This window comes from Proteiniclasticum sp. C24MP (assembly GCF_043951855.1).
Lineage (GTDB): Bacteria > Bacillota > Clostridia > Clostridiales > Clostridiaceae > Proteiniclasticum.
Genome location: NZ_JBINJW010000002.1, coordinates 1 through 115,343, shown reverse-complemented (window position 1 = coordinate 115,343; position 115,343 = coordinate 1). Strand labels below are relative to the sequence as shown.

Sequence of the window (115,343 nt, the reverse complement as noted above, 5' to 3'; positions counted from 1 at the left end):
AGATCACAGAGGTGGAAGAGGCGCTGAAGGATGCGGACCTTGCGGTCTGCGGGGTATCCAGTTTCGGTGTGGACTGGTTTGCAGACAATATGCTGCCCATTCTGCCAGAGAGCATTCCACTGCTCTCCGTGACCAAGGGTATGCTGGATGGAGAAGATGGTACGCTGACAACCTATCCGGAGTACTGGGAGAAAAAACTTGCCGAAGAAAGCAAGCTGAAGATCTATGCCATAGGCGGTCCCTGCACCGCAAGAGACCTGGCCGATCACGATCAGTCCTTTGTGGGATTCTGCGGAAGAGACATGCAAGAGCTGAGAAGGATCAGAAGCTACTTTGAAACAGACTACTATTTCATCAGTCTCACAGAAGATGTGGTGGGCCTGGAATCGGCAGTGGCGCTGAAAAACGGATATGCACTGGGTACAGCACTTGCCATAGGCATTGCGGAAAAACTTGGTGATGATGGCGTAAGTCACAACAATTCCCAGTCCGCACTTTTTCAGCAGAGCGTAAAGGAGATGTATCATCTTCTTGAAATCATCGGGGGAGGCACAAAGAACATCATGTTTGCGGCAGGAGACCTCAATGTGACGGTGGCTGCAGGAAGAAGCAGAACCGTAGGTCTTCTTCTTGGAAAAGGATACACCATAGAGGAAGCCACAGAAGCACTGAAAGGGGAAACCCTGGAAGCGGTGGTCATTGCCACAAGAACCGCAAGAGCCGTAAAGGCCATGGCGGAAAGAGGAAAACTCGACATCAAGGACTTTCCACTCCTCATGCATGTGGACAGTCTGCTTAATGAAGGGGCTAAGCTGAACATTCCCTGGAAGGCTTTCCAGAGGGAAATGTAGAAAAGGACAAACTGAAACTGTAAAACAGAAGGCATAGACAATGAAAAAATAAAGAATATAAATGAAAAGGAGCTTATCAAAATGGAGTATTATTTAGGTTTGGATTTGGGGACAGGAAGCCTTAAGACGGTGCTGTTTGATGTGAACGGAAAGGAAGTGGCGGTATCAGAAAAAGAATATCCGCTGTATCAGCCCCATAACGGCTGGTCCGAGCAGGATCCGGAAGACTGGTACATGGTGTCCATAGAAACCATCAGAAACGTCATCAGAGACAGTGGGGTACCAAGCGAATCCGTCAAGGGACTGGGCATATCCGGACAGATGATGGGTGCGGTGATGATGGACAAGGATGGAAAGGTCCTAAGACGTGCCATTCTATGGAACGATGGCAGAACTTCGGAATCCTGTGAACATGTGCGAGAGATCGTAGGGGATGATCTCTTCATGAAGTATTCACTCACACCAGCAAGACCTGGCCTTACAGCAGCGAAGATCCAGTGGGTGAAGGACAATGAGCCTGAACTCTACGAAAAGGTGGCACACATCCATCTGCCGAAGGATTATCTGAGATATCGCCTGACAGGAGAATATGCAACGGAAGTATCAGATGCCTCCGCCATGCAGCTTCTCGATATACCAAACAGAAAATGGGCGACGGAGATTCTGGAGAAGATGGAGCTCACCGAGGAAATGCTCGGGAAAGTCTACGAGTCCCATGAGATCACAGGATATCTTCTTCCAGAAGTGGCGGAAGCCACAGGACTGACCACGGACTGTGCAGTAGTGGGCGGAGCCAGCGACAACGCGGCTGCGGGAGTCGGAACAGGAATCGTATCTCCTGGACGTGCCATGACCACCATCGGCACATCAGGAACCGTATTCGCCTATTCAGAGAAACCGCTGCTGGATCCTCATAAATCCGTATACACCTTCTGCATGCCCATACCAGGTGCATGGCACTACATGGGCAGCGTGAACTCAGCCGGAGCCTCCCTGAAATGGTGGAGAAACAATTTCTATCCGGAAGATACGGAATACGAGAAGATCAATGAAGATGCCAGGTCCTCTAAAATCGGAGCAAACAGACTGGTTTATCTTCCTTATCTCAACGGAGAGCAGTCACCGCACTTCAATCTGACCTGCAGAGGCTCCTTCGTGGGACTGGCAGGAATTCATACCAGAGCGGACATGACCCGTGCGGTGATGGAAGGCGTGACCTATGCTTTAAGAGACATCATGTCCGGTATCCAGAACACAGGCGTGGAAGTGGACCATGTGCACATGTGCGGTGGCGGTTCCAAGAGTCCATTCTGGAGACAGCTTCTGGCAGATGTATATCAGCTTCCTGTTTCCCTTCCTGACATGAAGTCGGAAAACAGTGCGGCACTGGGTGTTGCAATCCTTGCAGCAGTAGGATGCGGAGCCTACGACAGCGTGGTGGAAGCCTGCGACAAGATCATCAAGATGAGAGATGACGTCTATACACCGGATGCGGAAAGAGCAGCCAGATACGACAGAGTCTACAAGGAATTCGATGATCTGTATCCCAAACTGAAAGACAACTTCAAATCCATCTTATCCTTATAATATGGATGCAGGGGACAGAGAAGAAAGAATAAACAGGCAGATAGACAAGCTCAGGCTTTCATGCCTGAAGACAAGGAAAGCGAGTTGAATGAATTTGAAAATAGCAATAGGATGCGACGAAGCCGCATATGGACTGAAGCTTGAAATCATCAGACATCTGGAGGATAAGGGACACACAGCCGTGGATTTCGGTTCAGGCGAAGGAGAATCAGTGCTCTACCCCAATGTGGCCTATGCACTGGCAAAGGAAGTGGCAGAGGAAAAGTTTGAAAGAGGAATCCTTCTCTGCGGAACGGGAATCGGAATGGCCATCACAGCCAATAAGGTGCCTGGCGTGAGGGCAGCGGTCTGTCATGATTCCTACTCCACGGAAAGATCCAGAAAGTCAAACAACTGTCAGATCATGACCATGGGGGCTAGAGTCGTAGGCGCAGAACTGGCAAAGAATCTGGTGGATGTATGGATGGAGTCGGAATTCTCCGGGGGAGGGTCCCAGGCCAAGGTGGACCGTATTTCCGAAATAGAAAAGGAATGCAGATGATCCCATAGCACTGTATAAAGAAAGCGGTATGAAATGAGGTGATGAGGAAACCTCTTCCATACCGCTTTTTCCTGTCCTGCCGAACTCGGATCCTACCCTGGCCGAGAAATGATAAACGTGAACTTCACTTGAATCTCAGTGATAATTTTCTCCAAGGTCTTTAAAAATGAGGGGAACTGTACGATAATAGTAAAGATAGTTTAAATTCAGTTAAGCGTTGCACAGCTGCCGAAAGAGAAGGACAGCTGGACTTTAAAGAAAGTGGTAGGTAGTTAGATATGATGGAGTCGGGCGTTTTGTCGGTGATTTTCTACGGGTCTCTGATCCTTTATTTTTATATGGGCATGTATCTTTTTTCGCTGGATATCAGAGACAGGATCCATCGGATTTTCTTCTATCTGTGTCTGTCCTTAAGCATATGGTCGCTGACATCTTCCCTCCTTGGTCATGTGGAGAGCAGAGACATGGCTTTTGTCACGCTGCTAGTCAGTGTGTGGGGATGGGGCTTCGCTTACAGTTTTCTGCTGCATCTGGTGCTCCTTATCATGAAGATGGATCGCGGGATGAAGCCATGGCACTGGCTGGCCATTTATGCGCCCGTGCCCGTGAATATGATTCTCTTCTATGGAAATCTTCTGTATAGTAATGTGTCAGACAACATGCTGTTAAGCCAGTTCGGCTGGTCCTATGAGAGAACGGAGCTGGCTGCTTTCTTATGGATAAGAGTGCTCTATCTATCCGTGATGGCTGTGATTCTTATTCTCCTATATAGAGGGAAAAGGGAAGAAGATGATCTGTTCAGTATCAGGGAGATGAAACTCATCAAAGCTACGATGATTCTAAGCCTTCTTCTGGGCTTGCCGAAGATTTTCGAGCTTTATGAAGCCATGGGATGGAACCTTCTGGGACTTGGACCACTTCATCTTCTTCCGGTTTGTGTCACTCTATTCATTGTGATGAAACTGAAGGATATGAAACGCCAGGACAGTAACATAGCTCTGCCCAGAAGAGGAGAACTCATGAGTATAAGAACCCATGAGAAGATTTTCTTCTATGTTTCTCAGGGATACATTTTAGGCGCGTTCACTGCCTTCGGTATTGAAGTGCTGTTGAAAAGAGATGACATTGTGCGGGCGGGAATCCTTTCCTTTACACTTTTCGCCACAGGCATCGTGATCTTTCTCATTCTGAAAAGCAGACTGAGCATCAGAATAAGAGACAATATACTGTTTCTCATCATCGCCATGAGCATTCCCTACATCACCTTCTATCAGATCGAAAATTCAGAAGCCTTTGCATGGACGGTACCCGTGATCTTTATACTCATTGCTGTAATATTCAATAACACGAAACTTCTTGTCTCTATCAGTATCATGACCATAATCACTTCCAAGGTGCTGTGGATTGTGAGACCCGAATCGGTGATCTCTTTTTCACCAGCAGATCATCTTGGAAGAATGATTGTATTTGGCATTATCATTATCATCGCTTTTCTCATCAACCGGGTGTATAAGAACAGACAGTACCAGTTTGAAAAGCAGATCGACCACGAAAAATTCGTCTCGGAAACCGCAAGACTTCTGTCCTCAGCCCGCAACAGGAATCTGAGAAGCAATCTGGATGTGTTTCTGGAGAGAAGTCTTCACTATATGGATGCGGACTACGGCTCCATCCACATTTTTCCCGAAAGAAAAAAGAAGATGAGAAAAGCGGAGTATTACGGACCTCATGATTTCGTGAATCCAGGCATCAATCACAGATTCGGTGAAAGATTCGATGAAATGGTCGAGTCGCTGCTGGAAGAAAATAGCCTGTACACGGAAAAGTTCTTCACAACCCTAAAGGAATTCAGTGAGGAAATGCGTAAAGAAGGCATCACGGTGATGGTGACCCCCCTGGTGGAATCCGGGAAGATTCTGGGTGTCATGTGCATGAGCTCCTTTGTCAGAAACTCCTGGGATGAGGGGTATCAGAACACCTTTCAGCTGGTGGCGGGCAGTCTTTCCAGTATGCTCTATAAGATCGGAAAGGAAGATGAGCTTTTCAGGATGGCTTACTATGACCATCTGACAGGACTGCCCAATCGGGTTCTCTATGAGAAGATCATCAGAAAGCATATTCACGGAACCAGGGAGAACGAAATGCTGGCGCTGATCTTTCTGGATCTGGATGATTTCAAGAACATCAATGATATTCTGGGACACAGTACCGGAGACCGGTTCCTGAAGGAATTCGCCAAGAAGCTGAAACCGAAGCTGAAGGAAAGAGATCTTCTTTCCCGTTTCGGAGGAGATGAGTTCCTCCTCATGCTGCCCCATGCAAAGTCCATGGAAGAGATCGAAAACTTTGCGGAAGATGTGCTTCAGGAAATCATGAAACCCTTCCTGCTGGATGATCGCGAGGTGATCACAGGAGCCAGTATGGGTGTCTCCATCTATCCTCAGGATGGACGGACGGGAGAAGAGCTCATCAAGTTTGCAGACCTTGCCATGTATCATTCCAAAAGCACCGGTAAAAACAGATTCACCGTCTGTACGGAAGAAATCAAGAAGAAGTTCGTCTATGAGAAGGAACTGGAAGAGGATCTTCGTCATGCGGTGGAGAAGGATCAGTTTGTCCTGTACTATCAGCCCAAAGTCCATGGAAAGACAGAAGAGATCATCGGCGCAGAGGCTCTGATCCGCTGGAAGCATCCGACCAGAGGACTGCTTGCACCTGGGGTGTTTCTTCCAATAGCGGAGCGAACTGGGCTTATGGAAGAGATTGACACCTGGGTATTCATAGAAGCCTGCAGACAGAATATGCTATGGCAGCAGAAAGGATACAGGAAGATCAGCATGTCCATCAACATCACCCCCATCAGCATGATGCAGAGTGATATGGGCAGAGATCTGGCAGAGGTCTTCAAGGAAAACGGATGGGACCCGGAATACATCGAAGCGGAAATCACAGAAAACACCATGGTGTTTTCCCTGGACCAGATTCAAAGCAGATTAAGTTCATTAAGAGACATAGGAATCAGAATCTCCCTGGATGATTTCGGCACAGCCTATTCGTCCCTCAGCAGACTCCATGAACTACCCATCGACAAAGTGAAGATCGACCGTCAGTTCATCCTGAATCTCCATCATGAGGATAGAGGGAAGAATCTCTATGACGGGATTCTTGATCTGGCCAGATCTCTGGACCTCGTTGTCATCATTGAAGGGGTGGAGACGAGAGATCAGGCGGATTATGTCAGGGAAAAAGGCTGCGATGAAATCCAGGGCTTCTACTACTATAAGCCCATGCCGCCGGAGCAGATGGAAAAACTGCTTCAGCAGATGGATGGAACCTCCATGGCCAGGGTCATGTCACCGGATGCATGATGTCACCGGAAGAAAAACCGGCATAGTGAAACCTGATATGGCTGAACAAGAGTGCCCGGATCTGAGGATCCGGGCACTCTTGTTCGTAAAAAGCTGAAAAACATATCTTCATGAAGAAAGTGACTTAACCTCAAGGGCCAGGAGTGGTAAGATGAGAACAAGGAAGTGATGAAAATGATTAAAGTAGGGATTGTAGGCATCGGAAGCATTGCAGAAGACTACATCGAGATGTTCTCCAGAGGGCTCATCAAAGAGGCGGAGCTTTCGGCGCTGGCTTCCAGAAATCAGGAAAGACTGGCAGGGATCCGTGGAAAGTACGGTCTGAAGGATACCCGTCTCTTTTCCACGCTGGAGGAGATGCTGGAAGGGGATACTGTAGATGCGGTGCTCATAACAACACCCCATGCGCTTCATCCGTCCATGGCCATGAAAGCCCTGGAGAAGGAAAAGCACATCATGATTGAAAAACCGCTTGGCATCAAAGTGGGAGAGGTGGAAGAAATGGTCACGGCTGCAGGGAAGAAGCCGTATCTGACAGCAGGTGTCATGTTCAACAACAGAAGCAGCGACATCTACAGTTTCGTGAAACGCCGCATGGAAGGTGGCAGGATGGGTGATCTGAGACGCGTGGTCTGGCAGGTGACCAATCAGTACAGGACCTATGACTATTATGAGAGAAGCACCTGGAGAGGCAGCTATGAGACGGAAGGAGGAGGCGTGCTCATCAACCAGGCCATCCATCAGCTGGATACGCTGCTCTGGATGACAGACCTTCCGGAGAGCGTCATGGCCTTCACCAAGGAAGGTTTCCATAGACCGCTCAGTGCGGAAAATGATGTGATGATCCAGATGTTCTATCCGAATGGGGCATCAGGCCAGTTCATGACAAGCACCCATGAAAGCCCCGGAACCAACCGTTTTGAACTGTCCTTCTCCGGTGGTCAGATCGTCATTGAAAATGACAGTGCAGTGAAGATCACGAAGCTCGCCATGGACGAAGAGGAATTTGCGCGGACCGTGAAAGGCGCATTTCCGGAAGTGCCCCATGAAGTGGAAGTGCTGACCTTCCCGAAGCTGCCCAACAAAGTGCTACAGAACAGACTACTCAATAACTTCATTCAGACCATCCTGGAAAAGGAAGAGATGCTCTGCCCGCTGACGGAAGGGATAAAGAGTGTAAGGATGCTCAATGCCACATACATGTCCGCCTGGAAGGAAAAGAAGATTCCGCTGAATTTTGATGCGGAAGAATACGACAGAGCCTACGAGAAGAAGATCAGCGGTGAGGAAGGTTTTTCATCTGAAAAGCGGTAGAACCAGGTATCTCAAGAGGTGTCACTGAAATATACGGTGCCAGAAACAGAGCCGAAGGAAAAAGGGCTGTCCTTCGGCTCTGTTTCTTTAAAGAGATTCGTGAAACAAAGTATTCTGAATGGCTGCAAGGTTGTTAATTTTTGCTGGAACCGGGCATCTTTTCCTTTTTATTGAAGCGGAAATAATTTATACTGGTAGTAGATTATCAAGTAGTAAGATTATTATGTAATTGTATTTATTCCAGAAAGAATTCAGGAAAGGAATGATTTTATGCGTATTTTTTTCATGGGTAAGCATGGAGGAAGTCATCCCAGAGAAAATAAAGAGAGAACCTCCCATCTGCCCATCACGGTGGCGAAAGTGCCTGAGGAACTGGTCTTTCCGGTGTCCATGCACATAGGTGCCCCTGCAGAACCAGTGGTGGAAGTGGGACAGAAGGTGAAAATCGGCACCCTTCTTGCAAAGGCGGGCGGTTTCGTTTCGGCACCGGTTCATTCCTCCGTATCAGGAGAAGTCACAGCCATCGAAAAAAGACCCACACTGAACGGACCCGCAGACTGCATCGTGGTGAAAAATGACGGGCAGGACAGCTTCGAGGAGTCCATCAGAGAAAGAGAAGAGATCACTGACAGCAAAGAGATTCTTGAGATCATCAGAAATGCCGGTATTGTCGGCATGGGCGGAGCTGCCTTTCCCACAGCTGTGAAGCTGGACCCGCCCAAAGGCAGCACCATTGATACCCTCATCGTCAACGGTGCGGAATGTGAGCCCTATTCCACTTCAGACCATCGGGTCATGGTGGAAGAAGGGGAAGAGATCATCAAAGGAATCAATGTCGCGCGAAAACTGTTTCCGAAGCTCAGGCAGATCTTTGTGGCCATCGAAGACAACAAGCCTGATGCCATAGAAGCCATGAGGAAAGCGGCAGCAGAATATAAAGACATTGAAGTGCGTCCTCTTCGCACCATGTACCCGAGAGGTTCTGAAAAGAATCTCATCAGGGATCTCACCGGAAGGGAAGTGCCTCCTGGAGGTCTGCCTGCCGGCGTCAGGTGTGTGCTCATGAATGTATCCACCACCAGGGCGGTTTACAGAGCAGTGAGCCTGGGGGAGCCTCTTTATCAGAGAGTGGTCTCTGTTTCAGGAACACCAGTGCAGGACCCGAAGAATCTTCTCGTGAGAGTGGGTACGCCTGTGACGTCACTTCTGGAAGAATGCGGAGGATTCAGTGAATCCGTATATAAGCTTTTAAGCGGAGGCCCTATGATGGGCCGCGCCCTCACAGACAGCAGTGTGCCCGTCATAAAAGCCATGACGGCCATCACAGCGCTGACGGAAAAAGAGGCGAGAGTGGGCGATGAATCCGACTGCATCATGTGCTCCGAGTGCATCAACGTCTGTCCTGTAAGCCTGCAGCCGATTCTCATCAGTGAAGCCTACAACAGGGGAGACCTGGATGCGGCGAAGAAGCTGGGGGCCATGGACTGCATCGAATGCGGAAACTGCTCCTACATCTGTCCGTCCAGGATTCCGCTTCTGGATAACATAAGAGATGCGAAAGCCGCCATAAAAGCGCAGCAGGAAAAGGAGGGAGCGTAGCATGATGGAGAAACTGAGTAAAATGAAATCCGGTCCTTCCCCGCATATAAGGACCCCGAAAACCACACCCTGGGTCATGACCCAGGTGCTCATCGCACTGATTCCTCCTGCAGCAGCAGCCACGTACTTCTTCGGATGGAAAGTGCTGCTTCTCATCGCTCTTGGTATGGGAACCTCTGTAGCCAGTGAGTATCTTTTCCAGAAACTCACCTACAGAAAGATCACCATAAACGACAGGAGCGCTCTGGTCACAGGGGCACTTCTGGGCTTAAGCCTTCCAGTGACGGCGCCCTGGTGGACCGTTATCATCGGGTCTGTCTTTGCCATCGTCATTGTGAAGCAGCTGCCTGGAGGCATCGGCAGAAACCGATTCAACCCGGCGCTGGCGGCAAGAGTCATGCTGAAGGCGTTTTTCTCTCCCTGGATCACCAACTGGGTCCTTCCCGGACCGGATGCGGTTTCCACAGCCACACCGCTGGAATACATCGGCGGCGGCATCAAGACCGTTTCTGCTGAGGTACCGGAACTTTATGATCTCTTCATGGGATTCAATCTGGGCGGTAATGCCGGAGAAACCAGTAAGCTTCTGATTCTTCTGGGCATGATCTATCTCATTGCCAGAAGAATCATCAATCCGAAGATTCCGATCTTCTATATTCTCACCGCCATGCTTGTCACCGGATTCTATTCAGGATTCGATCTGAACTTCATGGCAAGCCATGCCTTCTCGGGCACCCTGTTTTTTGCGGCCACCTATATGGCCACCGACTACAGTTCCGGTGCACTGACACCGGAAGGGAAGACGGTCTTCGCCATCGGCGCAGGCGTGCTCACCGCGTTTTTCAGAATCGCTTTCACTTTCCCGGGCGGAGTGGGATTCGCCATTCTCATCATGAATGCGCTGGCGCCTTATATTGACCAGAAACTCATGCCGAGAATCTATGGACACAAGAAAAGACCGGATGTGAAATTCAATAGGCAGAAAAGAGCATAGAAGTGAAAGACCTTCGTAGAAACATGATCCTGCGATTCATGCATCCCATTCTGATGCAGCTCCTATTAGGAGAAACTCTGAAAGGGAGTGCTGCCGGTACAGTGAAACACAGTATGCATAAAAGGAGACGGAAAAGATGAAATTTATCACCTTTGTTCACAAGGGCAAAGAACAGATCGGCGTACTCAGCCTTGATGAGTCGAAAGTTCTGAAAATAACCAAAATACTGGGCCATGAACGATACGAAGACATGAATCAGTTCATAGAGGAAGCCACGGAGCTGGACCTGAACATCATCGCTCAGGTGAGAATCAACGAAAAGGATCTGGGCATTCCTGTGGAGGAGATCCGCTATCTGGCACCCATTGTGAGACCCAAACATGACATCATCTGCGTGGGCGTCAATTATGATTCCCATCTCAAGGAATCCACGCTGGCCCTGAAAGAGGACCTCTCCCATCAGAAAAGTCCCGTCTATTTCTCCAAAAGGACCACGAGAATCCTGGGTCATGAAGAGGAGGTAAAAGGCTTCTTCGAAATCGATGAACAGCTTGATTATGAAGTGGAAGTCGCCGTGATCATCGGTAAAAAGGGAATGAACATTCCAAAGGACCAAGTGGAGGACTATATCTTCGGATACAGTATCTTCAATGATGTATCCTCGAGAAACCTGCAGAGAGGTCATCTCCAGTGGTATAAAGGAAAGAGCCTGGATACGCACAGCGTTCTGGGACCAGTGATTCTTCATCGATCAGCACTCTCGCTGCCCCTGAAACTGCATGTGGAGTCCAGAGTCAATGGAGAGGTGAGACAAAGCTCCAATACCGAGCTTTTTCTAAACGACATCGCAACCATCATTTCTGATTTCTCCAGAGGCATCACCCTTGAACCTGGAGACATCATCGCCACAGGAACCCCTTCAGGTGTAGGCATGGGCTTTGATCCACCAAGATTCATGAAAAAAGGGGATGTGGTGGAGTGTGAAGTGGAGAAGATCGGTATTCTGAAAAATATCATCATCTAGTACGAAGCACAACAGAGAATGAAATCCACATTCAATCACAATCATCGAGGAATCGAGCGCATCGCGAAAAGGATGCTTTCGATTCCTTTTTTCATGCTTCTGCCTCGGAAATATATATGCTGCTGTCAGAATATGATGGTGAATATATTATCAATCTGAAACTATATCGGCGTCTCATGCGTAATATCATGAATACTCCTTGGGATTTTCTTCAATCTCTTAATTATCAGACCGCACCTGTTTTTTTAATTGACATATGTCAATTAAAAGGAGTATAGTATTAATAGTCAAGAAATTAACAAAAAGTTTTATTTTGATGAAAGCGATCAGAAACCGCGCTGTATCCTCATCAGCAATCATCCTTATCTATTGCAGTCTTCGGGCTGAACAATAAAAAATTATGTATAAAAGGGGAAGAGAAAATGAACGAAGTCAAGGAAAAAGAAGTTAAAATGAGCGAAAAGGTCTATTCAAGACGAGACATGCTGAAAACCGCTGGAAAAGCGGCTGCTGGGGTAGCGGCTGTTGCAGTGCTCCCATCCTTCATCACAGGCTGTGACAAGAAGACACCGGAGCTTCCAACAAAAGAAGTGCTGGAATACGAGTATCTGTCAGCCAGTGAAGACGCACCTCAGTATCCATTCCCATATCAGAAGCTGGATCCAGCCACCACCATGGAAAGAGCATATGCTTCCTTCTTCAACAAAGGCGGATGCTGCAGAGCGGTTATTGATGGGATCATCGGTCAGCTGGGAGACAATGCCGGATATCCATGGAATCAGATTCCAATAGATGCTTATGCCAATGGTGCAGGCGGTTATGGTGCAGCTTCACTTTGCGGCTCCCTTGCTGGAGCAGCAACGGCCATCGGACTTGCAGTGACACCAGAGGATGCAGCCACTGTTACAGCAGACCTCTTCAAATGGTATACAAGCACAGAGCTTCCAACCTATCAGCCTGAAGTGGAGAATGAGACTGTAGTCTCCGCATCCGTCAACTGCAAGGATTCCGTTGGACAGTTCATGGAAGCATCAGGTTATGCCATGGGCGACCCTGAAAGAAAAGCGAGATGTGCCGGTGTTGCGGCAGACTGTGCCGGAAAGACCGCAGAGCTTCTTAATGCATACTATAATCTGTAAAAGCGGATTTCTTTCATCCATCTAGGGAAAAGTAAAGGAGAACAGAAAAATGGGAAAAATCGGAATAACGGAACTGGTACTCATCCTGACCATTGCACTGGTCATCTTCGGGCCTGCCAAGCTGCCAGCCATCGGGAAGTCCATCGGACTGGCCATCGGTGAGTTCAAAAACAGCGCCAACAAGATCTCTGAAGATATCATGACCAGCACAGACGACGAGAAGAAAGATGAAAAGAAGAGCGAGTAGGGATAAGGAAAGAAATCTTACCCTGGTCGAACATCTTACAGAGCTGAGAAACAGAATCCTCTATATGGCTGCAGTTTTTGTCGCAGCCGTTCTTCTCAGCTACAGTTTCTCGGAAATTCTTGTAACAGATATGATCGGCATCGTGCCGGACATCAGTTTTGTGTTCATATCACCGGCAGAGCTTCTGCTGTCCTATATCAAGATTGCGATCATTATCGGACTTTCTGTCTCTTCTCCCTTTCTGATCCTGCAGATCTGGCTTTTCATCAGTCCAGGTCTTGAGAAGAAAGAAAGAAGAACCATATTGTTTTCACTGCTCTTTGGTGGGGTGTTTTTTGTCCTGGGAGCCGTGTTTGCCTATAGGATCGTTCTACCCCTCATCCTTGAGTTTTTCATGGGATTTCAGGTGGAAGGCATAGAAGAGATGATCAGCTTCAGCAGCTATCTGTCACTTATCGTCAATACCGTTCTTTCCTTCGGACTGATCTTTGAACTGCCAAGCATCATGGTGATCATGACGAGACTCGGCATTGTGAAAGTCCGCTTTCTGAGAAAGAACAGAAAATATATCATCCTCGTCATCTTTGTGATGGCAGCGGTGCTTACACCGCCGGATATCATTTCACAGACACTATTAGCCCTTCCCATGATTCTTCTGTTTGAACTGGGCATCTTCTTATCTCGGATTGTTGAACGAAAGAGAGACCGGGGAGAATGATGTCACAGAACAGAATGGAAGATCATACATGAATTCTCTGCACGGATGTAGGTACCCCCTAGATCCCTGCAGAGTTTTTTTGCTGCCGGTTTTCAGAAGAGAAGAAATGAGGAGTATACTACATGTAAAGAAGAGTGCATAAGGAGGTCAGACCATGCGTACATTTGAACTTATTTCCGTATTTGCCGTTGCCGCCATGCTGGTGAACACCCTGGGCATTTACGCCATCTACAGGAACAGAACCTGGGCAGAAAGGAACAAGGAATACTTCATGTGCTTTGCGGCAGGTATTCTCATCACGTCACCGCTCATCGGTGCTTTTCCCCAGGCCATTTCAAAGAACAGTGAAGCGGGTTTTTCTGCGGTGCTGGGATTCCTGTTCATGTTCGCCACGAGCCAGATCATGAGAAAAAGCACAAAGAAATCCGCTCTGGCCTTCGGCTACACTGCACTCATCGGCATCGGGATCCATTCTTTTGTGGACGGCATGATCTATTCCGTGACTTTCACTCAGAGCAGTTTTCTTGGGATTCTTGCCGGAACAGGACTCGTAGCCCATGAATTCGCTGAAGGGGTCATCACCTATTCCTTCCTTGCAGAAGGAGGGCTATCCGAAAAGAAGGCCATCTTCTATGCCTTTCTCGTGGCCTCTCTTACAACGCCTTTAGGCGCTTTCCTGATCTATCCGCTGCTCCAGAATTTTACAAGTTCTGTCATGGGACTGCTTCTGGGATTTGTCACAGGAGTCCTCATCTACATCTCTGCTGCGCATCTGCTGCCGGAAGCCAGTGAGCATGAGAAGGATCACTCCTACATGTCCTTTCTTACGGGGGTGGCGTTTTCCATTCTCCTGTATTTCATTAAATGAGAAAGCGAAGAGAGTTACAGAAAGGCTTTAGAAATCATCGTCAAAGTAGGGTATAATAATGGAATCGGCATGAGAGGAGAGCTGTCCATCTCATGATAAATGAAGGAGGGGAGAGAAATATGGAACTGCTGGATTCAAGAGAAAAAAGAGATCTGCGGGAGAAAGCGCTGCTTGACAAGTATCATGGGACGCTTCTCACCCTGAGAGCGAATTTTCCGGGAAGTGAGAAGCGGCATGAGAAAGCGGATCTTGCTGTAACGATCCTCTATGAGGAAGTGAGAAGACAGTACAATCCTGTCCATGAAGAAATACTTCAGGATGCCGAGGGGCTCATTTATCTTCTCCTTCTGAAGGAAAGTCCGGAGGATGTGAAGCGAAAAGCGCTTTCCCTGGAGGAGAGTCATCCTTTAGGAAGACTCATCGATATGGATGTAAGAGATGAGGAAAAGATCTGGTCCAGAAGAGATTTTTCGATTCCAGGAAGAAAGTGCTATCTCTGCGAGGATCTGGCCGTGCACTGCGTCAGATCTCAGAAGCATCCACTGGAAGATGTGATTTCCCATTTCGTCAGAAAAGTGGATGATTATCTGGAAAGCGCAGGAGTGGAGAAGAGAAGGAAGTAGAAGCAGGCAGAAACTGAAGGGAAACATCATCTGAAATGTGCAGAAGCATGTCCGGGGGCATACCGGAGGCATGCTTCTTTTTCATGTAGTTTTTTGAAACAGAAGGTTAAATTTCAGTGGACAATCATTCAAAAGTGAGGAAAGTGATATAATTTAGGCAAAATAATGAGTATCACATTCAATCGGTCTCCAGACTATGAATTTGATGAAATACAATAATTCTTTCACAAAAACTGGCAAAATTAATGCGTGCACTGCCCCGAGAAGTTTCCATGTATAGGTTTACTATCTGGAGTGAGTATGAAATGGTTTCATGAAATCTTTACATTGAAGCAACCTTATGGTAAAATTAGAGTTGTCACTTATGCGAATAAAGTGATTTTAGACGCGAAATTATTGGATTTGTTAATGAATCCGTGATAAAAATACACTTTACCTAGAATAAAGGAGGAATCAGGCAGATGATTGAATTTAAGAATGTCAGCAAGAAATTCAAAGACGTCACAGTCTTGAAAGACATCACATTTGAAATCGAAGAAGGAAATCTCGTAGTGCTCATCGGACTGTCCGGCTGCGGTAAGACCACTACACTGAAAATGATCAACAGACTGATCAAGCCGACCACAGGCACCATCACCATCAATGGGGAGGATATTGCAAAGAAGGACCCCATAGAGCTGAGAAGAAACATAGGATATGTCATCCAGCAGACAGGACTTTTTCCCCACATGACCATCAGAGAGAACACGGAAATCATTCCAAGAGTGGAAAAACTGGACAATGAGAAGATCACGAAGAAGACCCTGGAGCTTATGGAGATGGTGGGACTGGATGAAGAATTCCTGGACCGTTATCCCAATGAGCTTTCCGGCGGGCAGCAGCAGAGAGTCGGTGTGGCCAGAGCATTTGCCCTGGACCCTGATGTCATCCTCATGGATGAACCGTTCTCGGCCCTTGACCCCATCACAAGAAATTCTCTTCAGGAAGAGCTTGTGAATCTTCAGAGCAAGGTGAAGAAGACCATCGTCTTCGTCACCCATGACATGTCCGAAGCCATCAAGATTGCAGATAAGATCTGCATCATGGATAAGGGTGAAATCATACAGTATGACACACCGGAAAACATTCTGAAGAATCCTGTGAACGAATTCGTTTCAGAATTCGTCGGTAAGAACCGAATCTGGGAATCTCCTGAATATATACGTGCAGAGGACATCATGATCGACAATGCCGTTTCCTGTGTATCCACACTGTCTCTGACCAAAGCGCTGGACAAGATGAGAGACGCCAAGGTGAACAGTATTCTGGTGGTGGACGATAAGACAAAGAGCATGGTAGGTCTTGTGAAACCGAAGCAGATCGCCAAGGAGAAAGACCGTAGCATCCCTGTGAAGGACATCATGATCACGGACTTCCAGTGGGCGAAACCGGAAGATTCCATCGTAGACCTTCTGAAGGTTGCAGACGACAACAATATTTCAGAAATTCCGGTTCTGGATGAGTCAGGAAAGATTCTGGGACTGGTGACGCAGAACAGCCTCATCACCACATTAAGCCAGCAGTATTTTGAAGACGGGGAGGTGCTTTAATTGAACGTATTTGATTATATTAGAAACAATACCGATCAGGTTTTAAGACTGACCCTGGAGCATATTGAACTGACTGCCATTGCAGTGGGACTTGCTGTACTCATCGGCGTGCCGCTGGGTATTCTCATCAGCTACTTCAGAAAAGCGAGCAAGACTGTGGTGGGTGGAGCAAACGTCGTGCAGGCGATTCCGTCCATGGCTCTTCTGGGACTTGCCATTCCACTGCTTGGAATTGGTTCAGTACCAGCGGTTGTCATCGTCATCCTGTACTCGCTCCTTCCGATCATCAAGAACACCTATACAGGTATCACAAGCCTGGACAAGGGTACGCTGGAAGCGGCCAAGGCCATCGGACTGACCAAGAGTCAGGTGCTTACGAAAGTGCAGATTCCACTGGCGCTGCCGGTCATCATGGCCGGTGTCAGAATCTCAGCGGTAACGGCGGTAGGTCTTATGACCATGGCGGCCTTCATCGGTGCAGGCGGACTTGGTTTTCTGATTTTCTCGGGAATCAGCACCACCAACAATGCGCAGATTCTAGCCGGTGCCATACCCGCAGCGCTTCTTGCCCTGCTGGTGGACAACCTCTTCAGTACCATAGAGAAACTGGTGACACCAATCTCCCTTCAGCAGACTGGAGATGCTTCCAAAGAGAAGCTGAAGAGTCAGAGAAAAGTCCAGAAGGGCATACTGGCTGTAACAGCCGGAATCCTTGTGGTGCTCTTCGCGGTCACCGCATTCCAGGGAGCTGGAAACTCCAAGGAGACCATCACCATTGGCGGTAAGGATTATACGGAGCAGTTCATCGTGGTTCATCTCATGGCGGACATGATCGAAGACAGAACAGATCTTTCGGTCATCCGTAAGGACAACCTTGGGGGAACCCAGGTGGCCTTCAATGCTTTAAAGAGCGGAGACATCGATCTCTATCTGGAGTATACAGGAACCATCTATGGAGATACCTTAGGGTATTCCCCGAACTCCGATATGGTGGAGGTCTATGAGACCAGTAAGAACGATCTCAAGGAACTTTACGACATCGATGCGCTTACGCAGTTCAACTACAACAACACCTACGTTCTTTCCGTGAAACCGGAAACGGCGGAGAGATACAATCTTGCAAAGATCAGTGACCTGAAGAATGTGGCAGATGAACTGACCATCGGTTCCACACTTGAATTCCTCAATCGTGAAGATGGAATCATCGGGCTTGAAAAGCACTATGGATTCACATTCGGTAACGAAATCGGAATCAATGGAGCCAATAAATACCTGGCCATCGACAGCGGAGAAACAGACATAACAGATGCTTTCTCCACAGACGGACTGCTGAAGAAATTCGGTCTTGTCATGCTGGACGATGATCTGAACTTCTTCCCGCCATACTATGCGGTGCCGATTCTGAGAAGTGGACTTTTAGGAGAACACCCTGAAATCGAAGGCGCACTGGATGAACTGGGAGAAGTGCTGACCAACGAAATCATGATCGAACTGAACTATCAGGTGGATGAGCTTCAGAGACAGCCAAGAACGGTTGCCAGAGAATTCCTCGTTGAGCAGGGACTCATCGAAGAGTAGAATCCATCTCATCTTATAGGAACAAGAAAGACGGATAAACAGACAATAGAAAGACCCGCGCCTCTTTCAAGGAGGTTCGGGTCCTTCTATTGTGCTTCATTCATATAGCGGTGAAATACTTGACGGAATATTTTGAAAAATATCCTGCTGATGCTATACTCTAGGTAAGAGATTCCGTTGCGTTCAGCAGACCTGAAAGGGGTATCTCGCTATTATGAACTCAGATGGAAACAAGGATAAGGGGTGAATCATATGGATAAAATCAGAGTGGGATTCATAGGATGTGGTAAGATCGCACAGGTGCGGCATATTCCCGAAGCACACAGAAGTGAAGATGTGATCATCGGCGGGTATTTCAACCGCACAAGAGCGAAAGCGGAAGATATGGCGGAGAAATATGGAGGGAAAGTCTATGATACCTACCAGGAGCTACTTGATGACGAAAACATCGATGCAGTGGTGGTCAGTGTAGCCAATATTCTTCATGCGGATGCGACCATCGAGGCCTTAAGAAAAGGAAAACATGTGCTTTGCGAAAAACCCATGGCCATGACACTGGAAGACAGCGAGCTTATGGTGAAGGTTTCTGAGGAAGAAGGAAAGGTGCTCAATATCGCTCATAATCAGAGGCTGAACAGAGCCCATCAGAGGGCGAAAGAGCTGATTGAAGAGGGAGCCATCGGAAAGATTCTGACTTTCAGAACCACATTCGGACACGGCGGTCCTGAAGAATGGAGTTCCAGTCCCGGAAAGGATGTCTGGTTCTTCTATGAGGATGCGGCTGGCATGGGCGCCATGGCAGACCTGGGGATCCATAAGACCGATCTCATCGAGTATCTCACAGGGCAGAAAGTGGTGGAAGTCAGTGCCATGCTTGGAACCCTGGACAAAAAAGGATCCAAGGGCAATCTCATTTCCGTGGATGACAACGCAGTCTGTCTGTTCAGGCTGAGTGATGGGGCATTAGGTACCATGACCGTTTCCTGGACCTACTACGGACCAGAAGACAACAGTACGGTGATCTACGGAACGGAAGGAATTCTCTATGTCTATGAGGATGCGAATCATCCGCTGAAAATCGTGAAAAGGGATCAGAGCGTCATGACCTTTGACGTGGATGAGGAAAGGTCTCAGGATAATCAGCAGAGTTCTGGTGTCATGAATGTCTTCATAGATGGAATCAGAAGCGGTGAAGATACAATTCTTTCAGGAAAAGTCATTCTTTCCGCCATGAGAGCTGTTTTCGCCTGTGAAGAGTCCTTTGATGAAGGGAAAACCGTGAAGATCGAAGAGAACGGAGAGGTGAGCGAATAAGAGATAAATGCAACTGAAGTGGAATGATTTCATTTCATGATGCGGACAATTGTTCTGCTGACATAGATGCATATAATGAAGAGCCTGAATTCAGAAGACTATGCAGTTCAGAAATGAACTTTGTGTAGTCTTTTCTTATGGACGAAATTTTGTGGATCATATAAGAGGCAGATTCAATAAAAATGGAAATGGTGATAATCCCTGATATTCATCATGAAACTACCATCAATCACATCGTTTACATTATAAATGAGTCATCATATGAAACTTTATTTCATACTTTTTAGATTCGTTTACAATTAAGTTTCATGGCAGTATACTGATATCAAATTGGAAAGGAGTACTGCATCATTGGCAGGAAAATTTCTGAGCGCGCAAAACCTGACATGTTAGGAGGATCCTATGAAAAGTGTATTGGTAAGACTTCAGGAGTATACCGGTAAAGCCAGCGGAGCTGAAAAGGGGATCGTCAGCTATCTCTTGAAGAATCCGGATGAGGTATCTTCATTGAGCATCCATGAACTGGCAGAACTTACTTATTCATCTGCTTCGACCATTATAAGACTATGCAGAAAACTGGGATTTGACGGATATCGAGATCTGAACAAATCACTTGTCTACGAACTGGCTCTCAGAAAATCAAGCTATGATGAGAAAAACAAAGAAATCTCCAGGGAAGATTCCCTGGAAGTGCTGGTGGACAAGGTCACTTATAAGAATATCGTCTCTCTGGAAGATACAAGAAAACTTCTGGATATGGAAGTGCTTCGTGAGTGCGTGGATCTCATCATGAACGCAAAGACCATATGCCTTTTCGGCATGGGTTCATCACTTCTGGTAGCAAAAGATGCTTATCTTAAGTTCTTGAGAATCAATAAGCCCAGCATCATCAGTGAAGACTGGCATGCTCAGCTGCTTCAGGCCAGAAACATGACAAATGAGGATGTGGCCATCGCCATCAGCTATTCCGGAATGACGGAAGAAGTGCTCAGGTGTGTTACGGCTGCAAAGGAAAAGGGTGCACCTGTAATTGCCATTACAAGGTTCGAGGAAAACCCGTTGGCCATACTTGCAGATTATAATTTAAGCGTTGCCGCAACGGAGTTCATGTTCCGATCCGGTGCCATGTCTTCAAGAATCGCCCAGCTGAACATCATCGATATACTATATACTGCATACGTGAATAAGGAATATGAAGAGAACCTGAAACAGTTCCAGAGAACACACATCGACAAACCTTATCAGGATGCTGAGTTGGAACCAAAAGAAAAAACCCAGAGCGGGAGGGAATGAAATGATCGATTTAACAAAACTGACCACAGAAAAACGAAACCCTGATACCATGAACCTGGACAAGATGAGTACCCTTGAATTTGTGGAAACCATGAACAGAGAAGATGGTAAAGTCATAGAAGCGGTGCATGAAGTGCTGCCCCAGGTGGCAGAGGTCATCGGCTGGACAACGGAAGCCCTAAGTAAAGGTGGAAGAATCATCTACATGGGTGCAGGAACCAGTGGAAGACTGGGCGTTCTTGACGCTGTGGAATGTCCACCAACTTTCGGTGTTTCACCGGATGTAGTTGTCGGCCTCATCGCAGGTGGAGAAAAAGCCTTTGTCAAAGCTGTGGAAGGGGCAGAGGATTCCAGTACACTAGGAACAGAAGACCTCAGGAATCTGGGGCTGAATGAAAAGGACGTGGTCATAGGCATAGCTGCCAGCGGCAGAACTCCTTATGTGATTCATGCATTGCGTTATGCCAGAAGCATTGGCGTGAAAACCGCCATCATCGCCTGCAACAGAGATTCTGAAATGTCAAAGGAAGCAGATATCGCCATTGAACCTGTAACAGGACCGGAAGTGCTCACAGGATCGACGAGGCTGAAAGCCGGTACAGCGCAGAAACTGATCCTTAACATGATTTCAACGGGGTCCATGGTGGGTGTAGGGAAGGTTTATGAGAATCTTATGGTAGACGTGATGCAGTCGAACTTGAAGCTGAAAACCAGGGCGGAAAATATCGTCATGGCAGCGACAGAATGCGATCGTGAAACTGCAAGAAAAACCATAGATGAAGCCAAGGGCAGTGTGAAACTTGCCATCACTTCCATACTGCTGAACACTCCAGTGGAGGATGCAGCGATAGAACTTGAAAAAGCCAACGGTCATATAAGAAGAACTTTAAAATAGAACACAATAAACTGGAGGTAAATCATGAATAACAAAGAACTTGCAATCAGGCTGGTTGAACTTGTAGGTGGAAAGTCTAATGTGATCAAAGCGGGAAACTGCATGACAAGACTGAGACTTACAGTGAAAGATCCATCAAAAGTGAAAGCGGAGGAAATCAAGGCCACTGAAGGTGTGCTGGGATTAGTCGTTGATGGGAACACCTATCAGATCGTACTTGGACCTGGAAAGGTCAAGAAAGTCATGGACATCTGTGCAGATGAACTTGGACTTCCTAGGGACGCTTCAGAAGCAGATTGGGAAGCCAATAAGGAAAGCATGAAGTCCATGCAGAAGCAGAGTCCTTTCAAAGCGGCCATCAAAACCATAGCAGATATATTTATTCCACTTATTCCAGCAATCATAGCAGCAGGTCTGTTTAACGGATTTGCAAGCCTCATCGGCACACTACAGGGACAGGGAGTACTTGCTTCAGAAGGATTCTGGCACATCACTCAGCTTCTGTTCGGACTACTGGGCAGTGCGTTCCTAGGATACTTCGCCATCTATACCGGTATCAATGCCGCCAAGCAGTTTGGTGCCACAGAAGGTCTTGGTGGTATGATCGGTGCCGTTTCCATCGGTGCGAACATCGTTGCCATTTCAACTGCATTCGGTCTTTATGACACGGAAACACCACTGAACTCCATACTTACAACAGGTAAGGGCGGTATCATCGGTGTCATCCTGGGTGTATGGATTTTATCCAAGGTTGAGAAGTATATAAGAAAGAGCGTTCCAGATGTACTGGATCTGATCCTCACACCATTCTTAAGTCTTTTGATCACCTCAGTGCTATTCGTATTTGTCATCATGCCTGTGACAGGATTCATCTCTGATCTTCTGGTTCAGGGACTGAGCGTCATCATCAATTCACCGAATCCTGTAGTCAGTGTCATCAGCGGATACCTGCTGGCAGCGCTGTTCCTTCCTATGGTACTTCTTGGACTGCATCATGGACTAATTCCAATCTATGCAATCCAGCTTGAAGTCATGGGTGGTGTGTCACTGTTCCCAGTACTTGCGATGGCAGGTGCAGGACAGGTTGGTGCGGCTATCGCAATCTACATCATAGCCAAGAGAGTAAATAACAGAAGAATGATGAAGGTCATCACAGGTGCACTTCCTGCAGGATTCCTTGGAGTAGGAGAACCACTGATCTACGGTGTAACGCTTCCAATGTTCAAGCCTTTCATCACTGCAGGACTAGGTGCTGGTTTCGGTGGAGCATTCGTTATGCTTACGAAGGTTCTTGCAAATGCCTGGGGTCCTTCAGGACTTGTAGCCATTCCGATCATGAAGCCTGAAAGCATGCTGAACTTCTTCTTCGGACTCTTGATATCCTACATAGCAGGATTCATCATCACCTATTTCGTCATCAAGAACAAGGATGTCGAAGCAGTCTAACAGCCTCGGATATTCCGTATATCCATCAACCTGGTCAGAAAACAGAAAACAGCTCTCCTCCCTCTTCATGGAGGGGAGTGCTGTTTTCACATCTCTGCATATTATGGAAGAGATGCATGTTGGCTATGTAGAGCAGGTAGAGGATATGATGGAATTTCTGAAATCCACTGGATATAAGGTCATTGCGGATGTATCTAAAAGAACCCTTGAGATTTTCAGCGAGCAAAGTCTGACAGACCTTGCGAAAAGACTCAATATCGACATACTGCGAATCGATTACGGCTTCACAGAAGCTGAAATGCTGAAAGCAGCAGAAGAGATACCCATCTGTCTTAATGCCTCCACCATCTCGGAAGAACAGGCGGAGTTTCTGCGCTCCACAGGATATGAGTTCCATGCCATGCACAACTTCTATCCCAGGCCTGAAACCGGCATCGACGAAGAGCAGTTTATGAAGAGAAATAGAATGCTCGAGGATTATGGCATCAGTGTCATGGCTTTCATCCAAGGAAGAGAGAAGCTGAGAGGGCCTATCCATGAAGGATTGCCGACCCTGGAGAAACACAGGAATCTCATACCATATCATGCTTTTCTGGAAATGAAGAACAGATATGGGATTCAGGAGATATTTGTCGGAGACGGCATTCTGACTGAAACTGAAGCCCGGTATATAAGACATGTACTGAAAGAAGGGGTGTACTGCATTCCTGTGGAACTGGAGGAGAAGAAGACACTTCTGAATCAGGTTTTTACTGTAAGAATCGATTCTCCTAAGGAAATCATCCGAATACAGGAATCCAGAGAATATGCTACTCCCGGAAATGTGATCAGAGCCCAAAATACCATAGAGCGTAAGCGGGGAACCATCACACTGGATAATGAACTGTATAAACGATATTCCGGGGAAATACAGATCACTCGATATGATTTCAAACCAGACGATAGAGTAAATGTCATAGGGAAAGTGAAAGACGAGTATCTTGATGTTCTTGATCTCATACCCAATGGAGAAAAGATGATGCTCGTTGATGAAGATGAGGATCATGAATAGAAACAAGAAGGATGAAGCAGACCTGGACTATTCCGGGTCTGCTTTATCCTGTGCGCATTTTTATCTTCATGAAAATTGAAATGAAGAAACAGGGCAGGACCAGATGCTTCTTATGATGTGATATTACATGAAGTGGAGGGCTTATCTGAAATCATTACAGCATATGTCTACTAGTATACTAACATGGAGCATTTTTGAGAAAGTTCCAAATAAGCACTTTTCAGTTTTCGGATTTTAGACTATGATAGAAACATAGAGCGCATCACTGGAACAAGAAAGGAAGAGTGAAATGAGTATAATCAATGACAATTTCATGTTAAAAAATAAAGTGGGTAAGAAACTTTACGAAGAGTATGCAAAAGACATGCCTATTTATGACTATCACTGTCATCTGAACCCGAAGATGATAGCTGAAAATGCCAGATTCAGAAATATAACAGATATCTGGCTGGGGGGAGACCACTACAAATGGAGAGCCATGAGAAGCATGGGGCTCAGTGAGGAGTACATCACAGGTTCAAAGTCCGACTTCGAGAAGTTCGAAGCTTTCTGTGAAACCATTCCCTACACCATAGGAAATCCCCTGTACCACTGGTCCCACCTTGAACTGAAGATGTATTTCGGCATCGAAGACACCATCAACAAGGAGAATGCAAAGAAGATCTGGGACAAAGCCAATGAGATCATCGCGGGAGAAGATTTCAACGTAAGAAATCTCATCCGAAAATCCAATGTCAATGTGATCTGCACAACAGATGATCTCATAGACACTCTGGAATATCATGATGCCATTGCCAAGGATGAATCCTTTGAAACAAAGGTTCTGCCGGCATTAAGACCCGACAAGCTTCTGAACATAGACAGAGAAGGGTATGCAGAGTACATAAAGACCCTTGGAGAACTGGTTGGATTCGAAGTGAAGGATGCGGATGCACTGATCAAGGCAGTGGAAAACAGAGTGGACTTCTTCCATGAACATGGAGCAAGACTGTCTGACCATGCCCTGGATACGGTATTCTTTGCGGAAGCGACCAGGGAAGAAGTGGAAAACATCATTTCTTCTGCATTATCCGGCAAGGAGATCTCCAAAGAAGACACGGAGAAATACAAAACCTTCATTCTCATAGAGCTTGGAAAGATGTACAAGAAGAGAGGCTGGGCGCAGCAGTACCATATCGGAGCCCTGCGAAACAACAACACAAGGATGTTCAATAAAATGGGTGCTGATATCGGATTTGACTCCATCAACGATGAACTGGTTGCGGTACCGCTGTCTAAACTGATGAACACGCTGGATAAAGAAGACAATCTGCCAAAGACTATTCTTTATACTCTGAATGCAAGAGACAACGATGTGCTGGGTACCATGATCGGTAACTTCCAAGGAGAAACAGACGGAGTCATGAAGATTCAGTTCGGTTCGGGCTGGTGGTTCAACGATCAGAAAGACGGAATGGAGAAACAGATGATTTCCCTTGCGAATCTGTCTCTGCTGCGTAAGTTTGTAGGAATGCTTACAGACTCCAGATCCTTTATTTCCTATCCAAGGCATGATTACTTCAGAAGAATACTGTGTAATCTCATCGGAAAATGGGTGGAAGAGGGAGAAGCGCCAGAGGATTATGAGCTGCTCGGATCCATGGTGAAGGAAATCTCTTACCTGAATGCGGAAAAGTACTTCAACATGTAAGACCTTTCCATCAGAAGCTGCCAGAAAATAAATACAGACAGGAGTGAGGAGAGAAGAAATTCTCTTGCTCACTTCTTTTATTTTCTCTGAAGAGTCAGAGAAGGCTTCCTGCATCAGGGGCATATGATTCTTTTCGTTGGGATTATCAGATTCGCAAGAAAAATGATATCACTTATTTCGTGAATGATAGTATAAGCGGAAAAAACAATACAGCTGAAACCATGATGAGTAAACCTTTACAGAAGATTGAGGCGTAATGAAAAACACATGATTTAACTTTCATATTTATTTTACAATTGGCATAAAAAACCAGAAGGTCTTGAAGAGAAAACATGAATATTTTTAAGTCTGAATTAATATATCTTCGTGTAACTATTGATACAGGCGGAATACAGATGGATTCAGATGCTTCATGCAATCCTGAAAGAAACCTTAAACGAAAAATGTATAATCCGTAAAAAATGGCCCTGTTTTTTTATGTTTCCTGATTGACCTACTAGTATACCAGTGGTAAACTGTAGTTAAAGATGCTTGTAAAGGATAACATCCAATGAAGGTGGTCCATAGAGCATACTACACTATAGTGATCTGTGATGCGCAAACTGTGACAAATCACGATCGGAATAGGAACCGCTCTAGATAGTAACGAGTTCATATTCCATGTTGAAAGCAGAGGTGAAAAGATGAAAATGATTTTAAGATGGTTTCCCTTCGGAGACGACAGTGTAAGCCTTCAGGAAATCAAGCAGATCCCGGGCGTAACTGGAGTGGCTACATGTCTGCCGAAGATTCCTGTGGGAGATGTCTGGCCACTTGAAACACTGGAAGATCTGAAGAAGGAAATCAATGACGCTGGTCTTGAGATGGAAGTCATTGAAAGTGTGAATATCCACGAGGATATCAAGAAAGGACTGCCAACACGAGAGAAGTATATAGAAAACTACATCGCCACGCTGGAGAATCTTTCCAAAGTCGGCGTCAAATGTCTGTGTTATAACTTCATGCCTGTCATGGACTGGGCAAGAAGCGACTTATCTCTGGAACTTCCTGACGGAAGTCAGGTCATGGCCTATCGTCATGATGAGGTTCTGGAAATGAATCCGAAAGTCATGGCGGATGTCATGGCAAAGAAGGCCAGAGGGTATTCCTTGCCAGGATGGGAGCCAGAAAGACTGGATGCCATGGCAAAGGATATCGACTTTTATCAGGATATGTCCACGGAAGTCTACTGGGAGAACATGAAGTATTTTCTGGATAAGGTGGTACCTTATGCGGAGAAGTATGACATCAAGATGGCCATTCATCCGGATGATCCGCCCTGGCCGCTGTACGGTCTGCCAAAGGTCATCACAAACAGAGAGAACATCAGAAAGTTCCTGGAACTGAATGACAGCCCTTATAACGGACTGACTTTCTGCACAGGAAGTCTGGGATCGGATCTCAAGAATGATCTTCCTGAGATGATCAGAGAGTTCGGTGCACAGGGAAGAATACATTTTGCGCACATACGAAACGTGAAGCATCTGAATGAGAAGGATTTTGATGAATCCGCACACCTATCCACCTGTGGAGACATCGACATGTTCGAAGTCATGAAAGCCTATGATGAGGTCGGATTTACAGGTTATGTAAGACCGGACCACGGCAGAATGATCTGGGGCGAAAAGGCAAGACCAGGCTACGGACTCTATGACAGAGCCCTTGGCGCAAATTATATCTTAGGTCTTGAAGAAGCCATTGTTAAAATGAAAGAGAGATATAAATAAGAGGAGAGGAGATGTCCCATGGAAGTCACTGCAAGGCGTGCGAAAGAAACAGCTAGAGATTACGCCTTTCGAACGTTAAGAAAAAATATCGTCATGCTGAAGCTTGCTCCTGGCAGTATGGTCAGTGAGAAAGAACTGGCAGTGGAGATGGGGATATCGAGAACACCGACAAGAGAAGCACTCATCGAGCTGAGTAAAAGCCAGATTGTTGACATATTTCCACAGAAAGGCAGTTACATCTCAAAGATCGACTACAGCCTGGTGGATGAAGCAAGATTCATGAGACTGGTCCTTGAAAAGGCAGTCATCGAGCTGGTCTGTGAACTGGCAACGGAGGAAGATCTGAACGAACTGGAGCACAACATCAGTCTTCAGCAGTTCTATGTGGATTCCGATACCACTGGAAAGTTTTTCCAGATGGACAACGATTTTCACGAGAAACTATTCATCATCGCAAACAAGATGCAGGTCTATCACCTGATGGACAGCATGATGATTCACTTTGATCGGGTCAGAATGATGCGGCTTCATACAGACAAGGAAGTGATAGAGCTTCTGGATGATCACAAGGACATCGTAGCTGCCATCAGAAAAAGGGATAAAGAAGAAGCATCAGAACTGATGACGAAACATCTGTCCAGATACAAGGTGGATGAAGAGCTCATCAGACGAGAGCATCCGGATTATTTCATCAAATGAAATGCCGGTTGAAAGTTTGAAAGTCAATCAAGTGTATGTAAGGAAAATCTTTTCTTTATATAGCAGAAGCCGATATAGGAGGTGGTGCCTGGAGTCAGTGGGAAAGGAAGAAGCGGTTTCCGGAAGAATCATCTTAAGGGAACACACATTATTATTGTTACCAATTAAAAATATAAAAATTATAGGGGGACAAAATGAACAAGAAAAAAATTCTAGCAACATTATCCAGTCTGGTACTAGTAGCTTTCTTTGCAGGATGTGGACTTTCCACACCAGAAACACCAGAAACTCCTGATGAGACTCCAGCAGAAGAACCATCAGAGGAAGAACCATCAGAAGAAGAACCTGCCGATGATATGCCTGAAGTTACTTTAGTCTATGCTGAAGTTAACCCACTGGACACCATCGTAGGACAGACAGATACAGCGTTCAAAGAAAAGGTTGAAGAACTTTCCAATGGAAAGATCACCATCGAAATTCAGGCTTCAGGTGTTCTGGGATCGGAAAACGATGTACTCGACACCATGCTTGGTGGAGGCGGAACAATTGATATGTCCCGTATCTCAGCCTTCGCGCTTACCTCATACGGTGGAGAAAAGTCCAAGCTTCTATCCATCCCTTACACATTTGTCAACAGAGAACATTTCTGGAACTTTGCTACATCCGATTTAGCTCCTGACTTCCTTCTTGAACCATTTGAAAATGGAACAGGCGTAAGAGGACTATTCTATGGAGAAGAAGGTTTCCGTCATTTCTTCACAGTGGACCCAGTAAACAGCATTGAAGACCTTGCTGGCATGAAGCTGAGAGTTTCCAATGACCCAGTCATGAATGGTATGGTCAACGGACTTGGCGCATCACCTACAGTAGTATCCTTTGGTGAACTGTATTCAGCGCTACAGACAGGTGTTGTAGATGGAGCAGAACAGCCAATCGCAAACTACAAATCCAACGCATTCCAGGAAGTTGCTCCTAACATGATTCTTGATGGTCATACCCTTGGCGCAATCCAGGTTATCATCACAAATGAAGCATGGGACAGCCTGACACCAGAACAGCAGGATATCCTGATGGAAGCTGGAGAATATGCATCACAGTTCAACAGAGAAATTTCCGAAGAAGCTGAAAACGAAGTACTTCAGGGTCTGAAGGACGAAGGAATCAACATTGTTGAAGTTACAGATCCAGCTCCATGGCAGGCAGCTGTCAAGGATGTAGTGGATGCTGAAACAGAGGGATTTGAAGACCTGTACCAGCAGATCCTCGACATGCAGCCTTAGTCTCTAAGGTAATTTAACAGTAAGTGTAGGATGATGTAGGACACAAAGGAGCACATCCTTTGTGTCCTACTATTTTTATCAGGAAGAGTATAAGGTGAACCATTCGCCTTGTGCGCTTCTTTCATCTGTTTAAGAAGCACAAATGAAATCCCTCTCACATCATATATTTTTAAGGAGGTAAGGTTAAGGTATGCCAAGTTTTTTTGAGAAATTCGATAAGATCAAACCAGCTTATGACGCAATCTACGATGTTGTGCTGTTTCTCTGCAAGATCTTATTAATCATAGACATACTGATCACTACCATGGCTGTCACAGGGCGTTATGTTGAATTTATACCCGATCCAGCCTGGAGTGAAGAAGTCGTATTATCCGCCATGTCCTATATGGCTGTGCTGGCAGCAGCGCTGGCCATCAGAAAGAACAGTCATATTCGTATGACTGCATTTGACAAGTATATACCCGAAAAGGCACTTATTGTTCTGGATATCATATCAGATGTTTTTGTATTCGCACTGGCCATCGTCATGCTCGTGGTGGGCTGGCAGTATGCCGTGCAGATCGGTTCAAGAGGTACCTATGTCAGCATGCCGTCCATTTCGAGATTCTGGATGTACTTCCCGATTCCTCTGGCAGGCGGAGCAATGATTCTGTTCCTCATAGAATCCATATACAACCACACCAAAAGATTCTTTATTGTAAAGGAGGGGAAATAGATGAGTGAGCAGAATATGGCCATACTGATTCTTTTAGGCAGTTTTCTGGTTATGATTTTCCTTCGTTTCCCCATCGCTTACGCCGTTGCCATTTCCTCCATGCTTACACTGCTGTATGAGGGTCTTCCTCTAACAACCATAGCGCAGCAGATGGTCAAGGGCATCAGCTCCTTCAGTCTTATGGCGGTTCCTTTCTTCATCACCATGGGTGTACTCATGGGTTCGGGAGGAATTTCGGATAAACTCATCGCTCTGGCCAACTCCTTTGTAGGCTGGATGCGCGGTGGCCTGGCCATGGTGAATATCGTGGCATCCTACTTCTTTGGTGGGATTTCCGGTTCTGCAGCAGCAGATACAGCTTCCTTAGGAAGTATTCTGATTCCCATGATGGTGGACGAAGGATACGACGCGGACTTTTCCACTGCCGTAACCATCACATCTTCTGTGGAAGGACTGCTGGTTCCGCCCAGTCATAACATGGTCATCTATGCAACCACAGCAGGTGGTATTTCCGTAGGAAGCCTGTTCCTTGCAGGATACCTGCCTGGAGCGATCCTGGCGGTTTCCCTCATGATCATGTCCTACATCATTTCCGTAAAGCGCAATTACCCCAAGGGGGACAAGTTCAGCATCGTAAGTCTTTTGAAGCAGCTTCTGACTTCCTTCTGGGCACTGGCAGCGGTACTCATCGTAGTATTCGGTGTTGTAGGTGGTGTGTTCACGGCTACTGAATCAGCGGCCATCGCAGTTATCTACAGCCTCATCGTCAGTGTGTTCATCTATAAGGGTCTGGACTGGAAAGGGGTATGGAATGCCCTTGGAGACTGTGTAAACACACTATCCATCGTCATGATTCTGATTTCCACATCCAGCATCTTCGGATTCATGCTGACAAGGCTACATGTTCCTACCCTGGCTTCCAATGCCATCATCGGGTTAACAGATAATCCGATCATCATTGCACTGCTTCTGAACCTGCTTCTGCTGGTTCTGGGTATGATCATGGATATGGCACCGATCATTCTGATCGCAACGCCGATTCTTCTGCCTATCGCAGTATCCATCGGACTTACACCGATTCAGTTCGGTATAATGGTCATCTTGAACTGTGGTATCGGTCTTCTTACACCACCGGTAGGAGCAGTACTCTTCATCGGTTCGGCGGTGAGCAAGCAGCCCATGGAGAAGATCGTCAAAGCGACGCTTCCGTTCTATATCGCCATGCTGGTCACGCTGATGCTTATTACCTTCATTCCAGCGATCAGCCTGTGGCTGCCGTCTCTGTTTGCTAAGTAAGGAGCATTATGAAGTTTCTGTTTAATTATGAAACCAAGGCGTCGGACCTATGGCAGCTGTCCATGTATGGCATCTATAAGTCCATGGCAGGACTGATCAATGTCATATTCACTGCCGCCATGGCTCTACTGACTGTAAAATACTGGTCAGAAGTGAGCTGGTACCTGAGGGCGCTTCTGATTCTGGGATTGTCACTCTTCACCCTGATCCAGCCGCTTCTGATCTACAGAAGAGCAAAAAGACAGGTGAGCGGGATGCCGAAGGACATGGAGATCGGCTTTGATGAGATGGGTGTCCATGTGAAATCAGGCAAGGAGAAATCCACGGTAAGATGGAAGAAGATGAAAGGGGTCGTAAAATATCCCACGCTTCTGGTGATCTATTCATCTGCCACAAGAGGGTATATCCTGAATAACAAGGTACTCGGAAAGAACCGGGATGCACTCTATGACTACGTGATTTCCAATCTGAAAAAGTAAAATGACATAAATGAAGTCGTGTACTTGCATGGTGAGAAAGCGGCTTCATTTTTTTACATATTTATATAACATGTTCATAATAAAGATTTTAAATGGTAGAATAAAGTAAAAGTCAAAAATAGGAGAATGGTATGAGTCGAAACAGTTTAAGCGATAAAGCATATGAACACATCAAAAAGAGGATAATATATGGCCAGTATCCACCAAATGAAATGATCAGTGAAAAAATCATATGCGATGAAATCAATAGTTCAAGAACACCCGTAAGAGAAGCAATAAATAGGCTGGAGCAGGATAACCTTGTTAAGGTCGTTTATAAAAAGGGAATAATGGTCAAGGATATCACACTAAATGACATAAAGCTGATTTATGAAACGAGGCTTCTCATAGAACCTTATGCACTAAGAAATTACGGTATGAATATCGATAAAGACTACTTGAAAATCCTTTGGGATAAAATGAAGAACTTTGAGAACAATGAAAAATCATATCAGATCGATGATGAGCTGCATATGTATTTTGTGAATCAGACCGGGAACATCTATCTGATCAATACAGTCAGAGCGATCTATGATCATAATATGAGACTTAGAATACTAGCTGGTCAGAAAGTCGAATATAGAATTGAGACCACTGTATCAGAACATGATGAAATCATCTCATATCTACTGGATAGTAAATATGAAGAAGCAGCGGAGTCTCTGAAAATTCATTTAGAAAAAGCCAGAGAAGCCAGCTATAAGATGATGCTGAGTGAATATAATCTGGAACTGTAAATTTAATATTTAACAGTCAATACTTGATAAAATTATATTGAGACCGTTTAATTGACAGGAATGTATGATACGTTCGTTTTTTCAAAACATATATATTTTCAATTCAATAATTATTACAGTCAATTCAATGAAATGTTTCAATTCAATTAAAAGACAGTGTTTTCGATTGACAACGGTTTCTTAAAGTATTATCATTCATGTATACAACACGGATACTTTAAGTAAACACATCGTGAGATTTAATGTATTTGTGTAATTATATTTTAGGGGGAACAAACATGAAAAAAATTCTATCCATTGTCTTAGCAAGTATGTTAGCTATATCAATTACAGCTTGCGGAACAAATGAAACTCCAGAAGAGACTCCAGGGGAGACTCCTGCAGAAACACCAGCAGAAACTCCATCCGGTGATGTGGTCGAGGTTCAGATCGGTTTTGAAAATTCCATGTCAGAGCCAATTGGACAAGCTCTTGAAAAATGGCAGCAACTGGTTGATGAACAGGGAGACGGAACCATGAAGATCGTTCTATATCCTGACAGTCAGCTGGGAAGCAAGAATGAACTTATTGACTCCATGCTGCTGGGTGAACCGGTTATGACACTGGCAGACGGTGCATTCTATGCAGATTATGGTGTGAAGGACTTTGGAATCTTATTCGGACCATTCCTGTTTGACACATGGGATCAGGCATGGACACTGACAGAAAGTGACTGGTATCAGGAACAGTCTGGTCTTCTTGAAGAAAAAGGACTGAAGCTTATTACATCCAACTGGAAATATGGTGACAGACATACCATGACAACTACACCAGTTAATGGACCTGATGATCTGAAAGGCCTTAAAGTAAGAGTACCTAGCAATCAGATTCAGACAGAAGGATTTAATGCAATGGGTGCAACTGCAGTTGGTCTTCCGCTGGGAGATACATACGAAGCACTGACTACTGGTACAATCACAGGTGTTGAAAATCCGCTTGCGACTCTTTATGGCAGAAAGTTCCAGGAAGTAGCGAAGTATCTTATACTTGATGCTCACGTTAAGAACTTTACAACATGGGTAACAGGAACAATGTTCTTTGACAGCCTGACACCAGAACAGCAGAAGCTTCTCGTTGAAACTGGAGAAGAAGCAGGATTCCACAACAATGATCTGGTAGATGCTGCTGAAGCTGATTATCTGCAGAAATTCAAAGACGAAGGTGTGACAGTCACTGAAGTTGACGAAGCTACTCAGAAAGCATTCAAGGAAGCTGCAATGTCATTCTATGACCTTGGTGACACATTCGGATGGTCAGACGGCTTATACGAAACTGTAAGAGAGGCCATGGGCGCAGAATAATTTAATTATTTGAGAGGATTGGTGTAATAAATTGAATAATAAAAGAGTAGGCTTTAACTGGCTTATTAATCTAGATATCATCATTGCAGGTATTGCATTAGTGGTCTTGGTTACACTCACATTATTCGGTGCACTATCCAGATATTTTCTTAATAATCCATTTACCTGGATGGAGGAGATTCAACTCCTCCTCGAGGTATGGGTTGTTTTTTTAGGAGCTGGATATGCATTCAGAGCAGGTGGACATGTTGCCGTGGAACTTCTTGTGGAATATTTACCTGAGAAAGTTCAGAAGATCATTGAATATTTCATCGCAGTCATTGTAATCGGAACCATAGGATATCTTTTATATCAGAGTATGGGATATTTTGATTTATTCCAGAGCAGTGAAAGAACCACAAGTATACTTCAGATTCCGTATACACTTGTTTATGGAATCGTTCCAATAGCCTGTGTACTTATGCTTGTGAATTACATAGGTGTATTTATCGTCAATAACAGGAAAGTGGAAGCAGTAAAGGAGGAAAAGAAATAATGGACTTAGTATCAATCATATTTGTTTTACTTCTTGTATTGCTCTTTTTGAAAGTTCCTGTATACATAGCCATATTGGGTGCGTCTCTGGTGTATTTCATTTTCACTCCAGGAGTGAACAGCATTGTATTTGCACAACAGGCCATTGGAGGAACAGAAAGTATTTCCTTACTGGCAGTTCCATTCTTTGTACTTTTAGGGTCACTTATGAACTACAGCGGTGTGACGTCAAGAATCTTTGATTTTGCATCCATGCTGACTGGTAGAATGAAAGGTGGACTAGGACATGTTAATGTACTCTTATCAACGCTGATGGGAGGACTTTCAGGTTCTAACCTGGCAGATGCTGCAATGCAAGCGAAGATGCTTGTACCGGAAATGGAAAAGAAAGGTTTTTCAAAGCCGTTCTCGACTGTTATCACAGCAACATCGTCCATGATCACTCCATTGATCCCGCCTGGAATAGCGATGATCTTATATGGAAGCATCGCAAATGTCTCAATAGGAAAACTATTTGTCTCAGGTATAGGCATCGGACTTCTATTATGTCTCGCACTGATGAGTGTGGTGGCAATTATTTCCAAAAGAAGAAATTATCCTAAAATTAGAGAGAATCGATTGACTGCATCTGAATTTATTGAAGGAGCGAAACCTGCATTTTTCCCTATGCTGATTCCAGTTGCCATCATTGGCGCCATCAGAGCTGGCATAGTCACTGCGACTGAAGCAGGATCCTTTGCTGTTCTTTTAGCCATCATTTTGGGAATCGCTTATAAGGAACTGGACTTTAAGAAAGCTGCGCTCTCAATTAAAGAGACTGTCAGCTCCACATCAGGTATCATGCTTATCGTAGCTGCTGCAAGTGTTTTCTCATGGGTGCTGACAAAAGAAAGAATACCACAACAGCTGGCAGAATGGCTGATAACAACAATAAGCAACAAGTACGTATTTCTATTTGTTGTGAACATCTTCCTTCTGATAGTAGGTATGTTCATTGAAGGAAATGCTTCCATGATTATTCTTGTACCGCTGCTGGCACCGATTGCTGCGGCATTTGGAATCAATGAGATACATTTTGCGATGATCTACATTTTCAACAATGCGATCGGAGCATTGTCTCCACCTATGGGTACACTGATGTTCGTCACATGTGGAATCACAGGATGTAAGACAAAAGACTTTATTAAAGAAGCAGTACCATTTTACGGGTTATTATTTGTAGTACTGTTACTGGTAACTTATGTACCATTCTTTTCAATGGGATTAGTGAATCTGATATACTGATTATGAGTAGGGGAGGACACTCCCTCTCATAATTCTTATTTATCTTCAGATGTATACAACATAAATACAAGATGCGAGGAGGAAATAATGAAAGCAATATTTATAAACAAACCAGGTGAAGTTGAAATCAAAGAGATAAACCGACCAGTACCAAAAGAAGGAGAGGCCTTATTAAAGGTACTGTATGGAGGAATCTGCGGTAGCGATTTAGGATCCTACAGGGGAACATTCGCATATTTCGAATATCCTAGAACTCCAGGACATGAACTCAGTGCTGAAATCGTGGAAATCGGTGAAAATTCCTTTGGCTTGGAAGCAGGCATGAACGTTACTGTAAATCCCTATTTCAATTGTGGGAAGTGCTATTCCTGTCAGAGAGGGCTAGTGAATGCATGCACAACAAATCAGACCATGGGCGTTCAACGTGAAGGTGGATTTGCTGAATACATTACAATGCCTGTTGAACGAATCATTAACGGGAAAGGGTTAACCCCAAAGACATTGACGCTCATAGAACCGTTCTGCATCAGTTTTCATGGTGTGAAAAGAGCTTCTGTGAACGCAAATGACAAGGTGCTAATCGTAGGAGCTGGCACAATTGGCGTGCTGGCAGCAATTGCAGCCAAATCATTTGGAGCAGAGGTCTATATTTCCGATATTTCCGAGCAGAAACTCGAGTTTGCAAAGAATTTCGGCGTGAAGGGAACCGTTCTTAATGATACACCTGAAAATTTTGAAAAGCGTGTAGCTGAAATCACAGATGGCAACGGGTTTGATGTCACAATCGAAGCAGTTGGTCTACCATCTACTTTCCAGAACTGCATTGATGCAGCAACATTTGGCGGAAGAGTAGTCCTCATTGGAGTAGGAAAGAAGAATCTTGACTTCAACTTCACGATTATCCAGAAAAAAGAACTCAATGTATATGGTTCAAGAAACGCGCTGACTTCTGATTTTGTTGAATTGATTGACATCGTCAAATCTGGTAAAGTTGATTTAGAGAAGATTATTACAAATATATACGAGTTTGATGATGCTGCTCATGCATTCTCTGATTTTGATCAAAATGCTGCCAACATGCTGAAAGTGCTTATTGAATTTTAATGATTTTCAGATGAATAAAAGAAGCAGCCTCTGCAGTTCGTGCAGGTGCTGCTTTCTTTGAAACTGATTCTATTTCAAATTGAGAAGAGAAAGGTGCCTGCTGATGTGTTCATCCAGATGCTTGGTGTAGTCTTCCATATGGTCATCCAGTGCATCAAAGAAACGCTCTCTTAAGATGAAGTTTCCCTGTTCATCCTGATCTCTCAGGATATAGCCGTAGGTGATATGAAGAAGCTGCCTTGCATCATTGTTTTTCAGATAGTCAGGGAGTTTAGAATCTTCCACATCATGAAGAGATGGAATGTTGGCCAGATTTGTGGTCACATGATAAAGGGCTGTTGCATCACTGAATCTTTCCAGCGCATGAGCATGAATCTCACGATAGAGCGCAGGTTCTTTTTCTGAAATGACTTCAATGGCTTCCAGCCAGTTTGTGCCAGCCGTCTTCACATGGAACTTTCCGTGGGTCTCTTTTGCAACGATGGGGAAGATGGAAAACTTGTCGCTGCCGGAGTGCACACTGATTCTGTACCCGTAATGCTCTGCAATGGCCACATGAGCCCGGATATCCTGCGTGAACATCTCCAGGTCTCCGATATAGTCGATTCCTTTCTGGAATTCTCCGATGAATCTTGGTGCCATGGTGGAGATGAGGATGTTTCTATCTTTGAGCTCCTGTGCGATAATGTAATGAGAGATGGGATTTGTAGGTGTTGCTGTCTCATCGATGGAGATCTCAAAATCCAGTGGAAGCTTAAAGGAGACAATGATTTCCTCATAGACTTCTCTGATGAAGTTGATGGCTGCATAATAGGTGAGCACATCTCTCATGAGCTGTTTTTTATTGATGGAAAGACTCAGTCCTTCGATTGCTATATCCTTATCCAGATATTTGTCTTCATAGTAGGAACGGATGGACGGATCCAGCACCTCATATTTCACCAGAAGCTCTTCATCACTGAGATCCAGTATGGTGTTATCGATTTTCTCGGAAGAATCCAGCGTGATCATGGTTGCACCCAGATCCAGTTCCTTCAGAATGTCTTCCTTGGTCTTCAGATGATCCCCATCTGCACCGAACCCTTTCTTGTAGCCTTCCTGGAAGACTGCATAGGAAGCGGCATCGATGACATCTTCATATTTTCTGTGGGTCATGTCCAGTTCCCGGACACTCTGCTGGGCGAAAATCGGAAACACATCGGTGTCTTTCACGGCCCGGATGTGTCCTGGGGTAGCAAGGCCAAGCCTGTCTCCCAGTCCCACAGAGGTTCTGTGCTCGGTATTGGCTACAGGCGCAGTATAAGGGAAGTACTTGTTGAGAACCAGTCTGTTCTCATGGGTCGGGAAGGCCAGCTTGAAGCCGTTGTTCTCATACCCTATGAGAGCATCATAAAGCGCACCGGAACCAGTGGCCAAAAGAAACTTCTGAGCACCTTGACGGATCATGACGACTTTCGCGGCCAGATATTCAGAAAGGGAATCGGTATAGACTTTTATGCCTTCATAGTAAGGTTTGAGGGAATCCCCTTTAAGATCTTTTATCAGTTGTTTATACATAAAATAAGCCTCCTAATTGATGGTCTGAAAATGGATTTCAAACTGAAGTTGATACAATTAAATTATACATCATATTGACGAAGTTTTAAGCGGAAAGCCTGTAAATCAGGGAAAGTTCGTGATTTATTCATACTTTTAACTAGACCATCACAGGAGCATTCAAAAGAAATACATTATACTTGTTACATGATCATACAAATGAAACAGGCGTTACGCCCAAGGAGGAAAAAATGAAAAACATCAAAGATACCATCCAGAAGAAAAACGGACATCTCAAGGAAAAGGTGCTTCAGTTCGGTGAAGGGAATTTCTTAAGAGCCTTTGTGGACTGGATGATCGACGAAGCCAATGACGAAGGACACTTCGATGGAAGCGTGGTACTGGTGCAGCCCATCGAGCGAGGCATGGTGGACATGATCAATGACCAGAACGGCATGTATACGCTGATCATGAGAGGCCTGGAAAATGGAGAAAAGACCGAGAAGGTCAAGGCCATCACATCCGTATCTCGTGGAATCAATCCTTTCGAGGATTATGAAGGCTATATGGCCATGGCGGAAAGCGAAGACCTTTCAGTCATCGTCTCCAATACCACAGAAGCTGGCATCAGCTATGTGGAAGGGGACAAGCTGGAAGATCCGCTGCCGAAGGCGTTTCCTGCGAAAATCTGCAAGTTCCTGTATCACAGATTCAAACATTTTCATGGTGACAAGGAAAGAGGGATTCTCCTGCTTCCAGTGGAACTCATAGATAATAACGGCGGAGAATTGGAAAGAATCGTAAAGCAGTATGCTTCCGAATGGAACCTGGAAGCGGAGTTCACCACCTGGCTGGATGAAGCCTGCTCCTTTGCCAACACTTTAGTAGACCGTATCGTCACAGGATACCCAAGGGACGAAGTGGCTGCCTACAGCGAGAAGTTTGGCTATGAAGACAATCTCATGGTCACATCGGAAGTCTTCAATCTATGGGTCATCGAAGCGGACAAGAAGTACGCTGAGATTTTCCCCATCCAGAAGACCAGTGCCAACGTCATCTGGACAGACGATGCACGTCCATACAAGAAAAGAAAGGTGAGAATTCTAAACGGTGCACACACATCCACCGTGCTTTCCGCCTATCTCTCCGGATTCGATTTCGTGGGTCAGTTCATAGAGGATGCGGATTACAACGCTTATCTGAAAGCGCTGATCTTTGATGAGATCATTCCGACCATAGATCTTCCGGATGATGAGCTGAAGGCTTTTGCGGATGCGGTGTTTGAAAGATTCGGCAATCCCTTCATCAAGCACAGACTGCTGGATATCTCACTGAATTCCGTATCCAAGTTCACAGCCAGATGTCTGCCGTCCTTACTGGACTACAAGGCGGAGAAAGGCGTTCTTCCAGTGAGAATGACCTATGCGCTGGCTGCGCTTCTGAAGTTCTATGAAGTGAAGGAAGAGGAAGAAGGTTTCTTCGGCGTGAGAGAAAATGAAGAGAAATATCCTGTGAAGGATGACAGAAAGAATCTGGAATTCTTCGAGAAGATCTGGCAGGAAAAAGACATCACCGTGCTGGTGGAGAAAACCCTGGCCAACAAGGATCTCTGGTATCAGGATCTGACAGAAGTGGAAGGACTTGTGGAAGCGGTGACAGAACACCTTCGCAGAATCCTTACTCTGGGCACAAAAGAGACGCTGAAAAGCTTATAAGAAAGGAAACAGGAAAGATGGAAAAAGAGAACAGACTTTATATCATCACCGAGAAAGACAATGTGGCGGTGGCGCTGAAGGATGTGGGCAAGGGAGAAGAGGTGGAAGTAGGTGGAAAGACTTACAAGGCTCTCAGTGACATTCCCACAGGCCACAAGATGGCCCTGAGAGACATCGAGGAAGGAGAAGCCATTGTGAAATACGGCTTTTCCATTGGAAATGCCAGAGAAAAGATCGTGGAAGGACAGCATGTGCATACCAGCAATGTGAAGACCGGTCTTCATGACCTGATGGAGTACAGCTACAATCCGCATGAGGAAGACTATAAGGTCTTTGATGGACCGGACACATTCAGAGGATACAGAAGAGCGGGCGGAAAGGTCGGCATCCGAAACGAGCTGTGGATCGTACCTACTGTGGGCTGCGTCAACGGCGTAGCGGAACTGATCATCAGAAAGTTCAAGGAAAGAGTACAGCCGGAAGGCATTGATGCCATTGAAGTCTTCAACCACAACTATGGCTGTTCCCAGCTGGGGGATGACCATGAGAACACAAAGACCATCCTGGCGGATCTGGTGAAGCATCCCAATGCCGGTGGAGTACTGGTTCTGGGTCTCGGCTGTGAGAATAATGTCATGGAGGACTTCAAGGTCGCTGTGGGAGAATACGATGACAAGAGAACGAAGTTCATCGTGACCCAGCAGGTGGGCAATGAAATCGAGGAAGGCATCAGAGCCCTGACCAGTCTCTATGAGGAAATGAAGAAGGATGAGAGGGTGGAAGTGCCCGTTTCAGAACTTTCCATCGGCTTGAAGTGCGGCGGATCCGACGGATTCTCAGGCATCACGGCCAATCCGCTTCTGGGCAGACTTTCGGATTATCTGGTGGCCAAAGGCGGAACCACGATTCTTACGGAAGTGCCGGAGATGTTCGGTGCGGAGACCATCCTCATGGACCGTGCGGAAAATGAAGCGGTCTTCGGAAAGATCGTTCATCTCATCAACGATTTCAAGCAGTACTTCATCGACAACAAGCAGCCCATCTACGAGAATCCATCTCCTGGCAACAAGGAAGGTGGGATCTCCACTCTGGAAGACAAGTCTCTCGGATGCACGCAGAAGGGAGGAAGCTCTCTGGTGACGGATGTGCTGAAGTATGGAGAGATTGCCATGAAGAAGGGTCTGAACCTTCTCAGCGCACCTGGAAACGACCTGGTGGCTTCCACTGCACTGGGGGCATCAGGATGTCATATGGTTCTTTTCACAACAGGACGAGGAACACCATTCGGCAGCTTTGTGCCTACCGTGAAGATCTCATCCAATTCAAGAATCGCCGCACTGAAGCCGCACTGGATTGATTTCAATGCCGGCCAGATGCTGGATGGAAAACCTTCCGATGAGATGACGCAGGAATTCATAAACTATGTCATCGCCGTTGCCAGCGGAGAACTGGTGAACAATGAGAAGTCAGGATTCAGAGAGATCTCCATCTTCAAGACCGGAGTGACCCTCTAAGACTGCTCCCATGATGGTCTTTGACCATGAAACATGAAGACCGCACTTTCCGTCAGGAAAGTGCAGCAGATCTGTAAACAGAAAAGATTCACGATACAAGGAACACCCGCAAGATGATCGGCCTAATCAGCATGCGGGTGTTCTATGTGTGCGAAAAACCAAGAAGAAAGAATCGCATCCTTCAGGATCCCGTGGCGTCTCCTTTACAGGTCGCGCCATGTTCCTCAGGACAGTGAAATCTCCCGGAAGACGGGGAACATCTACCAGGAGAAATGTATGGGTTTAGAATTTGCAGAAAATGCTTTTGAAGGATGGGTCGTTGGGATCATATCCGGCTCTTTTGTCATCGAATTTCTTGCCGATGAATTTCACTGTGCTCATCTTCTCCACTTTGAAGGTATCCCAGGTATAGCTGTTGTCGTTGGCTTTGTTGAAGCCGCCGATCTGATACCCTCTGAGAAGCTGGACTCCGCTTATGTCAGTACCGTAGATAAAGGGCTCTACGATTCTGATGGCTCCTTCGTACTCGAATTCTATGATTTCGCCATCTCTTATGGCATCGCAAATGGTTGTATTCAAAATATTTCACCTCGCATCAGATTTTCCATAAATGGAATGTGTTTCTATGGCTATCATAGCATTAAAATGTTGATAAGCTTTTACGAAACCGTGAACTGTTTGGCCTTTTCAGGAGGGGACAGTCCTCCTGCATCTGGAAATCGGTGCAGATATTCAGATTGACATAAAATTAACGAGAGAGTATAATCAGATAATTAAATCTATTTCCAGTGGAACGGTTTTTCAGTATGAAGGAATTTGTAATAATTATGAAATCTTATTGTAAGAGCGCCATGATAAAATAAGTTATGCGTGAACGGAAGATAAATAATGAAATGGAAGGTGATATTATGGAATTCTTGTATGGCATTCTCGTGATTGTCGTCATTGCACTTTTGATACTTTTACCAACCAAGATCAGAAAGATGAGAAGAAAACCGGAAGATGATCTCGATCGATTTTTTCCGGAACAGGATGAAAAGAACAAGGAACAGTTCATCCACTGATTTTTTCCGGAAGGAGGAAGAATATGGAAGAGAAGTATAATCTGAACGAGAAGACAAGGGACAGAAAAACTTGTCACTCTTCTCTATGCAGAATTATGGTTCCCATATTGGTGGTCCTTATTCTGGGATTCGGTGCAGTAACACTCATCGACTCTTTTTATCACACAAGAGGAAAGAACTTTGTTGTCCTGACGCAGCAGGGTGTGGAAATTCAGCGTATTGCCATAGAACCATGGAAAGACAAGATATCCGAAGTGCCTGTCTGGCATAAGGGAAGACAGTACCATCTGAAAATCGAAGTCAACGGTGGGGCTGCAAGACTTTTTGAGGAATCTCGAAGAAGAATGAGGTATCAGGGAGAGGAAGAGAGTCCCTGGATCTACGACAGCTCAGACAGTTATACCTACGAACCACTGAAACTGAGGCTCTATTTCGAATAATGTGGAATCATATATGGGTCTGCCCCATACGATACAGGAGACAATGCTCAGTTTCGCCAGAAGCTGAGCGTTCTTATTTGAACGTATATATGATAAAATTGAGTTGAAACAGGAGCTCAGGAGATTCGGATGCAACTATTTTTTCTGAGCATGAAGGAAAGAAGGAACGCGTTAAAGAGACGGATAGAAAAATGCAGTTATGCGGTAAAACGAAGACAGCGTACATGAAGGGAATTGAAGAAGTATGGAAGTGAAGTCCAGAAGTAAAAAGAAAGTCTACTATGTGCTTGCAGGAATTGTATCCATCCTCTTTGTCCTGTTCATCGGTGTGTATTATACACTGACATCGCTGAACAGGACCGGGACGGAAATCGTGGATGGAGAAGAGGTTCTTCTACCGGAAGGCGAAGACCTGGAATCCATTGAAGGAACCCCGGAAGACCTTGATGAAGACTATATCTACGAGGTGAAGGATCCCGACAGTGAAGCCATCTACAGAAAGGTTCCCATCGATGAGAATGTATTTAACGTCCTCATGGTAGGAAGTGATGTGAGAGGGGACGAGGAAGGAAATGGACGCTCTGACAGCATGATGCTCGTCAGCTACAACAGAAAAACCCATGACATCCGTATTGTCTCTTTCATGCGTGATACCTGGATCGCCATTCCGAACAGGGAATGGAACCGGATCAATGCGGCATATGCCTTCGGAGGCATCGGCCTTGCAGTGAATACCGTCAATGAGAATTTCGAACTGGATATACAGAACTATGCCATCGTGGAGTTTGAAGGACTTAAGAGCATTGTAGATGCGCTGGACGGCATACAGGTGAAGCTCACAACTGCTGAAATCAGAACGATCAACAGCGCAGGCGGAGGGGAGAAGCTTCCGCTGGAAGATGGAACCTATACCTTAAATGGGGCGCAGGTTCTGACCCATTCCAGAAACAGAAGTACCGGTGATGGGGACTTCGGAAGGACCAGAAGGCAAAGGGACGTGATGGTAGGTATTCTGGCGAAAATGAAGCAGACCCTGAATCCTGTGAAGCTGACCAGGTTCATCACGGAATCGCTGAAATATGTGGATACGAACATCAAAGCGGATACGCTGTTCACACTGGGACTTGAGGTTCTGGGCTCTGGAAGCAACGATCTCAGTCAGGCGCGGGTGCCTTTTGATGACACCTGGCATTACGCCGACAAGGGCGGCAGGAGCGTTGTGATCATAGATCTGGAGGAGAACAGAAGACTCCTCCGTGATTACCTGTATGAAGGCATGATGGAGTAGTCCATCAGGAAGGTTGTTCCATGGCGGTATGGAAGAGGCGAGCGCAGCAGCAACAGAATAATAGTACATCAAGGTGGCTGAGCGGAGGGTTCATCCACCTTGAAACATTGAAGGTTTCTGAGGGCGGCATGGAATCGTGAGCGCTCTGCCTGTGACGAAATTTAACATACAGAAGTGATGAAAGTAGTACAAAAATCAAGGGGATCTGTATTATAATAAGAATGTTGCGTGCAATTCTATGGATTGGATTAGAAAAAAGAGGGATGAATTATGCCAGTTACAATGAAACATATTGCTGAACTTTGCGGCGTTTCCATTGCTACTGTTTCAAAGATCGTGAATGGTAAATATGAGGATGTCAAAGAGGAAACCAGGCTGCGAGTGCTCAAGACAGTGGAAGAAGAAGGATACTTCATCAATACTCTGGCCAGAAGCATGAAGACAAAGAACACAAAGACACTGGGGCTCATCGTTCCGGACATCAAAAATGCCTACTACACGGACATCTCAAGAGGCGCAGAAGATATGGCCATCAGAAAAGGATACAGCCTTTTTCTCTGCAATACGGATGATTCCATCCATAAAGAGATCAGTTATCTCGTGAAGCTCATGGAGAAGCAGGTGGATGGCATCATCATCATCGCATCCATGGAAAGAGATATCGAGATGGAAGCGCTTCTGAAAATCAATGTGCCTTTTGCGGTGCTCAATGATTCCACGAATTACAGTGATTTCGCTGTCAGAGTGCAGGTAGATGACCATATGGGCATGTATGAGGGCGTGGAGCATCTCATCAGCCTCGGTCATAAGAAGATCATGTATCTCCAGGGAGAAACCAATCTCAGCTTTGGAGAGGAAAGATTAGGCGGGTACAGGGATGCACTGGAAGAACATGGAATCCCTTTTGATGAAAACCTGGTGGCCACCTCAGCATTTAATGTGGAGGGAGCATACGAGTACCTCAGAACAAACGGACTGGTACCGGAAACCACAGCCATCGTGTGCGGAAATGATCTGATGGCCTTGGGTGTACTGAACTGGGCAAAGGAGGAGTGCATCGATGTACCGGGAGATCTCTCCATCATCGGATTCGATGATACGATTTTCAGCATCATCTCTTCTCCGAAGATCACGACCATCAATCAGAACTGTCATCTGGTAGGAGAAATTCTTGTGAAGGAGCTTCTGGAGAAAATTGATGCAGAAGATACAACCCAGAAGAAGATTCCAGTGGAAACCCATCTGGTGGTGCGGGAGTCCACAGGGAAGGCCATGATCCATTGAGAATTCCAGTGTGAATCATTTCAGTGAAATCACAATTAAATAGAACAAAAATAGAAAACTCATGTTATAATACTAAATAGAGTAAAATTAGGATCATATCCTGTATGAAATGAACTTCGGAGGAACAAATGAGAGATTTTTTAGTAACTTTGACAGACAGCAAGTCTGTAGCGGCGGAAGCATATAGAACGCTTAGAACCAATATTCAGTTTTCATCTTTTGATGAAGAAATGAAAGTCATCACAGTGACTTCTTCAAGACCATCGGAAGGTAAATCCACGGTGGCCTGCAACATGGCAGTCACCTTCGCGGAAAACGGAAACAGAGTACTGCTCATCGATGCGGATCTGAGAAGACCTACAGTACATAAGAAGTTCAAACTTCCGAATTCTCTGGGCATCGTCAATCTGATTCTGGAGCCAGACCGCAGGAGTGAAATCGTGCATGAAGATGTCATAGAAGGACTTGATATCGTAACCAGTGGAGCCATTCCGCCAAATCCTTCAGAGCTGCTTGGCAGCAAGAGAAACAGAGCGCTGCTCTCAAGACTCAGAGAAGACTATGACACGATCATCCTGGATACACCACCACTACTGGCGGTGACCGATGCACAGGTGCTGACGACCATTTCAGATGGTACCATCATCGTTGCGCAGCATGGAGTGACCAAGAAGGATGAGATCCTTCAGGCCAAGGGGCTGCTGGAAAAGGTCAAAGGAAACATCCTGGGCGTTGTACTGAGCCAGATACCAGTGGATGACAACAGCTACTACTACTATTATTCCTACGAAGAAAAGAAAACCGGAAGAAAAGATAGAAGAGCAAAGAAGTGATTGCGAGGAGCTGTTCGGAAGAACAGCTCCTTTTTGCAGGAGGAGAGCATGAAATGGTAGATCTGCATTCCCACGTTCTGTTTGACGTGGATGACGGAAGTGAAAATCTGGAAATGTCTATAAAGATGATCGAGCAGTCCATCAGAGAAGGTGTGAAGATACTTGCGCTGACGCCGCATCATATCCGTGATCTTTATACCGAAGCCATGGACAGGAAAGAGGAGTATGAGGAGAAGTTCGCTTTACTTAAGAAGCGATTCGAAGGGAAGATTGAACTGGTTCCCTCTCTGGAGATCATGATAGATGAGAAGATCATCAGTGATCTGGACAAGGGATATCTCATGGGATACAACAGAAGCAAGACGGTGCTTGTGGAGTTCAATCTCATAGACTACCCTTTGTACTCGGAAAACATCTTCTATAACCTGAAGAAAAACGGGTATCAGGTGATACTAGCTCATCCGGAACGAAACAGGGCACTGATGGAAGATCCGGAAAAGATGTACCATCTTCGTGACCTGGGCGTTCTTTTTCAGCTGAACGCAGGAAGTCTTCTTGGGCAGTTCGGGGAAAAGACGGAAAGCTTCGCAAGGGAGCTCATCCGAAAGAATCTGATCCACGGCATCGGTTCCGATGGGCACAAAGATGTGAGGCGCGATATGCGGATCAGACATGCCTATGACGTCGTAAAGGAGCTCAATGAAGCGCTGTATGAGAACATCATGGAAAATGGAGAAAAACTGATTCATGGAGAGAAAGTGGAAGTGCTTCCATACAAGCCATGGACAGATCCAGTAAAGGTGAAGAAAAGAAAGAGGAAGAAGAAAGGCCTACTGGCCTTTCTGAAACGATGAAAATAGTGATATAAGGAGGAAGCTTTTCGAGGAAAGCTTCCTTCTTTTTGCGATTTCACAAGAAACGGGAAAGTGCGGTGATTGTGCGCACGTATGCCGATAGGCTTTTCCGGCGAATGAAAGACATGCGTCATCCAGATGTTGTCTTTCTGGAATTCTCCTTTTGAACAGAACTGGATGCAAGGGGCTGCTATTTAATGAAACGAGGAAGAATATATTAATATAATGTTAATCCGTTCATCTCTGGTCCATGAACTGGCTTTCTGCCGTACACGATATGATGATATGGTGAATATAACTTCACCACTGAAAAAACAGCAGAATCCTTTCAGCGGATGAAGTGGTCCACCCCATAGGAAAGCGGCAGCTATGATTCCATATCAGAAGCTGCCGCTTCTCTCGGAACATGAAAAACAGGTATGCTTTAAAAATCAAACGAAAGAGGAGACACTGAATTATGAAAAAAAGATCAAGGAAGAAAATGCTCTCCCTTCTACTGACACTGGCTCTCTTCGCCGTCAACGGCACAGCGCAGTTGACCATGGCTGCGGAGGCTGAAGTGAAGACTGGTACAACGGAGAATTTCGCCATTCTCTCGGGTGAGACCATCACCAACACCGGAACCACGGAGGTCATGGGAGATGTGGGGATTCATCCGGGAATAGAGGTCGTCGGACTTTCAGAGGATATGGTTACAGGCGCCATGCATCTGGCAGATGAAGTGGCACTGGCTGCAAAGAATGATCTCGTCATCGCCTACGATGATGCTGCAGGCAGAACGCCTCAGATCATCAGCCGAGAACTGGCAGGACAGACACTGACGCCTGGCGTCTATACGTCCAATGAAAAAGACTTTCTACTCACCGGCAAACTGATCTTGGACGGAGAAGGAGATCCAGATGCGGTCTTCATTTTTCAGACGGATACAACGCTCACCACGGGATCAGGCAGCAGTGTGGAGTTTGCAGGAAATGCTACAGCCTGTGGTGTCTTCTGGAAAGTCGGGTCTTCCGCCACACTGGGTTCCAACTCCAGTTTTGCCGGCAGCATTCTTGCACTGACCAGCATAACCCTGGAAACAGGAGCAACAGTGAATGGACGACTTCTTGCAAGAAACGGCTCCGTGGTGCTGGACAGCAATGTAATCACATCTGGTCCGTGTACACAGAATCAGTCAGCCACACTTCATGTAATCAAGATGGTTGTGAACAGAAACGGAAGAACGGCAGTGTCAGAAGACTTCAGTGTGCATGTGCTGAAAGATGGTCTTGATGTTTCCGGCAGCCCGGATGCGGGAATGGAAACACCAGGAAGAACCTACACCCTGGAAGCAGGGAACTACGTGGTCACGGAAGAACCCGTAGAAGGATATGAGGCAAGCTTCAGTGGAGACAGCACGGACGGTAAAGTGACGCTTTCACCTGGGGAGGAGAAGACAGTGATCATCACCAACACCTCTTCTGCCGGTTCCATCGATCTCTTCAAGACCGATGAGAAGGGAAATCCTCTTTCAGGAGCGGAGTTCACGCTCTATAGAGAGGATGTGGAGGTCGGAGAACCGATGTCGACGGATGAGAACGGGAACATCACATTTACAGGACTTGCAAAGGGGACGTATAAGCTGAAGGAAACAAAAGCACCTGAAGGTTATGTGCTGAGTGAGGTCGCGGAAGAGATCATTCTCACACAGGATGAGGAAATCGTGGAAATCTCCTTCACGAACACCATGATCCTGGGCAGAATCAGCATCGTGAAAGTGGATGGCAAGACAGGAGCGGCACTATCCGGCGCAGAATTCCGAATTACCGATGGAAAAGGAACAGAAGTATTCCAAGGGGAGACGGATGATGAGGGAATGGTCACAGCAGAGCTTCCTTATGGAGACTATACAGTTCAGGAAATGAAGGCTCCGGAAAACTATGAGAAGTCGGAGAAGACATATGCTGTCTCCATCGTAGAAGACGGACAGATCATAGATCTGGAAGTGGAGAACACGAAGATGGAGAAGAAAGCGGCTACGCTGCCTGATGCAGGAGACACCTCCGGAAACATCTTCCTTCTACTGGGCGGACTAGCCTTGACAGGCGGACTTCTATTATGGAGAAAGAGAAGTGCAGCCTAGAACAGGAGCAGAAATGTGAGCACTTCACAGATGAAGAACGAGGAAAACCGATAGAATGAATGAATCCCCACAGGCAGTGCATGATGGAACCATCATCCTGCAGCCTGTGGGGATTCTCTTTTCCTGACGAAGTGTTTTCGGTGTTCTTGTCCTACTGATGCGTATCACATCTCTTTTAACTGGAACTTTCGTGCGGGTCCAGTGGAGTTTCTGATGATCAGCTTATGCTGATAGAGTACACTTGTGGAGCTGATCTTCTCCCGATTCTTCAGCTGCCTGCTGCGTATGATTTCCACAGCCTCCTGTCCCTTATTGAGGATATAATGTTCCACAGTGGTCAGGGAAATTCCATGGAACTTGGAGGGGAACAGATTATCGAATCCGCAGACGGAAAAGTCCTCCGGGATGCTGAAGCCGTTCTCCTCCAGGGCATCCAGGACGCCATAGGCAATCATATCCGTGGAGGCCACGATTCCTGTGATTTCCTTATGGGGCAGTACTTCATGTACCAGTTCATAGCCTGTATCGTGTTCCAGATTGATATTGCGGATCTCATCCACAGGTCGCACTCTTTTCGACTTCACGGTGACGGTGCCTTCAGGGCAAAGTTTTCTGAAGGTATCGTTGATTCCTTCCAGTCTTCTCACCCGTGCAATGTTCAGTGTGCTGAGCGCGGTGGTGAGGTAGGCGATGTGCTTGTGACCAAGGCTGATCAGATGCTCGGCGAGGAGAATGCCTGCAGAATAGTTATCCACTTCTACAGTATCCAGATCCGCATGAAAGGAACGTTCATTGATGATCACCACGGGAATACTTTCGTTGATTTCCTCCAGAAGCTTCGGATGGTGAGGGAGCATGGTGAGAATCAGGCCGTAGAGATTACTGTCTTTGATCTGCTCCAGGTACTTGAGCTCTCTCTCCTTGTCCCGGAATGTGTTCTGAATGATCACATGGATGCCGTGCTTGTCCGCCTCCTGTTCAATGGACTGGACAATGGTTGTGAAGAAGGGGCTGGAAATGGTGGGGGCAAGCACCAGAATGGTGTTCTTATTGAAAACACTGAGTTTCTGAAGTCTGGGGGTCTTCTTTGCATAGCCCAGCTCTTTTGCGGCCTCATGGACCTTCTCGATGGTCTCCTCCAGAAAGGTGACGCCTTTCTTTTCATTCAGAATCATGGACACAGCTGTTTTGGACACGCCTGCCAGAGCGGCGATGTCATCCAATGTAGGTTTTTTCTTCATGATGAAAAATGTTCCTCCGTTCTATTGATACTATAATTATAGGTTAAATATTCGTTAAACATTGTTAGATTTACGTTAAATATTCAGTGCTGTCCGGTTCACATTCTGCTGAATCGGATCTGCTTAACGTTCAGATTGACAGGCCTTGCAGCGGACGTAGATGGTGAATGGGCTTTCTCCCTGATCCGAAGAAAAAAGAAGAGCTTATCCAGCATGGATAAACCCTTTGCAAAAGCATACGCTGATCTTTATTGAGGAGATCTCATTTATTTCACTTCAAATCTTTTTCTTGAATTTCCATCCTCTTTGTTCTTTGGCAGATCGATGGTGAGAACACCACCTTCATAGTGCACTTCCACCTTGTCTTCGTCAATATCGTCGATATAGAAGCTGCGATAGACTTCTCCGGTGGTTCTTTCATTCATGATGAATTTGTCGGATTCCGTTTCAATGATTGTGTCACGATGAGCGGTGATGGTGAGGTTCTTGTTGTGATATTCCACTCTGATGTCGTCCTTGTCGTAACCTGGAAGATCTGCATAGAGCACAAAGCCGTTGTCCGTTTCCTTCACATCCACATGGAATACTTTCCTTTCGGGAACATTCGGGAAATCCCAGTTGAGTCCCGTCATGAATTCTTCAAAAGGAGCCATTCCTTTGTTTGAAAATCTGTTTCTCATGATACTACCTCCTATCTTTCATGTTGTTTTACAGCAGCGAGATGGATGTACCTTCAGATTGATGTCTGTGTAACTTCATTGTACCCTGATTGGAAGGAAACTGGAAAAATCAGGAAGGTCGATACTGGAAGAAAAACGAATCGTGAAACAGTCTGAGTCATCTAATCTTTCTACAGAAGGTAAGAGAAAGGATCATGGGTAAATAGGGGTGTATTTCAGGGAATTTATCTTGTACACAGATTGTTTACCACAAGATGGAGTTCACTTAACAAATCTTTGCTATACTTTATAGAGTAGTGTACATGAGGTTTAGACCATAAAGGAGGCGAATGTCATGCTGGAAATCATAGCAGAGACGCTGGAGGATGCTCTGATCATAGAAAAAAGCGGAGGAGACCGCATTGAACTCGTCGCATCCTTATCAGAAGGCGGACTTACACCCAGCTATGGTCTCGTGAAGCAGGTGATCAGTCAGGTATCCATACCGGTGAATGTGATGATCAGGCCTCACAGCGCTTCATTTGAGTATTCCAGAGAAGATCTGGAGGTCATGAGAGAAGATGCGAGAGTCTTCAATGAGCTGGGCGTGAAGCATGTGGTTCTGGGTATTCTTGATTTTGAAGGACTTCCCAACATGGAGGCGCTAAGCTATATTCTGGAAGACACCAATCTCACGGCCACATTTCATAGAGCCATTGATGAGAGCAGTGACCTTCCTGCAGCCCTCCATCTTCTTGAAACCAACAAGAGAATCACCCATATTCTGACTTCCGGCGGTCCTGGTAAGGCAGAAGACCATCTGGAGATGATCAGAAAGCTCATTCATGAGACAGACGACATTACCATGATCCTTGCCAGCGGCATCACGAAAGAGAATCTTCAGGCCATCAGAAACCATATGGACTTTGCGCTGGAAGGAGAAGAAAGCGCACAGAAGGAGTATGATATTCATGTAGGTACAGCTGTTCGTGGAGGAAGTGTGGGTAATGCAGTCCGGCCGGAAGAAGTGGCGAAGCTACGTGCCATCTATGATCTTCATCGCATCTTCTAGCGGTTTCATGGGAAAATTGTCCTTCTTCGGGTTTCGTCAGGAAGGATATGATATAATCAGAGTATACGTATAGTATCAACTATAATATAAAACACAAATCAGGAGGAAGAAATTTTATGAAGTATTTTATCGACACAGCCAACGTTGAGGAAATCAGAAAAGCGGCGGAGCTTGGAATCATCGACGGTGTGACCACCAATCCTTCCCTCATCGCCAAAGAAGGCAGAGTCTTTGAAGAAGTGATCAGGGAAATCACGGAAATCGTGGATGGCCCCATCAGCGCGGAAGTGATTTCACTGGACGCCGAAGGCATGGTGAAGGAAGCGGATGAGCTTGTGAAGATCCATGAGAACATCGTCATCAAGGTGCCCATGACACCAGAAGGCCTGAAAGCCACATCCATTCTTTCCAAGAGAGGCATCAAGGTCAATGTGACGCTGATCTTCTCGACCACCCAGGCACTGGCAGCGGCGAAAGCCGGAGCAGCCTTTGTTTCCCCCTTTGTAGGCAGACTGGATGACATCGGCGCAGAAGGCATGGAGCTCATCGAAGAGATCATGTACATCTTCAAGACCTACGGTGTACGAGCAGAGGTCATTGTGGCTTCCATCAGAAACAGGAATCATCTGACCCAGGCAGCCATGGCTGGTGCGGATATCGCAACCATTCCATATAAGGTCATCATGGACTCCCTGGTGCATCCACTGACGGACCAGGGCATCGAGAAGTTCCTGAAGGACTGGGAAGGCGCAAAGAAATAACGGACATAGAAGAACACCGGAGGCAGGGCTTGATAGTTACAGGCACTGCCTCTTCACCTACTCTAAGTATGAAGGAGGTTTTCCTATTGAATCTTGAGATTATACTATTGAGACACGGCATTGCAGAGAATAGAGCCAAGGACGGAACAGACTATAACAGAAAGCTCACCAGAGAAGGAAAAGATAAGCTGAAGAAAAGACTGCCGCATCTGAAGAATCTAATCACCTACAAAGACCAGGTGGAAATCTGGTCCAGCCCGCTTCTTCGAGCAAAGGAGACAGCGGAGATTCTTGCTGAATCCGTGCATACAGACAAGATCTTCTATTACGACTTCATCGGAGAAGGGGACTTTGACAACTTTCTCATGTCGGTGGTCAGAGAAAAAGAGGAGAAGACCATCTTTGTGGTGGGTCATGAACCCTATCTCGGAGAGTGGGTCTATGAGCTCACAGATCAGAGCATAGGGTTCAAGAAAGGAGCTGCAGCTGCTTTTACGGTGAAACTCTATGACAACAGAACACCCGAAACAGAAGACATGATCGAGGAAGCATCCTACTCCTGGTATCTGACTTCCAAGGAAATGGAAAAGACAGTGAAGAAGAAGGATAAAGAGTAAAAATTGAGAAATCCGGCAAACTGAAAGCCCTGTGCAGATCTCTGGATCCTGCACAGGGCTTTCCTGCTTTTTGTCATTTCAGAAACATGTCATAGAGGAGCTTGAAGAACACCACAAAGGACATGATGAGGAAAATCGGTTTGATGAACTTGGAACCATTCTTAATGGCCAGTCTGGTGCCCACGATGGAGCCCAGGACCATGAAGACGGCGATGGGTACACCGATGAGATAGTCGATCTTGCCGTTGATGGCAAAGGCGATGAGGGAAGTGAAGTTCGAGGTGAAATTGATGAGCTTGGCATTGCCAGACGCATTGGTGAAATCAAACTTCAGGAACCGGATGAAGATGAAGATGAGAAAGGAGCCTGTCCCGGGTCCGAAGAATCCGTCGTAGAAGCCCAGAGCGAATCCCACCAGGGAGACAAAGATCACCTTCTTTTTTGTAATCACCGTGAAGGCGTTGACCTTGCCCAGATCTTTCTTGAAGAAAGTGTAGAGCCCCACCACAAGGATGGCTACACTGACCAAGGGGTAGAGAAAATCCTGAGGAATCCGAAGGACGGAGTAGACGCCTAGGACCGCACCAAGAGCCGTCATGGGTACGGCTGCGCGCATGAGTCTGAAGTTCACCTTGCTGCTTCTGGCATAGCCTGCCGTGGAGATGAAGGAGCCCATGGTGGCTGCGAATTTATTGGTCCCCAATGTGAAATGGGGCGGAACACCAGCCAGAAGATAGGCCGGAATGGTCACCAGGCCTCCACCACCGGCTACGGAATCCACAAAAGCCCCGATGAATCCGGCAATACATAGAAAAATCAGTTTAAAATCCATAATAGTCCTCTTTCAGTTATAATGATGATGATCAATAAGTGCCAGGACTGTCCGAATCGAATAACCCGTACAGCATGATTGACGAAATCCATTATATCACAGGGAGAAGGATTTGAAGAGAGAGGGTGTATAGAATTCAACGGAAGCATACAGAATTCGTTCCTACATATGGATGAGTGAAAAAGAAGACTCAGAGAAAATTCTGGAGGGGAAAGAATTCATTCAACTCCTCGGTGATTTCTGTTATTATACTAGAAGGAGTTGATGAATTTTGAAGAGAAATGAAGTTATAGAAGTGAAGATAGAAGATCACAGTTTTCCTGCCACAGGCATCGGTATGCTGGAAGGGAAGAAGGTCAAAATCAAAGGAGCTTTTCCAGGAGAAACGGTTTCTGCAAGAGCCCACCAGGTGCGTGCAGATCGGGCCAAGGGAAGATACCTAGGCATTGTGGAGAATGCGCCTTATGCCGTGAAACCTGCCTGTGTGCATTACGGAAAATGCGGAGGGTGCATCAGTCAGCAGGTTCCTCTTGAGCTTCAAAGAACGTTTAAAGAAGAAGAGGTGAAGAAGCTCTTTACCCAGAATGATCTTTCCATGGGGGAGTACTTAGGCATCACTGGTGATGAGAATCAGTACGAATATCGGAACAAGATGGAATATACCTTCGGAGATGAAGTGAAGGGAGGAGAGCTCAACCTTGGGATGCATCTGAAAGGAATGAAAAATTCCGTGGTGAACACCAATGCGTGTCTTCTGATTCATGATGATTTCAGAAAGATCCATGACTACACCATCGCGTATTTCAGAGAAAAGGACCTGCCTTATTATCGCGTCATGAGACAGGAAGGATATCTCAGAAACTTCATCTTAAGAAGAGGCATCAATACCAGAGAGATCATGGTGAATCTTGTGACCACCACGCAGATTGATTTCAATCTGGATGAATACAGAGATGGTTTAACGGAGCTGGACCTGGATTATACCCTGGTCTCCATCCTTCATACGGAAAGCGACAGTCTTTCCGATGCGGTGGTTCCGGAAAAGCTGAATATCCTCTATGGCAGAGATTATATCTACGAGAAGCTCCATGGCCTGACCTTTAAGATCTCACCTTTTTCCTTCTTCCAGACCAATACAAAAGGGGCAGAAGTGCTTTACAGTGAAGTGAAAAACTTCATCGGAGAGAAGAAAAACGAGATCTTTGATCTGTACTGCGGTACCGGAACCATTGGTCAGATCGTTTCAGACATGGCGGATAAAGTCACAGGCGTTGAGATCATTGAGGAAGCAGTTACTGCTGCCAACGAAAATGCCCAGATCAATGAACTAAGCCATGTGCATTTCATCGCAGGAGACGTCAAAGATGTCATTGCTTCCCTCGAAGGAAGTCCTGAGCTGATCATTCTGGATCCGCCTCGAAGTGGTGTGCATCCGAAGGCGCTGGAATACGTGAAAGATTTCAATGCCAAGGAAATTCTCTATGTATCCTGTAATCCGAAGACACTGGTCATTGATCTCAAGTATCTCCTGGACCAGGGATATGAAGTAGTGAAGACAAAGGTTGTGGATATGTTCCCGAATACCCCACACGTTGAGACGGTAGTATTGATGTCAAGGGTTAAGGTAAATACGTTGTTTTAGGGATAAAAAAGTTTATAAATAAAGGGATTCCGTGATTTGAGATCTGGTTTCAAGCCGGCAGGATGATCACGGAATTTTTCTTTGTGGGAACTTGTCCAAGATAGGCAGGTTAGATGATTAAGAAGATGATATGGATATTGATGTGGTGAGTTGACAAGATTGCTGGCAAAAACGTGGTGAGTTGACAAGATTACTGTAAAATACTATGCTGCATATATGCAGCGAAATCTAAAATTAAACTTGAATTATTGCAGCGAATATGTTATTCTATTCAAGAGGTGATAGTATGGCCGAGTTGGGAGACTTATTGAAAGTGAGTCGCGAAAAAAGTTGCTTGAGTCTAAAAAAGGTATACGAAATAACCGGTATAACAGATTCAAGACTTAGCAAGATGGAGAGAGGGCAGATTAATTGTACTCCTGATGATTTAAAAAAACTCGCGCATTTATATAACATTCATTTGATTCCGCTTTATGTGTTAGCAGGTTACTTGAGTGAAGTAGATATTAAAGAATATCAGTTTGTGTTTAAAGGTGTTTCTTCTCTTGATGATGAGGAAATGCAACATATTCAAGCACAAATCGATTTTCTCAACAAAAAAAAGGAAGGTTGATGAGATATGATTTTTAGGCTTGGAGAATTATTTTGTGGACCGGGCGGTATAGCTTGGGGAGCTACAAATGCACATATTGATAATGATGATTTTGGAATTATACATCAGTGGGCAAATGATTATGATGCGGATACCTGTGAAACTTATAGAGTTAATATTTGTCCCGATGCACCTAATACTGTTTATCATGAGGATATACGTAAACTTGATATGTCTAGACTAGCTCCCATTGATGCATTGGCGTTTGGTTTCCCTTGCAATGACTTTAGTGTTGTTGGTGAACAAAAAGGTATGGAGGGGGTATACGGCCCCTTGTATTCATACGGTGTCAAAGCTTTGAAAACTTTTAGGCCACAGTGGTTTTTAGCAGAGAATGTAGGCGGACTTAGAAATGCAAATGATGGTAAGGCCTTTACTAAGATTCTCAAGGAACTGAGGGAAGCTGGTTATACGATTACACCTCATCTGTATAAGTTTGAGGAATACGGGATACCTCAGGCAAGACACCGTTTGATTATAGTTGGTATACGTAATGACATTAACATTGAATTTAAAGTTCCATCAACAGCACCCTATGTCGACATTGATAATACTTGCAGAAACGCAATAGAAAATCCCCCTATTCCAGAGAATGCATATAATAACGAATTGACAAGGCAATCCGAAACTGTTGTTAGAAGGTTGCAACATATTCTTCCTGGGCAAAATGCATTCACAGCAGACCTCCCAGAAGATTTGCGCCTTAACATTACAGGTGCGAAAATAAGCCAAATATATAAAAGGCTAGATCCAACAAAGCCCTCCTACACGGTTACAGGAAGCGGCGGTGGAGGAACACATATTTATCATTGGGAAGAGCCACGAGCATTGACGAATAGAGAGAGAGCTAGGCTACAGACTTTCCCTGATACCTATAGATTTATGGGAAGTAAAGAGAGTGTACGTAAGCAAATTGGCATGGCAGTGCCTAGCCAAGGTGCAAAAATTATTTTTGAAGCAATTTTAAAATGTTTTGCTGGAATAGAGTATGAGAGTGTAGAACCAAGTATTAAAGAATAACAAAGCAGTTACTTTGTAGTAATAGCAAAGTAACTGCTTTGTTTATACATGGAAATCCAAAAAAAACTGCTCATCGTCAATTTTGTAAAAGGTAACGTCTGTTCTTCCATAGTTCAATAAATCTTGTTTCGTTACAAAAGCACCATTTCCGAGACCTAGACGTTTTCGGAAGTATTCACCGAGTTGAGCATTGCTAAGAGGTGTTGTAATTGCCTTGTCGTTTTGTTGCTCTACCCTTAGAAGAAGCGTGTGACCGTCATCTGTAACAACGGTAAAATGCTGTTTATTTAGCGGGAAGAACCCGCTTCTTGAAATTTTTGATGGAAGATGAATATATGCTTGATTTTTATTTCGGCCCCTACGTTGCCCCCAATTTAGACCAGACTTTTCTCCAACATCGCCTCTATTTGTAAGTAGAGATAGTGTTGTGGAAAATATACCCTCCCCAGCTAAAGTTGTTATTGGTTTGTTTTCGGCATCTAGAATTTGATGTGTTGGACGGAGAACAACATGGTCTTCAACCTCCGCATGGTTACAATAGATTGAATTAGCTTCAACTTCCTCAAAGAACCTATATGCTTTTTCTGGATCACAGCACTCCATAATTTCTTTTCGAGATGGAATAAATGCATTCTGCACAAAATCAGCAGAACCTGTATATGCCTGCATCGGTGATTCGTCCTTTAGCCAAATGTACAGATTTGCATGGACGGGAGGGTTTTCGCAAACATAACTACATGAAAAGCTATCCACAGCATTTGGGTACGCCTTGCCATGGAGTTCCTTAAAGCCATCATGTATAGGAACACTTAAACCATCATAAGGAACCATTCCTATAAGCAATGAAATATTGACGGGGTTCATGTTTTGCTCCTGAAGACTTTTAATTAGCCATGATGACATATTAGGAGTAGCATATCCGCTTAATATTAATAAAGTATCTGCTCCTTGGAGCGGAGGAGCAAATAGAATTCTTTGTGCTATGTTATTGGTAAACATCCATTCTTGCCCTCCTACGTTCCTGTAATATCTTCACTCACATCATAATACATAGTATCGTGGGGAAGCTTAATATTCGGCACCCAAAGAGCTTTTCCACCCCACCCTTTAGTACCAGTTACTTTATACATGGTTAAAACGACTTTGTTGAGGAAAGTGCCACCAAGTTTCCAGTCGTTCGGAGATAATAATGCACCGGTGCCTTGTGCTACATTTCTTTCTCTTCTAACTATCAAGATACCCTGTCCCGAGGGTTGCTCTGATAGAATTGTGTCGATGACAGAAAGGAATGCCTCTAAATTGAAATCTGGACTGGCAATAATGTAGGACAAGATTTTCTTAATTAGTCTCAAATTTACTTGGTAATAAGGTTCATCATCAGAGAAAGGCTCCAATAGCTTTGATATATCATCTATAGAGTCATTATCAGGATAGAACGGATAGTAGTTCGTTCCCCCTGAGAGAATACTGACTCGTTTGTTATCAAGGACATTTTTTCTAGTTGGATTCAACCCAACTGGATAATAGATTTTTATGTTATTGAATCCCTGCTCAACTTGAGCAATGATGGCATTGTTAGTAGCGTTAATATCGGCAAACAATTTATAAAGCCGTTCGTCTATAAATATACTCATCATGCCAGGATCTCTGTCATAACCAAACATCCGACTATGTTGCCACATAGTGTCGGCCTGAGGCTTTTTGCTTGTTCTTGTATAGTAAATTGTCTGCAGACCAGGAAAAGTAACGCCTCGGCCTAGAGTGTTTCCTCCTATGATAAAATTACAGCCTGTTGCATATTCCGGACTTTCAACATCTGTCTTGCCATTCATCACAAGGATTTTGATACCCTTGTTTTCCAATAAATCCTTAGTAGTTTCATAGATAGCATCGAATGAAAGCTTTTCACTTTTACTCGGAACTAAAAAATCATAGTGGGTCTTTAATTCTTTGGCAAATTCGTCATTGATATGTTCAATACACCAATTTAGCTCTTTTGTGACATCGTCAGCAAAACGCTGGTGGACAGTTTGACGTACACTTGGATGTAAAAGGCAATTTGACACTTGACCGCTGGATGCTAAAATCTGAGCTGAAACAGCAAGATGGCGGATAACAACATTTCGTGTCGGTCGTTTGATTACCTCAAGAAAATTGATGCATTCAGGTTTACCGCTTGTTGGAAAGAAAAAGTCACCACCCAAATAGCCATCTCCAGGATGAAAGTAGTATGTAAAATATGGATGCCAGCCTGAAGCAAGAGTTTGTAATAAGATCGCCTGAGGAGTACCTGTAACCTGCAGATACAAGCTACTTGAAGCACCATTCTTTATAGAATCTAAATATCTATTAATAGATGACTGACTATTGCGGTTTACGAGTGTATTCAAAGAAGCAGCATCTGCCTCATCATCAACAATAAATAGAGGATTACCTTTCATAAAACCTGTGGAATTGAATACGTTGGCCCATAGTCTAAGCATTCTTGCATTTTTCTTTAGAACGACAACCGCTGGTTTAACAAGACTATTTTCAATAAACAATCCAGAGTCGTTTTCGCCACAAATACAGAAACCTTCTAAATCGTCTCTGACTCGATCCAAAGTTTGTTGTTGCAAAACAACATTGTCCGTTGTGAGTAAGATAAATGCAGGAAAGCCTAAATCGGCAGCTTTACTAATTACGCCAAACATTTGACCCGTTTTTCCTGATTGTACATTTCCAAACAGTAGACCAATCTCATGACTTATGAATGAAAAATTGCGAATATGCTGATTACCAATATCTTCAGCAGTTTTCAAAATAGACTCTGCCAATTTTTCGTTGCCCCGGTCTTTAATTTTTTGTAGATATGTCTTTAAGTACTGCATAACCGCACCTCTTATTCGTTAGTAGTTGTTTCAAATGATAAAACCCATACATCAAGTTCAGAGCCGTCTTCGTCTAATGCTTTCTGGTCGGTTTTAGAAAGCACAAGGCTATCGCAACCATATGATTGCAACATTTCTTTCGTAATCATGCCCTTACGGTCTGTGTCAGCTTGGGTATCATTCACAGGTGTTACAAGTCCTGCAGCCGCGAGTCTACCCTTAATCCAACGGCCAAGAATAAGTTCATCGCCAACAGCACTGAACTGTTTATTGCCATCACTTGTAGTATGAGCCTTAAACCAATAGCCGTCATCGGTAACAACAAAGAAGGTTTTGTTCTTTTCAGGATATCCCTCGGAACGAGTTATTTCTTTACTCACAGTCAACTGAGTCTCATACCAATCACGGGATTTTCTTTTGCTTCGTGGTGCGGCATAGCTAACATTAATATTTGATTTCGTGAAATGTTTACCGTCATCCATATGTCGTTCATTGTGAGCAGGAACTTTTAACGGTAGCACAAATGAAACACTTGTTTTATGTTGTACATAAAGCTGTACGCCGGTTTGAGGGATTTGTGTTACTGTATCGATGCCGCTAAGAGAGGTGTTGACTTCTCTTATTATTGGCATTCCTGTTACGTTGGCAATATTATCCGAGCAGTTCTGCGCGTTTAGCCTATATATGAAATCTGATATTTCTCTGCATTCAGTAGCATCATTAGTAATCGATGAGATTTCATACTGTCGACGGTTATTGGCATCTAATTTAATTACACCTAAGTTTGCTGAACCAATAATTGCCGCAAAAGGTTGTCCATCTTTATAGAAGCAGTATACTTTGCCGTGGTATTTAAATGCTTTCACAATTTTAATTTCGCCTATGCCGGCCTCCATCCATTTCTTGTTTATTGCAAGTGCAGTATTATATGATCCTTCTGGCATTCCTTCAATGAAGTACATACCAATGGTAAGGCATATATTTGATAGATTGTGTTCCTCGACTAAATAATCAAGCTCTTCCAAAGCGGCACGAGAGATATATCCAACCGCAATTTCAACACGGTCTGAGTGTGCAATTTGATCGTTAAAACAGTTAATAATTGTTTCTTGTCCCTCAGATGTACCAAGGGGTAAAATATTTGAATATAACAGTTTCATTCGATTACTCCTTTGCTTTTGATGTGTTTTTTTCATCTTTTGTTATTTCCATGATGTCAGCGATGTCGCAATCTAAAGTCATGCAAATTTTAAGGAGAACATCTGTTGTAATGTTATCGCCTCTACCAAGCTTTGCTATTGAGGCAGAGCTTATTCCGGTGGAATTCTTTAAATCTTGTTTATTCATATCTTTATCAATTAACATTTTCCAGAGTTTGTTATAGCTTATTCGTAGCATATATTGCCACCTCCGTTATAAGGATTATCATCCTAATTACTATATACATCATGTAAAAAACCATAACGACTTTCTTTATACTTGCTTTTGTATTTGTCTTGAGTAAACTCTATGACCTTAGCACCACCAGCCTCATAATCTAATTCTGGCAGGTCTTTTGTGTTTTCTACAACTATCATTTGTCCCTCGGATTGATTATCAATAAAGTATTGGAATAAGGCAGTTCTCATGCTTGTAGGAGCATTATCTTCAACACCTTGATCTAAACCAAGTAAGGGAGTATCTACTACAAAAATTCCTGGTTTGTAGACAGCCTCCTCGTGCAAATACTGCCTAAAGGTTAATCCTAATACGGTATTGATAAATGCCCAATATCCCTTGCCATGACTATCTTCTTTGGCATATCCATTTATTTCTAAATCAAAGGTTCCCATGTTGAAATGAGCTGTATTCAGATTTTCATATTTGCAGTCAGTTAATATTGAATAAGCTATCTCATCTATACGTGAATTAAAATCTACGGGAAAATGTTCCTTTGGTTTAAATTTGGGTTTATCTAAATCCTCGCCATTTTCTTGCTTTTGTAGCTCTGCAATCCACTCTTGGGAAACGTTATGCAGAACAGTTGATTCTTGTTGTAATTGTATATAAGAGCGGTATTGCTGTATGCCTTCTCTTAATTTATCAGCTTGAGGAGCGAGTTCTGTTTCAATCCATTTTTCAATTTCGGCTCTTCGTTCTTCTAGATTTTTAATTTTATTTCTAACTTCATTTAAAGTTGAAATGACGTCATTTTCGCTTTCTGCTAAGCCCTGCAATTGTGTGATTATACGATTTAGTTCGGATTTTGATGCTTCAATATAAGGTTTCCTTTCTACTGGTGGAATACTTCCGTCGCAAAAAGGACACTTTTTATTATTGCCTACAGAGTGTAAATGTACTTCTCCATCTACAATAAAGGTAAGCCTCTTTATATCAGCTGTATATTGGCTTTTTAGTGCCTGAAAGTGAGAGTGAGTTACTTTGGTTTCTGCTTCCTTTTCTTTTAAATTAAGTAAAGTACTAAGTAAATCCTTGCTTTCCTCTGTGGCGGCTGCGATAGCTTCTTCAGTTTCGGACAGATTGTCAATTAATTTTTGCATTTCTTCTTCGACATCTAAGTTACTATAAGCAGATAATGCTTTTTGAAGTTCTTCTCTTTTTTTCGACATATGTGAAATCCTACTATTCACAAATTGACGAACAGCATCCTTTTTAGCTTTGCTGATTTCATCTTTATCTTGCTCTTCACCATTTGGGTAATTATCTCCTGTGATAAGGTAGAGCAAAGATGCAAAAAAATAAGGGTGTTGTGTAGGTGTTGATGGTAAAAGTACAGATTTTGGATTCTCAATATCTTGTTCTTTTAACCAAAAAAGTCGCATAAGAGTATTCCATTTTAAGCGTTGCCTAGTGAAATCCTGGGTGCTTATTATCATTGGAAGTTTATGAATACCAATTAGCTTGAGCCATAGTTCATTTAAGACAGGGTTCTTATTTCCCCGGCCTTTATAGTCTATGTCATAATTACCACCATCAATTGAAGCAATTTCAGTGACCACGTTTACGACATTCTTTCCAAGTATTCGAGAAAGATGAATAGGACCATCTGGAGTCATAATGTCTAGACTTACACTATCATACCCTGTTTGCTCTTTCTCAAAAGGTTTCTTGATTACACCCATAGCAAATTGTATGCATTTTAATACGCAGGTTTTTCCGGAGTCGGAAACCCCGCAGATGAGATTTAATCCTTTTCTAAATGTTACTGTGGCAGGGGCTTTCCCTGGGCCAGTTGCTGTAACCTTTGTTATATAAAATGCCATTTGGGATTACTCCTTCCTTAATGATTTAGAGGCTTCTCGGCTAATTAAATTGAGAAGTTCTTTTTCGTTTTTTGAGTCTATATATTCAAGAGCTTTTTGAGCATGTAATCTATATTCAGTCGCATAGTCAGAAGTTAGAGAGTTACTAAATGTTCGTCCACGTTCTGTAATGGAATATATGAAGCCCTCTTTTGAATATGAAACCTTTATCATATTTTCAAGTACAAGCTGTTTTATTGCATCTTGTACTAATGCTCTCCGGATAGAGAATTCAGAAAAACTAAATTCATTATCACCATGAAGATTGCTACCCGACAGTCCGAACTCCTTTGAATAATTTGATATGAAGTCTACTGTTACTAAATTATCTAGTGTAAGCTTTTTCTTTTTTGATAAGGACAAAATAAGCAACAATCTCATGGATATTTCAAATACTGTATTAAAAACTTTATTATTCATCTTCATCCACCCAGCGGATGCAACCGTCATTTACTAATAGGTGACAGGTTCCTTTCTTTTCTTTTGGGCCAACAAGATTTTGGATATTGTCAACAACAGCCGTGGTAGAGCAGTCCACCACTTTTTTCATTACTGCTAACAATCTTTTGTACCCGTCATCGTAATCATCCCATAGGGTATCCTTAATATAATCATGCGTTTCAGATTGCCATTTCTTCGCATGTTCCTCTCCTTTATCAAAGGATTCACGTATAAAACGATCAATACGTACAGCACTATAAAAGTTGATTCTTTGATCAGAAAAGTTCCTTTTATACTTCATATGCAAGGAATCCAAATCATTCTTCGTAATCTCACCGGATCCTATGGCTTCTGAGTAGGCAGCCAGAAGCTCACGAACATAAATTTCTTCTTCTGGAGCAATATCCTGTGGAGGCTCAATCTCTTTTGGAATAGATATTTCAACATCTCCTATGTGTAACTTGCCATCGGATTCATCATAATAAATAGTTTGAGTAGGTAAGGCAGTTAATTTAGTAGGGTGAGTTGAGCTATTGGGAGTAACGATACTAGAAGATTCTCGACCTTCATATATATCATCTAAAATCTGAAGGAATAAATCAGCGCAGGCGTATCCCAAAACATCATCAGGATTGAAATCTGGAATCATTGTTTTGATTTCTTCTTCAATAGCGATTTGGTTATGATCGTTATATTCGTTTATATAGTTTGCAAATTTATCTGTATCTTTTCGGCTAATAATTTTATGTACGTTTCTCTTACTTAATGGGAGAGTGCCTTTAAAAAAACGATCCAAAGAATCCGGTGCAAGAGAGTCAAAAGGATTATATTTATTCTCCTCTGATAGTTTTATTTCTTCTGGTGATTTTGGATCTCTCATAATGTTGTCGAAAAGTGACAGAAAAAATTCATTTGGCTTGTACGTTGTGTCACTATGTTTAAATAATATATTCGCAAATTCACTAAAGAGCATTATCTGCCACCTCCAACTATATTTCCGAATCTTTCCGAACCCCTCCGAGTCCTTCCTTAATGGTTGGACTTTTTTTTGTACAATTTTATTAGTGATTAAACGCTCTGGAGAAGGAATTGTAATTTATTAAAGTCTTTTAGATTATATCATGAAAATTCACACTTTTCCAGAGGGGAAATTCACGATTGTAAATATCTTAAGAGCAATTGTTCAGTATTTCTTCAGCAAGATATCGAATGCCTGATTTCAATAAAGGCATATCGAGGAAAAGGAAGGAGGGAAAAGAAATGGCAAAACGTAATACACGCCAAACATCCAAGAAAGTTGCTTCAAAGGCAAGTAAAATTCTCAACGATGGACGTTACAGCAAAAATTCTAAATCAGTTGCTGGCAGTGCTTTAAGTCAAACGAGACCAAGCAAAAAGAAGTAGTTTCAGTGATAGGCAGAGACAGATTTGAATAATCAGCCTGCCTATCTTCCTCGAAGGTAGTAATCAGTAAAGAGCATTTATCGCTCAACCAAAATAAATCTCAAAGTCCTAGTGCGCATACGGACGGCAGGATGCATAAGAGTTCAGAACACAGTGATAAAGACTGTGTTTGGAATGAAGATGCACCCACCGTAATTTCGTGTGCCCTTTTTTAGGACAAGCGGAGTCTGTGGTCATCTTCATCACAGGCTCTTTTTGTATTCCGCCGCCCAATGCCAGGACGGAAAGGAATACTTTATGAAGATTCGAGTTTTATATGAAGACAACATCAAAAATGGTCACAAGAACTACACCACAATTGAAATTCCAGATGGAGATTACAACGTTATGCTGGACATTGATTACGAGCAGCGTCTTGCAGAGGCAAAGCCCGAAAAGAAAGCAGAAGTACAGCGTTGTAAGACTTTACAGGAAATGTTCGACCTAATGAATGCCAAAGAATACAACCACTGGCGCCGCTATCATAGGCATCTTGGCAATCCGAAGACTCCATATCGTAAAGATGATCAGGCTGAAGATGAAACAGATGTTATGGACACATTTGCAGATAACTCTCAAGAAATAGAGCGTGCTTACCAATACGAGTACGAGGATGTTTGTAAATGGATACGCAAGGTACTCGGTAAAAAAGAAGATTGGGCGGATATGTTTATCGCCGTTCGCATAGACGGTATGTCAATCCGCGAATATGCCAGCTCCATAGGTGCTGATGAAAACAACATTACTCAGAAGTTAAAACGAGCAACAAAAAAATTGGAACAAGAATATAAAAACCGTCAGATTTGACCTTCTCCCAAGGCTACCAGGTAGGAGGTCAAGACCTCCAAAAAAATTTAAGGAGGTAATTCTGATGAGAGAATTAATACCTAAAGACCAATATGGTGTGTTTGCCGACACCAAAGATACGGCAAGAGTGGATAGTTTGTTTGTAGCAGAGTTCTTTGAGAAGGAACATAAAAATGTTCTGCGTGACATTGCTAAAATCACTGACCCCAAATCTGGGTTAAGCACAGAATTTGCTCAGCTCAATTTTGAGCCGACCTCATACACGGATGGTTGGAACAGAAAGCAAAAGGCTTATGCCATGACTCGTGATGGATTCACTATGTTGGTTATGGGATATACAGGGCAGAAAGCAATGAAGTTCAAAGAGTTATACATCAAACGCTTTAATGAAATGGAGCAGTTCATTAAAACTCTTGTTTCGGCTCGTAAGGAGTTCCCTTTACTGACAGACAACATTAAGTTACTTCATGAAAATCCAAAGCCATATCACTTCAGTAATGAATGCGATATGTTAAATCGCATCGTTATCGGAATGACGGCAAAGCAGTTTAGATTAGCAAATGGAATTGCAAAAGGAAAAAGCATTCGACCTTACTTATCTGATGAGCAGATTACAATGCTAGACACATTACAAAAAGTAGATGTTGGTTTGTTAGTAGCTGTTCCAGATTATGGGCAGCGCAAGCGTTACTTGGAATGGTACAAAACCAAAATAGAGAAGAATTAAGGAGGGCTCTTACTATGTTTTATGTGAAAGAAAGATTGAATGATTCCATGGAGATATCTATTGAAATAACAGATGAGAATGTTTTTTGCCATTGCCCGATGTGTGATGTTGAAGTAATGGTGGATATTGCAGAAATCCTAGGTGATGGTGGAAGTGATTTATTTGGTACTGCAGTATATTGTAGCGAATGTAGTAAAAAAATTAGAGCCGGAGGTAGCTGTGATGAACATAAATAAATTCAATGCTGAAGGATACTATGACCCTACTCCCCATGAAGCACTAACTAATATAGTAAAAAAGGAAAAGGCAGCGTCAAAACCTGCCTTCCGTCCTTTGGTTTATATATGCGCCCCTTTTCACGGAGCTGTTAAGGAAAATGTATTAAAAGCCACTCAGTTTGCAGAATTTGCTTTCAAACGTGGATGTATCCCGCTGACCCCGTACCTTCTATTCCCTTTCATGGATGACAGTAACGAGAAAGAACGTGATCTTGCTATTTTCATGGACATCATCCTTATGGGCAAGTGCCAGGAAGTCTGGGTACTTGGTGATGTTATCTCAAAAGGCATGAGTATTGAAATAGAAAAGGCAAAGAAACGTAGACAACTGGTCAGATACTTCAACAAAGATTTTGAAGAGGTGGATTCTTTATGAAAAAAACAAAAGAAATACAGGCAAGATTTGAACATGGACAAAGACCTCGTTTGAAAGGAGGTTATTAAGTTGAGAAAATTAGCCATTGCCTATGGGAACAGCCGCCAGGCAAAGAAATGGGTTAATAAAGAAATTACATTTGATGCGCTAAAAGATAGATTGAAGACTCCAATCAGGACTACGGAATCAGCTGAAGAATATGCCAAGTTCAGTAAAGGTCAAAAGGATAATGCAAAAGACCATGGTGGCTTTGTTGCAGGTGTATTAAAAGGTGGTCGCAGAAAAAACGATACTGTGGAACTTCGATCAATGATTGCTTTAGATGGTGACAGAATTAATAAAGAATTTCTTGAAAACTATGAGTTGAATGCTGCATATACCTCTGTTCTTTATTCAACCCATAGTAGCACAGAAGAAAATCCACGGGTGCGTCTTATTTTTCCCCTAACAAGAGATGTAACCTCAGAGGAATTTGTAGCAGTTTCAAGATATTTAGCACAGATGCTTGGCATGGATTATTTCGATGAATGCTCCTATCTGCCAAACCAGCTAATGTACTGGCCAAGTACGCCATCCAACGGAAAATTTATCTATAAGGAAGTAGAGAAAACTTGGCTTAATCCAGATGATATTTTAACTGCTCATCCCGAATGGACTGATCCTACAAGACTTCCGACTTCATCTAGGGAGAGCAAGGCAAATACAGTTTCGCATGAGAAGGTACAGGACCCTCTTGAAAAGGAGGGTGTTGTGGGCCTTTTTAATAGAGTTTATTTCCCTGTTACAAAAGCAATCGATGCATTTTTATCAGACGTCTACGAGCCTACAGAAAATGAGGACCGCTACCATTTTATAGAATCAAGCAGTATGGCGGGTGTTGAAATCAAAGAAGGTGGCAAGTTCGTCTACAGCCATCATGCCAAGGACCCGGCATACCTTAAATTATGTAATGCCTTTGACATCGTTCGTATCCATAAATTTGGTGATGAGGATGATAAGAAGTCCTTTAAGAATATGTGTGATTTTGCCATGAAAATTGATGAGGTAAAAGTCTTTGCTACCAATGAAAAACTTGCAGAAGCTGAAGTGGATTTCACTGACAGTGGAGATGATTGGAAATCAAGACTTAGGTATCAGCCTAGATCAAGTTTACTTGAAAACAGCGTATACAACTTAAACCTTATTCTTAATCATGACCCCGATTTCAAGAACTTTGCATATAACGAGCTGTCGAACCGTATCCAGGTCACAGGATCACTACCATGGGAAAGACCAGAAGGTAACGTATTTTGGAGAGATGCCGACACAGCCCAGCTTAAGTCCATTATGGATATTCGCTACCTTCCGTTTTCAAGCAGAAACCACGATGTTGCATTTACTAAGGTTGCTGATGATAGGAGATTCCATCCTATAAGGGATTACCTTGATTCCCTTCCTGCATGGGACGGAGTAAAACGTGTGGAAGATATTTTTATCAAATATCTCCAGGCAGATGATACCGAGTATATACGCACTGTGACTAGGAAGACCTTTGCAGCAGCTGTTGCACGGATATATGTTCCTGGAATTAAGTTTGACTGCGTTCCAGTGCTTGATGGCGATCAGGGTATTGGGAAAAGCACCATCATTAAAGACCTTGTAACAGCAGAATTCTACTCTGAAACATTATCTCTTACGGATATGGATGATAAGTCTGGTGCTGAAAAACTGCAGGGATTCTGGGTGGTTGAAATCGGAGAACTTGCTGGAATGAAGAAAGCTGACATTGAAAAAGTAAAAGCGTTCCTGTCTACCTCAGATGATAAATATAGACCATCCTATGGCAGAGTTGTTGAAAGCCATCCTAGACAGTGCATCGTCATTGCAACGGTAAATGGTGAGCGTGGATATTTACGTGACATCACAGGAAACCGCCGCTTTTGGATTATTAAGGTACATCAGAAAAAGCAGAAGAAGACCTGGAATTTTACTGAAGCATATAGGCAGCAGTTCTGGGCCGAAGCTAAAGAAATATGGAAATCGGGTGAAAAACTGTACCTCGAGGGTGATGTTTTAGAGGAGGCTGAAAAAGCACAGAAAGGTGCGATGGAGGTTGATGAGCGTGTTGGTATGGTCGAAGAATACCTAAATACTCTACTTCCAGATGATTGGGACAGTATGGACTTATTTGCCCGTAGGAATTACCTAAGCGGTAGCGAATTTGGTGGGGCCAAGCATACAGGTACTGTTGCACGAACATCTGTAAGCAATGCAGAAATTTGGTGTGAATGCTTTAATCGTAATCTCCCAGAATTAAAGACCACCGATAGTTATCAGATCGCAGCACTTATGGCTCAGATTGCCGGTTGGGAACGAACCAGCAGTATTAAGCGTTTGCCGATTTATGGTAGGCAGCGACTATATCATTATGGCGGATAGAGAACACAAGAATGCGACACAACACAACTTTTTCCCTTATATTCAAAATGCTTTTTCTTAAAAGTAGATAGTAAATGTCTGTGAGCGTATATGCGCGTTAGTAAATATAGGGGAATGGTTGTGATTTTGTGTTTCTTGTGTCAGATGGGAGGAAAAAATGACTGAAAAATATATAGAAAAAAAACTTGTAGCAGCAGTTAAAGACTTGGGAGGTATTGCACTAAAGTTTGTAAGTCCTGGAGTTGATGGTGTGCCGGACCGCATTGTTCTATTTCCTATGGGGAGAATGGCATTTGTTGAATGTAAAGCAACGGGAAAAAAGATGCGCCCTATACAAGAAAAAAGAAAGAAACAACTGGAGGCATTAGGTTTTTCGGTTTATTGCTTGGACAGTGTAGAACAGATTGGGGGGATACTCAGTGAAATACAATCCACATGAATACCAAAGCTATGCAACAGATTTTATTTTATCCCATCCCATATCTGCAGTCTTTCTTGAAATGGGTCTTGGTAAAAGTGTGATTACCTTATCGGCAATATTTGACCTTTGCTTGGATAGTTTTCTTGTATGTAAGGTTTTGGTCATTGCGCCACTTCGAGTAGCAAGGGATACATGGCCTTCTGAAATTAAAAAGTGGGAGCATCTGAAAGGACTATCCTATTCTGTAGCGGTTGGAACAGAAAAAGAAAGAATCGATGCTCTTATGACAAGATCAACAATATACATCATCAATCGGGAGAATGTGGATTGGCTTGTTAACAAAAGCGGCATTCCCTTTGATTTCGATATGGTGGTCATTGATGAGCTGTCATCCTTTAAATCCTATGGAGCAAAGCGGTTTAAAAGTCTACTAAAAGTAAGGCCAACGGTAAAACGAATTGTAGGTCTTACAGGAACTCCATCGAGTAATGGCTTAATGGACTTATGGGCAGAGTTTCGCATTCTAGACTTAGGTCAAAGACTTGGCAGATATATCACTCACTACCGTAATACTTACTTCACTCCGGATAAACGTAATGCACAGGTTATATTTTCATATAAGCCATTACCTGGTGCTGAGGATAAAATATATAGCCAAATATCTGATATTACGATTTCCATGAAATCCATAGACTATCTTAAAATGCCTGAATGCATTGTAAATGAAGTGGCTGTTTCTCTGAATGAAAAGGAATGGAACATATACTCTAAATTTAAAGATGATATGGTCACGAAATTAGGTGATGAGGAGATTGATGCAGTTAATGCTGCTGTGCTTTCAGGAAAACTTCTACAGATGGCAAACGGTGCTGTCTATGATAGTGAAAACAAGACACATATCATTCATGACAAAAAGCTTGATGCACTGGAAGATTTAATTGAAGGCGCAAATGGCAAACCTGTCCTTGTTGCATATTGGTTCAAACATGATTTAGAGAGAATTAAGAATAGATTTTCGGTGAGGCAAATAAAAACATCGAAGGATATTGAAGATTGGAATGATGGCAATATCCCTATCGCTGTGATCCATCCAGCAAGTGCAGGACATGGTCTTAATCTTCAAAGCGGTGGTTCGACACTTATTTGGTTCGGACTTACCTGGTCTTTAGAATTATATCAGCAAACCAATGCCAGACTTTATAGACAAGGTCAAAACGAGACGGTTATTATCCATCACATTCTTACCAAAGGTACTATTGATGAAGATGTCATGACTGCTCTTACAAGAAAAGAAGAGACACAAGCCTCCCTTATTGATGCTGTAAAAGCAAAGCTGGAGGTGATGCGATGACCACACCTTATGAAAACTTAGCCAATGCTATCATTTTAATGGCAGTTAAGGATTATAGGTCTGCGTTAAAGAAACTTAAAAAGCGTCCAAACTATGAGCCGGCTAAAATTATAAAAAACGAGGTGGAGAGGTTCTTCCGCTCTGATTGGTATAGAGAACTTACCTCTGTTGATGGGAACATCCTAATCAAAAAATTAAAATCGGAGGTAAGAGAGATATGAAAGTAAAGGAATATTTACACCAAGCTTACAGGCTTGATAAAAGAATACAATCAGACATCGAGGAAATGGAATCCTTAAGAGAAATGGCAACAAGTGTATCATCACCAAGTTGGGATGAAAAAGTTCAAACCTCACAAAATGCCGATGCCAAGTTTGTAAGGTGTTTGGAGCGGATTATGGATTTGGAAAGAAAAATAAACACGGAAGTAGATAATCTTGTAGCACTAAAGGAGCAGATAAGGCATGTTATAAACGAGGTTGCAGACACTGATGAGCGCATGGTATTACGGTATCGGTATGTTCATAACCTAACCTGGGAGCAAATTGGCGATGAACTTAATGCCGATAGAACAACAGTCTACAGATGGCATAATGCAGCTCTTAACCATGTAACTCTTCCTAAAGATCCTATTAAAATATAGCTTGCACAACTTGCAACACTTTGCAACAAGATACCACTATTGCATTTGTGTTAGTATATAATCAGCAAAATAGAATATTTACCAAGCCTTGTGGGAATTCCTCGCAGGGCTTTTTCTATGCCCGGAAAGCGAGGTGAAATGATGCCCAAAAGACCAAAGCGACCGTGCAGTACCCCAAGTTGTCCTAATCTAACCGATGGTAGGTACTGTGAGGAACATAGAGTAGTAGAGCGTAGGCGCTATGATAAATTTGAACGTTCACCAGATGTCAATAAAAAGTACGGTAGAGCCTGGAAAAGAATCCGTGACAGATATGCCAGGGAACATCCTTTGTGTGAGATGTGCGAGAAAAACGGACGGCTTACCTCTGCTGAGGAAGTACATCACATCCTCCCCATTTCTTTAGGCGGTACGCATGACAAAAGTAATTTGATGTCTTTATGTAAGTCCTGCCACAACAAGATACATTTAGACCTTGGTGATAGACAGATTCGTAAGTGAGCCAGGGGCGGTTCAAATCTCTACACCTTTTATAGCGGACAACGGCCTGGGGTCTTGCGTGTAAAAATCAGAAATCAAAGGGGGTATTAAAGACTTTTAGAAAAGTGAGGTGGAAAAATGGCAAAGGACGGTACAGCAAGAGGTGGCCAGCGTGTTGGCGCAGGAAGAAAATCAAAAGCTCTAACAGATAAAATTGCTGATGGCAGATTAAACGGGTCTCAAGTACTGCCGGAGCCAGCAGAAATGGAAGGCACGGATGTTCCTCCAGTAAAAGATTATCTAAAGGCGGCTCAGAAAAACGGTAAAGTCCTCTGTGCAGAAGATATTTATATAGAAACCTATAAATGGTTAAAAGATCGTAGCTGCGAAATGTTAGTAAACAACCAGCTGATCGAGCAATATGCCATGAGCGTTTCTCGTTGGATTCAGTGCGAGGAGTGTATTTCAGAATATGGATTTCTTGCAAAGCATCCTACTACATCGGCAGCCATAGCATCACCGTATGTTGCTATGAGCCGTGAATACATGAAACAAGTAAATCAGTGTTGGTATCAGATATACCAGATTGTAAAAGAAAACTGCTCTGTAGAGTTTGGTGGCAGAAGTCCACAAGATGATCTAATGGAGCGGTTACTATCTGCTAGGAAAGGAAAATGATAATGAAAAAATATAGAACTTGTGAAAGTGTATGTAAAGGTCATCCCGATAAATTGTGTGACCTAATCTCTGACAGCATCTTAGATGCGTGTTTGAGAAAAGATAAATCCTCTCGTGTGGCCTGCGAGGTGTTGGCAACCAAAGGACGTATCATTGTTGCCGGTGAGATTACCTGTTCAAAGAAAATTGATATCAAACGAGTAGTTCGTAATGTACTGACTGACGTAGGCTACAATCCAAGAAAGTTTCTCGTGTTTGTCCATGTACATCAGCAAAGTAAAGATATCGCAGGTGGTGTTGATAGAGCCTTGGAATTCCGTGAAGGCGATACTTCCTGGTATTCCATGCTAGGTGCAGGAGATCAAGGCACAGTTTATGGTTATGCCACCAATGAAACAAGTGAGAAGTTGCCGTTACCTCTTGTTCTTTCTCATGCTATCTGTGAAAAGCTGGATAAAGTTATGAAGAATGGTGTTATTAAAAACATCGGTCCAGATGGTAAGGCACAAGTTACAGTAGAGTATAAAGATGATAAGCCAAAGCGAATCAAGACCATTGTTGTTTCCGTTCAGCACGGTGCTGATAAAGACTTAAATGATTTAAGAAATGAAATCATCTCTCAGGTGCTTTGGCCTGTCTTTGAAAAATATCCATTTGACGATGAAACGGAGATACTCATTAATCCAAGCGGGCGCTTTGTGGAAGGTGGACCTGCCGCTGATACAGGATTAACAGGAAGAAAAATAATGGTGGACACATACGGCGGCATTGCATCCCACGGGGGTGGTGCTTTTTCTGGTAAAGACCCGACAAAAGTGGATCGCAGTGGTGCTTATATGGCAAGAGCCATCGCTAAGAACATTATTTGGTGTGGGTATGCAGAACGATGCCAGGTTGCCATTTCTTATGCGATTGGAAAAGCAGATCCAGTTGCTGTGGAGATTGATACATTTGGAACAGGCAAAGTTGCTGAAAGTATCCTTTGTAGTGCGGTTCAAGAAGTATTTAATCTTAGACCTGCGGCAATTATCCAAAAGTTAAGGCTGACCGATGTCATTTATGCGGATACTGCTACCTACGGTCATTTCAGATATGGATTGCATTCTTGGGAGTTTTTAGATTGCTATAAAGAACTAAGGGAGGCGGTAAAAAGGTATGTTGATTGAAAAAAAGAATACAAAAGACCTGCTTCCTGCTAAATACAATCCTCGTAAAGATTTAAAGCCAGGTGATGCAGAGTATGAAAAGCTGAAACGCTCTATCGAGCAATTCGGGTATGTGGAGCCTGTTATCTGGAATAAGGTGACCGGCAATGTTGTAGGTGGTCATCAAAGACTCAAGGTTCTCATTGATATGGGAATTTCAGAAGTCGAATGCGTCATCATTGAGATGGATGAGGATAAAGAAAAAGCACTTAATATCGCTCTCAATAAAATTAGCGGTGATTGGGATAAGGATAAACTTGCCCTCTTGATTGCTGATTTACAAGGTGCAGATTTTGATGTTTCTCTTACTGGATTTGATCCTAAAGAACTGGATGACTTATTTAAAGATACCATTAAAGATGGAATTCACGATGATGACTTTGATGTGGATGAAGAATTAAAAAAGCCTGCAATCAGCAAGTTTGGTGACGTATGGACATTAGGTAGGCACCGGCTCGTATGTGGTGACTCCACGAAGAAAGAAACCTATGATTTGTTGATGAATAAAAACAAGGCTAACTTGTGTGTGACAGACCCTCCCTACAACGTAAATTATGAGGGCTCTGCAGGGAAAATCAAAAATGATCATATGACAAATGATGCCTTTTATCAATTCCTCTTAGATGCCTTTATCAATATTGAAGAAGCATTAGCAGACGATGCCTCCATCTATGTATTTCATGCCGACACCGAAGGGTTTAATTTTAGAAAAGCCTTCTCGGATGCCGGTTTTTATTTATCCGGTTGCTGTATATGGAAAAAGGACTCCCTTGTACTTGGACGTTCACCATATCAATGGCAACACGAACCAGTGCTTTATGGTTGGAAGAAGAAAGGAAGACATCAGTGGTATACGGGAAGAAAAGAAACTACCATATGGGAATTTGATAAACCAAAGAGAAATGGTGATCATCCTACGATGAAGCCAATTCCTCTTCTTGCCTATCCTATTTTGAATTCCTCTATGAGTAACACAATTGTACTCGATCCCTTTGGTGGAAGTGGAAGTACATTAATTGCTTGTGAGCAGTCAGAGCGTATTTGCTACACAGTGGAACTAGATGAGAAATTCTGTGATGTTATTGTAAAACGCTATATTGAGCAAGTCGGCACTTCAAAAGAAGTAAGTGTTCAAAGGGACGGACTCACTAATAAATATGATGAATTGGAGGTAGCCAATGAATAAACTGACCCTAGGCAGTCTTTTTGACGGCTCGGGCGGTTTTCCTTTAGGCGGTTTAATTTCCGGTATTACCCCAGTATGGGCATCGGAGATTGAACCGTTTCCTATTAGGGTGACAACCAAAAGGCTGCCTTTTATCAAACATTATGGAGATATTTCTTGCATGGATGGCAGCAAGATAGAACCAGTAGATATTATTACCTTTGGCTCCCCTTGCCAAGATTTATCCATAGCAGGTAAGCGTGATGGCTTGGCTGGGAAACGTTCAAGTCTTTTTTATGAAGCCATCCGAATCGTAAAAGAAATGAGGTGTGCTACAGATGGCAAAAAGCCAAGATATATTGTCTGGGAAAACGTGCCTGGAGCGTTCTCATCAAACAAAGGAGAAGATTTCAGATGTGTCCTTGAAGGCATCTGCCACATCGAAGATGAAACCATATCAATTCCTAAAACTGATAAATGGAAACAAGCAGGAAGTATCGTGGGAGATCATTTCTCCCTTGCCTGGCGAGTGCTTGATGCTCAATACTGGGGAGTTCCCCAACGAAGAAAACGAATCTTCCTTGTCGCAGATTTTGCAGGTGGGGGTGCCGGAAAAATACTATTTAAGTCAGAAGGCTTGTCTGGGTATTCTAAGGAGAGCATCCGCTCGTGGCAAGGTGCTTCCAGCTATATTGCAGACAGCATTAGAGAGACAGGCACAATCTGCTTAAATGACCAGGGTGGTAATCGTATGGATGTGACAAAGGATATCACTTGTACCCTACGTGCTAAGTCAAATCATCCACCTTGTGTTATGGACTCGGCTGTTTTTGATAATCACGGAAAGGATACTCGTTTTAGTGGACCGATTGATGTTGCACCAACTATTTCTGCTACTTATGGAACAGGCGGCAACAATCAGCCATTTGTTGTGGAAAATCCTAAGACCTACGATGTGCGATTTACCTCAGAAGGAACAATCAATGCACGTTCAAATGTCTATGAAAGTGATACGGCAAGAACCATTGATACGTCCGGCAATGCTCCGGATAGCAATCAAGGTGGTATTGCTGTGGTAGAAAGTTATGCCTTGCAAGGCTCTATGATAGGCAGAGATGACAAGAATGGTCCACGAGGTGATGGTGTTAATGAGGAAGTCAGCTTTACTTTAAATACGGTAGATAAGCACGCTGTCGTTTATGCGATTGATAGGGAGTCTTTCAACTGTGGTCAAAATTATGCTAGAAATCTTGGAATTACAGAAGATGGGATAAGTTCAACACTAAATGCACAGGGTCCTAGTGCGGTGGCAACCCCTACCTACTCATCAAGTAAGGCATCATTTTTTACAAATGCCGAGAAAGAACTTGCTAATACTTTAGTTGCCACAGATTACAAAGACCCTCCACTTATTAATGGTAATGACGGTATAGAATACACAGTCAGAAGACTGACACCAACAGAGTGTGCAAGGCTACAGGGTTTCCCCGATTGGTGGTGTAGTGATTTAGGGATAGAAAACCCTACGATGGATGATCTTCGCACCTGGTATGACATATTTGAAACACACCGTAAAGTGACCGGCAGTTATTCAAAAGCCAAGACACTAAAGCAAATATCTAAGTGGCTAAAGAATCCGCATTCTGATTCTGCTGAATATAAGATGTGGGGTAATGGAGTAGCCCTTACAAATGTATGTTTTGTGCTGTCTGGCATTGTCTGGTATACACAATTAGAAGGAAATACTTAATCCATATTTCTATTCTAAATTAGCGATAAAAAGCTTGATAAATAAGTGTTTTAGAGTGATATATGTACATACCAAAACAAAGGAGGTTTTGTACATGATCATTAATTATAACGTAACAGGGTCAGAGCGAAAGAGGTTAGTCACAGCACTTAGCGACATCACAGGTGTTAAAGCAAAGTACCTTGGAATGCCCAGCATGGCTTACGAGGTGGATGCCTTTATCATCGACAAAAATGGGAGCCTTGAATTTAGTGATAAGGCAGACAGCGAAGAAATCGAAAAGGTGGCCCAGTGTTTGGCAAGGGAGGGTTTTATCGCAGAGGAGCAAATTGACGCCACTGAGGGCAAACAAACCGAAGACAGTGAGGCTTTAAGCCTTTGTGTATCAATGCCAAGGAGTAGCTTTACAGAAAAGGCACTTGAAAACCTAAAAGCGATTGTTGAGGCAAAGGGCGATCTTATCCGTCATGCACTTGAGGCAGAAGACTTACCGATTGAAATTTCTGAAGATGAAGTTTCATTTCCATGGTTTAAAGAAATACCAGCACCAGAAGAGGTTAAGGCTTACAACCATTTTGTTTCCGCTCTTTGCGAGATGGCAAGAAATCAGAAACGCATTACTGCAAAAGAAAAGGAAACCCCAAATGAAAAATACGCATTTAGATGCTTTTTGCTCCGCCTTGGCTTTATTGGCAAAGAGTATAAAGAAGAACGAAAAATATTGCTCAGAAATCTAACCGGTTCTGCGGCATTCAAAGGAGGAGTAAAAAATGAGGATAATCAGTAAAGAACAACTGCTAAACCTTCGTGAGAATTACCCTGCTGGATGTCGTGTAGAACTATTAAAGATGGATGATATTCAAGCTCCAAAGATTGGTACTAAAGGAACAGTTGTAGGAGTTGACGATATTGGTTCTATTATGGTGCGTTGGGATTCAGGCTCCAGTCTCTCAGTAGCTTTTGGCGAAGACCTGTGCAGGAGGATTCACGATGACAGATAAGATAAAACAACAGATTCTTGCTATTCGTGACACAGGTGAAACTAATATGTTTGATGTGCGAAAAGTACAGGAAATCGCTCTGAGGGAAGGATATGACGAGTTACTTCTTTACCTTGCAGATAACATTGGGGCTTATTCACGTTTCATTCTGACTGGTAAGGAGGAATAAAGCCGTGTGGAGAGAAGGTAGCGTCAAAGTTCATAACAGCATCATCCATTATTGGGTAAAGTGCTATGAGAAAGGCTCGGAATTTGGCATTGACGAAGGACGCATCTCTAAGCTGATGCTTAAGCGTAACGGAAAGATTATTGTAAACTATGACCGAGGCTGGGACATTGAACCTGTGGATGAGGATGCAGAAATTGCGCTTGCAATCCTATTGCTAGAACACAACTAAATAGTAACAGAGGACAGTGCCAAAATTGGCTCTGTTTCTCGTATGGATAGAATGATAAGGCTTGCTTGATGCAGTTTTATTTTTATGCATAAAGGGAGGTGATCGCATATTAGAAAGTTGAAGAAATATAAACCGACAGCTTTTATGTCAAAGGGCTCTTATTACGATAAAGATGCTGCAGACTATGCGGTCAACTTTATTGAGTGCTTAAGCCATACCAAAGGTAAATGGTCAGGAAAGCCTTTTGAACTCATAGATTGGCAAGAGCAAATCATCAGAGATATTTTTGGAACACTTAAACCAAATGGATATAGACAGTTTAATACAGCTTATATTGAGATACCAAAGAAAATGGGTAAATCAGAACTTGCGGCTGCTGTTGCCCTACTTCTTTGTTGTGGTGATGGTGAAGAAAGAGCGGAGGTTTATGGTTGTGCTGCAGATCGTCAGCAAGCATCGATAGTATTTGAAGTTGCAGCTGATATGGTGCGTATGAGCCCGGCACTTAGTAAACGAGTTAAAATCCTGTCGGCAACAAAGCGTATTGTTTTTCAGCCGACAAATAGTTTTTATCAAGTGCTTTCAGCTGAAGCCTATTCAAAGCATGGTTTTAATATACACGGTGTTGTTTTTGATGAACTTCATACCCAGCCCAATAGAAAACTCTTTGATGTTATGACCAAGGGTTCTGGTGATGCAAGAACCCAACCGCTGTATTTTCTTATTACCACTGCAGGGTCAGACACCAAATCTATCTGCTATGAGACACATCAAAAAGCAAAAGACCTCTTGGAAAGGCGAAAGGTTGACCCTACATTTTATCCAGTTATTTATGGAGCAGACGAATCTGATGATTGGACTGATCCAAAAGTATGGAAAAAAGCAAATCCAAGCCTAGGGATTACAGTGGGAATCGACAAGGTAAAAGCCGCTTGTGAATCTGCAAAGCAAAATCCTGCAGAAGAGAATACATTTAGACAGCTAAGACTTAATCAATGGGTCAAACAAGCAGTTAGATGGATGCCAATGGATAAGTGGGATAAATGTGCTTTTGCCGTAAATGAAGAAGACTTACTTGGAAGAGTTTGCTATGGCGGTCTAGACCTTTCAAGTTCCATAGATATAACAGCCTTTGTTCTCGTGTTTCCACCGAAAGATGAAGATGACAAATATGTTGTTCTTCCCTATTTTTGGTTACCGGAAGAAACCCTTAATCTCAGAGTAAATCGTGACCATGTTCCCTATGATGTATGGGAAAAGCAAGAATACCTTAAAACTACTGAAGGCAATGTTGTGCATTATGGTTTCATTGAGAAGTTTATTGAAAGTCTTGGTGAGAAATATAATATTCGAGAAATTGCCTTTGACCGCTGGGGTGCAGTTCAGATGGTACAAAACCTTGAAGGCATGGGATTCACCGTTGTTCCATTTGGACAGGGATTTAAAGATATGAGTCCACCAACCAAGGAACTTATGAAACTAACCTTGGAGGAAAAGGTCGCACATGGTGGACATCCTGTTCTTAGATGGATGATGGATAATATTTTTATTCGTACTGATCCAGCGGGCAACATTAAACCGGATAAAGAGAAGTCAACAGAAAAAATAGATGGTGCTGTAGCCACTATTATGGCTCTGGATAGAGCAATTCGTACAAGTGGAACAGGTAATTCTGTTTATGATGGAAGGGGGTTATTGGTACTTTAATCTACAGATTTATCATGCAAGCATTGATTGTAAAGGAAGCTTGACAAACAATGCTTAGGGTGCTAATATAAATGTAAAGGAAACTTGACGAAAGGAGATATGTAGACTTGAATAATCTAGTTGAAAAATTAAGAAAGGATATGGGATTAAATCAAGAAGAGTTGTCTAAAGCACTTAAAGTATCAAGACAAACAATCAGTGCTATAGAGAATGGAAAATATAATCCTTCATTAGATTTAGCTTTTACAATATCTGATTTTTTTGGATTAAAGATCGAGGAAATCTTCTTTCCTAATAAAGGAGGTAAAAGAAATGATGAAAAATAAATTGAGCATTGGGCTGATTTATGTGGTATTCGCAGTTGCGTGTCTATGGTTTGCATTGAGTACTGAAAACTCGATTGGTAGTTTGTTATTCGGGTTTTCGGGTGCTGGACTAGTTGGGGGATTAAGTTTGATTTGGAAGTATTTCTACTGGTCATCACCAAGACGAAAAGATGTCTATGAAAGAAAGTTGGAAGAGGAACAGATCAATCTTAAAGATGAGTTCAAAGAAAGTCTCAGAAATCGATCGGGGCGAATATCCTATATTATTACCCTCTTGGTTGTTACACTATCGATGATTATTTTCTCAATAATCGGTTCGTTGGGAATACTAGATACAAATTTACTTGTTCGTTTTCTTGCTGTTCTTTGGATATTTATGTATGTCATTGGTATTGTTATATACCGAATATTATTGAAGAAATATCAGTAATAGTGAGTGATTCTAAAAGCATCTCAAATACGAGGTGCTTTTTTCATGTCCAATTTTAAGGAGAGATGCAGATGGGCCTATTTACAAATATTTTTAAAGCACGTGACAAACCACAAAATCGAACTGCAGGGAGCAACTATAGTTTCCTTTTTGGCGGCTCGACAAGCGGCAAGCCTGTTAATGAGCATACAGCCATGCAAATGACTGCAGTGTATTCCTGCGTGAGGATATTAGCGGAGGCTGTGGCAGGGCTTCCCCTTCATCTATACAAATACACCGATAGCGGCGGTAAGGAGAAAGCACTTTCTCATCCGCTATATTTTTTATTACATGATGAGCCAAATCCAGAGATGAGTTCTTTCGTTTTCCGCGAGACGATGATGACTCATCTTTTATTATGGGGCAATGCCTATGCTCAGATTATTCGAAACGGCAAAGGTGAAGTCATAGCACTGTATCCACTAATGCCAAATCGAATGTCTGTGGATAGAGATTCCAGTGGCAATCTCTATTATTCCTACACCAGATATTCCGATGATGCACCAACGATGAACGGTGTGGCGGTTACATTAAGACCAAGCGATGTACTTCATATTCCAGGTTTAGGCTTTGATGGTCTTGTGGGTTACTCGCCGATTGCTATGGCTAAGAATGCTATAGGTATGGCAATAGCATGTGAGGAATATGGAGCTAAGTTCTTTGCTAATGGGGCAGCACCAGGAGGGGTACTTGAACATCCTGGCACCATTAAAGACCCTCAGAAAGTAAGGGAAAGTTGGAATGCAACCTATCAAGGGAGTAGCAATTCTCATCGCGTAGCAGTACTTGAAGAAGGCATGAAGTACCAGCCAATTGGTATCTCGCCGGAGCAAGCTCAGTTTTTAGAAACAAGGAAATTTCAAATCAATGAAATCGCTCGAATTTTCCGCGTGCCTCCACATATGGTTGGAGACTTGGAAAAGTCGAGCTTTTCTAATATTGAGCAACAATCACTGGAGTTTGTGAAATACACCTTGGACCCTTGGGTAATTCGGTGGGAGCAGGCCATTAGCAGGGCGCTTTTAAGATCAGATGAAAAGAAGCAGTATTTTTCCAAGTTTAACGTAGATGGTTTACTTCGTGGAGATTATGTTTCTCGAATGAGTGGCTATGCAACCGCCAGACAAAACGGATGGATGAGCGCCAATGATATTAGGGAGCTTGAGAACCTAGACCGAATTCCACCTGAGCTTGGAGGAGATTTATACCTAATTAACGGCAATATGACCAAACTTGCGGATGCGGGCATATTTGCAAATAAAGAAGGATTGGAGGAAACAGCCAAATGAAAAAGTTTTGGAACTGGGTGCGTGATTTAGATACACAAACACGAACCCTCTACCTTAACGGTGCAATTGCGGAGGAGAGTTGGTTTGAAGATGATGTTACTCCTGCGGCATTCAAAGCAGAACTAATGAGTGGCGAAGGAGACATTGTTGTTTGGATCAACTCTCCCGGTGGGGATTGTATCGCAGCATCACAGATTTATAACATGCTGATGGATTACAAGGGCAATGTCACTGTAAAAATTGACGGTATTGCAGCATCAGCCGCATCGGTCATTGCAATGGCAGGAACAGAAGTCTTGATGTCACCAACCTCACTCATGATGATCCATAACCCATTCACCATAGCCATTGGTGATAGTGAGGAGATGCAAAAGGCAATGCAAATGTTAGATGAAGTAAAGGAAAGTATCATCAATGCTTATGAACTGAAAACCGGTTTATCACGAACAAGGCTATCTCATCTTATGGATGCAGAAACATGGCTTAATGCCAATAAAGCGATTGAGCTTGGTTTTGCTGATGACATCATGTTTAGGACTGGAGAAAGTACTGTACAAGACAGTTTTGTGTTTAGCCGAAGAGCAGTGACCAATTCATTAATTAATAAGCTTAAAAAACCAGTTGTTAAACAATCAACCGAGCCGCTTTACGAGCGGCTTAATTTATTAAAATATTAGGAGGAAATCAAAATGAGTAAAATTCTTGAACTGCGTGAAAAACGCGCAAAAGCATGGGAAGCGGCAAAGACATTTCTTGATTCAAAACGTGGCAGTGACGGGCTTGTTTCTGCAGAGGATGCGGTAACCTACGACAGAATGGAAGAGGACATTGTTAATCTTGGTAAGGAAATCGCAAGACTGGAGCGCCAAGAGGCACTTGAAGCAGAACTTAATAAACCTGTGAACATGCCTCTTACTGGAAAACCAAATATTCCAGGGATGGAAACAAAGACTGGAAGAGCAAGCGATGATTATAAGAAGGCATTCTGGAATGTCATGCGAAGCAAAAATCCTAGACATGATGTACTCAATTCCCTCTCTGTAGGAACTGATTCTGAGGGTGGATATCTTGTTCCAGATGAATTTGAACGTACCCTAATTCAAACCCTTGAGGAAGAAAATGTGTTCCGTAAGCTGGCAAAAATTATTCAGACCTCAAGCGGTGACAGAAAAATTCCTGTTGTAGTGACCAAAGGAACTGCGGCTTGGCTTGATGAAGGCGAGGAATTTGATGAGAGTGATTCTGTATTTGGTCAGACTTCCATTGGTGCATATAAGTTGGGTACGATGATCAAAGTCTCGGATGAACTCTTAAATGATAGTGTATTTAATCTTGAAAGCTATATTTCCACTGAGTTTGCCAGAAGAATTGGAGCAAAGGAAGAGGAAGCATTTCTTGTTGGAGATGCTGATGGAAAACCTACAGGCATTTTCAATGCTACTGGTGGAGCACAGCTTGGGATTACTGCAGGATCGGCTACAGCAATTACAGCAGATGAGATTATCGATCTTGTCTACTCATTAAAAGCACCATACAGAAAAAATGCAGTGTTCTTAATGAATGATGCAACGGTGAAAGCAATCCGTAAACTAAAAGACGGACAGGGTCAATATCTATGGCAGCCTTCGCTGACTGCGGGTACTCCAGATACATTGCTAAACCGTCCAGTATATACTTCAGCCTACGCTCCAATTATTGAGGCTGGGGCAAAGACCATCGCATTTGGTGACTTTGGTTACTACTGGATTGCGGACAGACAAGGACGTTCTTTCAAGCGTTTAAATGAGCTATTTGCAACCACTGGTCAAGTTGGTTTCCTTGCAAGTCAACGTGTGGACGGTAAACTGATCCTTCCTGAAGCTGTTAAAATCCTACAGCAAAAGGCTTAATGGGAGGTGCAAATGATGAGTTATAACACGAAGAATTATACAGAGCAAGGTGGAGAAAAGACCGTAATCGGTGGTGAGCTTGTCATAGAAGAGGGGGCCAAAGTAACCGGGCTCCCTGTTCTTGAGAATCAACCAGCAAGCACTGCGGCTACTGTAGAGGACTTGGTAACGGACTTTAATGCCCTTCTTACCAAGTTAAAAGCCACTGGGATAATGGTAGAGGATACTCCGTAGAGAAAGGAAGGTGACGGTGATGACACTGTTTGAAAAGGTAAAGGCAAATCTAATTCTTGAGCATGATCGTGATGATGAACTTCTTCAGACATACATCACCACTGCAACCTCCTATGCCGAGAGTTACCAGCATCTGCCGGAAGGTCATTATAGCGAAAATGCAATGCCGCCAACTACGGAGCAAGCCATCATCATGCTGTCATCCCACTTCTATGAAAGTCGGGATGGCAGTACGGGTGGCTTTTTTGCTGACAATGTGCAGGCGGGCCAGCAGGTTTGGAATACGGTAAATTTACTGCTCAGGCTTGATCGGGATTGGAAGGTGTAGCGTATGAGCTTTGGAAAAATGAATACCTTTATAGATATTATTTCTGTTGAAACAATGAAAGACAGTGAGGGTTTTAGTAAACCCACTGACACCATTCTTGCGTCTGTTCGTGCCTATAAGGAAGACCGTCACGGGAATGAAAAATGGGCCAATAGAGCAACCTTCTCTGAAGCCACCGCACTGTTTTGCTTTCGTAAGATACCGGATATTCCGGTGTCTACTAAGATGGTCATTGCGTGCAGTGATGGACGATACGAAATCACAAGTGTGGAGGATGTAAAAGGAAAAGGTATGTATATTGAAGTTTTGGCGAAAAAGGTGGTGGCGTCAAGTGGCTAAAGCAGATGTTAAAATGCCGGAGGATTTTCTTCTAAAACTTTCAAAGCTGGGTGATAAGACAGATGAAATTATACCGAAGGTGCTGGAATCAGGAGGGGAAGTAGTTCTAGAAAAAGTAAAGTCAAATTTACAAGGGACTATTGGTAGTGGAACAAAAGAAAAAAGCCGGTCTACGGGTGAATTAGTCGATTCCCTTGGTGTCTCCCCTGCTAAGCTAGATCGAAACGGTAATTTTAATGTAAAAGTAGGTTTTAAAGAACCAAGAAGAAATGGTGAAAGCAATGCCAAGATAGCCAATATCATAGAGTATGGGAAATCCGGTCAACCACCAAAACCATTTTTTAAGCCTGCAAGAAGGACTTCAAGAAAAGCCTGTATAGAAGCAATGAAACAGCGATTTGATGAAGAGGTGGATAAAATATGAGCATCTTAAAAGAATTAAATCTCATAGCAGATATGTGTAGCATTCCAGTAGAGACAGGTGTTTTTTCTGGTGTGCCTCCTGATGTTTATCTTGTAATCACACCTCTTGTCGATTTGTTTGAGGTTCATGCTGATAACAAGCCTGAATATGAAGTGCAGGAAGTTAGACTTTCCCTATTTGTAAAAGGTAACTATATAGGCATTAAAAATAATTTAGTCCGCACTCTATTGGGTGCGGATTTTACAATAACAGACCGTAGGTATATCGGGCATGAAGATGATACTGGTTACCACCACTATGCCATTGATGTGGCAAAACCCTATGAATTTAAATTAGAAATGGAGGAATAAAATATGGCTACAATTGGTCTTGATAGACTTTATTATGCAAAAATCACCGAGGATGCAAGCGGTGATGAGACTTATGAAACCCCAGTGCCCTTGGCAAAAGCCATCAGTGCAGAACTGTCGGTGGAACTTGCTGAAGCAACGCTTTATGCCGATGATGGTGCGGCTGAAATCATTAAAGAATTCAGAAGTGGCACATTAGCTCTTGGTATTGATGATATTGGCGTGACTGCCGCAGGAGATCTTACAGGAGCAACCATTGATGACAATCATGTGCTTATTTCAACCAGCGAAGATGGCGGTGACCCTGTTGCGGTAGGCTTTAGGGCTAAAAAAGCAAACGGAAAGTATCGTTATTTTTGGCTGTATCGTGTAAAGTTTGGTATCCCAGCAACGAATCTGGCTACTAAAGGCGATAGCATTACCTTCTCAACTCCAACCATTGAAGGGACCGTGCTACGCAGGAACAAATTGGATGGTCAGGGCAGACATCCTTGGAAAGCAGAAGTTAACGAGGGTGATGAAGGAGTCACACAATCAATTATTACCGAATGGTACAACGAAGTATATGAACCTACATTTGCCGCCTCTGGTGGCACTGAAGAATAGGAGGATGTTCCATGGATAACGAACGCAGCGCAAAGATTACTATCAGTGGTCAGGAGTATGAGCTTATTTTAACGACTAAGGCAACAAAAGAAATTGCAGGAAGATATGGTGGGCTTGAAAACCTTGGTGAAAAGCTCATGAAATCAGAAAACTTCGAGATGGCATTAGACGAGATTGTCTGGCTGATTACATTAATGGCCAATCAAAGCCTACTTATTTATAACCTGCGAAATCCGAATGATAAGAAGAATCTTCTCACGCAAGAGGAGATTGAACTTCTTACTTCACCTTTGGAGCTTGCCACATATAAAAACGCACTGATGGAAGCGATGTTTAAAGGAACGAAACGAAATATTGCATCGGAAGATGACTCAAAAAACGCACAAACCGGGTAAATGAGGAGGAGCTCTTTACCCGGCTTTTATATTACGGCACAGTCCATTTAAATCGCACAGAGGAGGAAACCTGGCTTACACCTCTTGGGCTTTTGATGGATTTATGGGAATGTCACAAACAGTTTCTTGGACTGAGCAAGCAAAAAAGGGAGATTTCCATAGATGATGTTATTCCCTATGGTATCTGATTTTTAAAGGAAGGAGGCGGTGATTTTGGCAGATAACTTTGGGCTCAAAATTGGTGTTGAGGGCGAGAAGGAATTTAAAAGTGCACTTCGTGACATCAATCAGACATTTAAGGTTCTGGGATCTGAGATGAAACTGGTATCCTCGCAGTTTGATAAGCAGGATAAATCTGTCCAGGCCTTAACAGCAAGAAATGAAGTTTTAAATAAGGAAATAGATGCACAAAAGAATAAAATCGGCACCTTGGAAGCTGCCCTTAAAAATGCCGCTGATTCCTTTGGTGAAAATGATAAGAGAACGCAGGCTTGGCAAATCCAGCTTAATAATGCCAACGCTGATTTAAATAAGATGGAACGGGAGCTTGGTGAAAATAACAAAGCACTAAATGAAGCCAGTGAAGGTTTTGATGAAGCGGGAAATGAAGCGGACGATTTTGGTGATGAGATAAAAAAGAGTGCCAACGTTGCAGATGATGCGGGAGGAAAATTTGAGAAACTAGGCAGTATTGTCAAAGGAATCGGTGTGGCAATCGGAGCGGCTATGGCCGCCATTGGAACTGCTGCAGTTGCCGCCGGTAAAAAGCTTTATGACATGGCTAATGATGCGGCTGCAGCTGGAGATGAGATTGATAAAGCAAGTCAACGCATAGGACTTTCCAGAAAAGGCTATCAAGAGTGGGACTATGTGCTTTCGCAAAATGGTGCAAGCATATCTACTTTAGAAAATGGCATGAAAAAACTAAATAACACGGTTGATGATGCCATCAATGGAAGTACTTCTGCCACTGATAAATTCAGGCGATTAGGCATCTCGATGGAAGATCTCCAAGGGAAATCAAGAGAAGAAGTCTTTGAGATGACTGTGAGAGGGCTGCAGGGTATTGCTGATGAAGGCGAAAAAGCGGCCATTGCCAATGATCTCCTTGGAAACTCATCCGTGGAACTAGCAGCTCTTTTAAACCAAACGGCAGAGAGTACAGAAGACTTAAAGAACAAAGCCAGTGAGCTAGGGCTGGTGATGAGTGATAAATCCATCGATGCTGCAGTCGAGTATACCGATGCCATGGATAACCTTACCCGTTCTTTTACCGGTGTGAAAAATAATATCACTTCCCAACTCCTCCCCGGCTTTACCATGATCCTTGATGGTCTTACAGGGCTAATCACAGGACAAGAAGGTGCAGCGGAACAGTTAAAAGCTGGAGCCAAAGAAACAGTTGACCAGATAGCAGTAATTCTTCCCCAAATCTTAGATGTGGTCACTGGACTCATAGCTGCCATTGCAGAAGTTGCTCCTGAGCTAGTCGTTGCTCTTGTTAACGGTATTTTGGATAATTTACCAACACTGATTGATGCAGCGACAAATATTATCATGACCATAGTGGGAGGTCTTATTGAGGCATTGCCACAGATAACTCAAGGGGCGCTTCAGTTGGTACTAACTTTAGTGGATGGAATCATTGCCAATCTCCCTGCCCTTGTTGAGGCGGCACTTGTGATGATTGTTACCCTTGCCACTGGCATTGGTGAAGCACTGCCGGAACTAATTCCGTCCATCGTAGAAGCCGTGATTTTGATTGTAGAAACACTGATTAATAATCTTGATTTGGTCCTAGAAGCGGCTTTCCAAATTATCAGTGGTTTGGCACAAGGTATCTTAAATGCACTGCCTACCTTAATTGAGGCTTTACCACAAATTATAAGTAGCATTATTACTTTTATAACCACAAATCTACCTAAGATTATTGAGATGGGTGTTCAGCTGACTATTCAGCTTGCGGCAGGATTAATTCGGGCTATTCCTCAGTTAGTGGCACAAATTCCTCAGATTATTACAGCAATAGTGACTGGTTTAGGTAAAGCCATACCGGCCATTATTGATGTGGGTAAAAACATCGCCAGAGGACTCTGGGATGGTATTGCCTCCATGGTGACTTGGCTTAAAAACAAAGTCAGTGACATGGTTGGTGGAATTGTCAAAGGAGTTAAGGGACTTTTAGGCATCCAATCTCCATCTCAAGTTTTCGCAGGTATTGGTGAAAACATGGGTGAAGGTATCGGTGTAGGCTTTGAGAAGGCCATGGATGATGTTAGTGAAGATATGCAAAAGGTCATCCCCACAGATTTTAATTTAGACTCCGATGTAAATGTAAATGGTGGTGCAGGTGGCGGATATGGAATGCTTGGTGGCTCTTTAATTACCATTCAGCAGATGATTGTACGAAGTGAAGATGATATTAGAAAGATATCACAAGAACTCTACAATTTAATGCAGACCGGTTCTCGAGCACAGGGGCGCTTTATAACGACGTAAAGGAGGGCGATGTATGGGATTTATTTATAACGGCATTAGTTCAAAGAACATGAAGATAAAAGCAAGACTCACAAGCTGGCAGGCATCGCCCGCTCTTAGAAACTCCTATGAAATGGTGCCGGGTAAAGCGGGTGTTGCCGATTTTGGTTGTGACAGCTCAGAGCGAATCATCATCGTTAATTGTAATGTATACCCACAAAAAAGTTTTGCTGATCTAGTAGATGTATTGGATGGTTTAGCAGAATGGCTAAATCCCATGAATGGTTTGAAACAACTTGTATTGGATGATATTCCAGATCGTTACTTTTATGCCCGTCTTACTGAGCAGGTGGATTGTGAGAGGCTACTTAGAACGGCAGGGGCATTTGATCTTAAGTTTATCTGCCCAGATCCTCATGCTTATGCTTTGACTGATGAGCAATTTACAATTTCCAGTGAAGGCAACCATGAGATTGAAAGATTAACCGGAAATGCTGACTCAGAACCCGTTTATCAACTAAAGGGTACAATTAACAGTTCATCCTCTACCTATATCTCGATTACAACAAATGGTGAAGAATTACGAGTTGTTGGAGCTTTGACAGCAGATGAAGTTCTTGTCATTGACAGTGGACTAGTGACAGCCAAAATAACTGATACAAACGGAAACACATTGAGAAATGGTTTACCAGGCTTGGATGAGCTGAATTTTCCTGTTCTTCATAAGGGAGATAATGAAATAGCAGTCACTGTGGCGGGAGCAACATTTTCTGAATTAAGGATTCTGGCTAAGAGCAGATGGAGGTGATAAGGTGGCCATTAAGTCGATTTTAACAGTGCAAACAGATTTCACAGGCGAGTTTCCAGTAAGTGATCAGACCGTTGGACTTTGGAGATTTAATGAATCAGCGCCAGATGGAAACACCATGCTTTTCGATGCGTCAGGCAATAACAGAAACTTCTTTGTTTCCGGATGGTCAGGAACTTCAGCTAGTTTGGTCTTAGGTAGACTTGGAAGATTTTTCAGGCAAAACATTGTCAACCCTACAAGTGAAAGAACCCATTTAGTGGCTACCAATGACGGTAGTTTTTTTAGTGATTTAGGAGAAAAAATCGTAGTGGGTGGATGGATTAACCCGACAACTTATTCTATTGGTCAAAATTTTATTCCCATCTTTAATACCAGACATGGACCAGGACAGCCGATTTTCTATGTTTCCTTATACCAAGGAAGATTAAGACTAATGCTTTACAATGCATCGGGTTCGCTGATTTATGATCAAACGGAAACACCAAGTATTACGCTTAGGAATAATGGTTGGTATTTTATAGCGTCCATTATTGAAGTAAATAGCAAAAGAGTACAAAATTTGGTCTGTGACCGAAGTGATGGTGCTGTTTGGCAATCGCCCCTTAGAACTTTTACGGGAGATTTGAATCAAAATTGTGTTGCCAATATTGTCATGGGAATGCTGGCTGATACTTATTATTATGCGGGCGGATTTGATGATTGGTTTTATGAAAAGAATTCTGAGCTTACCATGGAGGAGCTTATTTCCTACTTCAAATCTTCTATCTTGGCAAATGGTGGTGACAGTACCGCTGATGTAGATGCCCTAACGGAACCGGGTACTGTTATGCTGAAGGCAACAAGTGGTGTTTATGCTCAAAATGGTCAGCTTTATACAACCGCAGTTGCCTGTAGTCTTGCAGGAACAGGAAGAGTATCAGTTACCAGCGAATACACAGCAGGAGTAACTGCCATCTCCCTTGTTGAAACCTCCACCTCTGATGATTTAGTCAGTTGGACACAGTGGCAGTCAGTGGGACCCAGCGGAGAACTTCAGTCACCGAATAGAGCTTATATTCGTTATCGAATTACTTTGACCACTCAAGATACAACAAGAACACCTAAGCTTATAGAAATACAGCTTCATGATATTCCGAAACCACCTTATGAGAGGCTTGGATTTGCAAGACCCGTTGTCTTGGATACCAACGGTGCGTGGGAAGCGGTGTTAGAAAATGCCTTTGACATCATTGTAACCAGTGAGGTAAACGGGGCTGATATCTTGGAATTTAAGTTGCCATTTCACGATCCCAAGCGAGAGTCCCTAGATAATGAGAAACAAGTTCAGATTGTAAATGATGTGTACCGAATTCGAACCACGACAGATGAGAAAACTTCTGATGGACGAGTGATTACACAAGTGTATGCGGAAGCCACCTTTTATGATCTTTCCTTCAGCGCGGCAAAAGAGCCGATGGATTTTGTCGCTGAAACACCAGAGGCTCCTATGCATTATGCCCTGTTTGGTACAGGGTGGGCTTTAGGGAACGTAACGGTAAGTACAAGGAGAACATGGCAATCTACCGAGAAAAACACGCTATCAATTCTTCGAGCCACACAGAACATTCATGGTGGAGATTTAATATTTGATAGTGCCAATAGGTTGGTGCATCTTTTGACATTTGGTGGCACAGACAGTGGAGCTTTATTCTGCTATAGAAAAAACATGAAAAGCATACAAAGGGTAGTAGATACAAGAAGCTTAATCACTCGACTTTATGCATATGGAAAAGATGGGATGACATTTGCCTCTATTAATGGCAATAAAGAATATGTGGAGGACTACAGTTACTCATCAGAAGTAAGAGTGGCAACCCTTGATGCCTCATCCTTTAGCAATCCTTATCAGATGCTCGAGTTTGCTAATATGCGATTAGCTCAATATTCAAAGCCTAGAATTTCCTATGTTCTTTCAGCTATGGATTTATCCGTGCTGACAGGTTATGAACATGAAGCTTGGAATTTAGGTGACATCGTCACCGTGGATGATAAAGACTTAAATCTGTCAGTAAAAACTCGTGTGGTGCGCAGGCAGTACAATCTACAAGAGCCATGGAAAACAGTACTGGAGCTATCTACCACATTAAGAGAATTAGGGGATGCATCTGCTGGGTGGGATAAAGCTGCCGATATTTTATCCTCAGCCGATGTCCTTGACCGTCAGGAAGTAAAAGATTTAGTCCCCTTTAACCATCTAAGAAACTCAAGAGCCGATGACGGAATCACCTACTGGCTCAATTTAGGGTTTGATGTTGATCCAAACAATGGTGTCTCAGGAGATGCTTCCTTTAAAGCTGATGGGGTTTTAGGCATGACAAAAAGTCTATCTCAAACTATTTATCCAGCAAGCAGGAGGAGTTACACCTTCTCAGCTCAGATTGCATCAGAGAATCTTCAAAAAGGCCCTAATGGGCAAGTCGGAATTGAAGTTATGATTGAATACGAGGATGGTACAACCGAAACCAGGTTTATTGATCTCTTTTAGGAAGGAGTGGTGCTATGGCTTATTTTTTCCATACAGCTCATGTCATCTCACCGCGAGGGTTTAGTAAGATAAAGGCTCTAACCATTCGTATATATGTTTCTGATTGCACAGGCGCAGTGTTCTTTACTGATATGCTTTTACAAGGAGGCTCAATTGCTACAGGCTGGACTCCCCATGTATCAGAAATTAAATGGACACTAGATGGGTAGGTGGTGATATTGTCAGTTTCTTTTACTAGATTTGCGGAGACGATTCATTGCAAAGAAGAAAAGCGTGTTGTTAGTATAACTGTAAAATTACTTTTAGAAGACTGCACCGGTACGGTTTATTTTACCGACATTCAGGCACAAGAAGGAGACCGCTTGACGGGTTACACAATCAATACAGAAACCATGCTCCAGAAATTTAGGCAGAATAATAGCATTGTGCCTGTTCGTTTTTATAACGGAGTGGTTCGTAGTAGTGAAACAATCATTCTCTTTAATCTTGGTAAAACCTCAGCTGGTCTTGATTGTCACATTTACCCGATACAGGGTATGCAAGCAGGAGGTATTGAGTTATCTCAAGGAGCTGGAGCACATAAGGTTAAGTTTAAAGATTCCATAAACCCAGGAGACACACTTTCTCTTTTAGCCTCTACCAGGCAGTGTTTGAAAAATGGGAGCCCTTCTGAAAAAGAGGGCTTTTTTCAATACACCGCAGCTAGTGATAGTAAGCATGTGGTGAAGTTAGAAGATAGAAAATCTGCCAGGGTATTATTCGAGTTTCAAGAAATGCAGGAAGGAAGTGAACGCCCATGAGAGATTATTTAAAAGGAAAGCGGTGCATGGTTTGGAGTTTCATGGGCAATGCTCGTATGTACCAAGCCTTACGTGATTATGGTGATCGCTTGGATACCGTAGGGATTTTTACCTTTGAAGTAGATATTACCGGAACAATAACAGAAACAGGTACAAGCATCTCCAGCATGCTTACTTACATCAACCGATGGCCACATATCAAGTGGCTGCTTACAATCATGAATCATGGTACAGCATCCATTTTTACAGCCCTTAGAAATAATACAAACGGCGCGAAGGATAAATTCCTTACTGAGATTATTCGTATTATGAATAAATACCCTTGGTGCGCTGGAGTGGATATAGACTTAGAGCGTGGTGGTGGCTATGAAAATAAGGATGCGGCCAATGCTCTCTTTCAAGATATCTATAATACGGTTAAAGCATACAATCCATCTAAACTCGTGAATATTTGCTTACCCGGCATGACAGGGGTACAAGGCTCCGTTGGTGGTGAAAACTGGTGTGTTTATGAAGATTTAGATCCCTACTGCGATACAGCAGCAATCATGAGTTATGGCATGGCTTGGGCGGGTTCTGCACCGGGACCTGTATCCCCTAGGAATTGGCTGGAAGGGACCTATGATTATGCGGCTCGCGTAATGACTCCTGAAAAAGTGTTCTTTGGACTGCCTGCTTATGGTTGGAACTGGAGGATACACGATTCTCCTGCGAATCTAGGCATTACCTACCGAGGAATTTCCAACACCTATTATGCAGCCCAAAACTGGATGACTGGAGTCTATAACTTCACAAATGATGCTCCTCCCCAACCTCGTATTCCTATCATTGCGTATTGGGATGATTACGATAAGGTTCCTTGGGCTTTACCGCAGGTGTATGACTACATGGAAGGGTGGGATGCGGTTTCAAGAACGTATCCGTTAATTGGAGAAACCTATAACAGGCGCAGATATTTGACAGCTTATAGTAAACAGCAAAGAACTGAGTTTGGCACAATCTATGTAGACCGGACTGGAGGAAGTCCAGATAGCCATACTGGGAACGTGTCCGTTTCTACTCAAATGGTAACCCTTGGAGAAGAAGGCGAAGCAGAATATGAATTTGAAATAGCTACTGCCGGTGTTTATGATGTTGCTTTCCGTATCTCTTTTCCCTTTTGGGATAAGAATGGTATTCATGTTGCTTTGGATGGTGTAAGTTCTACTTTTAGTGAGAATAGACTATGGTGGCCATATTGGCGCACAACTTGCTGGCTTTCCTTGTCTTCGGGTGTATATCTTTCAGCCGGCACGCACACAATCAGCGTCAGTGCGCTAGTACCAGGTGTGCAGTTTTATGGATTTCGTGTATGCTCTAATTTCTATGAGAGTCCTTCTGCAGGAGAGGCAGAATTTATGTTATCACCACGAATGTTTAAAGATGTTAACGGAGTGATGGCTGAACCGGATCGAGGATTTAAGCTAACCACAGAGGTGCTACGTCGAAAAGCAGACTCTGCACTAGTTTGGTATGAAGACTTTAGGGATGACAACCCCTTACCATCTAGTTATTGGACAGCTTTAAGTGGACAGTGGCAGGTGTGGAGAAATCCTAATCAAACAACTAGTCGTCCCTACTCACAGCTTGATGGATCAGGAGAGTTGGCATGGAATTACACAGGTTTTTCAGATGTTCATTTACGAGCAAGAATAGCATTTACACCGGAAGGAAATGGCCGAGCGGGGGTATTTTGCGGGGATGTATTTTGCTGTCTTAATTTCAATACGCAACGCATCGAGCTTTATAAAGGTTCTTCCCTACTAGGTAGTACTGCCACTGAGATTATAAAAACAACAGAGGCAAATCTTCGTTCCAATCCGAGGATGTACACTATTGAAATGAGGATTAGAGGTAACTCGGTAAGGGTCTATTCAGGGGCAAGTAATACTCTTCGATTTACTGCAACCCTTAATGGGTTTTCAGGAGGTTATGCAGGGGTTCGTTCTGATGGTCGCATTCTTTGTGAACTATTAAGGTTGGGAGATGCTTGGGTCTATGAACCGTATGAAAGGTTTGATGCGATATTTCCAGGAGGAACGACCGTAGAGTATGGAAGGCTTTCAAGGACTGGTGTGACTTGGGATAATGAGTTTCAGGTATTCGCTGTAAATAGTGATGTGGAGGAGTCTTCAACAAGAAGCCAAGACATCTCTATGGATTATGATTTCTTTCACTCAGGAGTCTTGCCACTTGTATGCGGAAATGATTATTCAGTAAAAGTCGTGCCTAAGGATATCAATGTTTGGATCTCTCGCCTATTTCTTGGAGATGCTGATGGTTTTTCAATTCTTTATTACCAGGACGTAGACAGCCTTGTTTATTGGGCAAATGAAGCAGCATATCGGTGGAAACTTAGAGGAATTGCCATTTGGTCTTTAGGACAGGAGGACATGAGATTATGGGAGGCACTGCCTAAACAAATATAAACGAATCAATTATAACGATCCAAGAGTGTTTGCGAAGATGCAGGCACTCTTTTTATATATTCAAAATCATGAAGGAGGTAAAAGTCATGAAGGAAATTTGGAACTGGGTACAAGTGGCACTAACTGCATTAGGCGGATTCTTGGGATGGTTTTTAGGAGGGTTTGATGGGTTTTTATATGCATTAGTTACATTGATGGTGGCTGATTATATCACTGGTGTCATGTGCGCCATTGCCTACAAAAAACTATCCAGCGAAGTCGGTTTTCGAGGCATTTTTAAGAAGGTGCTTATTTTTGTAATGGTTGGAATCGGCCATATTATCGACACGAACCTTATAGGAGACGGTAGCATGCTCCGAACCGCCATCATCTTTTTCTATTGCTCCAATGAAGGGGTTTCCATGTTGGAAAATGCAGGGCGCTTAGGATTACCGATACCAGAAAAATTAAAGGATATTCTTGCTCAGCTGCATAACAAAGGAGGAGAGCAATAATGAATCTCAGAAAGCTTATTTTTACAGAGAATGCTTGCTACAAGGCAGGCAGAAAGATTACACCAAAAGGCATCATGGTTCATAGCACCGGAGCGAACAATCCAAATTTACGCAGATATGTTGGACCGGATGATGGTCTGTTAGGAGTAAATCAATATAATAATCATTGGAATCAAGACAGACCAGATGGAAGACAGGTTTGTGTCCATGCCTTTATAGGGAAACTTAAAGATGGCTCCATTGCAACTTATCAAACTCTACCATGGAATCATAGAGGTTGGCATGCTGGAGGCGATGCAAATAACACACATATTGGCTTTGAAATCTGCGAGGACGGTTTGACCGATGCCTCGTATTTTAATGCGGTCTATAAAGAAGCGGTGGAGCTATGTGCATACCTTTGTAAGGAGTATAAACTCGACCCGATGGCTGACGGTACGATTATCGGCCACTATGAGGGGTATCAACGAGGGATTGCATCCAATCATGCTGATCCAAGACATTGGTTTTCAAGACATGGTAAGAGCATGGACACTTTTAGAATAGAGGTTAAAAAGTTACTTTCAGCAGATGAACCACCTGCTGGGGGCTCTGAAAATACAACCTATCCTGAAAAGCTGACTACAGGCTATTACCGCGTTAGAAAGACTTGGGCAGATGCGAAATCACAGCTTGGGGCATATCGTATCCTTTCCAATGCAAAGGCACAGGTTGATAAGAACCCAGGTTATTATGTTTTCAACAACGATGGTATGATTGTATATCCCACCGGTAGCACCTCTTCACCAACTTACAAAGAGTATACGGTAGTTAAAGGTGATTCTCTCTGGGCAATTGCAGCCAAGCTACTCGGTAGCGGCACAAGATACACAGAGATTGTTAAACTGAACAATTTAAAATCAACGATTATTTATACCGGTCAAAAACTGAAAATCCCTAACTAAGCATGATGCCCTTGGAGGTTTAAAACTTCCTTGGGCATTTTTTTTATAAAAAATTGTGTGAAAGATAAAAATATTAATTTTGCTCTTTGGGAGTATATTGATAAGCTTTAATTTAAAGTAATTTAACAAAGTTAAAAAAGGTAATTGACAACTAACTAGTTATAACTTAAAATAATAGTTAGATAAAGTGTTTATGAGAAAACTTAAACTAACCCATTGTAAGGAGGAATATTCAATGATAAAAAAATCATGGAAAAGTAACGAATGTCATGCAGGGTTGGAGTATTTTATTGATGAGATAGACCCACATCAAGATACTTCAAGGTCAGGTAAAGTTAATCGGGCAATTGTTAAAGCAAAAAATCTTTCTGACGACGATTGGAAAAAATTAATGAAGGAACTAAAATTATTTAAGAAAAATGAGTTGTCCCAAATTGATGTTCAGACACCTACAGCTATGCAGGTTAAAATTGAAGAGGAGTTGGAGAGCGATCTAGAAATTATAGAAGAAAATATAAAAAGGGCACTTGAATTGAAGACACTACAGACGCAATTCGAGATTCAACTCCTTTGGCTGAATTATCTTAACTGTTTGAAAGAAGAAACGATGAACGTTGGTGAGAGTAGTAAGCCTAAAGACAAGAATTTGACTGGACCTGATATAGTAAAAAAAATAGTGCAGATTATACTCTTGAACAGAGACAAAGATAAGAAAGTTATAGAAAAAATTAAAAATATACTGCTAGAGTGGGAGGAATAGAGTATGAAAAATCCTATTAATACTTGGTCATTAAAATATGTACAATCGCTTAGAAGAAAAAGTGCTTGTATAGGTAAGCCAATATCATATACATTTACTTATTTTGATAGGCAGCAGGCAATCGCCAAGCTTCAAGTTCTGTATCCTAATGGGAGAATAAATCCTTCATTTGCAGATAGAATACTGTATCTTTCGGAGCTATATTAAGGAGGTTCTGCTGATGAATAGAGCAGAAGCAATGCAAACTGTTGAAAGTCTGCTGAAGAAAAATTTTAAGTATCTATATAAAAAGGAAAAGCTGAATATTTTCGAGTTGCATCTTTCGTTCCAAATGGACAGCAAGACACATGAATTACAGACAAGTATGGAATTTCAAGATGCCTGGGTTGATATTTTAACTTTTATTTCCCCAACTGTTTTGAAAGTAGGGTGTGATGAATATTATGAAGTTCTTAAGACAGTAAATTATGTGAATTGGTATACTAAAGCTAATGGACGTTTTTATGTGGATACATACGGTGATCTGGCTTATAGCTTGCGTATAAAGTATGATTTTCTAGATGCTGAACCCCACATGGCAATAAGTGAGATTGAGGCAGCTATTGATTACTATTCAGACTTATTTATCCCATTACTGGATGTTTGTTTAGGCAAGAAATTATTTCATGATGCAAAAGTATTTATTGATGAAATGTGGGGTGATATAGAATGAAAGAAGAATATGAATTGAAACTTCAGGACGAATTTTCCTTCATGAAAAGAGATATGACTATAAAGGATAGAAGTACAATTCGTAATATTTATCAGGCATGGGGATGCGAATGCTCTGGAGGGTGGTATCCATTGATAAGAGAACTCTGTCAGGCTATAACCGATAGGTATACACAAGATGGCATTCCTGTTGATATTGTTGTAGAACAGATAAAAGAGAAATTTGCAAGTCTTAGGTTTTATTATTCCTTTGAAGATACGCCATGTGCTTTGCAGGCCATTGATTTTCTTGGAGGTTCTTCTTTACGATTTGAACCATATAATGAAAATGATGATGATGCCAAAAAGAAATTAAGGCATGATATTTCACAAATTGTTCGTGCATTTGAGAACAAAAGCAAAGCAATCTGCGAATACTGTGGGAAAGAAGGAATCATCAGAATGGATATGCGTTGGAAAAAAACTCTTTGTAATGAGTGCTATAATAATTATCTTAAGAAAATTGAAGAAAGACAGAAAAAATAATAATTGAAATAGCATAAACGGTAACACATACCAAGCTATGCCGATACTTTTTTATAATTGAAAATACCTAAATAGAACTATGCCCTTGGAGGTTTAAAACTTCCTTGGGCATTTTTTTATTAAATCGTCAGATTTATGTATCTCCTGAGGCTACCAGGTAGAGGGCAACAAATAAAAGCGCCCTTCAGAAAGAGGTGATGGATATGAAGCACAATCTAAAAATTAGTGTTTCAAAGAAACCACAGACAGGCGGGATTGTTACTTACCGTAACTTTTCCGTGAGGGAGCGCATCCTTCGATTCCTTCTTGGGGGAAAACAGCGTGTAACGATTGTAATCCCCGGAGACAGCATCGAGGAACTCTCTATCTGTGAGATGACGAAAGGAGGAAATGACCTTGAGCAAAATAAAGTTACTGCTTGATGTGGTAAATGATATGCGAAGTCTTGCTGATAGCATACAAGCGGTTTGTGATGCAATGGCAGATAGCGATTCTGATCCCCAAAAAACACCTACCACAAAGACAGAAAAAGCAAAAGAGCCGGATATTTCGCTGGAAAAAGTGAGAATGGTACTTGCCGAAAAAAGTCAGCTTGGCTTTACCGCTGAAGTGCGGGGCATCATTGGGAAGTATGGTGCTGACAAGTTAAGTGCTGTTGATAAGGCTTATTATGCTGACATCTTGAAAGATGCGGAGGTTCTTGGGAATGGGTAATCATGCAATATTATCTGCATCTTCATCACACAGATGGCTTCATTGTTTACCGTCTGCAAGGCTTGAACTTGAGTTTGAAAACACAAATGGAGAAGCAGCAAAAGAAGGTACGGCAGCACATGCCCTCTCTGAACACAAGCTAAAAAAGGCACTTCGAATCAGAAGTAAGAGGCCTACATCAGAGTATGATTCAGATGAAATGGAAGAATGCACGGATGCCTACGTTGACTTCATCATGGAGCAGGTAGAACTTGCAAGAAAGTCTTGCACAGATCCTATCGTTCTTATTGAACAACGTCTTGATTTCTCTTGTTATGTTCCAGATGGTTTTGGGACAGGAGATTGTGTGATCATCTCAGATGATAGACTTCACATCGTAGATTTCAAATATGGTATGGGCGTGCTAGTGGATGCAGAGGACAATCCACAGATGAAACTGTATGCATTAGGCGCTTTAGAGATTTATGACAGCCTATACGACATCAAAGAAATATCAATGACAATTTTTCAACCACGAAGAGAAAATGTCAGCACATGGACTGTTCCGGTAGAAGAACTTAAAGCCTGGGCAGAAGAGGAACTAAAACCAAAAGCCGCAAAAGCCTATCAAGGTGAAGGTGAATATATGCCTGGCTCGTGGTGTACTTTCTGCAGAGCATCCAGCAGATGTCGTGCTAGAGCTGATGAAAATCTGAAACTGGCACAGATGGAGTTTAAGATGCCACCGTTACTTACAGATAGTGAGATAGAAGAAGTGCTATCCATTCTTCCCGACCTTACCAAATGGGCGAATGAGATAACTGCTTATGCGACAGACGCTGCAGTCAATCACGGTAAAGAGTGGCAAGGTTTTAAGGTTGTGGAAGGTCGATCTGTTCGAAAGTATAAAGATGAAAATGCAGTAGCAGAAAAAGCTGTCATCAGCGGATACAAGGACATTTATCGTAAGAGCCTCATCCCTATGACAGAGATGCAAAAATTGATGGGTAAAACCAAATTTGAGGAAATTCTAGGAAACCTCATTTATAAACCACCGGGCAAGCCGACTCTTGTCCCTAACTCGGATAAAAGACCGGCGATGAACGTAGCTGATGCAAAAAACGAATTTAACGAAATTATGGAGGGTTAATATTATGAGTAAAATCGAAAACAGAGCTAAAGTTATTACAGGTGTAAACACAAGGCTTTCTTATTTTCACGGATGGGAGCCAGTATCCATCAACGGTGGCGCAGAAAAATATAGCGTATCTGTGCTTATTCCCAAAGACGATACAGAAACCATTAATGCTATAAATGCTGCAGTGGATGCAGCCATTGAGGAAGGCATCGCTAAATTTGGTGGAAAGAAACCGAACAAAGCGGCAATTAAACTGCCACTGCGTGACGGAGATGTAGAGCGTGATGATGAGGCTTATAAGGGGCATTATTTTATCAATGCCAATAGCAAAACTGCTCCACAGATTGTAGATAAAAGTGTTAAACCTATTATGGATCGCAGCGAAGTGTACAGCGGTTGCTATGGTAGAGTTTCACTCAATTTCTATGCTTTTAACTCAAACGGTAATAAAGGTGTTGCTTGTGGTTTGGGTAATATTCAAAAAATTAAGGATGGAGAGCCTCTTGGTGGAAAGACATCTGCAGCAGATGATTTTTCAACGCTTGTAGATGATGACTTCCTTGCCTAAAAGAAAGGATCGATTGATGGTGGTGGAGGTACTTCCTCTGCCACCTGTTTTTTAGGAATGGAGGTAGGAAATGAAGAATCTTGAAATCGATATCGAAACCTACTCATCTATAAACTTACAAAAGAGCGGAGTTTATCGCTATGTGGAGGCAGATGATTTTGAAATAATTTTGTTTGGCTATTCTGTTGATGGTGGCGAAGTTAAGGTGATAGATTTAATGGCCGGAGAAAAGATACCTAGCGATATACTGGATGCCTTAACTGATGAAGACATTACCAAGTGGGCATTTAACGCTCAGTTTGAACGTGTATGCCTTTCTCGTTACCTTGGATATCCTTTTGGATCTTATCTAAACCCTTCATCGTGGAAATGTTCAATGGTGTGGTCAGCCTATATGGGACTTCCCCTTTCTTTGGAAGGTGTGGGAGCCGTTCTTGGGCTTGAAAAACAAAAACTTACGGAAGGGAAAGACCTAATCAGATATTTTTGTGTTCCGTGTAATCCTACCAAAACAAATGGTGGTAGAAACCGTAATCTACCAAGTGATGAAATGGAAAAGTGGCAGAAGTTTGTAGCCTATAACAAGCGTGATGTTGAAACAGAAATGTTAATTCAGCAAAGACTTATTAAGTTTCCTGTGCCAGATGAAATATGGGATGAATATCTTCTCGACCAAGAAATCAATGACCGCGGCATTAAGGTAGACATGGATTTTGTAAAACAGGCGATTGCAACAGATGAGATTTCTCATACTAAGTTGATGAATCAGATGCAGGAAATAACAGAACTTGATAACCCAAACTCGGTACAGCAGATGAAAGGTTGGCTCGCTGAAAATGGTCTTGAGACAGACACTCTTGGCAAAAAGGCTGTGGCAGAACTATTAAAGGATGCACCGGATGACTTGTCTGAAGTTCTTAAACTCCGTCAGCAGCTTGCAAAATCGTCCGTTAAGAAATATACGGCAATGGAGAATGCTGTTTGTGCAGATTTACGTGCCAGAGGAATGTTCCAATTTTATGGTGCAAACAGAACCGGTCGCTTTGCAGGAAGGCTTGTGCAGTTACAAAATCTACCTCAGAACCATATGCCGGATTTAAAAGAGGCACGAGGCATAGTAAAGAGCGGTGATCATGAAACCCTTGAAATGCTCTACGAAGATATACCTGACACGCTCTCACAACTTATCCGCACAGCCTTTGTACCAAAAGAAGGCAATAAGTTTATAGTTGCTGACTTTTCTGCTATTGAAGCTCGTGTGCTGTCTTGGCTTGCGGGTGAACAGTGGCGAAATGAAGTTTTCGCAAATGGTGGTGATATATATTGTGCCTCGGCATCACAGATGTTTAGAGTCCCTGTTGAAAAGCATGGTGTAAATGCTCATTTAAGGCAGAAAGGTAAAATCGCAGAATTGGCACTTGGTTATGGTGGATCAGTGGGTGCTTTAAAGGCTATGGGAGCCTTAGAGATGGGAATTTTAGAAGAAGAACTAAAACCCCTTGTTAATGCCTGGAGGCAGGCCAATCCATACATCGTAAAATTCTGGTGGGATGTGGATAGAGAAGTTAAGAAATGCATTAAGGAAAAAAAGTCTCAAGAAGTTCAAAATATCAAGTTTCATTACATGAGTGGAATGCTGTTTATTGTTCTTCCTTCTGGCAGAAAGCTTGCCTATGTAAAGCCTAATATTGGAGAAAATATCTTCGGTGGTGAATCAGTTACTTATGAGGGAGTTGGTGCTACAAAGAAATGGGAGCGGCTTGAAAGTTATGGACCCAAGTTTGTAGAAAACATTGTTCAAGCAATCTCCCGTGATATTTTAATGTATGCCATGAAGACACTTAGCACTTGTAGCATTGTGGCTCATGTACACGATGAAGTAATTATTGAGGCTGATCAAAGCCTGTCACTTGATATGGTATGCAAGCAGATGGGCAGAGTACCTCCCTGGGCAAAGGGACTGCTCCTTGATGCCGATGGCTACGAATGCGATTTTTATAAGAAAGATTAAAGAAAACATCAGATTTCACCTCCCACCGTGGCTACCAGGTAGGAGGTGTTTTTTTATGAACATTATTGAAGTGAAAGATGGTTCTCCTATCAAGGGTGAGACAGAACCGATGTCAGAAGAACAGTTACAGAAAGAATATGACTTTTATATAGCTGAGAGCATTGTAGGCATGCTCTATAAAGAGGGCAAGATTACACAAGATGAACTACACAAAATATCAGCATTAAACCGCCAGAAATTCTCTCCGAAGTTAGCCGAGATAATGCCCTGAAACACTTGCTATTATTGCCTTTTAGAGTGATATATGTAATAGCAGAAAGTGAGGTGAGATGATGAAAAAGATAACGAAAATAGATGAACTGCCAAAATCACAGCTATCAAAAAACAAACTTCGAGTTGCCGCTTATGCTAGGGTTTCAACGGATAGCGATGACCAACTGGTAAGCCTTAAAGCTCAGCGGGAACACTATGAAAACTATATTAAATCCAATCCAGAATGGGAGTTTGTCGGGCTTTATTATGACGAAGGCATATCAGGCACTAAGAAGGAAAAACGACCTGAACTTCTCCGTATGATTCGTGATTGTGAAAGTAATAGGATTGATTTTATTATCACCAAATCCATCAGCCGTTTTGCACGAAATACTACGGATTGCCTAGAGCTGGTAAGGCATCTAATGGATATCGGTGTTTATATTTATTTTGAAAAAGAAAATCTGAATACGGGTGATATGGAAAGTGAATTAATGCTTTCTATTTTATCTGGGTTTGCCGCTGAAGAGTCAATATCCATTTCACAAAACATAACATGGTCCATCAATAAAAGATTTCAAAATGGTAAATATGTTATTAGTATTCCTCCTTACGGTTATGCCAATGTAAATGGTGAAATGGTCATCGTTCCAGAAGAAGCAGAAATAGTTAAACGCATTTTTTCAGAATGCCTTTTAGGGAAAGGTGGCAATCTTATCGCAAAGGGACTGAACAGGGATAAGATACCTGCAAGAAGAGGTAATCATTGGAGTCCTGGCACAGTGATTGAGATGCTCCGAAATGAAAAATACAAAGGTGATGCGCTCTTTCAAAAGACATACACGGATAGTAACTTCAATCGCCATTTTAACAAAGGTGAAAAAGACCAGTTTTACTGCAAGAATCACCATGAGCCTATCGTTAGCAGAGAAGTGTTTTCTAAGGCACAAAAGCTAATAAGTGAAAGAACAAGGCATCGTAATAAATCGGCTAGTAAAAGTGTGTATCAAAATAGATATGAACTAAGCGGAAGAATTATCTGTGGAGAATGCGGGTCCAAGTTTAGGAGAAGAACAAACTACTCTGCTGGTAGAAGTTATATTGCTTGGAGCTGCATTGGACATATTGAAGACAAGGACAGCTGCTCCATGTTGTTTTTGCGTGATGGAGAGATAAAAGTAACATTCTCAACCATGATGAATAAGCTCGCATTCAGCAAAAAGCTAATACTGCAGCCACTTTATGATTCTATAAACAAGATTGATGAAGAATGCGATCTTGCAAGAATTGATGCCATAGATAAACGCATGGAGCAATTAACCGAAGAACGCAATACACTGATTGGTCTTATGACAAAAGGGTTTCTTGAACCAGCTCTTTTTAACAAGGAACGAAATGTTCTGGATAAAGAAATAAAAAATATTACTGCTGAGAAGACGAACCTAGTCATGTCATTTACAAGTGGCTCTTCTCAGGCAGACGAGGTAAAGGCACTTCTTGATTATGTGTCAGCAGATAAGTTTGATGGCAATTATACAGATGAAGCTTTTGAAAAGTTTGTAGAAAACATCATTGTAAATTCAAGGGATGAACTAACCTTTAAAATGAAATGTGGACTTTCCCTTATAGAAAAGGTGGTGAGATAAATGGCATATGTACCATACGGATATACAGTTAAAGACGGAGTCATAACTGTCGATGAGAAGGCAGCAGGTCAAGTAAAGGAGTTCTTTGAAAAATATATATCAGGACTTTCCCTTACAGTGGCTGGTGAACAGGCAGGTATTGAGAAGACGCATTCAGTAATGGGGCGTATTTTGAAAAATATCCTTTATCTCGGAAATGACGTATATCCAGCAATCATAGATAAAGAAACATTTGATAAGGCTGAAGAGATTAGAAATAAACGTGCGAAGGACTTAGGGCGGATTGTAGAGCTTGCAGCTTTTACTGCTCCCTCACCTATAGAACGATTCAAGATGAGAAAATCAGAAGGTAAACTTCCAGATGATCCCGTTACAAGAGCGGAGTACCTATATAGTTTGATAGAAAGCGAGGTGTAATATGGCAGGAAAAAATATAACTGTAATTCCGGCACGAAAAAGAGTTGGAAGTTCAACTGCAAAAGAAAAAGTAAATAAACTCCGTGTAGCCGCTTATTGCCGCGTTTCTACAGAAACAGAAGAGCAGAATTTAAGCTATGAGGTACAGGTTGCACATTATACGGAATTTATAAAGAAAAATACTGAATGGGAGTTTGCAGGCATCTTTGCAGATGACGGCATTTCCGGTACTAACACTAAAAAACGAGAAGAGTTCAACCGTATGATTGAGGAGTGTATGGAGGGTAACATCGATTTAGTTATTACAAAGTCCATCAGTCGATTTGCCCGCAACACGCTGGATTGCTTAAAGTATATTAGACAGCTCAAGGAAAAGAACATAGCAGTGTATTTTGAAAAAGAGAACATCAACACAATGGATGCCAAGGGCGAGGTGCTACTTACCATTATGGCCTCTCTTGCACAACAAGAAAGCCAGAGCCTTTCGCAGAACGTTAAACTCGGACTTCAATATCGCTACCAGCAAGGAAAGGTGCAGGTCAATCACAATCGATTTATGGGATACACAAAAGATGAAGAAGGCAACTTGATTATTGTTCCAGAAGAGGCTGAAATCATTAAACGTATTTACAGAGAGTACCTTGAGGGCAAGAGCCTAGTGGGCATCGGCAGGGATCTAGAGAAAGACGGCATTTTAACAGCTGCAGGTAAACCAAGATGGAGACCAGAAACCATAAAGAAGATTCTTCTAAACGAGAAATACATCGGCGATGCCCTGTTGCAGAAGACTTTCACAGTGGATTTTCTTACAAAGAAACGAGTCAAGAATGAAGGTCATGTCCCGCAGTATTATGTTGAAAATAGCCATGAGGCGATCATACCAAAGGAACTTTTTTTACAGGCTCAGGAAGAGCTTCATCGCAGAAGTAATATTTACACAGGTGCAGACAAGAATAAAAGAATTTATAGTAGTAAATACGCTTTGAGTACCATAACCTTCTGTGGAGATTGTGGTGACATATACAGACGGGTCTATTGGAATATTCACGGTAGAAAAGAATTTGTTTGGCGATGCGTTACAAGAATTGAGCAAGGCCCTGAGGTGTGTAAGAACCGAACGGTAAAAGAAGCTGAATTATATGATGCAGTAATGACTGCCATTAACAGATTGCTTGCCGGTGGGGACAACATGATAAGAATACTGGAAGAGAATATACATGCGATAATCGGTGATACCACGGAATATAAGATTTCAGAGATTAACACCTTGCTTGAAGAAAAGCAGAAGGAACTAATCAGCCTTGCTAATAAAGGAAAAGATTTTGAATCCCTTGCAGATGAGATTGAAGAGTTGCGTGAAAAGCGTCAGACCCTTCTTGTGGAAGATGCATCCTTAAGTGGTGAGAATGAGCGGATCAACGAACTGATAGAATTTATACGCACCAACAAATATCGGACTTTACTATATGATGATACGCTTGTAAGGAAGATCATCCAAAATGTTACGGTGTATGATGACCACTTTGTAATATGCTTTAAATCAGGCATTGAAATTAAAGTATGAAAAACGGACCCCAATAGCCCATGACTCTAGTGTAGAGTTGTGGGTTTTCTTTTGGTTATACAACCATGACAATATTGTTGAATCTATTGTGTTCATCAACCAAATGGTTTATAATATTAGTTAGTGTAAATTGGAGGTGCTGTATGACTACGGCAGATATGATTAAGCAACTATGTGAACAAATGAATATAAGTGTTGCGGAACTTGCTAGACGTATTGGTCAGACTCCACAGAATTTCAATAAGAAATTAAAACGTGAAACTGTAACCTTGGATGAGTTGAAAACCATAGCTGATGTTTTGGATATTAAGTTTGAGCAGACATTTATTTTGCCTGATGGAAATGAAATAAAGACAGGTAATGATTAAAGTAAAGGAGGCGGTCTAATATGATGATTAGCCCAGAAAGTTACTATGAAGAGTATCTTAAAGGAAAAACTAAAGAACAGATAATGACTGCTATTCGGGGGCTTAAGCAAGAAATAGGTCGCCTCAAAAATTCAATGGAAAACCCTCATGGTGGCATAAAAACTGTTATGCATCCAAGTGAAGATACTCGCCTTCATTGGACTCGTGAATACTTGGAAAAAGCCAAACAAGCCTATGGTGAAGCTGGTGGTACTTATACTTTATCAAAATCTGAAGAAAAGGCAGCTGACTTTGATGCAAATATGGAATCCATTAGCAAGATAACCTTTAACATTGGAGGTTACTTTGGTGGCTACCGTAATTATATTGTAGAACTAACAGATGAATTCAAAGCCTATACAAAATTATGGGAAGATAAAGAACCTCTCTTATTATGTGATGATGATAGCCAGGAACCATTTACAAAGGATACTTTCATAGCCGCACTTAAAGATCTGCATATCGGTGAGTGGCGCAGGCGGTATTCTACTAAACGTTTCGGATACATGGTGCTTGATGGAACACAGTGGGAGTTAGAATTTGAATATATTAATGGCCATAAACCGGTAAGATTTGATGGTGATAACTCATACCCATATAATTTCGATAAGTTCCAGATGTTATTTGGGATTGATGTTACCGAGGAAGATGAGGACGAGTAAAGGGGGTTTAATTTTGGAGCTAAACAGTATGAAAGCTTTATCGCAGGAGGAGCTGCGTGCGTTATATAAAAAATTTCTACATAGCCAGGACATTTCCAAAGCAACCATTAATACTGCTTATGTTGACACTTTTTACCTTTGGAGAAAAGGGAGTAAAGAGCTATTTTGGAGTGCTGTAACAGCTACTGATTTTGAGAATGAGGCAAGGAATGCATTAATAAAAGCTCTCTCTGAGAACTCGACAGGGAATGCTAAATCACTGGCAAGTGGTTATATGTCTCATCTTAGAAGATTTCGTTTGTTTCTGTCATCAGAAGAAATGATTGTTCCGGTTGAATATAAACACCAAATCACAGCAAAGCCAAAACCTGCGAGCCGTGAAATAATAATAAATAAAATGTATGTTGGAGGCTATTTATCTGAGGGAGATAACATAGGGCATGAAATCATTAACCTTTATAAAGCAGATGATGGGAAAAATTATATTTATCTCAATTCACAAGGCACAATAGAATTATCTCGTGGAGAGAATAGTATAACCGTTTTGTTGGTACGAAAATTTGCCTCGAAAACATATAAAGTACTAGCCAAAGCAGATGGTATTACGATTCTTGATTTTGCCGACAGCAAACTTCCACGAAAAGAGAGGTATAAAGGACAAGTTGCATTAGGACTGACCTATGGTGGAGTAAGTCTTGTTGATTTATTTAATGAAAATTCCTATCGCGGTAGTCTTGAGGAAGAAAAAAATGCTTATACTACGTTTGTTGCTGATAGGGTTATTAAGCCGAAAAATCAGATTTATATTACAGACGATGAATCTGTAAGTGGTGATAACACTTTTTTTATTCGTACAAATAAAGGATTTGGTAAGCAAACATTAAGGGAGTTCTACAGCGAAAATGAAAAGCCGGAATCCTTCACTGATTTGAATCAAATAATTGAAAATAAAGAATTATGGGAAGAAGCTAATACGACACAAGCTATATCTGAATTACCAGAGCCTCAAAAAGATCCATATTTCAATTTCCTAAAAATAATTAGGCAGGAAGATAATGAACTCGCTTTTTCAAATATGTTTGCTTACTTTTTTGATATAAATAGAGATGCTTTTTCCAGGTTTGCACAGGAAGTTTTATCTGTCGATATGCAAACTGATTTTACCATTGAGAGAGAAAAGAAAAATATTGACCTATTAATTTCTGATAAAAATAATGCTGTTGTAATAGAGAATAAAATCAAATCTAGCATTAATGGTATTAATGAAAGGCATGATATCTACAGCAATCAAGTACAGTCCCAGCTAAAAAAATACTATCAATTTGTTACAACTGATGATGAGTATTGCAAGAAAACTGTGAGCTGCTTTATTTTTTCACCAAATTACAATCGCATTGAATTGAGCAAGTTTTCATGCGGTGAAAAATATACTGTGGTTTATTACAGAGAAATCTATAATTTCTTTGTTGAAAATAGAAACCTGTTTGATGAGGTGCCTTATTTTGAAGATTATATTAATGCAATGCATAAGCATACAAAGGACTATGATAATGAGTTAGAGGAAGAAATGCAAAGAAGATTTCAAAATACTATCTACAAAGCAAAAAAGCATTAGGGGTTGAGTCACGAATAGAAATAAGGGAGTTGAATATAACATGAATCATAGATGTAAATTATGTGGATCAGAAGCAGAGGTGATTCATCATCCTAAAATTGCAGATTATCACTATTGCAGTAATTGTGAATTTATTTCTAAGGATGATCGACATATAGTATCAAAAGAAGAAGAACTTAAAATTTATAATAAACATAATAACTCGATTGAGGATCCTAGGTATGTTGAATTTTTCTACAAGTTTTTAAATGACGCAGTTTTTCCTTATACAACAGGTGGAAATCAAGGATTTGATTTTGGGAGTGGCCCATCCCCTGTTTTGGCTCAAATATTGGAACGTCACCATAACTATCAAATGGATATATACGATTTATTTTATTCACCAGAAAAAGTTTATATTGGGAAAAAGTATGATTTGGTTACATCAACTGAAGTTGTCGAACATTTAAAAGATCCTATAGAGCATTTTGAACTTTTTGCTAATTTGTTGAAACCTAATGGGATTTTAGCGGTGATGACATTATTTCATCATAACGATTCGTCTCATTTTTTGAATTGGCATTATATTCGAGATTGGAGTCATATATCATTTTATACACCTAAAACAATGGAATATATAGCTTCGAGAGTTGGATTGAAAATTATTCATACGAATGATATTCGATATACAACTTTTATGCTCGATCATTAACTGTTATCAAAATGTGGATAACTAGGCTTTATCTGTGGAAAAGAGTTTGATAATGTGGATAAAATTAAAGCATTTTCTTTACCGAGATTATTCAAGAAATCGAAAATAACTAGATATGTTCCCACAAACGACATCCAATCTTGGATATGTTCCCGAAAACGACCCTTTATAAAAAAAGGGCTTGGAACTTTTCACATGACAGCTATCCTGTCCTCTTGACACACGTGGAGACTGTTGTACTGCTGGAAAGAAAATAGGTCAAAAGAACCCTGGAATGAGCTGTAGGAGCTGTTTCCAGGGTTTCTTATTTTGATGACTAAGCTATAAATTTGATCTAAAATTGTGTATTCTAGGTTTAGGGTGTATTGGGAAATAGAATGATTGATTTATGCGGGTAAGTGTTTTGATTAATAGTTGAACATTTTTACAAAACTAATGAGTCAAAATCTTGCAATTTTATGTAGTAATGAGATTGAGCAAAGGTTTGGTCCAGTGACCAAACACTCAAACTTTGCGTAACTCTTTACAAACGTTCTTTAAAACACTATAATTTAAGTGCGAAAGTAATAAAGGTCAGGTGATAGAATGGATGATAAATACTTAATCATCAAGAGTATAGCTGAAAACTCAGATGGGATTGTTACAACGAAGCAGATTGAAGATGCAGGTCTTAATAGAACAATCATAAAGAATTATGTCAATCAAGATTTGCTTGTCAGAGAATCTCAAGGAATTTATACTCTATCCTCAACATTAGTGGATGAGTACAAGCTCCTTCAAATGCGCAGTGAGAAAATGGTGTTCTCCTATGGTACAGCCCTATACTTACATGGTATGTCTGATCGTGTGCCACATCTGTTGGATGTAACTATACCGCAAGGCTATAATGTGTCGAGAATCAAGAAAGATCATCCTGAAGTAAGGTTTCATTATGTAAGACATGAGTGGTGGGAAGTGGGTTTAGCAAAAATACATACACCTATGGGGGCAGAAGTAATTTTATATGATAAAGAACGCTGCATATGTGACCTGATAAATCACAAAAAAAATATTGATATGCAACTTTATACACAAGCAATAAAGGAATATTTTAAAAGCGGTGCTGATGTGAGGGAGGTTTTGAAATACGGAAAAATTTTTGGTGTTGAAGAAAAAATCAGAACCTATATTGAGGTGCTTTCTTGAAAAATCGAGACTTTAATAATAAAACCATCAATCCATAGAATGTTGCATTTACACTTAAGAAAGGTTATAATTTAAGTGCGAATGCAACAGAGGAGAAAAGTGATATGGATTATATAAAGCAGATAAAGCAACACCTTAATCAGTCTGGAGGAATCATCACAGCGAAGACTTGCAGAGAAAGGAATATTCCAACAGTCTATCTCACCCGCCTGGTCAAACAGGGATTTCTGAGTAGAGCATTTCCTGGAATCTATGTAACTGAAAGTGGAGATTATGATGAATTCTATTTCTTCCAGTATCAATATCAGAAATCAGTGTTTTCATATGAATCTGCACTATATCTTCTTGGAGTTACCGATAAGATTCCTCAGATAATGGAAGTTACTGTCATATCAGGATACAAGTTCAATAGAAGGATGTCTGGAGTGCAAGTGCATTTTGTAAAAAAAGACTGGTATGAACTAGGTATTGTAGAAACCAAGACTATGTTTGGGAACACGGTAAACGTCTATTCTTTTGAGAGGGTATTATGTGACTTCATCATTAATAAAAAAGAAGTGAATCCAGAGATTTATGTCAAAACAATTCGAGCATATAAAAATTACGATGAGAGAAATATTAAGATGCTGTATAGCATCGCTTCAAAGATGGGTATTTCCTCGAAAGTAAGAGACATTATGGAGGTGGCTTTTGAATAAAGACAAGTTAACCCAATTGTGTCATAGGATCAGTAAAGAAACAGGGCTTTCATTTAATTCAGTGATGACGTACTATTTTCTGGAGAGGTTACTTGAAAAAATCAGTAGCAGCAGATATAAAGATAACTTTATTTTCAAGGGTGGTTTTATTTTATCAAACATTGTTGGAGTTCAGTCCAGAACGCCGTGGATATAGACACACTACTGAATAACATTAGATTTACTAAAGAACGGATTTTTGAAATTCTCATAGAAACATTGAAAGATGACCAGGGCAATGTTCTGTCTTATGAGATTCTAGATGTAGAAACCATAAAGATGGTGGATGAATATAGTGGGTATCGAGTAAAAGTACTTTGTAGGTTGGACAACATCAGACAAATTATTCCGTTGGATATTGCCACTGGAGATTTTGTAACACCACATCCAATAAATTATAGTTTTATCAGTATCTTTAATGGTGAAAATATCCCAATAAAAGCCTATACAATTGAGACGATGATTTCTGAGAAGATCCACACAATATTTGAGAAAAGCTATTTAAACAGTCGTAGTAAAGATTTTTATGATCTACATATTCTATATACTCTTAGGAGAAAAGACATTGATGGTATGATCTTAAAAAGTGCTTGCAATCGAACATTTTCTACTCGAGAAACCATGTTTGATCCATATAAAATACTAGAATTTTTAAGTGATATTAAGTTTGATGATGTGTTTTCTGGGAGGTGGAATAGCTATGTTAAGAAGAATAGCTATGCTCAGGAAGTATCGTTTTCCTCAGTAATAGATAGTGCAATCAGTTTGCTGAAAATGATGAATGACTAAGCACATATCCTTAACCCAGTTTGAATGTGGCTTTTAGTTTGGTTACCTTCGAGGATACTTTTGTTAAAAGGTGGATCTCTGGGGTTCATTTGATATACAGTATCTAACTACTGTTTAGACTCGTGGAGACGATAGAAATGCTGGAAAGAAAAAAAGATTGATAAAATCCTGGGGAAATTGTAAATCTAAAAAAAG

At 42.6% G+C, this 115,343-nt stretch carries 119 protein-coding genes and 2 pseudogenes (1 of these 121 running past the window's edge); 109 read left to right on the top strand and 12 right to left on the bottom strand.

From position 1 onward, the window contains the following. The 32 genes from ACHAL6_RS03660 to ACHAL6_RS03505 all read left to right on the top strand — a co-directional run. On the top strand, positions 1 to 851 hold the 3' portion of the coding sequence (locus tag ACHAL6_RS03660; protein ID WP_395268881.1) for a glycerol-3-phosphate dehydrogenase. Its footprint begins 187 nt before the window's first position; the window shows 851 of its 1,038 coding nt (coding positions 188–1,038); its start codon lies off the left edge, out of view; the stop codon is at positions 849 to 851. Between the two features lie 81 nt (positions 852 to 932). Beyond that, positions 933 to 2,438, top strand: a complete 1,506-nt coding sequence (xylB, locus tag ACHAL6_RS03655) for a xylulokinase (RefSeq protein WP_395268880.1) — start codon at positions 933 to 935, stop codon at positions 2,436 to 2,438. 94 nt (positions 2,439 to 2,532) lie between these two features. After that, positions 2,533 to 2,979, top strand: a complete 447-nt coding sequence (gene rpiB / locus ACHAL6_RS03650) for a ribose 5-phosphate isomerase B (protein ID WP_395268972.1) — start codon at positions 2,533 to 2,535, stop codon at positions 2,977 to 2,979. 278 nt (positions 2,980 to 3,257) lie between these two features. Further along, on the top strand, positions 3,258 to 6,347 hold the full coding sequence (locus ACHAL6_RS03645; RefSeq protein WP_395268879.1) for an EAL domain-containing protein: 3,090 nt from the start codon (positions 3,258 to 3,260) through the stop codon (positions 6,345 to 6,347). A gap of 174 nt (positions 6,348 to 6,521) precedes the next feature. Beyond that, positions 6,522 to 7,661: a Gfo/Idh/MocA family protein gene (locus tag ACHAL6_RS03640; RefSeq protein WP_395268878.1), complete on the top strand. Its 1,140-nt coding sequence runs from the start codon at positions 6,522 to 6,524 to the stop codon at positions 7,659 to 7,661. Positions 7,662 to 7,931: 270 nt separating this feature from the next. Beyond that, the gene (gene rsxC, locus ACHAL6_RS03635) at positions 7,932 to 9,260 is read left to right on the top strand and encodes an electron transport complex subunit RsxC (protein WP_395268877.1); all 1,329 of its coding nucleotides are present in this window, start codon (positions 7,932 to 7,934) and stop codon (positions 9,258 to 9,260) included. A gap of 1 nt (position 9,261) precedes the next feature. Continuing rightward, positions 9,262 to 10,254 carry an RnfABCDGE type electron transport complex subunit D gene (locus ACHAL6_RS03630; RefSeq protein ID WP_395268876.1) on the top strand — a complete coding sequence of 331 codons (993 nt, stop codon included), beginning with the start codon at positions 9,262 to 9,264 and terminating at the stop codon, positions 10,252 to 10,254. Positions 10,255 to 10,390: 136 nt separating this feature from the next. Next, on the top strand, positions 10,391 to 11,278 hold the full coding sequence (locus ACHAL6_RS03625) for a fumarylacetoacetate hydrolase family protein (RefSeq protein ID WP_395268875.1): 888 nt from the start codon (positions 10,391 to 10,393) through the stop codon (positions 11,276 to 11,278). A 422-nt stretch (positions 11,279 to 11,700) separates the two neighbouring features. After that, the gene (locus ACHAL6_RS03620) at positions 11,701 to 12,417 is read left to right on the top strand and encodes a C-GCAxxG-C-C family (seleno)protein (RefSeq protein WP_395268874.1); all 717 of its coding nucleotides are present in this window, start codon (positions 11,701 to 11,703) and stop codon (positions 12,415 to 12,417) included. Between the two features lie 49 nt (positions 12,418 to 12,466). After that, positions 12,467 to 12,664: a twin-arginine translocase TatA/TatE family subunit gene (gene tatA, locus ACHAL6_RS03615; protein WP_395268873.1), complete on the top strand. Its 198-nt coding sequence runs from the start codon at positions 12,467 to 12,469 to the stop codon at positions 12,662 to 12,664. Beyond that, positions 12,645 to 13,382: a twin-arginine translocase subunit TatC gene (gene tatC, locus ACHAL6_RS03610; protein WP_395268872.1), complete on the top strand. Its 738-nt coding sequence runs from the start codon at positions 12,645 to 12,647 to the stop codon at positions 13,380 to 13,382. The genes tatA and tatC overlap by 20 nt, the downstream gene beginning before the upstream one ends. Before the next feature lie 154 nt (positions 13,383 to 13,536). Next, positions 13,537 to 14,250, top strand: coding sequence for a ZIP family metal transporter (locus tag ACHAL6_RS03605; RefSeq protein ID WP_395268871.1), 714 nt, complete (start codon positions 13,537 to 13,539; stop codon positions 14,248 to 14,250). 119 nt (positions 14,251 to 14,369) lie between these two features. Next, entirely contained in the window at positions 14,370 to 14,873 is a 504-nt protein-coding gene (gene citX / locus ACHAL6_RS03600) for a citrate lyase holo-[acyl-carrier protein] synthase (RefSeq protein WP_395268870.1), read from the top strand. Between the two features lie 461 nt (positions 14,874 to 15,334). Continuing rightward, positions 15,335 to 16,462, top strand: a complete 1,128-nt coding sequence (locus tag ACHAL6_RS03595) for a betaine/proline/choline family ABC transporter ATP-binding protein (RefSeq protein ID WP_395268869.1) — start codon at positions 15,335 to 15,337, stop codon at positions 16,460 to 16,462. Beyond that, positions 16,463 to 18,040 carry a glycine betaine ABC transporter substrate-binding protein gene (locus tag ACHAL6_RS03590; protein WP_395268868.1) on the top strand — a complete coding sequence of 526 codons (1,578 nt, stop codon included), beginning with the start codon at positions 16,463 to 16,465 and terminating at the stop codon, positions 18,038 to 18,040. A gap of 252 nt (positions 18,041 to 18,292) precedes the next feature. Then, positions 18,293 to 19,354, top strand: coding sequence for a Gfo/Idh/MocA family protein (locus tag ACHAL6_RS03585; RefSeq protein ID WP_395268867.1), 1,062 nt, complete (start codon positions 18,293 to 18,295; stop codon positions 19,352 to 19,354). 402 nt (positions 19,355 to 19,756) lie between these two features. After that, positions 19,757 to 20,647, top strand: coding sequence for a MurR/RpiR family transcriptional regulator (locus tag ACHAL6_RS03580; protein WP_395268866.1), 891 nt, complete (start codon positions 19,757 to 19,759; stop codon positions 20,645 to 20,647). A 1-nt stretch (position 20,648) separates the two neighbouring features. After that, positions 20,649 to 21,542, top strand: a complete 894-nt coding sequence (gene murQ, locus ACHAL6_RS03575; protein ID WP_395268865.1) for an N-acetylmuramic acid 6-phosphate etherase — start codon at positions 20,649 to 20,651, stop codon at positions 21,540 to 21,542. Positions 21,543 to 21,566: 24 nt separating this feature from the next. Next, positions 21,567 to 22,988 carry a PTS transporter subunit EIIC gene (locus tag ACHAL6_RS03570; RefSeq protein WP_395268864.1) on the top strand — a complete coding sequence of 474 codons (1,422 nt, stop codon included), beginning with the start codon at positions 21,567 to 21,569 and terminating at the stop codon, positions 22,986 to 22,988. After that, the gene (locus ACHAL6_RS03565; RefSeq protein WP_395268863.1) at positions 22,972 to 24,039 is read left to right on the top strand and encodes a MupG family TIM beta-alpha barrel fold protein; all 1,068 of its coding nucleotides are present in this window, start codon (positions 22,972 to 22,974) and stop codon (positions 24,037 to 24,039) included. The genes ACHAL6_RS03570 and ACHAL6_RS03565 overlap by 17 nt, the downstream gene beginning before the upstream one ends. Before the next feature lie 289 nt (positions 24,040 to 24,328). Next, a complete protein-coding gene (uxaC, locus tag ACHAL6_RS03560; protein WP_395268862.1) occupies positions 24,329 to 25,729 on the top strand; it encodes a glucuronate isomerase in 1,401 nt (466 codons plus the stop codon). Positions 25,730 to 26,412: 683 nt separating this feature from the next. Beyond that, a complete protein-coding gene (gene uxuA, locus ACHAL6_RS03555; protein WP_395268861.1) occupies positions 26,413 to 27,495 on the top strand; it encodes a mannonate dehydratase in 1,083 nt (360 codons plus the stop codon). Between the two features lie 18 nt (positions 27,496 to 27,513). Further along, positions 27,514 to 28,194, top strand: coding sequence for a GntR family transcriptional regulator (locus ACHAL6_RS03550; protein ID WP_395268860.1), 681 nt, complete (start codon positions 27,514 to 27,516; stop codon positions 28,192 to 28,194). Between the two features lie 194 nt (positions 28,195 to 28,388). Further along, entirely contained in the window at positions 28,389 to 29,474 is a 1,086-nt protein-coding gene (locus ACHAL6_RS03545) for a TRAP transporter substrate-binding protein (RefSeq protein WP_395268859.1), read from the top strand. 190 nt (positions 29,475 to 29,664) lie between these two features. Next, on the top strand, positions 29,665 to 30,189 hold the full coding sequence (locus ACHAL6_RS03540; RefSeq protein WP_395268858.1) for a TRAP transporter small permease: 525 nt from the start codon (positions 29,665 to 29,667) through the stop codon (positions 30,187 to 30,189). Beyond that, entirely contained in the window at positions 30,190 to 31,485 is a 1,296-nt protein-coding gene (locus ACHAL6_RS03535) for a TRAP transporter large permease (protein ID WP_395268857.1), read from the top strand. A gap of 8 nt (positions 31,486 to 31,493) precedes the next feature. Beyond that, on the top strand, positions 31,494 to 31,964 hold the full coding sequence (locus ACHAL6_RS03530; RefSeq protein WP_395268856.1) for a YcxB family protein: 471 nt from the start codon (positions 31,494 to 31,496) through the stop codon (positions 31,962 to 31,964). A 131-nt stretch (positions 31,965 to 32,095) separates the two neighbouring features. After that, on the top strand, positions 32,096 to 32,740 hold the full coding sequence (locus ACHAL6_RS03525) for a GntR family transcriptional regulator (RefSeq protein WP_395268855.1): 645 nt from the start codon (positions 32,096 to 32,098) through the stop codon (positions 32,738 to 32,740). Positions 32,741 to 33,018: 278 nt separating this feature from the next. Beyond that, positions 33,019 to 34,080, top strand: coding sequence for a C4-dicarboxylate TRAP transporter substrate-binding protein (locus ACHAL6_RS03520; RefSeq protein ID WP_395268854.1), 1,062 nt, complete (start codon positions 33,019 to 33,021; stop codon positions 34,078 to 34,080). Between the two features lie 31 nt (positions 34,081 to 34,111). Beyond that, positions 34,112 to 34,615: a TRAP transporter small permease gene (locus ACHAL6_RS03515; protein WP_395268853.1), complete on the top strand. Its 504-nt coding sequence runs from the start codon at positions 34,112 to 34,114 to the stop codon at positions 34,613 to 34,615. Then, entirely contained in the window at positions 34,615 to 35,898 is a 1,284-nt protein-coding gene (locus ACHAL6_RS03510; protein WP_395268852.1) for a TRAP transporter large permease, read from the top strand. Before ACHAL6_RS03515 ends, ACHAL6_RS03510 begins: the two co-directional genes overlap by 1 nt. 87 nt (positions 35,899 to 35,985) lie before the next feature. Continuing rightward, positions 35,986 to 37,002, top strand: a complete 1,017-nt coding sequence (locus tag ACHAL6_RS03505) for a zinc-binding alcohol dehydrogenase family protein (protein ID WP_395268851.1) — start codon at positions 35,986 to 35,988, stop codon at positions 37,000 to 37,002. 69 nt (positions 37,003 to 37,071) lie between these two features. On the opposite strand, the gene ACHAL6_RS03500 is transcribed toward ACHAL6_RS03505, so the two are convergent. Beyond that, the gene (locus ACHAL6_RS03500; RefSeq protein ID WP_395268850.1) at positions 37,072 to 38,559 is read right to left on the bottom strand and encodes a tagaturonate epimerase family protein; all 1,488 of its coding nucleotides are present in this window, start codon (positions 38,557 to 38,559) and stop codon (positions 37,072 to 37,074) included. Between the two features lie 230 nt (positions 38,560 to 38,789). Here ACHAL6_RS03500 and ACHAL6_RS03495 point away from each other — a divergent pair, with 230 nt between their 5' ends. Both ACHAL6_RS03495 and ACHAL6_RS03490 read left to right on the top strand, forming a co-directional pair. Continuing rightward, positions 38,790 to 40,253: a tagaturonate reductase gene (locus ACHAL6_RS03495; RefSeq protein ID WP_395268849.1), complete on the top strand. Its 1,464-nt coding sequence runs from the start codon at positions 38,790 to 38,792 to the stop codon at positions 40,251 to 40,253. Between the two features lie 17 nt (positions 40,254 to 40,270). Continuing rightward, a complete protein-coding gene (locus ACHAL6_RS03490) occupies positions 40,271 to 41,767 on the top strand; it encodes a UxaA family hydrolase (protein ID WP_395268848.1) in 1,497 nt (498 codons plus the stop codon). Positions 41,768 to 42,049: 282 nt separating this feature from the next. On the opposite strand, the gene ACHAL6_RS03485 is transcribed toward ACHAL6_RS03490, so the two are convergent. Continuing rightward, positions 42,050 to 42,346: a hypothetical protein gene (locus ACHAL6_RS03485; protein WP_395268847.1), complete on the bottom strand. Its 297-nt coding sequence runs from the start codon at positions 42,344 to 42,346 to the stop codon at positions 42,050 to 42,052. 329 nt (positions 42,347 to 42,675) lie between these two features. On the opposite strand from ACHAL6_RS03485, the gene ACHAL6_RS03480 reads away from it, so the two are divergent. The 7 genes from ACHAL6_RS03480 (at position 42,676) to ACHAL6_RS03450 (ending at position 49,652) form a co-directional block, all read left to right on the top strand. Continuing rightward, entirely contained in the window at positions 42,676 to 42,831 is a 156-nt protein-coding gene (locus ACHAL6_RS03480; RefSeq protein ID WP_395268846.1) for a hypothetical protein, read from the top strand. Positions 42,832 to 42,854: 23 nt separating this feature from the next. Next, positions 42,855 to 43,271, top strand: coding sequence for a hypothetical protein (locus tag ACHAL6_RS03475; RefSeq protein ID WP_395268845.1), 417 nt, complete (start codon positions 42,855 to 42,857; stop codon positions 43,269 to 43,271). A 244-nt stretch (positions 43,272 to 43,515) separates the two neighbouring features. Then, complete coding sequence (locus ACHAL6_RS03470) at positions 43,516 to 44,559, top strand: LCP family protein (RefSeq protein ID WP_395268844.1); 1,044 nt, start codon at positions 43,516 to 43,518, stop codon at positions 44,557 to 44,559. A gap of 270 nt (positions 44,560 to 44,829) precedes the next feature. Then, positions 44,830 to 45,843, top strand: coding sequence for a LacI family DNA-binding transcriptional regulator (locus ACHAL6_RS03465; protein WP_395268843.1), 1,014 nt, complete (start codon positions 44,830 to 44,832; stop codon positions 45,841 to 45,843). Between the two features lie 128 nt (positions 45,844 to 45,971). Continuing rightward, positions 45,972 to 46,676 (top strand): CpsD/CapB family tyrosine-protein kinase, encoded by a 705-nt coding sequence (locus ACHAL6_RS03460; protein WP_395268842.1) that lies wholly within the window; start codon positions 45,972 to 45,974, stop codon positions 46,674 to 46,676. A 53-nt stretch (positions 46,677 to 46,729) separates the two neighbouring features. After that, positions 46,730 to 47,530, top strand: a complete 801-nt coding sequence (locus tag ACHAL6_RS03455) for a tyrosine-protein phosphatase (RefSeq protein ID WP_395268841.1) — start codon at positions 46,730 to 46,732, stop codon at positions 47,528 to 47,530. A gap of 457 nt (positions 47,531 to 47,987) precedes the next feature. Beyond that, positions 47,988 to 49,652: an ice-binding family protein gene (locus ACHAL6_RS03450; protein ID WP_395268840.1), complete on the top strand. Its 1,665-nt coding sequence runs from the start codon at positions 47,988 to 47,990 to the stop codon at positions 49,650 to 49,652. Between the two features lie 164 nt (positions 49,653 to 49,816). Here ACHAL6_RS03450 and ACHAL6_RS03445 read toward each other — a convergent pair whose 3' ends face one another. Both ACHAL6_RS03445 and ACHAL6_RS03440 read right to left on the bottom strand, forming a co-directional pair. Beyond that, positions 49,817 to 50,893 (bottom strand): LacI family DNA-binding transcriptional regulator, encoded by a 1,077-nt coding sequence (locus tag ACHAL6_RS03445; protein ID WP_395268839.1) that lies wholly within the window; start codon positions 50,891 to 50,893, stop codon positions 49,817 to 49,819. A gap of 266 nt (positions 50,894 to 51,159) precedes the next feature. Next, positions 51,160 to 51,573, bottom strand: coding sequence for an Hsp20/alpha crystallin family protein (locus tag ACHAL6_RS03440; RefSeq protein WP_395268838.1), 414 nt, complete (start codon positions 51,571 to 51,573; stop codon positions 51,160 to 51,162). A gap of 334 nt (positions 51,574 to 51,907) precedes the next feature. Between ACHAL6_RS03440 and ACHAL6_RS03435 the strand changes: the two genes are divergently transcribed. From ACHAL6_RS03435 to ACHAL6_RS03425, 3 genes are all read left to right on the top strand, one after another. Next, complete coding sequence (locus ACHAL6_RS03435) at positions 51,908 to 52,624, top strand: copper homeostasis protein CutC (RefSeq protein WP_395268837.1); 717 nt, start codon at positions 51,908 to 51,910, stop codon at positions 52,622 to 52,624. Positions 52,625 to 52,740: 116 nt separating this feature from the next. Further along, complete coding sequence (gene fsa / locus ACHAL6_RS03430; RefSeq protein ID WP_395268836.1) at positions 52,741 to 53,385, top strand: fructose-6-phosphate aldolase; 645 nt, start codon at positions 52,741 to 52,743, stop codon at positions 53,383 to 53,385. 86 nt (positions 53,386 to 53,471) lie between these two features. Next, positions 53,472 to 54,002 (top strand): SixA phosphatase family protein, encoded by a 531-nt coding sequence (locus ACHAL6_RS03425; protein ID WP_395268835.1) that lies wholly within the window; start codon positions 53,472 to 53,474, stop codon positions 54,000 to 54,002. A gap of 73 nt (positions 54,003 to 54,075) precedes the next feature. On the opposite strand, the gene ACHAL6_RS03420 is transcribed toward ACHAL6_RS03425, so the two are convergent. Then, complete coding sequence (locus ACHAL6_RS03420; protein WP_395268834.1) at positions 54,076 to 54,834, bottom strand: TSUP family transporter; 759 nt, start codon at positions 54,832 to 54,834, stop codon at positions 54,076 to 54,078. 271 nt (positions 54,835 to 55,105) lie between these two features. Here ACHAL6_RS03420 and rlmD point away from each other — a divergent pair, with 271 nt between their 5' ends. The 3 genes from rlmD (at position 55,106) to ACHAL6_RS03405 (ending at position 58,148) form a co-directional block, all read left to right on the top strand. Next, positions 55,106 to 56,476 carry a 23S rRNA (uracil(1939)-C(5))-methyltransferase RlmD gene (gene rlmD / locus ACHAL6_RS03415; RefSeq protein ID WP_395268833.1) on the top strand — a complete coding sequence of 457 codons (1,371 nt, stop codon included), beginning with the start codon at positions 55,106 to 55,108 and terminating at the stop codon, positions 56,474 to 56,476. A 286-nt stretch (positions 56,477 to 56,762) separates the two neighbouring features. Continuing rightward, positions 56,763 to 57,089 (top strand): helix-turn-helix transcriptional regulator, encoded by a 327-nt coding sequence (locus ACHAL6_RS03410; protein ID WP_323380887.1) that lies wholly within the window; start codon positions 56,763 to 56,765, stop codon positions 57,087 to 57,089. A 6-nt stretch (positions 57,090 to 57,095) separates the two neighbouring features. Further along, the gene (locus tag ACHAL6_RS03405) at positions 57,096 to 58,148 is read left to right on the top strand and encodes a DNA cytosine methyltransferase (protein ID WP_323380888.1); all 1,053 of its coding nucleotides are present in this window, start codon (positions 57,096 to 57,098) and stop codon (positions 58,146 to 58,148) included. 42 nt (positions 58,149 to 58,190) lie between these two features. Here the strand turns inward: ACHAL6_RS03405 and ACHAL6_RS03400 are convergent, their stop codons facing one another. The 7 genes from ACHAL6_RS03400 to ACHAL6_RS03370 are packed head-to-tail and all read right to left on the bottom strand — an operon-like array spanning position 58,191 to position 65,734. Next, on the bottom strand, positions 58,191 to 59,147 hold the full coding sequence (locus tag ACHAL6_RS03400) for a restriction endonuclease PLD domain-containing protein (protein ID WP_323380889.1): 957 nt from the start codon (positions 59,145 to 59,147) through the stop codon (positions 58,191 to 58,193). Positions 59,148 to 59,161: 14 nt separating this feature from the next. Then, positions 59,162 to 61,018 carry a Z1 domain-containing protein gene (locus ACHAL6_RS03395; protein ID WP_395268832.1) on the bottom strand — a complete coding sequence of 619 codons (1,857 nt, stop codon included), beginning with the start codon at positions 61,016 to 61,018 and terminating at the stop codon, positions 59,162 to 59,164. A gap of 11 nt (positions 61,019 to 61,029) precedes the next feature. Continuing rightward, positions 61,030 to 62,178: a restriction endonuclease PLD domain-containing protein gene (locus tag ACHAL6_RS03390; protein ID WP_395268831.1), complete on the bottom strand. Its 1,149-nt coding sequence runs from the start codon at positions 62,176 to 62,178 to the stop codon at positions 61,030 to 61,032. A gap of 4 nt (positions 62,179 to 62,182) precedes the next feature. Then, a complete protein-coding gene (locus ACHAL6_RS03385; RefSeq protein ID WP_395268830.1) occupies positions 62,183 to 62,416 on the bottom strand; it encodes a helix-turn-helix domain-containing protein in 234 nt (77 codons plus the stop codon). A 32-nt stretch (positions 62,417 to 62,448) separates the two neighbouring features. Beyond that, a complete protein-coding gene (locus tag ACHAL6_RS03380) occupies positions 62,449 to 64,281 on the bottom strand; it encodes an AAA family ATPase (protein WP_395268829.1) in 1,833 nt (610 codons plus the stop codon). Between the two features lie 6 nt (positions 64,282 to 64,287). After that, positions 64,288 to 64,740 (bottom strand): ABC-three component system middle component 2, encoded by a 453-nt coding sequence (locus ACHAL6_RS03375; RefSeq protein ID WP_323380894.1) that lies wholly within the window; start codon positions 64,738 to 64,740, stop codon positions 64,288 to 64,290. Continuing rightward, positions 64,733 to 65,734, bottom strand: coding sequence for an ABC-three component system protein (locus ACHAL6_RS03370; protein ID WP_395268828.1), 1,002 nt, complete (start codon positions 65,732 to 65,734; stop codon positions 64,733 to 64,735). Before ACHAL6_RS03370 ends, ACHAL6_RS03375 begins: the two co-directional genes overlap by 8 nt. A 287-nt stretch (positions 65,735 to 66,021) precedes the next feature. On the opposite strand from ACHAL6_RS03370, the gene ACHAL6_RS03365 reads away from it, so the two are divergent. From ACHAL6_RS03365 to ACHAL6_RS03060, 62 genes and pseudogenes are all read left to right on the top strand, one after another. Further along, positions 66,022 to 66,165, top strand: coding sequence for a hypothetical protein (locus ACHAL6_RS03365; protein WP_323380896.1), 144 nt, complete (start codon positions 66,022 to 66,024; stop codon positions 66,163 to 66,165). 297 nt (positions 66,166 to 66,462) lie between these two features. Beyond that, positions 66,463 to 67,011, top strand: a complete 549-nt coding sequence (locus tag ACHAL6_RS03360; RefSeq protein WP_395268827.1) for a sigma-70 family RNA polymerase sigma factor — start codon at positions 66,463 to 66,465, stop codon at positions 67,009 to 67,011. A 64-nt stretch (positions 67,012 to 67,075) separates the two neighbouring features. Beyond that, a complete protein-coding gene (locus tag ACHAL6_RS03355; RefSeq protein ID WP_069980560.1) occupies positions 67,076 to 67,738 on the top strand; it encodes a Rha family transcriptional regulator in 663 nt (220 codons plus the stop codon). A gap of 14 nt (positions 67,739 to 67,752) precedes the next feature. Beyond that, complete coding sequence (locus ACHAL6_RS03350) at positions 67,753 to 67,974, top strand: hypothetical protein (protein WP_395268826.1); 222 nt, start codon at positions 67,753 to 67,755, stop codon at positions 67,972 to 67,974. Next, positions 67,961 to 68,392, top strand: a complete 432-nt coding sequence (locus tag ACHAL6_RS03345) for a DUF4406 domain-containing protein (RefSeq protein WP_395268825.1) — start codon at positions 67,961 to 67,963, stop codon at positions 68,390 to 68,392. The genes ACHAL6_RS03350 and ACHAL6_RS03345 overlap by 14 nt, the downstream gene beginning before the upstream one ends. A gap of 69 nt (positions 68,393 to 68,461) precedes the next feature. Then, the gene (locus tag ACHAL6_RS03340; protein WP_395268824.1) at positions 68,462 to 70,810 is read left to right on the top strand and encodes a VapE domain-containing protein; all 2,349 of its coding nucleotides are present in this window, start codon (positions 68,462 to 68,464) and stop codon (positions 70,808 to 70,810) included. Between the two features lie 157 nt (positions 70,811 to 70,967). Next, a complete protein-coding gene (locus tag ACHAL6_RS03335) occupies positions 70,968 to 71,249 on the top strand; it encodes a VRR-NUC domain-containing protein (protein WP_395268823.1) in 282 nt (93 codons plus the stop codon). Next, a complete protein-coding gene (locus ACHAL6_RS03330; protein WP_395268822.1) occupies positions 71,230 to 72,582 on the top strand; it encodes an SNF2-related protein in 1,353 nt (450 codons plus the stop codon). The genes ACHAL6_RS03335 and ACHAL6_RS03330 overlap by 20 nt, the downstream gene beginning before the upstream one ends. Then, on the top strand, positions 72,579 to 72,803 hold the full coding sequence (locus ACHAL6_RS03325; RefSeq protein WP_395268821.1) for a hypothetical protein: 225 nt from the start codon (positions 72,579 to 72,581) through the stop codon (positions 72,801 to 72,803). The genes ACHAL6_RS03330 and ACHAL6_RS03325 overlap by 4 nt, the downstream gene beginning before the upstream one ends. Continuing rightward, on the top strand, positions 72,800 to 73,225 hold the full coding sequence (locus tag ACHAL6_RS03320) for a DUF1492 domain-containing protein (RefSeq protein WP_395268820.1): 426 nt from the start codon (positions 72,800 to 72,802) through the stop codon (positions 73,223 to 73,225). Before ACHAL6_RS03325 ends, ACHAL6_RS03320 begins: the two co-directional genes overlap by 4 nt. A gap of 141 nt (positions 73,226 to 73,366) precedes the next feature. After that, positions 73,367 to 73,726, top strand: a complete 360-nt coding sequence (locus tag ACHAL6_RS03315) for an HNH endonuclease (RefSeq protein ID WP_395268971.1) — start codon at positions 73,367 to 73,369, stop codon at positions 73,724 to 73,726. Positions 73,727 to 73,843: 117 nt separating this feature from the next. Next, the gene (locus ACHAL6_RS03310) at positions 73,844 to 74,383 is read left to right on the top strand and encodes a P27 family phage terminase small subunit (RefSeq protein WP_395268819.1); all 540 of its coding nucleotides are present in this window, start codon (positions 73,844 to 73,846) and stop codon (positions 74,381 to 74,383) included. A gap of 2 nt (positions 74,384 to 74,385) precedes the next feature. Further along, complete coding sequence (metK, locus tag ACHAL6_RS03305) at positions 74,386 to 75,549, top strand: methionine adenosyltransferase (protein ID WP_395268818.1); 1,164 nt, start codon at positions 74,386 to 74,388, stop codon at positions 75,547 to 75,549. Then, on the top strand, positions 75,539 to 76,774 hold the full coding sequence (locus ACHAL6_RS03300) for a site-specific DNA-methyltransferase (RefSeq protein WP_395268817.1): 1,236 nt from the start codon (positions 75,539 to 75,541) through the stop codon (positions 76,772 to 76,774). Before metK ends, ACHAL6_RS03300 begins: the two co-directional genes overlap by 11 nt. Continuing rightward, a complete protein-coding gene (gene dcm, locus ACHAL6_RS03295) occupies positions 76,767 to 78,503 on the top strand; it encodes a DNA (cytosine-5-)-methyltransferase (protein ID WP_395268816.1) in 1,737 nt (578 codons plus the stop codon). The genes ACHAL6_RS03300 and dcm overlap by 8 nt, the downstream gene beginning before the upstream one ends. Positions 78,504 to 78,597: 94 nt before the next feature. Then, entirely contained in the window at positions 78,598 to 79,290 is a 693-nt protein-coding gene (locus ACHAL6_RS03290) for a virulence protein (RefSeq protein ID WP_395268815.1), read from the top strand. Further along, the gene (locus ACHAL6_RS03285) at positions 79,274 to 79,504 is read left to right on the top strand and encodes a DUF4314 domain-containing protein (protein ID WP_395268814.1); all 231 of its coding nucleotides are present in this window, start codon (positions 79,274 to 79,276) and stop codon (positions 79,502 to 79,504) included. Before ACHAL6_RS03290 ends, ACHAL6_RS03285 begins: the two co-directional genes overlap by 17 nt. Next, positions 79,494 to 79,673, top strand: a complete 180-nt coding sequence (locus ACHAL6_RS03280; RefSeq protein ID WP_346025366.1) for a DUF5049 domain-containing protein — start codon at positions 79,494 to 79,496, stop codon at positions 79,671 to 79,673. The genes ACHAL6_RS03285 and ACHAL6_RS03280 overlap by 11 nt, the downstream gene beginning before the upstream one ends. Positions 79,674 to 79,677: 4 nt before the next feature. Further along, positions 79,678 to 79,902 carry a hypothetical protein gene (locus ACHAL6_RS03275; RefSeq protein ID WP_395268813.1) on the top strand — a complete coding sequence of 75 codons (225 nt, stop codon included), beginning with the start codon at positions 79,678 to 79,680 and terminating at the stop codon, positions 79,900 to 79,902. A 108-nt stretch (positions 79,903 to 80,010) separates the two neighbouring features. Further along, positions 80,011 to 81,609 (top strand): terminase large subunit, encoded by a 1,599-nt coding sequence (locus ACHAL6_RS03270; protein WP_395268970.1) that lies wholly within the window; start codon positions 80,011 to 80,013, stop codon positions 81,607 to 81,609. Between the two features lie 107 nt (positions 81,610 to 81,716). Then, a complete protein-coding gene (locus ACHAL6_RS03265; RefSeq protein WP_395268812.1) occupies positions 81,717 to 81,935 on the top strand; it encodes a helix-turn-helix transcriptional regulator in 219 nt (72 codons plus the stop codon). Then, positions 81,922 to 82,365, top strand: a complete 444-nt coding sequence (locus ACHAL6_RS03260) for a hypothetical protein (RefSeq protein WP_395268811.1) — start codon at positions 81,922 to 81,924, stop codon at positions 82,363 to 82,365. The genes ACHAL6_RS03265 and ACHAL6_RS03260 overlap by 14 nt, the downstream gene beginning before the upstream one ends. 71 nt (positions 82,366 to 82,436) lie before the next feature. Then, positions 82,437 to 83,693 (top strand): phage portal protein, encoded by a 1,257-nt coding sequence (locus ACHAL6_RS03255; RefSeq protein WP_395268810.1) that lies wholly within the window; start codon positions 82,437 to 82,439, stop codon positions 83,691 to 83,693. Beyond that, positions 83,690 to 84,370 carry a head maturation protease, ClpP-related gene (locus ACHAL6_RS03250; protein WP_395268809.1) on the top strand — a complete coding sequence of 227 codons (681 nt, stop codon included), beginning with the start codon at positions 83,690 to 83,692 and terminating at the stop codon, positions 84,368 to 84,370. The genes ACHAL6_RS03255 and ACHAL6_RS03250 overlap by 4 nt, the downstream gene beginning before the upstream one ends. Positions 84,371 to 84,382: 12 nt before the next feature. Beyond that, entirely contained in the window at positions 84,383 to 85,582 is a 1,200-nt protein-coding gene (locus tag ACHAL6_RS03245; protein WP_069980578.1) for a phage major capsid protein, read from the top strand. A gap of 15 nt (positions 85,583 to 85,597) precedes the next feature. After that, positions 85,598 to 85,816: a Head fiber protein gene (locus ACHAL6_RS03240; RefSeq protein WP_184308334.1), complete on the top strand. Its 219-nt coding sequence runs from the start codon at positions 85,598 to 85,600 to the stop codon at positions 85,814 to 85,816. A 19-nt stretch (positions 85,817 to 85,835) separates the two neighbouring features. Beyond that, positions 85,836 to 86,144: a head-tail connector protein gene (locus tag ACHAL6_RS03235; RefSeq protein ID WP_184308332.1), complete on the top strand. Its 309-nt coding sequence runs from the start codon at positions 85,836 to 85,838 to the stop codon at positions 86,142 to 86,144. Positions 86,145 to 86,147: 3 nt separating this feature from the next. Continuing rightward, positions 86,148 to 86,483, top strand: coding sequence for a phage head closure protein (locus ACHAL6_RS03230; RefSeq protein ID WP_395268808.1), 336 nt, complete (start codon positions 86,148 to 86,150; stop codon positions 86,481 to 86,483). Next, a complete protein-coding gene (locus ACHAL6_RS03225; RefSeq protein ID WP_395268807.1) occupies positions 86,476 to 86,907 on the top strand; it encodes an HK97-gp10 family putative phage morphogenesis protein in 432 nt (143 codons plus the stop codon). Before ACHAL6_RS03230 ends, ACHAL6_RS03225 begins: the two co-directional genes overlap by 8 nt. After that, a complete protein-coding gene (locus tag ACHAL6_RS03220; protein ID WP_069980583.1) occupies positions 86,904 to 87,257 on the top strand; it encodes a hypothetical protein in 354 nt (117 codons plus the stop codon). Before ACHAL6_RS03225 ends, ACHAL6_RS03220 begins: the two co-directional genes overlap by 4 nt. Positions 87,258 to 87,260: 3 nt before the next feature. After that, positions 87,261 to 87,863, top strand: a complete 603-nt coding sequence (locus ACHAL6_RS03215; RefSeq protein WP_069980584.1) for a major tail protein — start codon at positions 87,261 to 87,263, stop codon at positions 87,861 to 87,863. Between the two features lie 11 nt (positions 87,864 to 87,874). Continuing rightward, positions 87,875 to 88,258: a hypothetical protein gene (locus ACHAL6_RS03210; RefSeq protein ID WP_184308324.1), complete on the top strand. Its 384-nt coding sequence runs from the start codon at positions 87,875 to 87,877 to the stop codon at positions 88,256 to 88,258. Then, positions 88,255 to 88,446, top strand: a pseudogene (locus ACHAL6_RS03205) (hypothetical protein); the annotation flags it as partial. The gene ACHAL6_RS03210 and the pseudogene ACHAL6_RS03205, both read left to right, overlap by 4 nt. Before the next feature lie 25 nt (positions 88,447 to 88,471). Continuing rightward, positions 88,472 to 90,757, top strand: a complete 2,286-nt coding sequence (locus tag ACHAL6_RS03200) for a phage tail protein (protein ID WP_395268806.1) — start codon at positions 88,472 to 88,474, stop codon at positions 90,755 to 90,757. Between the two features lie 13 nt (positions 90,758 to 90,770). Continuing rightward, complete coding sequence (locus ACHAL6_RS03195; protein WP_395268805.1) at positions 90,771 to 91,544, top strand: distal tail protein Dit; 774 nt, start codon at positions 90,771 to 90,773, stop codon at positions 91,542 to 91,544. Between the two features lie 4 nt (positions 91,545 to 91,548). Next, a complete protein-coding gene (locus ACHAL6_RS03190) occupies positions 91,549 to 94,071 on the top strand; it encodes a phage tail spike protein (protein WP_395268804.1) in 2,523 nt (840 codons plus the stop codon). 14 nt (positions 94,072 to 94,085) lie between these two features. After that, a complete protein-coding gene (locus ACHAL6_RS03185; protein ID WP_069980589.1) occupies positions 94,086 to 94,280 on the top strand; it encodes a hypothetical protein in 195 nt (64 codons plus the stop codon). Between the two features lie 9 nt (positions 94,281 to 94,289). Further along, entirely contained in the window at positions 94,290 to 94,871 is a 582-nt protein-coding gene (locus ACHAL6_RS03180) for a hypothetical protein (RefSeq protein ID WP_395268803.1), read from the top strand. Continuing rightward, positions 94,868 to 97,339 carry a glycosyl hydrolase family 18 protein gene (locus tag ACHAL6_RS03175; RefSeq protein ID WP_395268802.1) on the top strand — a complete coding sequence of 824 codons (2,472 nt, stop codon included), beginning with the start codon at positions 94,868 to 94,870 and terminating at the stop codon, positions 97,337 to 97,339. The genes ACHAL6_RS03180 and ACHAL6_RS03175 overlap by 4 nt, the downstream gene beginning before the upstream one ends. An 86-nt stretch (positions 97,340 to 97,425) precedes the next feature. Then, complete coding sequence (locus ACHAL6_RS03170; RefSeq protein WP_395268801.1) at positions 97,426 to 97,833, top strand: holin family protein; 408 nt, start codon at positions 97,426 to 97,428, stop codon at positions 97,831 to 97,833. Then, positions 97,833 to 98,552 (top strand): annotated as a pseudogene (locus ACHAL6_RS03165) (N-acetylmuramoyl-L-alanine amidase family protein); the annotation flags it as partial. The gene ACHAL6_RS03170 and the pseudogene ACHAL6_RS03165, both read left to right, overlap by 1 nt. Before the next feature lie 33 nt (positions 98,553 to 98,585). After that, positions 98,586 to 98,777, top strand: coding sequence for a LysM peptidoglycan-binding domain-containing protein (locus tag ACHAL6_RS03160; RefSeq protein WP_282868052.1), 192 nt, complete (start codon positions 98,586 to 98,588; stop codon positions 98,775 to 98,777). Positions 98,778 to 99,012: 235 nt separating this feature from the next. After that, complete coding sequence (locus ACHAL6_RS03155; protein ID WP_395268800.1) at positions 99,013 to 99,537, top strand: hypothetical protein; 525 nt, start codon at positions 99,013 to 99,015, stop codon at positions 99,535 to 99,537. 220 nt (positions 99,538 to 99,757) lie between these two features. Then, the gene (locus ACHAL6_RS03150) at positions 99,758 to 100,249 is read left to right on the top strand and encodes a hypothetical protein (RefSeq protein ID WP_395268799.1); all 492 of its coding nucleotides are present in this window, start codon (positions 99,758 to 99,760) and stop codon (positions 100,247 to 100,249) included. Continuing rightward, a complete protein-coding gene (locus tag ACHAL6_RS03145) occupies positions 100,246 to 100,773 on the top strand; it encodes a hypothetical protein (RefSeq protein ID WP_395268798.1) in 528 nt (175 codons plus the stop codon). The genes ACHAL6_RS03150 and ACHAL6_RS03145 overlap by 4 nt, the downstream gene beginning before the upstream one ends. A 203-nt stretch (positions 100,774 to 100,976) precedes the next feature. Then, complete coding sequence (locus ACHAL6_RS03140; RefSeq protein ID WP_069980594.1) at positions 100,977 to 101,195, top strand: hypothetical protein; 219 nt, start codon at positions 100,977 to 100,979, stop codon at positions 101,193 to 101,195. Further along, positions 101,170 to 101,487, top strand: a complete 318-nt coding sequence (locus ACHAL6_RS03135) for an rRNA biogenesis protein rrp5 (RefSeq protein WP_395268797.1) — start codon at positions 101,170 to 101,172, stop codon at positions 101,485 to 101,487. Before ACHAL6_RS03140 ends, ACHAL6_RS03135 begins: the two co-directional genes overlap by 26 nt. Further along, positions 101,480 to 102,616: a DUF2800 domain-containing protein gene (locus tag ACHAL6_RS03130; protein WP_202695227.1), complete on the top strand. Its 1,137-nt coding sequence runs from the start codon at positions 101,480 to 101,482 to the stop codon at positions 102,614 to 102,616. The genes ACHAL6_RS03135 and ACHAL6_RS03130 overlap by 8 nt, the downstream gene beginning before the upstream one ends. A 4-nt stretch (positions 102,617 to 102,620) precedes the next feature. Beyond that, positions 102,621 to 103,172, top strand: coding sequence for a DUF2815 family protein (locus ACHAL6_RS03125; protein ID WP_395268796.1), 552 nt, complete (start codon positions 102,621 to 102,623; stop codon positions 103,170 to 103,172). 70 nt (positions 103,173 to 103,242) lie between these two features. Further along, positions 103,243 to 105,183 (top strand): DNA polymerase, encoded by a 1,941-nt coding sequence (locus ACHAL6_RS03120; protein ID WP_395268795.1) that lies wholly within the window; start codon positions 103,243 to 103,245, stop codon positions 105,181 to 105,183. 55 nt (positions 105,184 to 105,238) lie between these two features. Continuing rightward, complete coding sequence (locus ACHAL6_RS03115; protein ID WP_026478190.1) at positions 105,239 to 105,454, top strand: SHOCT domain-containing protein; 216 nt, start codon at positions 105,239 to 105,241, stop codon at positions 105,452 to 105,454. 61 nt (positions 105,455 to 105,515) lie between these two features. Further along, complete coding sequence (locus ACHAL6_RS03110) at positions 105,516 to 107,081, top strand: recombinase family protein (RefSeq protein WP_395268969.1); 1,566 nt, start codon at positions 105,516 to 105,518, stop codon at positions 107,079 to 107,081. Then, complete coding sequence (locus ACHAL6_RS03105; protein WP_170820870.1) at positions 107,082 to 107,498, top strand: recombinase; 417 nt, start codon at positions 107,082 to 107,084, stop codon at positions 107,496 to 107,498. A 1-nt stretch (position 107,499) separates the two neighbouring features. Further along, on the top strand, positions 107,500 to 109,062 hold the full coding sequence (locus ACHAL6_RS03100) for a recombinase family protein (protein ID WP_395268794.1): 1,563 nt from the start codon (positions 107,500 to 107,502) through the stop codon (positions 109,060 to 109,062). Positions 109,063 to 109,205: 143 nt separating this feature from the next. Next, positions 109,206 to 109,430, top strand: a complete 225-nt coding sequence (locus ACHAL6_RS03095) for a helix-turn-helix transcriptional regulator (protein ID WP_230866458.1) — start codon at positions 109,206 to 109,208, stop codon at positions 109,428 to 109,430. A gap of 20 nt (positions 109,431 to 109,450) precedes the next feature. After that, a complete protein-coding gene (locus ACHAL6_RS03090; protein WP_395268793.1) occupies positions 109,451 to 110,131 on the top strand; it encodes a hypothetical protein in 681 nt (226 codons plus the stop codon). Between the two features lie 13 nt (positions 110,132 to 110,144). Beyond that, the gene (locus ACHAL6_RS03085) at positions 110,145 to 111,746 is read left to right on the top strand and encodes a PD-(D/E)XK nuclease family protein (RefSeq protein ID WP_395268792.1); all 1,602 of its coding nucleotides are present in this window, start codon (positions 110,145 to 110,147) and stop codon (positions 111,744 to 111,746) included. 40 nt (positions 111,747 to 111,786) lie between these two features. Next, complete coding sequence (locus ACHAL6_RS03080) at positions 111,787 to 112,437, top strand: class I SAM-dependent methyltransferase (protein ID WP_395268791.1); 651 nt, start codon at positions 111,787 to 111,789, stop codon at positions 112,435 to 112,437. 585 nt (positions 112,438 to 113,022) lie between these two features. Then, the gene (locus ACHAL6_RS03075; protein WP_395268790.1) at positions 113,023 to 113,622 is read left to right on the top strand and encodes a type IV toxin-antitoxin system AbiEi family antitoxin domain-containing protein; all 600 of its coding nucleotides are present in this window, start codon (positions 113,023 to 113,025) and stop codon (positions 113,620 to 113,622) included. A 104-nt stretch (positions 113,623 to 113,726) separates the two neighbouring features. Then, complete coding sequence (locus tag ACHAL6_RS03070) at positions 113,727 to 114,320, top strand: type IV toxin-antitoxin system AbiEi family antitoxin domain-containing protein (RefSeq protein WP_395268789.1); 594 nt, start codon at positions 113,727 to 113,729, stop codon at positions 114,318 to 114,320. Next, a complete protein-coding gene (locus ACHAL6_RS03065; protein WP_395268788.1) occupies positions 114,313 to 114,516 on the top strand; it encodes a hypothetical protein in 204 nt (67 codons plus the stop codon). Before ACHAL6_RS03070 ends, ACHAL6_RS03065 begins: the two co-directional genes overlap by 8 nt. Beyond that, on the top strand, positions 114,507 to 115,148 hold the full coding sequence (locus tag ACHAL6_RS03060) for a nucleotidyl transferase AbiEii/AbiGii toxin family protein (protein ID WP_395268787.1): 642 nt from the start codon (positions 114,507 to 114,509) through the stop codon (positions 115,146 to 115,148). Before ACHAL6_RS03065 ends, ACHAL6_RS03060 begins: the two co-directional genes overlap by 10 nt. The last annotated feature ends 195 nt before the right edge of the window (positions 115,149 to 115,343 follow it).

Excerpts from the sequence above, each read along its gene's own strand:
- ACHAL6_RS03310 (WP_395268819.1), top strand. The coding sequence starts at position 73,844 with ATGGCAAAGGACGGTACAGCAAGAGGTGGCCAGCGTGTTGGCGCAGGA.
- citX (WP_395268870.1), top strand. The coding sequence starts at position 14,370 with ATGGAACTGCTGGATTCAAGAGAAAAAAGAGATCTGCGGGAGAAAGCG.
- ACHAL6_RS03345 (WP_395268825.1), top strand. The coding sequence starts at position 67,961 with ATGAACATAAATAAATTCAATGCTGAAGGATACTATGACCCTACTCCC.
- ACHAL6_RS03365 (WP_323380896.1), top strand. The coding sequence starts at position 66,022 with ATGGCAAAACGTAATACACGCCAAACATCCAAGAAAGTTGCTTCAAAG.
- ACHAL6_RS03565 (WP_395268863.1), top strand. The coding sequence starts at position 22,972 with ATGTCGAAGCAGTCTAACAGCCTCGGATATTCCGTATATCCATCAACC.
- ACHAL6_RS03525 (WP_395268855.1), top strand. The coding sequence starts at position 32,096 with ATGAGTCGAAACAGTTTAAGCGATAAAGCATATGAACACATCAAAAAG.
- ACHAL6_RS03235 (WP_184308332.1), top strand. The coding sequence starts at position 85,836 with ATGACACTGTTTGAAAAGGTAAAGGCAAATCTAATTCTTGAGCATGAT.
- tatA (WP_395268873.1), top strand. The coding sequence starts at position 12,467 with ATGGGAAAAATCGGAATAACGGAACTGGTACTCATCCTGACCATTGCA.
- ACHAL6_RS03570 (WP_395268864.1), top strand. The coding sequence starts at position 21,567 with ATGAATAACAAAGAACTTGCAATCAGGCTGGTTGAACTTGTAGGTGGA.
- xylB (WP_395268880.1), top strand. The coding sequence starts at position 933 with ATGGAGTATTATTTAGGTTTGGATTTGGGGACAGGAAGCCTTAAGACG.
- ACHAL6_RS03620 (WP_395268874.1), top strand. The coding sequence starts at position 11,701 with ATGAACGAAGTCAAGGAAAAAGAAGTTAAAATGAGCGAAAAGGTCTAT.
- ACHAL6_RS03090 (WP_395268793.1), top strand. The coding sequence starts at position 109,451 with ATGATGATTAGCCCAGAAAGTTACTATGAAGAGTATCTTAAAGGAAAA.
- ACHAL6_RS03380 (WP_395268829.1), bottom strand. The coding sequence starts at position 64,281 with ATGGCATTTTATATAACAAAGGTTACAGCAACTGGCCCAGGGAAAGCC.
- uxaC (WP_395268862.1), top strand. The coding sequence starts at position 24,329 with ATGAGTATAATCAATGACAATTTCATGTTAAAAAATAAAGTGGGTAAG.
- ACHAL6_RS03125 (WP_395268796.1), top strand. The coding sequence starts at position 102,621 with ATGAGTAAAATCGAAAACAGAGCTAAAGTTATTACAGGTGTAAACACA.
- ACHAL6_RS03490 (WP_395268848.1), top strand. The coding sequence starts at position 40,271 with ATGGAAAAAGAGAACAGACTTTATATCATCACCGAGAAAGACAATGTG.
- ACHAL6_RS03470 (WP_395268844.1), top strand. The coding sequence starts at position 43,516 with ATGGAAGTGAAGTCCAGAAGTAAAAAGAAAGTCTACTATGTGCTTGCA.
- tatC (WP_395268872.1), top strand. The coding sequence starts at position 12,645 with ATGAAAAGAAGAGCGAGTAGGGATAAGGAAAGAAATCTTACCCTGGTC.
- ACHAL6_RS03410 (WP_323380887.1), top strand. The coding sequence starts at position 56,763 with ATGGCCGAGTTGGGAGACTTATTGAAAGTGAGTCGCGAAAAAAGTTGC.
- ACHAL6_RS03315 (WP_395268971.1), top strand. The coding sequence starts at position 73,367 with ATGCCCAAAAGACCAAAGCGACCGTGCAGTACCCCAAGTTGTCCTAAT.
- ACHAL6_RS03530 (WP_395268856.1), top strand. The coding sequence starts at position 31,494 with ATGAAGTTTCTGTTTAATTATGAAACCAAGGCGTCGGACCTATGGCAG.
- ACHAL6_RS03255 (WP_395268810.1), top strand. The coding sequence starts at position 82,437 with ATGGGCCTATTTACAAATATTTTTAAAGCACGTGACAAACCACAAAAT.
- ACHAL6_RS03475 (WP_395268845.1), top strand. The coding sequence starts at position 42,855 with ATGGAAGAGAAGTATAATCTGAACGAGAAGACAAGGGACAGAAAAACT.
- ACHAL6_RS03095 (WP_230866458.1), top strand. The coding sequence starts at position 109,206 with ATGACTACGGCAGATATGATTAAGCAACTATGTGAACAAATGAATATA.
- ACHAL6_RS03370 (WP_395268828.1), bottom strand. The coding sequence starts at position 65,734 with ATGCTCTTTAGTGAATTTGCGAATATATTATTTAAACATAGTGACACA.
- ACHAL6_RS03535 (WP_395268857.1), top strand. The coding sequence starts at position 30,190 with ATGAGTGAGCAGAATATGGCCATACTGATTCTTTTAGGCAGTTTTCTG.
- ACHAL6_RS03435 (WP_395268837.1), top strand. The coding sequence starts at position 51,908 with ATGCTGGAAATCATAGCAGAGACGCTGGAGGATGCTCTGATCATAGAA.
- ACHAL6_RS03390 (WP_395268831.1), bottom strand. The coding sequence starts at position 62,178 with ATGAAACTGTTATATTCAAATATTTTACCCCTTGGTACATCTGAGGGA.
- ACHAL6_RS03100 (WP_395268794.1), top strand. The coding sequence starts at position 107,500 with ATGGCAGGAAAAAATATAACTGTAATTCCGGCACGAAAAAGAGTTGGA.
- ACHAL6_RS03445 (WP_395268839.1), bottom strand. The coding sequence starts at position 50,893 with ATGAAGAAAAAACCTACATTGGATGACATCGCCGCTCTGGCAGGCGTG.
- ACHAL6_RS03400 (WP_323380889.1), bottom strand. The coding sequence starts at position 59,147 with ATGTTTACCAATAACATAGCACAAAGAATTCTATTTGCTCCTCCGCTC.
- ACHAL6_RS03480 (WP_395268846.1), top strand. The coding sequence starts at position 42,676 with ATGGAATTCTTGTATGGCATTCTCGTGATTGTCGTCATTGCACTTTTG.
- ACHAL6_RS03220 (WP_069980583.1), top strand. The coding sequence starts at position 86,904 with ATGAGCATCTTAAAAGAATTAAATCTCATAGCAGATATGTGTAGCATT.
- ACHAL6_RS03290 (WP_395268815.1), top strand. The coding sequence starts at position 78,598 with ATGATCATTAATTATAACGTAACAGGGTCAGAGCGAAAGAGGTTAGTC.
- ACHAL6_RS03285 (WP_395268814.1), top strand. The coding sequence starts at position 79,274 with ATGAGGATAATCAGTAAAGAACAACTGCTAAACCTTCGTGAGAATTAC.
- ACHAL6_RS03245 (WP_069980578.1), top strand. The coding sequence starts at position 84,383 with ATGAGTAAAATTCTTGAACTGCGTGAAAAACGCGCAAAAGCATGGGAA.
- ACHAL6_RS03300 (WP_395268817.1), top strand. The coding sequence starts at position 75,539 with ATGTTGATTGAAAAAAAGAATACAAAAGACCTGCTTCCTGCTAAATAC.
- ACHAL6_RS03420 (WP_395268834.1), bottom strand. The coding sequence starts at position 54,834 with ATGGATTTTAAACTGATTTTTCTATGTATTGCCGGATTCATCGGGGCT.
- ACHAL6_RS03510 (WP_395268852.1), top strand. The coding sequence starts at position 34,615 with ATGGACTTAGTATCAATCATATTTGTTTTACTTCTTGTATTGCTCTTT.
- ACHAL6_RS03495 (WP_395268849.1), top strand. The coding sequence starts at position 38,790 with ATGAAAAACATCAAAGATACCATCCAGAAGAAAAACGGACATCTCAAG.
- metK (WP_395268818.1), top strand. The coding sequence starts at position 74,386 with ATGAAAAAATATAGAACTTGTGAAAGTGTATGTAAAGGTCATCCCGAT.
- ACHAL6_RS03460 (WP_395268842.1), top strand. The coding sequence starts at position 45,972 with ATGAGAGATTTTTTAGTAACTTTGACAGACAGCAAGTCTGTAGCGGCG.
- ACHAL6_RS03155 (WP_395268800.1), top strand. The coding sequence starts at position 99,013 with ATGATAAAAAAATCATGGAAAAGTAACGAATGTCATGCAGGGTTGGAG.
- ACHAL6_RS03540 (WP_395268858.1), top strand. The coding sequence starts at position 29,665 with ATGCCAAGTTTTTTTGAGAAATTCGATAAGATCAAACCAGCTTATGAC.
- ACHAL6_RS03170 (WP_395268801.1), top strand. The coding sequence starts at position 97,426 with ATGAAGGAAATTTGGAACTGGGTACAAGTGGCACTAACTGCATTAGGC.
- uxuA (WP_395268861.1), top strand. The coding sequence starts at position 26,413 with ATGAAAATGATTTTAAGATGGTTTCCCTTCGGAGACGACAGTGTAAGC.
- ACHAL6_RS03625 (WP_395268875.1), top strand. The coding sequence starts at position 10,391 with ATGAAATTTATCACCTTTGTTCACAAGGGCAAAGAACAGATCGGCGTA.
- ACHAL6_RS03115 (WP_026478190.1), top strand. The coding sequence starts at position 105,239 with ATGAACATTATTGAAGTGAAAGATGGTTCTCCTATCAAGGGTGAGACA.
- ACHAL6_RS03210 (WP_184308324.1), top strand. The coding sequence starts at position 87,875 with ATGGATAACGAACGCAGCGCAAAGATTACTATCAGTGGTCAGGAGTAT.
- ACHAL6_RS03145 (WP_395268798.1), top strand. The coding sequence starts at position 100,246 with ATGAAAGAAGAATATGAATTGAAACTTCAGGACGAATTTTCCTTCATG.
- ACHAL6_RS03250 (WP_395268809.1), top strand. The coding sequence starts at position 83,690 with ATGAAAAAGTTTTGGAACTGGGTGCGTGATTTAGATACACAAACACGA.
- ACHAL6_RS03500 (WP_395268850.1), bottom strand. The coding sequence starts at position 38,559 with ATGTATAAACAACTGATAAAAGATCTTAAAGGGGATTCCCTCAAACCT.
- ACHAL6_RS03385 (WP_395268830.1), bottom strand. The coding sequence starts at position 62,416 with ATGCTACGAATAAGCTATAACAAACTCTGGAAAATGTTAATTGATAAA.
- ACHAL6_RS03505 (WP_395268851.1), top strand. The coding sequence starts at position 35,986 with ATGAAAGCAATATTTATAAACAAACCAGGTGAAGTTGAAATCAAAGAG.
- ACHAL6_RS03325 (WP_395268821.1), top strand. The coding sequence starts at position 72,579 with ATGACCACACCTTATGAAAACTTAGCCAATGCTATCATTTTAATGGCA.
- ACHAL6_RS03280 (WP_346025366.1), top strand. The coding sequence starts at position 79,494 with ATGACAGATAAGATAAAACAACAGATTCTTGCTATTCGTGACACAGGT.
- rsxC (WP_395268877.1), top strand. The coding sequence starts at position 7,932 with ATGCGTATTTTTTTCATGGGTAAGCATGGAGGAAGTCATCCCAGAGAA.
- ACHAL6_RS03335 (WP_395268823.1), top strand. The coding sequence starts at position 70,968 with ATGACTGAAAAATATATAGAAAAAAAACTTGTAGCAGCAGTTAAAGAC.
- murQ (WP_395268865.1), top strand. The coding sequence starts at position 20,649 with ATGATCGATTTAACAAAACTGACCACAGAAAAACGAAACCCTGATACC.
- dcm (WP_395268816.1), top strand. The coding sequence starts at position 76,767 with ATGAATAAACTGACCCTAGGCAGTCTTTTTGACGGCTCGGGCGGTTTT.
- ACHAL6_RS03465 (WP_395268843.1), top strand. The coding sequence starts at position 44,830 with ATGCCAGTTACAATGAAACATATTGCTGAACTTTGCGGCGTTTCCATT.
- ACHAL6_RS03545 (WP_395268859.1), top strand. The coding sequence starts at position 28,389 with ATGAACAAGAAAAAAATTCTAGCAACATTATCCAGTCTGGTACTAGTA.
- ACHAL6_RS03630 (WP_395268876.1), top strand. The coding sequence starts at position 9,262 with ATGATGGAGAAACTGAGTAAAATGAAATCCGGTCCTTCCCCGCATATA.
- ACHAL6_RS03605 (WP_395268871.1), top strand. The coding sequence starts at position 13,537 with ATGCGTACATTTGAACTTATTTCCGTATTTGCCGTTGCCGCCATGCTG.
- ACHAL6_RS03150 (WP_395268799.1), top strand. The coding sequence starts at position 99,758 with ATGAATAGAGCAGAAGCAATGCAAACTGTTGAAAGTCTGCTGAAGAAA.
- ACHAL6_RS03120 (WP_395268795.1), top strand. The coding sequence starts at position 103,243 with ATGAAGAATCTTGAAATCGATATCGAAACCTACTCATCTATAAACTTA.
- ACHAL6_RS03110 (WP_395268969.1), top strand. The coding sequence starts at position 105,516 with ATGAAAAAGATAACGAAAATAGATGAACTGCCAAAATCACAGCTATCA.
- ACHAL6_RS03375 (WP_323380894.1), bottom strand. The coding sequence starts at position 64,740 with ATGAATAATAAAGTTTTTAATACAGTATTTGAAATATCCATGAGATTG.
- ACHAL6_RS03455 (WP_395268841.1), top strand. The coding sequence starts at position 46,730 with ATGGTAGATCTGCATTCCCACGTTCTGTTTGACGTGGATGACGGAAGT.
- ACHAL6_RS03105 (WP_170820870.1), top strand. The coding sequence starts at position 107,082 with ATGGCATATGTACCATACGGATATACAGTTAAAGACGGAGTCATAACT.
- ACHAL6_RS03395 (WP_395268832.1), bottom strand. The coding sequence starts at position 61,018 with ATGCAGTACTTAAAGACATATCTACAAAAAATTAAAGACCGGGGCAAC.
- ACHAL6_RS03195 (WP_395268805.1), top strand. The coding sequence starts at position 90,771 with ATGGGATTTATTTATAACGGCATTAGTTCAAAGAACATGAAGATAAAA.
- ACHAL6_RS03240 (WP_184308334.1), top strand. The coding sequence starts at position 85,598 with ATGAGTTATAACACGAAGAATTATACAGAGCAAGGTGGAGAAAAGACC.
- ACHAL6_RS03215 (WP_069980584.1), top strand. The coding sequence starts at position 87,261 with ATGGCTACAATTGGTCTTGATAGACTTTATTATGCAAAAATCACCGAG.
- ACHAL6_RS03450 (WP_395268840.1), top strand. The coding sequence starts at position 47,988 with ATGAAAAAAAGATCAAGGAAGAAAATGCTCTCCCTTCTACTGACACTG.
- ACHAL6_RS03130 (WP_202695227.1), top strand. The coding sequence starts at position 101,480 with ATGGGTAATCATGCAATATTATCTGCATCTTCATCACACAGATGGCTT.
- ACHAL6_RS03405 (WP_323380888.1), top strand. The coding sequence starts at position 57,096 with ATGATTTTTAGGCTTGGAGAATTATTTTGTGGACCGGGCGGTATAGCT.
- ACHAL6_RS03585 (WP_395268867.1), top strand. The coding sequence starts at position 18,293 with ATGGATAAAATCAGAGTGGGATTCATAGGATGTGGTAAGATCGCACAG.
- ACHAL6_RS03550 (WP_395268860.1), top strand. The coding sequence starts at position 27,514 with ATGGAAGTCACTGCAAGGCGTGCGAAAGAAACAGCTAGAGATTACGCC.
- ACHAL6_RS03580 (WP_395268866.1), top strand. The coding sequence starts at position 19,757 with ATGAAAAGTGTATTGGTAAGACTTCAGGAGTATACCGGTAAAGCCAGC.
- ACHAL6_RS03350 (WP_395268826.1), top strand. The coding sequence starts at position 67,753 with ATGTTTTATGTGAAAGAAAGATTGAATGATTCCATGGAGATATCTATT.
- ACHAL6_RS03595 (WP_395268869.1), top strand. The coding sequence starts at position 15,335 with ATGATTGAATTTAAGAATGTCAGCAAGAAATTCAAAGACGTCACAGTC.
- ACHAL6_RS03360 (WP_395268827.1), top strand. The coding sequence starts at position 66,463 with ATGAAGATTCGAGTTTTATATGAAGACAACATCAAAAATGGTCACAAG.
- ACHAL6_RS03140 (WP_069980594.1), top strand. The coding sequence starts at position 100,977 with ATGAAGCACAATCTAAAAATTAGTGTTTCAAAGAAACCACAGACAGGC.
- ACHAL6_RS03640 (WP_395268878.1), top strand. The coding sequence starts at position 6,522 with ATGATTAAAGTAGGGATTGTAGGCATCGGAAGCATTGCAGAAGACTAC.
- ACHAL6_RS03230 (WP_395268808.1), top strand. The coding sequence starts at position 86,148 with ATGAGCTTTGGAAAAATGAATACCTTTATAGATATTATTTCTGTTGAA.
- ACHAL6_RS03440 (WP_395268838.1), bottom strand. The coding sequence starts at position 51,573 with ATGAGAAACAGATTTTCAAACAAAGGAATGGCTCCTTTTGAAGAATTC.
- ACHAL6_RS03320 (WP_395268820.1), top strand. The coding sequence starts at position 72,800 with ATGAAAGTAAAGGAATATTTACACCAAGCTTACAGGCTTGATAAAAGA.
- ACHAL6_RS03070 (WP_395268789.1), top strand. The coding sequence starts at position 113,727 with ATGGATTATATAAAGCAGATAAAGCAACACCTTAATCAGTCTGGAGGA.
- ACHAL6_RS03185 (WP_069980589.1), top strand. The coding sequence starts at position 94,086 with ATGGCTTATTTTTTCCATACAGCTCATGTCATCTCACCGCGAGGGTTT.
- ACHAL6_RS03645 (WP_395268879.1), top strand. The coding sequence starts at position 3,258 with ATGATGGAGTCGGGCGTTTTGTCGGTGATTTTCTACGGGTCTCTGATC.
- ACHAL6_RS03520 (WP_395268854.1), top strand. The coding sequence starts at position 33,019 with ATGAAAAAAATTCTATCCATTGTCTTAGCAAGTATGTTAGCTATATCA.
- ACHAL6_RS03075 (WP_395268790.1), top strand. The coding sequence starts at position 113,023 with ATGGATGATAAATACTTAATCATCAAGAGTATAGCTGAAAACTCAGAT.
- ACHAL6_RS03080 (WP_395268791.1), top strand. The coding sequence starts at position 111,787 with ATGAATCATAGATGTAAATTATGTGGATCAGAAGCAGAGGTGATTCAT.
- ACHAL6_RS03355 (WP_069980560.1), top strand. The coding sequence starts at position 67,076 with ATGAGAGAATTAATACCTAAAGACCAATATGGTGTGTTTGCCGACACC.
- ACHAL6_RS03260 (WP_395268811.1), top strand. The coding sequence starts at position 81,922 with ATGATGAAAAATAAATTGAGCATTGGGCTGATTTATGTGGTATTCGCA.
- ACHAL6_RS03160 (WP_282868052.1), top strand. The coding sequence starts at position 98,586 with ATGATTGTATATCCCACCGGTAGCACCTCTTCACCAACTTACAAAGAG.
- ACHAL6_RS03175 (WP_395268802.1), top strand. The coding sequence starts at position 94,868 with ATGAGAGATTATTTAAAAGGAAAGCGGTGCATGGTTTGGAGTTTCATG.
- fsa (WP_395268836.1), top strand. The coding sequence starts at position 52,741 with ATGAAGTATTTTATCGACACAGCCAACGTTGAGGAAATCAGAAAAGCG.